Source organism: Catellatospora coxensis (genome assembly GCF_016862635.1).
GTDB lineage: Bacteria > Actinomycetota > Actinomycetes > Mycobacteriales > Micromonosporaceae > Catellatospora > Catellatospora coxensis.
The window spans coordinates 1-108643 of record NZ_BONI01000023.1; the positions used below are offsets into that span (position 1 = coordinate 1).

Consider the following 108643-nt stretch of genomic DNA (forward strand, 5'->3'; position numbering starts at 1 on the left):
CCAGGAACATGCCGGGGGTGGACATGACGGCGGCACCGCCGGCCAGCGCCATCGAGCACTCGCCGCGGCGGACCGCCTGGACCGCGAGGTGCAGCGCCACCAGCGAGGACGAGCACGCGGTGTCCACGGTCAGCGCCGGGCCGACCAGCCCCAGCTGGTACGCGATACGCCCGGACAGGATGCTCGGGGTCGCGCCGGTGAGCACGTAACCCTCCACGGACTCGGCCGCGTCGTGCATCCGCGGCCCGTAGTCCAGCGGTGACGCGCCGACGAACACCCCGACCGCGTCGCCGTGCAGCGTGGTGGGGTCGATGCCGGCCTGCTCGATCGTCTCCCAGGCGGTCTCCAGCAGCAGCCGCTGCTGCGGGTCCATGGCCAGCGCCTCGCGTGGCGAGATCCCGAAGAACCCGGCGTCGAACCGGTCGGCGTCGTGCAGGAAGCCGCCCTGCCGGGTGTGCACGGTGCCGGTGGCCGCCGGGTCGGGGTCGAACAGCGCGTCGAGGTCCCAGCCCCGGCCCTGCGGGAACTCGGAGACCGCGTCGGTTCCGGTGTACACGAGCTGCCACAGTTCGTCGGCCGAGGTGACGCCACCGGGCAGCCGGCAGGCCATGCCGACGATCGCGACAGGCTCGTCCGACGCGTCGGCGAACCCGGGTTCGACGTCTGCCGCACCGTCGACCAGGAAGTCGATCAGCGCTTGGACGGTCGGGTAGTCGAACAGCAGGCTGCCGGGCAGCGGCCGCCCGACGGCGGCGGCCAGGGCGTCGCGCAGCTCGACGGTGCCGAGCGAGTCGAACCCGAGTTCCTTGAACGGAGCCCGCAGCGGGACCGTGGTCGCGTCGGCGTGCCCCAGCACCGCCGCCACATGCGCGAGGACCAGGCCGGTGACCGCCGCGCGGTCACGAGCAGCTGCACGAGGCACGGCCCTGTCCGGGACCGGTGCCGCAGCAGTCGGCACCTGCGCGGGGTGCGCTGCGCCGCTCGGCCCTTCCAGCGAACTCGGCGCGGCAGTCGTCACCGACCGCGAATCCGGTCCGATGGTCGGCGTCGGCCCCTGAACCGGTGCGGTGACGGTGTCGAGCCAGTGGCGCTCGCGCTGGAAGGCGTAGGTGGGCAGCGGGACCCGGCGGGCCCCGGGATAGATCCGGTCCCAGTCGAGCTCGACGCCGCGCACGTGCAGCCGGGCGAGGGCGGTGGCCACGCTCACGGGCTCGTCGCGTCCGGCGCGCAGGACCGGGATCGCGACCGCGTCGGAGCCGTCGGGCAGGCAGTCGGCGGCCATCGCGGCGAGCACCCCGTCGGGGCCGCATTCGAGCAGCGTGTCCGCTCCTTCGCCGACCAGCGTGCGGACGGCGTCGGCGAACCGGACCGCCTGGCGCACCTGGCCGGTCCAGTAGTCCGGGTCGGACAGCTCCGCGGCGGAGGCGAGACCGCCGGTGACCGTGGAGACCAGCGGGATCCGCGGCGCGGCGAAGGCCAGCCCGGCCACGATGTCCCGGAACCCGTCCAGCATCGGGTCCATCAGCGGCGAGTGGAAGGCGTGGCTGACGGTGAGGCGGCGGGTCTTGCGGCCGCGGTCGCGCAGCACACGGCAAGCGGCTTCGACCTGCTCCTCGGCTCCGGAAAGCACGACGGCGCGAGGCCCGTTGACGGCGGCGACGGCGATCGGCCCGGCGTCGGCCGGCAGCTCGCGGACCTCGGCCTCGGTGGCCTGGACGGCGGCCATCGCGCCACCGACGGGCAGCGCCTGCATGAGCCGGCCTCGGGCGGCGACGAGGGTCGCGGCGTCGGCCAGGGACAGCACCCCGGCCACGTGCGCGGCGGTGATCTCGCCGATGGAGTGCCCGCTCACCAGCGCGGGCACGACGCCCCAGGACTCGACGAGGCGGTACAGCGCGACCTCGACGGCGAACAGGGCCGGCTGGGTGTAGCCGGTGTCGTCGAGCCCGCCGCCGGACTCGATCACCGAGCGCAGCGGCCGGGGCAGGTGCGGGTCGAGGGCGGCGCAGGCGGCGTCGAACGCGGCGGCGTACGCCGGGTACGCCGCGTACAGCTGCAGGCCCATGCCGATCCGCTGCGCGCCCTGGCCGGTGAACAGGACGGCGAGCCTGCCGTCGGCGGCCTGGCCGGTGTGGACCTGCCCGGCAGGGGTGCCCGCGGCCAGCGCCGCCAGCCCGGCGTGCAGTTCCTCAGGGCCCGCGCCGACGACGACGGCCCGGTGCTCGAACGCGGTACGCGTGGCGGCGAGCGACCAGCCGACGTCGGCGACGCCCTCAGGTGCGAGCTCAGCCAGCGCACGGGCCTGATCCCGCAGGCCGGGAGCGGTGCGTGCGGACAGTGGCCACAGACCTACCGGCGACTGCGCGGCCGGAGCCGCAGCCGGGAGCGCGGGCGGCTCGCTGAGCACGAGGTGGCAGTTCGTGCCGCCCATGCCGAAGCCGCTGACCCCGGCCAGCAGCGTGTCATCGGGCCGGGGCCAGTCCGTCAGCTCGCGGGCGACGGACAGGCGCAGCTCGTCGAGCGGGATCGCCGGGTTGGGGGTCTCGTAGTTCAGGCTGGCCGGGATCTCCCGGTGGTACAGCGCGAGCGCGGCCTTGATCAGGCCGGTCACGCCCGCCGCGCCCTCCAGGTGTCCGACGTTCGTCTTGACCGAGCCGACGAGCAGCGGCCGGCTCGGGTCGCGGTCCGCGCCGAGGACCGCGCCGAGCGCGGCGGCCTCGATCGGGTCGCCGACCCGGGTGCCGGTGCCGTGCAGCTCGACGTACTGGACCCGGGCGGGGTCGACACCGGCCGCGGCGTACGCGTCGCGGAGCACCGCGCGCTGCCCGTCGGCGCTGGGGGTGGTCAGCGTCTCGCCGACGCCGTTGTTGACCGCCCCGCCGCGGATGACGCAGTAGATCGTGTCGCCGTCGGCCAGCGCCGCGGCCAGGGGCTTGAGCAGCACCGCGCCGCCGCCCTCACCGCGCACGTAGCCGTTGGCGCGGGCGTCGAAGGTGTGGCAGCGGCCGTCGGGCGACAGCCCGCCCCACTTGCTGGAGATGATCGAGGTCTCGGGCAGCAGGCTCAGGTTCACGCCGCCCGCGATGGCCGTGTCGGACTCGCCGCGACGCAGGCTCTCGCAGGCCAGGTGCACGGCGACCAGCGACGAGGACTGTCCGCTGTCCACGGTGAGGCTGGGGCCGTGCACGCCGAGGAAGTGCGACAGCCGGCTGGACAGCACGCTGCGCTGCACGCCGGGGGCGGTGTGCTGGGAGGCGGTGGGCACGCCGTCGCGGTAGACGAGCCGGGCGTAGTCGTCCCAGATCGAGCCGACGAACACGGCCATTCGGCTGCCGCGCACCGAGGCGGGCAGCACGCCCGCGTCCTCCAGCGCCTCCCACCCGAGTTCGAGCACGAGGCGCTGCTGCGGGTCCATCGCCGCGGCCTCGCGGGGCGAGATGTGGAAGAACGCCGCGTCGAACCGGTCGACGCCGTCCAGGAAGGATCCCCATTTCGAGGTCATCCGGCCGGGTGACGACGGGTCGGGATCGTATGCCGCCGCCGCGTCCCAGCGGTCGGCCGGGACCTCGGTGACGGTCTGCCCGCCGGTGCGCAGCAGCCGCCAGAAATCGCGTCCGGACGCGACGCCCGGCAGCCGGACCGACATGCCCACCACTGCGATCGAGTGCGCGTCCCCCGCGTCGGGATCAACAGTATGAGTCATTCTCCCCGCCCCACCATGAACAGCGCCGCCGAACCCGTGACAACGAAATGTCTATTGAGACACAGCAATGGCAATAGGCTGGCGGCGAAACGCCCGCGAGGACAACCCCTACAAATCCCCTAATGCGCATAGGGGTGTGCGTTGTTACGCTCCCGGATATCTCATTCCCGTCCCCGGTGATGTGCCGTGGGCGCGATATTCCGCCGCGGGCGGCCACCTGCAGCCGTCCACATCCTCCGGAGCGTCACGTCATGGACCTTGGCCTGAAGAACAAGGTGGCCGTCGTCACCGGCGCCAGCTCGGGCGTCGGCCGCGCCACCGCCCTGGCCCTGGCGGCCGCCGGCGCGCGCGTGCTCGGCACGTACCACAGCAACCCGAACGGCACCAAGGAGCTGCTCGAACAGGCCGAACGCGCGGGCGCCGAGGCCCTGGCGACGCGCCTGGACCTGGCCGACCCCGGCTCGATCCAGGCGGCGGTCGACACCGCGGCCGGGCGCTGGGGCGCGGTGCACATCCTGGTCAACAACGCGGTGGCGCTGCCGCCGTTCCCGGCGCACGGCGAGCTGTTCGAGCACGCCCCGCCGCAGCGCTTCACCGACTCGCTGACCAGCAACCTCGCCGGTCCCTACCTGCTCAGCCGGGCGGTGGTCGGGCACATGCGGGCCGCGGGCTGGGGCCGCATCGTGCACGTGTCGTCCACGTTCGCCGAGGACGGCTTCCCGGGGCGGGCGCCGTACGCGGCCGCGAAGTCCGGTCTGCACGGCCTGACCAAGGTCATGTCGCGGGAGCTGGCCCGCGCGGGCATCTACACCAACGTGGTGGTGCCCGGTTTCATCCCGGCCGACGGCCAGCCGCAGTCGCTGATCCAGTACGCGTCGGCCGCCGCCGCGACCAAGCGCACCACCTCCGCGCAGGACGTGGCCAACACGATCGCGTTCCTGTGCTCGGCCGCGAACTCCAACATCACCGGCCAGGTGGTCCGGGTCGACGGCCACTTCCTCACCCCCGCACCCTGAACCCACTGCTTGCCCTGGAGGGCGGATTCGCCATGAACGACGAGAACGGGGCCGGGGACCTGCCCGAGCTGCCGATGACCCGCGAGTGCCCGTACCACCCCCCGGCGGCGTACGAGGACCTGCGGGCGATCGGGCCGGTGACCCGGGTGCGCCAGTTCGACGGCCGTCCGGTGTGGGCGGTCACCGGCCACCTGGAGACCCGTGAGCTGCTGTCCAGCCCGCACATGTCGGTGGACCGGTTCCACCCGAACTTCCCGATGCCGATCCCGGCGCTGACGCAGCTGCAGAGTTCGCGTACGCCCGCGATCGGGGCCCTGATCCGCACGGACCCGCCGGAGCACACCCGGCAGCGCCGCGACATCCTGCCGAGCTTCACCCTGAAGAAGATCGGCGTGCTGCGCCCGCGCATCGAGCAGATCTGCGCGGACCGCCTCGACGCGATCACGGCCAAGGGCCCGGTCGTCGACCTGGTCGAGGAGTACACCAAACCCGCCGTGGCGATGGTGCTGTCGCAGCTGCTCGGCGTCCCGTTCGCCGACCGGGAGTACTTCGAGGACCTCACCTACCGCCGCTTCGACCCGGCGCAGGTGGTGGACGCGCTGGCCGACCTTACCGACTACCTGTCGCGGCTGCTGCGGGCCAAGGAGACCGACCCGGGCGACGGCCTGCTCGACGACCTGGTCGGCAAGGTCCTCGCCGGTGAGCTGGAGCGCGACGAGCTGGTCAAGTACGCGCTGGTGCTGGTGATCGCCGGGCAGGAGACCACGGCGAACACCATCGCGCTGAGCGTGCTGACCCTGCTGGAGCACCCGGACCAGCTGGCGCTGCTGCTCGACGACCCGTCGCTGTGGCCGAACGCGGTCGAGGAGCTGCTGCGCTTCCTGGCCATCACGGGCGGCCTGTCCCGGGTCGCCACCGCCGACATCCAGCTGGGCGACCTGACCATCGCCGACGGCGACGGGCTGATCTTCCTCAACCCGGGGGCCAACCGGGACGAGGCCCAGTTCGAGCGACCCAACGAGCTGGACGTGCGGCGCACCGTACGCAACCACCTGACCTTCGGCTTCGGCATCCACCAGTGCATCGGGCAGAACCTGGCCCGGGTCGAGGTCGAGATCGCGCTGCGGGCGCTGTTCACCCGCATTCCCACGCTGCGCCTGGCGGTGCCGATGGAGCAGATCGCGGTGCGCCAGGGCCTGGTCTTCGGGCTCGCCGAGCTGCCGGTGACCTGGTGAGCGGCGCGAAGACGCTGCTGCCCAGCGGCGACGCGACCCGGTGCGTCGGGGCCGGGCAGTGCGTGCGGACCGCGCCCGACGTGTTCGACCAGGACGACGGCGGCACCGTCGTGGTGCTGGTCGCGGAGGTCGACGAGAGCCACCGCGCGCTGCTCGACGAGGCGGCGTACCTGTGCCCCGCGTCGGCCATCGCCTTCACCGAGCGCGGCTGACCGCAGCGCGCTCCCGTCCCGGACTCGAGGAAGAGAAACATGACGACAACCGACGCGGTGACCAGCCCGGAACAGGCCGGGCGCGGCCCGTCGAGCCGCTGGACCGGCCTGGCGGTGATCTCGCTGGCCCAGCTGATGGTCACCCTGGACTCGACCATCGTCGCGGTGGCGCTGCCCTCCGCTCAGCAGGACGTCGGCCTGACCGACGTCACCCGGCAGTGGGCGGTCACCGCGTACGCGCTGACCTTCGGCGGGCTGCTGCTGCTCGGCGGCCGGATCGGCGACCACATCGGACGCCGTCGCTCCCTGATCATCGGCGTGGCCGGGTTCGCGCTGGCCTCGGCGCTGGGCGGGGCGGCCGGCAGCGCCGAGACGCTGCTGGCGGCGCGGGCGCTGCAGGGCGTGTTCGCGGCGCTGATCGCCCCGGCGACGCTGTCGCTGATCAGCCTGACGTTCCTGGACCCGAAGGAGCGGGCCAGGGCGTTCGGCATCTTCACCGCGACCTCGATGTCGGGCGGCGCGACCGGCCTGGTGCTCGGCGGCGCGCTGACCACGCTGCTGGACTGGCGCTGGTGCCTGTACGTGAACCTGCCCATCGCGGCCGTCATCCTGATCGGCGGCTGGCTGACCGTGCCGGGCACGGACGGCCGGCACGACGCCAAGCTCGACGTCCCGGGCGCGGTGCTGGGCACCCTCGGCCTGCTGTCGCTGATCTACGGCCTGGGCGAGGCGGCCAACCTGGGCTGGTCGTCACCGGTGATCATCGGCGCGCTGCTGCTGGGAGCGCTGCTGCTGGCGACGTTCGCGGTGGTGGAGTCGAAGGTGAGCGCGCCGCTGCTGCCGCTGCGGGTGCTGACCAACCGCAACAGCGGCGGGGCGTTCCTGGCCATGGCCGTCTCCGCGTTCTGCATGCTCGGCATGTTCCTCGGCATGACCTACCAGTTGCAGTCGGTCATGGGGTACAAGCCGATCCAGGCGGGCCTGGCCTTCCTGGCCTACATCGTCACCGCCGCGATCTACTCCACGCAGGTGGCGCCGAAGCTGCTGCTGCGGGTGCGCCCCGGCATGATGATCTCGGCGGGGCTGGTCGTGTCCGCGGTCGGCCTGCTGCTGCTGACGCGCCTCACGCCGGAGTCGACGTACCTGGTGGACATCCTCCCGGCGCTGCTGCTGTTCGGCATCGGCGTCGGCAACATCGCCGTGCCGATCTTCAGCACCGCGATGTCGGCCGCGGACACCCGCGACGCCGGCATCGTCTCGGCCGTGGTCAGCACCTCGCAGCAGATCGGCGGCTCGATCGGCACCGCGCTGCTGAACACCGTGTCCACCGTGGCCGCCGCGGGTTACCTGCTCAGCAACCCGACCGGAGCCGACCCGGAGGCCGCCGCGATGGTGCACGGGCTGGCCGTGGCGTGCGCGGTCGCGGGCGGGGTGGCCCTGCTCGGCGCGCTCGCCGCCCGGCTGCTCATCGTCATCGACCCCCGGCGCAAGAAGGAGGCCGCGGCGGGCTGACCGCCATCCGCATCGGGCCCCCGGAATTGTTCGATTACCGACAGGAACCATTCCGGGGGCCTCTTAGCACACCACCGCGACAGCATTCCGCAAGCCGCCGGTCACCGAGCGATGATAAGCACGGGAAATGAGTCCCCATAGGGGTTTGTTAGGGGTCGACTCGACCGTGACAATGCGTGATCCTCGCCTTGGCGCATACGCCTCTCCATCGCATTAGGAGAAACGTTCGGAAAAGTATGCGCCACGACCATTCCCTCGACCCCTCGAAGGACTCACGCATGTCCAGGCTCAGCCGAAGAATGCTCATCGCCGGAGCGGGTTCCGCCGCCGCCGGCCTCGCCACCGGCGTCGTCGCCGCGCCGGCGGCCGCGCACGACCCGGGCGAGCTCCCGCCGGGGCTGACCACGATCACACCGACCGACCCGCGTTACCCGGACACGCAGCTGCGCGGCTACAACAAGCGCTTCGTCGGCACGCCGGAGGCCGTCCGCATCGTCGGCAGCACCGAGCACGTGGTGCAGGCGGTCCGCGAAGCGGTGCGCGGCGGCAAGCGCATCGGCGTGCGCTCGGGCGGGCACGGCCTCGACGGCCTGGTCGACGACCCCGCCGTCAAGATTGTCATCGACTTCACCGAGATGCGCGACATCGCGTTCGACCCGGTGCGCAACGCGTTCACCATCGAGCCCGGCGCGACCCTGGGCCAGATCTACCGCACGCTCTACTACGGCTGGGGTGTCACCATCCCCGGCGGCGTGTGCCCGGCCGTCGGCGCGGGCGGCCACTTCGTCGGCGGCGGCGTGGGCCCGCTGTCGCGGCAGTACGGCCTGGTCGCCGACCTGGTCGTCGCCGTCGAGGTGGTGACCGTCGACGCGTCGGGCGTCGTGCGGGCGATCGTGGCCACCGACAACCCCGCCGACCCCAACTACGACCTGTGGTGGGCGCACACCGGCGGCGGTGGCGGCAATTTCGGGGTGGTCACCAAGTTCTGGCTGCGCCAGCCGGGGGTGCGGTCCACCAACCCCACCCAGCTGCTGCCGAAGGCCCCGGGCGGCTACCTGGTCGGCCGGGCGATCTGGAACTGGTCCGACATGACCGCCGACGCGTTCCGCCGGCTGTGCGCCAACTTCGGCGCCTGGCACGAGCAGAACAGCGCCGCGGGCTCCGCGGGCGCGGCCCTGTACGCGTCGATGATCGCCCCACGCATCGAGAGCGGGAAGATCCTGATCTCGGGCCAGGTCGACCCGAGCGTGCCCAGCCAGGTCACGCTGCTGGACAGCTTCCTCGCCGCGCTCGGCGTGGGCGTCGGCCCCGCGCCGCTGATCGTGAAGACGCCGGTGCAGCCGTGGCTGCAGCCGACCGTCTCCGCCCCGGACACCGCCGTGTCCATGGGCATCCTCGGCCCGCCGCGCTCGAAGACCAAGGGCGGCCTGCTCAAGAAGCGCTACACCGACGAGCAGATCGACATCGCGTACCACCACCTGACCCGCGCCGACTACGCGCACAAGGCGTCGGTGTTCACCATCGCCTCGTACGGCGGCCGGATCAACGCCCTGGCCCCGAACGCCACGGCGACGGCACACCGCCGCTCGATCATGCTCGGCTCGGTGTTCAGCTGCTGGGACGTGCCCGCCGACGACCAGCGCCACCTCGACTGGAACCGGTCGTTCTTCCGCGACCTGTACGCCTCGACCGGCGGCGTGCCCGCGCCGAGCGACGCCAACGAGGGCTGCTACATCAACTGGCCGGACGTGGACCTGGTCGACCCGGCGCACAACTCCAGCGGGGTCGGCGCGCTGGAGCTGTACTACGGCGCGAACCTGCCCCGGCTGCGGCGAGTCAAGGCGAAGTACGACCCGTGCGGGGTGTTCCAGCACACCCTGAGCATCCGCTGATCGACGGTGGCGCGGCGGTGCTCCGCCGCGCCACCCCCGTCCCGAACGGAGTGCCGATGACCGAACACGGCCCCTACCACGGCAAGGTCGCCGTCGTGACCGGCGGCGCGGGCGGCATCGGCGCCGCCTGCGCGTCACGCCTCGCCCGCGGCGGCGCGCACGTCGTCGTCGCCGACATCGACACCGAACGCGGCAGCGCCGTCGCCGCCCGGATCGGCGGTGAGTTCGTCGCCGCCGACGTCACCCGGCTCGCCGACAACACCGCGCTGTTCGACACGGCCGCGGCCCGGTTCGGCCGGCTCGACGTCGTGCACCTCAACGCCGGGATCATCGGCGGCACCGCCCCCGGCGACGGCTTCGACGTCGACCGCTACCGCCACATCGTCGCCACCAATCTGGACTCGGTGGTCTTCGGCGTCCAGGCGGCCCTGCCGCACCTGCGCGCCACCGCCGGCGCGGTCGTCGTGACGGCCAGCGCCGCCGCGCTGCGCCCCTCCATCGAGGTGCTCTACTCCGCGACCAAGAGCGCCGTGATCGGCCTGGTCCGCTCGCTGGCCCCGGTGCTCGCCGCGGACGGCGTCACCGTCAACGCGCTGTGCCCCGGCCTGGTCGACACCCCGATGATCGCCGCCCGGCAGGAGGCGATCCGCGCCGCGGGGGTGCCCGTCGCCGATCCCGCGCTGGTCGCCGACGCACTGGAGGCGGTGCTGGCCGCCCGCGGCACCGGCGAGGCGTGGCTGGTCATGGCCGACCGCGACGTCGCCCCGTTCCCGTTCCCCGACCTGCCCGTGCCGGGCGCGCACCGGTTGCGCTACCGCGACGGCGTCCTGGTCACCGACCACAGTTAGGAGAGACCATGCCGAGCAGCCGTGCCGCCGTGCTGCGGGCCGAAGGCGGCCCGTTCGAGATCGAGGACGTCCTGATCGAGCCGCCGCGGCCCACCGAGGTGCTGGTCCGGGTCGTCGCCACCGGCCTGTGCCACACCGACCTGCTGGCCCGCGACCAGGTCCTGCCGCCCGGACCGCCCGCGGTGCTCGGCCACGAGGGCAGCGGCGTGGTCGAGGCCGTCGGCGCGGGCGTGCGCTCGGTGGCGGTCGGCGACCCGGTCGTGCTCGCCCCGGCGAGCTGCGGGCGCTGCGTCAACTGCCTCGGCGCGCACCCCATGCAGTGCCGGACCTTCCTCGGCCTCAACCTGCGTGGCCGCCGCCCGGACGGCAGCACCGCCTACCGCGGCGCGGACGGCACGGAACTCGGCGGCCACTTCTTCGGGCAGTCCTCGTTCAGCGGCCTGGTCGTCGCCGATGAGCGCAGCGTCGTGCGGGTGCGCCCGGACGCGCCGCTGGACCTGCTCGGGCCGCTGGGCTGCGGCCTGCAGACGGGCGCGGGAGCGGTGTTCAACGTGCTCGAGCCGCGGCCGGCGAGCAGCATCGCGGTCTTCGGCGCGGGCGCGGTCGGCCTGGCCGCGGTGATGGCCGCGGCCGTCGCGGGCTGCCGGGACATCGTCGTCGTCGACCTGCACCCCGGCCGACTCGCGCTGGCCGCCGAGCTCGGCGCGACCGCCGGGTACGACGCCGCGGACGACGACGTCGTCAAGCAGATCACCGAGGCGACCGGCGGCGGGGTGGACCACGCCGTGGACGCGGTGGGGCTGCCGCAGACGGTGCGCAGCGCCGTCGACGTGCTCAACGTCGGCGGCAGCGCCGCGGTCGTCGGCTCGGCGGGCACCGGGCGGGAGGTGTCGCTGGACATCTCGCGGCTGTTCGGCCGCACGGTCACCGGCGTGGTGGAGGGCGACAGCGTGCCCGGCATCCTCATCCCGCAGCTGGTCGACCTGTTCCTGGCGGGCCGCTTCCCCCTCGACAAGCTGATCACCCGGTACGGCCTCGCGCAGGTCAACGAGGCCGCCGCCGACGCCGCGGCGGGTCGCGTGGTCAAGCCGGTGCTCACGCACTGAACGCGAAGTTCGCCGTCCCCAGCGTGTCCGGCACCGGGTGCCCCGCCCCGGTGCCGTAAAAATGCTGTGAAGCGCACTGAATCAGCGCGACATCACCCGCAAACTCCGAAGTTAACTTGAATCGGTCCAGATTATGGCATTATTGGGTAGGTGACAGGCTTCGAGGCGCAGCTGCGGGCGGTCTCCCTGCGGGTGACCAAGCCCCGGCTCGCCGTGCTCGCCGTGCTCGGCGAGCACCCGCACGTCGACACCGAGACGGTGATCGCCCTGGTCCGCGCCGAGCATCCCGCGGTCTCCCACCAGACCGTGTACGACGTCCTGCGCGCGCTCACCGAAGCCGGCCTGGTGCGGCGCATCCAGCCGGCCGGCGCGGTCGCCCGCTACGAGTCGCGCGTCGGCGACAACCACCACCACGTCGTGTGCCGCTCCTGCGGCGCCATCGCCGACGTCGACTGCGCGGTCGGCGAAGCCCCCTGTCTCACCGCGTCGGACGACCACGGCTTCGTGGTCGACGAGGCGGAGGTCGTGTACTGGGGCGTCTGCCCCGGCTGCGCGACCGAACACAGTTCCCAGTGATCGGCCAGTTCGGAGGAAGCAGATGAGCGACACCCAGGAAAACATGCCTGCCAGTGCGCAGGGCGTGGCGGAGAAGACGGCGGCCGGCTGCCCGGTCGCGCACGACTCGGTGACCGCGCACGGCAGCGAGAGCGAGAACCCGGCGATCCCGTCGCCGACCCCGAAGACCGGGGGCCGCCCGCGCACCAACCGCGACTGGTGGCCCAACCAGCTCGACCTGTCGGTGCTGCACGCCCACTCGGCCAAGGGCAACCCGCTGGACGAGGACTTCAGCTACGCCGCGGCGTTCGGCAAGCTCGACGTCGAGGCGCTCAAGCGCGACATCACCGAGGTCCTCACCACCTCGCAGGACTGGTGGCCGGCCGACTTCGGCCACTACGGCGGGCTGATGATCCGGTTGAGCTGGCACGCCGCCGGCACCTACCGCATCCACGACGGGCGCGGCGGCGCGGGCGACGGCGGGCAGCGCTTCGCCCCGCTCAACAGCTGGCCGGACAACGCCAACCTGGACAAGGCCCGGCGGCTGCTGTGGCCGGTCAAGCAGAAGTACGGCCAGCAGGTCTCCTGGGCCGACCTGCTCGTGCTCGCCGGCAACGTGGCCCTGGAGTCGATGGGCTTCAAGACCTTCGGCTTCGGCTTCGGCCGCGAGGACGTCTGGGAGCCCGAGGAGATCTTCTGGGGCCCCGAGGACGCCTGGCTGGGCGACGAGCGCTACGTCTCCGAGAAGGAGATGGCCGCCGGTGTCGGCGCGACCGAGATGGGCCTCATCTACGTCAACCCGGAGGGCCCCAACGGCAACGCGAACCCGGCCGCGGCGGCGCACTTCATCCGCGAGACGTTCGCCCGGATGGCGATGAACGACGAGGAGACCGTCGCCCTCATCGCCGGCGGCCACACCTTCGGCAAGACCCACGGCGCGGCCGTCGCCGGTGACCACGTCGGCCCGGAGCCGGAGGGCGCCCCGCTGGAGGCGCAGGGCCTGGGCTGGCTGAGCAGCAACGGCAGCGGCAAGGGCGCCGACACGATCACCAGCGGTCTGGAGGTGACCTGGACCGACCGGCCCACGCAGTGGAGCAACCGCTTCTTCGAGATCCTCTTCGGCAACGAGTGGGAGCTGACCACCAGCCCCGGCGGGGCCAAGCAGTGGGTCGCCAAGGACGGCGAGGCGATCATTCCCGACGCGTACGACGGCGCGAAGAAGCACAAGCCGACGATGCTCACCACCGACCTGTCGCTGCGCGTCGACCCGGCGTACGAGAAGATCTCGCGCCGCTTCCTGGCCAACCCCGACGAGTTCGCGCTCGCCTTCGCCAAGGCCTGGTACAAGTTGCTGCACCGCGACATGGGCCCGGTCAGCCGCTACCTCGGGCCCTGGGTCCCCGAGGCGCAGCTCTGGCAGGACCCGGTCCCGGCCGTCGACCACCAGCTCGTCGGTGACGCCGACATCGCCGCGCTCAAGGCGAAGGTCCTGGACTCCGGCATCCCGGTCGACCAGCTGGTCGCCACCGCCTGGGCCGCCGCCGCCAGCTTCCGGTACACCGACCGGCGCGGCGGGGCCAACGGCGCGCGGCTGCGCCTGGAGCCGCAGCGCGGCTGGGACGTGAACCAACCCGCGCAGCTCGCCTCGGTCCTGCAGACCCTGGAGGGCATCCAGCGCGACTTCAACGCCGCCGGCGGCGCGAAGATCTCGCTCGCCGACCTGATCGTGCTGGCCGGCTCGGCCGCCGTGGAGAAGGCGGCGCGCGACGGCGGGTTCACGGTGACGGTGCCGTTCCGGCCGGGCCGCACCGACGCCACCCAGGACCAGACCGACGTCGAGTCGTTCAGCGTCCTGGAGCCGCAGGCCGACGGGTTCCGCAACTACCTGCGGCCCGGCGAGAAGCAGCTGCCGGAGGTGCTGCTCGTCGACCGCGCCTACATGCTCAACCTGACCGCGCCGGAGATGACCGTCCTGGTCGGCGGCCTGCGCTCGCTCGGGGCCAACACCGGTGGCGCCAAGCACGGCGTGTTCACCGACCGGCCGGGCGTGCTCAGCAACGACTTCTTCGTCAACCTGCTCTCGCCCGGCACCCGGTGGAAGGCGGCGGAGACGGGCGAGCACGTGTACGAGGTCCGCGACGTGGCCACGGACCAGGTCAAGTGGACCGCCACCGCGGTCGACCTCATCTTCGGCTCGAACTCGCAGCTGCGGGCGGTCGCCGAGGTGTACGCCAGCCAGGACGCCCGGGAGAAGTTCGTGCGTGACTTCGTCGCGGCCTGGACCAAGGTCATGGAACTGGACCGCTTCGACTTGAACTGATCGCCGCCAGGCGAACGCGGCCCGGCCGATCCGTGGTGATCGGCCGGGCCGCGTTCGCCGGTCACCGGGCCGCGGGCTCCGCTTTGGCCGTCATGTAGTCGAGCCTGGCGAGCAGGTGGCGGGCAACCTGCTCGCCGGTGGTCCATTCGAACGCCGGATCGGGCCGGCAGCCGCCGCGTCTCGCCTGATCCATCAGCCGCCACTGCTCGGCGGTCGACACCGTGGCCTCGCCGTGGACGGTCATGCCGGCCTCGCTCATCGCCTTGACGCGCAGCCCGAACGAGTCCGGGTAGGACACCGCCGGGTGGGTCATGGCCAGCACCGGGATCCGGTTCCACACCAGGTCGCAGGTGACGGTGCCGTTGGCGTTGGTGACCACCAGATCGGCCGCGGCGTAGTACTTCTCCGGCTCGGCCGTGAACCCGGCCCAGACGACGTCGGCGGCCCGCGCGGCGGGCACCGCGCAGAACGGCTCGGTCAGCACGAACAGCCGATTGCCGGGCGGCGAGTGCTCCAGCCAGGTGCGTACGGTCAGCTCGGCGATCGCCGCGTTGTCGACCATCCGGGTCATGCCCCCGATGGTGAGCACGACGACCGTCTCGGACTCCGCCGCGCCGAGTGCGGCCCGCGCCGCCGCCCGCCCGATCCGGAAGTCCTCGACCACCGGGCCGAACGCCTGGATCGGCCGGGTGACGCCGAACGGGCCGGGGTGCGCGACCGCGAAGTCCAGCAGCAGGATCTCACCGGCCTGGTCCAGGATCGGATCGGACTCCGGCGCGCCCAGCTCCGAGTAGAACCAGTCGGTCAGCAGGATCGCGCGACGCCGCCACTTCTTCACGCAGAACACCAACGACCACACCACCTCGTCGGCGATCACCAGGTCGAACGGGTCGTGCTCGCCCATCAGCTCCCAGACCCGGGCACCGGCCGCCGGGGTCATGTCCTCGTGGTCGCCGATTCCCATGTCGATGCAGGTCTCGCCGTAGAGGTCGAGGTAGACCGCGGCGCTGCCGGACGCCATCACCGTGATCGCGACCTCGGGCCGCTGCGCGCGCATCGCCCGGATGATGCGCAGGTCCCGGGCGGCATGCCCGAAACCGTGGCCGCGGGCCAGGAACAGCACTCGCGGGGCGGTGCTCATGCGGTCTCCCCCTGGAGTCGGTGGCGCAGCAGTTCGACGGTGCCCAGCGCGGCGGTGAACGGTGGCGGCCCGTACGCGTCGTCGCGGCCGGTGGTGAAACTGCGCACCGGCACCGGCGGCAGCACGGTGACCGTGGGCCGCTGCGCCAGCGCCGCCACGTGCGCGGCGGTGACCGGGCTGTCCCAGCCGCCTGGCGGCAGCGCCGGGGCCACCACGACCGGAGCCGCGCTGCACTGGATCGCCAGCAGGCTGGGCGAGTCGGCCAGGCCCACCGCCAGCCGCGCGAGGTAGTTCAGGCTCGCCGGATACACCAGCACGGCCTGCGCCCACTGCTGCCAGGTGACGTGCACGGCTTCGGCGACCGGCCCGGCCCACTCGTCGACCTGGGCGGCCCGGCCCGTGATCGCGCCGACCGCGGTCGGGGTCAGGAACTGCAGCGCCGACCGGGTCAACACGACCTGGGCCTCCAGCTGCGGGTAGGCCATGCGCAGCCAGGCGAGGTCGCGGGCCAGGAACGCGGCGTGCAGCGAGCCGGTGGCGACCACCAGCAGCCGCCGGAAACCCAGCGGTGGCAGCCGGGGTTCGGCGGAGGGGGTCGAGTCGTCCATTCACACATCCTCTCCGGGAAGGGACCCGACGACGATCTCGGCCACCGCGGACACCTCGGCCGGATCGAGGCCGGTCGCCTCGGCGAAGTCGGCGGCGTCGCCGCTGCCGACCGCGCACGCGCCGAGGCCCATCGCGGTGGCGCACAGGTACACCGACTGCAGTGCCACGCCCGCGTTGCGCAGCGTCAGCGAGTACGCCAGGTCGCCGTACTTGCGGGTGGTCCGGTCGCCGCGGGCGGCGAGGCTGATCAGCACCTGCGGGACGGACACCCGGTTGAGGGCCAGGTAGGCGGCGTTGATCAGCCGGACCAGCGGCACCGGGTCGCGGTTGACGACGGCGAGCGCGTGCCGGTCCGGCAGGTAGCGGTAGACACCGGGGGCCAAGCCTTCGCAGGCGCGGATCGTGAGGTAGTGGTCGAGTTCGTGCATCGCCCCCGCCGACGGTGCCGGCCGCAGTGTGAAGGCGTAGGAACGGTCGTCGGCGGGGTCGGCGGGCAGCCGCTGCTGGACCCGGGCCACCCGGTGCAGCAGCTCACCCAGCTGGGTCAGGGTCAGCGGCGTGCCGCCGAACCGGCGCACCGAGCGCCGGGTCTCCATGACCTCGGCCAGCGGCGGGTCGGTGCGGCGCAGGGCCGCGAGGTCGGGCACGGGCAGCGCGATGTCGGTGCCGGCGGCGGGCTCCGCGGGTGGTTCGTCCAGCGCGCCCGGCGCGACGGTACGCAGTTCGACCAGCCCGTTCCGGCTGCGGGTATGGGTCCACACCGCGTGCGGCGGACGTCCGGTCTCCGGGCCGGGCGCGATCACCAGGCCGACCGCGGCCAGCAGCCGCAGCAACTGCTCGCCACCCGGGGCGTGCCCGGCGGCCGCCGCCGCGACGGCCGGCGCGCACAGGCCCGCCACCACCGCCGCCAGCGCGGGGCGATGCAGCTCGACGATGGTTCCGTCGTGGGCCGACTCGACGACGGCCCGGTCGTCGAGCCGCCGCAGCAGCGCGTACGGCGAAAGCTGAACCAGCTGGTCCCCGGCCGGCGCGGCGTCGGGCCGGACGTCGGCGAGCCGGGAGCGGAACCGGGCGGTGGCCACGTCGCCGTGCTCGTCGGCGCAGCCCAGGGTGACGACGCCGGTGACGAGCAGCCGCCGGATCAGCACGTCGAGCTTTCCTTCGCCGAGCGGCACCTGCTCGTGCAGCTGCTGCCAGGTCGACGGGCGCCGCAGCGCGCCCAGGACGGCGGCCACCGACCCGTCCGCGTCGTGCAGCGCCACCGGATCGCGGTCCTTGCCGGTGATCAGCAGGTCGGCGGGCGGCTCGTTGTCGACGGTCAGGGCGCCGTCGAGGCGCAGCGTGAGCATGACCGCTAGGTGTTCCGGGCGTGGCGGTGGCCGGCCCGGACGGCGTCGAGCATGAGGTCGCCCAGGGGCTGTTCGAGGCCGTCGAGCACGTCGCGGGTGGCGACCGGGTGCAGGTGCGCCTGCGGCAGGGTGGTGAACGCGCGCCGCACCACCGGGTCCGCCAGCAGGTGTTCCAGGGCCGCCTCGTCGGTGACCGGGAACCGGCTGTGCAGCGGGGTGCCGTCGGGCTGGTAGAGCCGGACCGACGGCAGCGTCAACGAGACGCCGATCGCGAACGGTGTCAGCCACAGCCGGTCGAGCAGCTCGTCGGTGAGCTGCGGGTGCTGCCGCCGCCACCGGTCGGTGTGCGCGCGGGCCAGTTCCGCGACCGCCGCTGGGTCGAGTCCGGTGTCGGCGAGCCACTGCTCGGTGGACCGGATCGACCAGGGCAGTCCCCCGTCGTCCAGCGGCTTGCGCAGCGCGAAGTACGGCCGGGACCCGAAGTCGGGCATCTGGTAGTGCGCGAACGTCGGCAGCAGATCGGCCACGCCCAGCGGCGCGTCCGCGCGGGGCGGCACGTCGTCGGCGAAGCAGGCGGAGCGGCGCGGGCCCTGGTGGAGGTTGCCGGTGAGGCTGTCCGGGGAGTCGTGGTCGACCAGGTTCGGGATGCGGCAGATGGCGGCGACGTGCCGGTCGCGGAGGAAGTTCATCAGCGCGACGTCGTCGGTCGGGGTCCACTCGCGCTGGTTGCGGGTGGCGGCCTCGCCGAACTCGCGGGCGACCCGGGCGGGCAGGACCAGGGCGACGCTCGGCACGTACTCGTCCACGACCCCGGCCCAGGTCCCGCCCGCGAGGGCGGCCATACGCAGGTGGTGGGCGGTCATCGAGGTCCACTCGGTGAACAGGGCCAGGGCCGCGTCCGGGTGCTGCGCGATCGCGGCGTGCACGGCGTCGGCGAAGCCCCGGCAGGGCACGGCGTCGTCCTGCAGCACCAGGTGGTGGGTGGCGTGTTCGGGTACGAACGACCAGGCCACGGCGGCGGTGCGCAGCGACGACGGCGGCCCGTGCGGGTCCGGGTCGACGACGATGTCGGGTTTGAGTTCGGGCAGGCTGTCGGCGAGCGCCTCGGCGAGGGCGAGCCGGCTCGGATGCGCCATGATCACAGTGGACAGCTGGTATTCGGTCATGGCGCTTCCTTGGCGGTGACGGTGGTCAGGTGGGTCATCGGGGCGTGCGCGGTGGCCAGTGGCCAGGCGATGGTCTCGTCGTCGCAGGTCACGTGGTGCAGGCTGCCGCCGAGCAGGGTGGCCAGGTGCGCCGACACGACTCCGGCGGCGACGGCGAGTGCCCGGTAGTCGCCAGGCGAGTCGGTGGCGGGGCCGCCGAGCAGCACGGCCACATCGGCGTCGAGGTGCGCCAGCGGCGGCGGTTGCGCATGGACGAGGTGCAGCGATCCGGCAGCGTCTACGCGGTAGGCGCCGGTCGTCGTGCCGGTCGGGCCGAGAATCACGACGCAGGCCGTCAGCGGCTCCGGTGAGCATGCCAGGGATCGGAGCACAGCGGCCCCGATGCCGTCGTCCGTCGCCGGCGACGGCGTCAGGGGTCGAACCGCTGCGTCCCCAGTGCTGTCACCTGCTCCGGGGCGGCGTGGTCCGGTGTAGTCCAGGCGCAGCGCGGCGCTCAGGGCGGTGTCCTTGGGCTGGATGGGCATCAGGGCCGCTCCGGGTGGATTCCGACGACGGCCGCGAGGTGTTCGCCGCCGTCGTGCAGTTCCAGCAGGTCGGCCAGGGCCGGGTCGACGGTGTCGGCGAGCACGGCGTGGTGGCCGGCGGTGACGGCCGCGACCGCCCGTCCGGCGGCCAGGAACGCCCGGCGCAGCCCCTGCTCGGCGTATGCCGAGGCCAGCCGTGTGCTGGCGGCGACGAACACGAGCACGGCGGCCGGGGCTTCCGGAAGTCCCGCGATCGCCGGGGCGGCGGTGAGGTCGCCACGGGTGGCGATGAGCGCCTGGGTGGACGGCGACCAGCGGTACACCGGGTGCGGCAGGCCGTGCACGCCGAGCAGGTAGGTGTCGGCGTACGGCCGGGCCGTGGCCGCCGGCAGCAGGGTCCGCAGCCAGGGCGGCGCTTCGCTCAGCGGCACCCGGGGCGAGGACGCCAGGTCGGCGTCGGCGGTGGCGGCGATCGCCCGGTCGCCGGTGACCTGCCAGGACGCCCGCCGGTTGAGCCACTCCAGCCGGCCGAGCACGCCGTCGCCGGCCATGGCGCAGGTCCGGCACGTGGCTGACGGGGTGACCTCGTGAACGGTGCGGCCGAGGTCGACGGTGTCGATGCGGTGCAGGCGGCGACCGGTGACCGGATCGGCGAGCCTGGTCAGCAGGCCGACGGCCTCGGCGACGGCCAGCCCGCACAGCAGCTGCGCCGCCGCCCGCCCGAGGACGGGAGCGCCGGCAGACCCGTCGTCGGCCAGGAAGCAGTCCGGGCACGTGGTCTCCGCGCCGGTGAACAGCGGTCCGAGTTCGACGGTGCGGGCGTCGCCGCCGATACGCAGCACGGGCACACCGGTCGCAGCGACGGAGGCGAGCTGGTCGTCGGTGGCGATGGCCAGTGCCGCCGCGCGGGTCGCGTCCGTGGTGACCGTGCCGATGCCGGACAGGGCCAGGTCGGCTGCGAGCAGTTCGCCGAGCTCACCCGCCACGGCGACGATGACGGGGGCCTCGGCCAGCCGTTCGCGCAGCGTCGCGGGCCGGTCGTGGCTTCCGGAGGCGGCCAGGGCGCGGGATCGGAAGGCCTCGGCGGCGTCGCCGGGTTCGGCGGGACCGTCGTGGAGCAGCCCGCTGCGGTGCAGCAGTGCCACGGCCTGCGCGACCTGCGCGACGGGCGCCTCGGCCGCGTCAGCGACCGCCGCCAGGCCGGTGCGGCCGTCCAGCAGCGGCAGCAGCCGCGGCAGCAGGTCACGGGCGGCGGCGCCGGTGAACAGCCGGCGGCTCGGGCCGCCCTCGATCAGCAGCCCGTCGGCGGTGTCCACGACGGCCAGTCCGGCCGCCAGCGCGGGAAACCCGAGGCGGCTCACGCGAGCGCTCCTTCGGGCAGCCGGTTCGCGGTCTCGGCGAGGGCCGCGGCCAGGCGCGGGTCGCCCCAGGTGTCGGCGGAGCCGCAGCGCGGGCAGCCGTGCCGGGCGATGACGTCGACCCGGCTCACCAGCATGGTGGCCAGGTCGGCCATGGTGGTCATGCCCGGCTGCGGGTGCTGCAGCATGAGCTGGGCCAGCGCCTCGGCGGTGCGCACATGGTGCGGCAGATGGCCGTGAACGCCGAGTCCGTCGTCGGCGCGGTACGCGGCCAGCAGCGCCGCGCGGTGCCGCGCCTTCGGGTCGTGCTGTTCCCGGCGGAAGGAGTAGCAGTCGTAGCAGGGGCCGCCGGGGGCCACCCAGGGGCCGGCGATCAGCCACGGGTGTTCCACCACGACGGGCAGCCAGCCGATCCCGGCCCGGCTCGCGAGTTCGTCGAACCGCTGGGCCCGGTCCGGTTCGGGCCGCCACGACACCAGCACCATCGCCCGCGCGCCGCCCGGTTCGGGGCGGTCGGCGTCCAGGGGCGTCGCGCCGGCGGCCAGCAGGCGGGCCTGCACGGCGTGGCCGAACTCCCCCACGGCGGCGACCGCCGTCTCGGTCAGGCGAACGGCTGCGGCCACGGGTTCTGCTCCTGTTCGGGGGAGGCCGGCACGCCCATCGCCGCGGGCGCCTCGGCCAGTCGCGGGTGGGCGCGGAACTGCGCCAGCGGGGCCAGGGACATCGGCTGCAGCTGCGGCACCACCACGGTCAGCGCGACCAGCCCGACCCGGCGCAGCTCGGCCGAGGTCCGGTCGACGCACACCGCCTGCGCGCCGATCCCGCGCAGCCGATCGAGCACCACCGCGAGTGCCTCGGCCGGATCGGCCGGCAGTTCCCGGCAGTCGTCCGAGGTGGGCCGGCGGGCGAGGTCCTCGGTGAGGAAGGCGAAGGCTTCGGCCCGCTGCGCCACCGCCATGTACCGCGCGCCGTCCATGATGTCGGTGAACCTGGTGTCGCCGTGCACGGGCGCGGTGCCGTGCGGGAACAGCTGCCGGATGTTGGCGATCTCGATGAGCGCCTTCTCCGCCGCGTCGGCCAGGGTGCGGCCGGTCGCCGCGCCGACCAGGTTCGCGGCCTGCGCGTCGTGGGGCGCCCGCTGCAGCACGTACACCGTCGGGACGCCCAGGTCGGTGGTGGCGTTGAACAGCACGTTGTCCAGGAAGCGGCGGCGGCCGTGGTCGAGCAGGTACCGCACGGCCGGGCTGGACCCGGCGGGCCCGAGCAGCGGCAGCCGCAGCCGCCGCAGCCAGGTGAGCGCGATGGCGTCGCGTTCGATGACCTCCAGCAGCCCGCCGAGCAGCGCGCGCCGCGGTTCGACGTGCACGGCGTACCCGGTGGAGATCTGGAAGACGAAGCGCTCGGCGGGTTCGGGGTGCAGCCCGTAGCAGGCCATCACGGCGGGCACCCAGGTCGGCTCGCCGGTCGTCAGGTCGGTGCCGCGCAGCCAGCGGATCTCCGCGGCGGGGTCGGCCGGGACGACGGGGCAGCCGGGGTGCGCGTACTCGGCGTCGGAGCAGCGGGGCAGCCGGGTCAGGTCGAGGACCGCGCCGGGCAGGTCCGCGGCGGTGGCCCGGACGGTGTCGGCCTCGGGGTAGCTGCCCACGTACCGCTCGGCGGCTTCGGCGATCGCGACGGTGGTGGCGAGAGCGGCGTCGAATCCGCGCCCGGTGCCCAGCTGCGGGTTGCCGTCGTGGTGGCCGGTGTGCGAGTCGCCGCTGGCGGCGACCACGTGGCTGAGCAGGTCGAGGCCGCGGTCCGGCAGCAGCGGCCGCAGCCCGCTGACCACTCCCAGCGGGCTGACCAGGCTGGCGAGATCTGCGCTCATTGACATTCCTGAAACAAGGTCCGCAGGAGGCGCGACGGTGGCGCGGCGAGGCCGGCCACCGTCGCGGGTTCGCATCAGAGGGTCAGCAACCGCAGCCGCAGGCGCAGCCGCAACCGCAGCCGGTGACCGGGGCGAGCTCCGGGTCCTGCGGGGTCAGCTCGCCGGCGTTGCGCATGATCTCGGTGACGAGCATGTCCCAGTCGCCGGTGGAGACGTCCTGGACGTCCAGGTCGAGGTGGTTCATTCTTCCTCCAAACCAGATCTGTTAACAAACCTTGCTGAGACCGTAGCAGCCACTCCCCACCAACGGAAGACTCAAATAGATCATTACCGTCGGTGATCACAGGATCCGATGAGGACGCATAATCCCAGGCAGAGGCCTTGGGCGGGAATGACTGAGGGGACGGCCACCCCTCAGGACCGTCCCCTCAGCAGAGCGCGAACCGGCCCGATACGGGCTCGTTCAGCACCACCAACACACCATAACGGGAAATCACCGCAAAGCACGTCATCCGTGCCGTGTCGGCTACGGAGACTTCGGCGTCGCGGCCAGCAGCGCGCCGAGACCGGAGGCCTGGGTGCGCCAGTCGCGCGCGTTCGGGGTGCCGCCGGCCCAGCGCTGCCCGATCCGGTTCAGGCTGTCCCGGTCGTACTGCCAGATCGAATCGACCTGCCGCTGGGCGTAGGTGCGGTACGCGGCAACGCCGGAGGCGTCGGCCAGATCCATCAGATACCGCATGAAGATGCCCTTGAACTGCTTCTGGTTGTCGTCGCAGCTGTTGGCCGGGTCGCAGGACTCGGTGAGGATGCCCGAGCGGGTCAGCACCGCCGAGTTCATCGCGGCGTCGGCGAGCTGCCGCGCCTGGGTCAGCAGCGACGCGTTGCCGGTGGCCCGCCACAGCTCGACCGCCCCGCCGATCGCCAACCCCTGGTTGTACGTCCACACGGTCTGCCCGTTGTTCGCGCAGCCCCCGGTGATCCCGTCGTTGACCAGCCCCGAGCCGTTGATCATGCCGCTCGCGCGGAACCAGTTCCAGCCCGCGTTCGCCCGGCCGAGCCACAGCGTGTCGCCGGCGATGCGGTTGTGCAGCGCCGCGGTGAGCCGGACGTACAGCCCGATGGTGACCGCGTTCTTGTACGTGCGCTCGCGGTTCCACCAGACCCCGCCGCCGCAGACCCCGTCCCAGTACGAGTGCATGTAGTTCGCGATGGTCACGGCCGTGTTCAGGAACTTGGCGTCGCGGGTGACGTCGTACGCCTGCACCCAGGCCAGCGCCCACCAGCCGGTGTCGTCGATCGCGCGGCTGATGAAGTTGCCCTCGATCGCGTCGCCGCTCTTCTGCCCCGCCGGCATCACGCCCTTGTTCAGCTCGTACGTCCGGTCGATCAGCCACCGGTAGTCGCTGCGGCCGGTGCGCGCCGACCAGTCCCCCAGCGCGGTGACCGCGACCGCCGAGTTCCACCAGCTCGACGGCCACCACGCGGTGTCCGTGCGGTACGCGAAGGCCAGCGCGTCCGCGGCGGCGGCCGGCCGGTCGGCGGCGGGCCGGGCCCAGGCGGTGCAGCTGCCGTTCGCGCCGCCGGTGGCCCGGCCGCAGGCGCGCACCGCCCCGCCGTACAGCAGCGAGCGCGGATCGCGCGTGTTGACCATGGTCGTGCGCACCGAGCCCGCCCCGGCCGGGACGCTGACCCGCCCCAGCGACGAGCCGCCGGGCCAGGACGCGCCCTCGTCCCACGAGCGGTCCAGCCACACCTCGTCGCCGGCCGTGCCCGAGCCGAGCGTGGCCCAGGCCAGGCCGCGGTTGTCGATGTGCAGGTCGATGCGGCGGTTGCTGATCGTGGTCCCGGGCACCGGCTGGTTGTCGCCGACCGCGCCGGCCGGGTCCGCCCCGTCGCAGACGGCGTCGCACACCTTGACGTACACCCAGGCGGTGCAGGTGACCCCGCCCGCGTTGCCGCAGGCGCGGACCATGCCACGCCGGTGCGCGGCGGGGTCGGCGAGGTTGTACATCAGGGTGCGGGTGCCGGTCCAGGCCGACGGGATGCTCGCCCGGCCGAGCAGGCCGTCCCAGGTGGAGCCGTCGGTCCAGCTGCGGTCCAGCCACACGGAGTCGCCCACGACGCCGTTGTCGATGCTGCCCCAGGCCATCCGGTCGGCGTCGGAGACGTGCAGGACCAGCCGCCGCCCGTTGAGGTTGACCTCGGGCACGGGGAAGGTCTCCTGGCGGGCCAGGGACGGATCGCGGGTGTCGCAGTACAGCGCGCACACCGCCGGGGCCGCGCTCGCCGGGGTCGCGACCACCGTGCCCGCCGCTGCCACCAGCAGCACCGTCATGAGGACTGTCAGCTTGCGCATCGGTTCCACCTCGCTCCGGCGACCCGGCCGGAGATCTCACGAGTCCCGGCACGCACGAACAGATTCACGTTGGTATCTGTCGATATCTGTCGATCGAAGTTAACAAACCTAACCGTTGACTGTCCATGAAACGCGCGTGCCACCACGGGCGAACGCAACCAGCGCTGGGGCCAAGACGTCTCACCCTTCGACGACCGACTCCGGAGGCGACCATGCACGCAGATCATCCCGACACCGCCACCGCCACCGCCACCCGGCGCGCGTTGCTGCTGGGGCTGGCCGCGGCGGCCGCGCTGCCGCTGGTCGGCTGTGCCGGCGACGACGGGCCGGAGCTGGTCACCGCCGCGGACGTGGACCGGGTCGCGCCGCCGGCCGACGCCCCGGTCGCGACCTCCGTCGACGGTGTCGCCGCCTTCGGCCACCGCCTGATGCAGGCGGCCGCCGAACCCGGGGCCAACTTCGTCGCCTCGCCGCTGAGCATCGCGCTCGCCTTCTCGATGGTGCGCGTCGGCGCGGGCAGCACGACCGCGAAGGAGCTCGACGCCGCCTTCGGCTTCCCGGCGCAGGGACGCGACGAGGCGTACAACGCGATCAGCGGGCAGCTCGCCACCGTGGACATCCCGCCGAAGCCGAAGAAAGGCCCGCGCGACCCGAGCGCCAAGCGCACCCCACCGGTGGTGAGCATCGGCAACGCCCTGTTCCCCCAGCAGGGCTTCCAGGTCGGCGAAGCCTTCCTCCGCACGCTGGCCGAGCAGTACGCCGCGGGCGTCCGCCCGGTCGACTTCGGCGGCGACGCCGCCGACCAGATCAACACGTGGGTGGACCGCCAGACCGCGGGCCGGATCGCGAAGGTGTTCGACAGCCTGCCGGCGACCACGAAACTGGTGCTGGCCAACACCGTCTACTTCAAGGCGGACTGGCACAGCTACTTCCTCGACGTGGCCGACGCCGCCTTCACCAAGGCCGACGGGACGGTCGTCCGCACCCCGACGATGCGCAACGGCCTGCGCATCCGGTATGCCGAGACCGCCGGCATCGCCGCGATCGAACTGCCCTACGCCGAAGGCCCCTACGCGATGTGGCTGATGCTCCCGCCGTCGGGAGGAAAGCCGGAGGACGCGCTGGCGCACCAGGTGCTGGCCCGGTTGCGCGACTCGTTCACCGAGCTGCAGGTCGACGTCGCCGTCCCCAAATGGGACTTCGACTTCTCCATCGACCTCCGCACGACCCTGGCCAAGCTCGGCGTGAGCGCCGCGTTCGACGCCGGCGCCGACTTCGACGGCATCGCACCCGGGCTGTTCATCTCCGCCGCGGTGCACAAGGCGAACATCACCGTCGACGAGTACGGGACCGAGGCCGCCGCCGTCACGGGCTTGGCCATGGCGATGAGCGGCCCTCCGCCCACGCAGGCGACGTTCGTCGCCGACCGGCCGTTCGCGTTCGCCGTCGTCGGCGGCAAGGACCGCGTCCCGCTGTTCATCGGCCGGGTCAGCGACCCGTCGGCCAAGCGATCGAGCTGACGCCGCCCTCAGAACCAGTGCAGGCAGTGCGGGGTGCGCTCGGCGCGGAACAGGGCGTCGGCGAGCCTGACCGCGTCCGCGTCGTGGGCCTGGATGTGGCCGGCTCGCACGAGCGAGCTGGGCGCGGTGCCGCCGAGGTAGACCGAGCCCAGGTCGCGCACGCCCAGGGACAGGTCGGGCGCGCGGTCCGTCGGGACGCAGTCGGCCTTGCCGTCCCGGACGGTCAGCAGGTAGCGGCCGTGCTCGCCGAGGAACGGGTCGGCGACGCCGAGGACCAGCTCGCCGTCGGTGAACCAGCCCCGCGCGGTCAGGGCGCGCGGGATGTCCAGCAGCCGCACCCAGAGCCAGTCGGTGTCGTTGCCGACCTCGGCGGCACGGTAGTCCGCGAGCTGCCAGCGCAGCGGGTGCTCGGGCGGGAAGTGCTTGAACACGACCTTGGTGGTCAGGTCGTGTCCGAGCACGAACCGGGCCAGGGCCGTGAAGACGGCATCGTCGGCGGCGATGGTCTCGTCGACCGTCAGGACGCCGCCCTCGCCGAGCGCGTAGCTGGCGTACCCGTCCGGCACCCCGTCGGGGGCACGGTGCACGGCGACGTAGCGCGGGGTCGCGGCGATCGGGGGCTGACCCGCGCGCAGCTCCCACCAGCGGTGCGGGCGGGACAGCGCGCCGGGCAGCGTACGGCGGTACCGGTCGTAGACCTCTTCCAGGATCTCGGCGCAGTCGGCGCTGCGCAGCAGCTCGACGGAACCGGTCGCCGTGGCGGCGGGCGCCCGGGGCGGGACGAAGGCGGCCTGGTGGCGTTGCACCGTCAGCCGTTTCGTGTACGTCGCCGGTCCGTAGCCGAAGCGGCCGTAGATCGGGGCCTCGGAGGCCAGCAGCACGGCGAGGAACTCCCCGCGGGCCCGCAGCTCGGCGAGCTGGCGCCGCATCATCGCGCTGAGCACGCCCTGGCGGCGGTGCGTGGGCAGGACGCCGACGAAGGTCACCCCGGCGGCCGGGGCGATGATCTCACCGGGCAGGGTGAGCTCGAAGGAGTACGCGCCGGCGGTGCCGACGGGCCGCCCGTCCGCCGTCACGGCGAGCAGGTTGCGGTCCATCTCGAGAGCCGACCACCACACCCCGCGGCCCTCGGTCGGGGTGTCGGGGAAGCGCCCGAACGCGGCGTGGAGGGTGTCGACGAAGACGTCGAGGTCCTGGTCGGTCGTAGGACGGATCTCCATGGTGCCGCCGCCTTCCTGGGTGCCGGTGCCACGTCTCGTGGTGCCGCGCCACAGTGCGGCCTCGGCCCGTGGCCGGGCAAGTGAATCACCGCCGGGCGCGGCGAATCCGACATAGTGTGGACGAACCTGACACAGGGAGGGCGGCCACCCCGATGAGCTTCAGCGACGAGGTGCGCGCGGCCTTCCGGCGCGGCGAGACCGATGCCGTGGTGCGCATGAGCCAGGCCGAGATCGTCAGGGCGCAGGCGGCCGCGGACCTGGCCGGTGAGGTGGAGGCCAGGTATGCCCTGGCGCGGGTGGCCATCCGCGGCGGCGATCTGGCGGGCGGCGAGGTCCGGGCCCGCGAGGCGCTCGCGGTCGCGCTGCGCTCCGGGGACCGCGCCCTGGAGGAGCGGCCGAGGCACGTGCTGGCGGCGGTGGCGCGGATGTCGGGCGACCTGGCCCGCGCCCGGGACCTGTACCGGGAGAACATCGCGCTCAACGAGACCCTGGGCCGGCCCGAGGTCGTCAACTCGGAGTACCACAATCTCGCGTTCTGCGAGCTGGGGCTCGGCGATATCGATACGGCGAGAAGGCTGTTCGCGGCGGGCCGGGAGCGGGTCTTCCGGCACGGCTGGGCGGAGTTCGTGCCGTACGTCTGCGTGGCCGGCGTGGCGCTCGCCTCCGCCGAGGGTGATCATGCGCGGGCGGCGCTCCTGGTGGGCGTCGCGGACGCGGCGTTCGCCGCGCTCGGGCAGGTGCCCGATCCCGATGACGCGGCCGACCTGGCCAAGGCGCGGGCGGCCGCGACCGGGACGCTGGGTCCGGCCGCCTTCGCCGAGCGGTACGCGCGGGGTCAGGCGCTTGATCCGCGCGAAGCGTTCGATGACGGCGGGACCTCCGACACATGACCCAACGACGTCATACGATTACACCTCGTAAGGGAGGTGGGGTCGATGAAGGTTCTGATGGTGATCACCTCACATGATCAGCTTGGTGACACCGGCCGCAAGACGGGTTTCTGGCTCGAGGAACTCGCCGCGCCGTACTACCGCTTCCGGGACGCCGGCTGGGATGTGACGCTGGCGTCACCGCTCGGCGGACGTCCGCCGCTGGACCCGAAGAGCAACGAACCGGATTTCCAGACCGACCTGACCCGCCGGTTCGAGGCCGACGCGGCCGCGGAAGCCCAGCTCGACACCACGCTGCGCCTGGACTCGGTGTCCGCCGACGACTTCGACACCGTGTTCTACCCGGGCGGGCACGGGCCGATGTGGGACCTGGCCGAGGACCCCACGTCGATCGCGCTGATCGAGCAGGTCGTCCATTCGGGCAAGGCGATGGCGCTGGTGTGCCACGCCCCGGGCGCGCTGCGGCACACCAAGACGCCCGAGGGCACTCCCCTGGTGGCCGGCCGGAAGGTCACCGGCTTCACCGACACCGAGGAGGAGGCGGTGGGCCTGACGAAGGTCGTGCCGTTCCTGGTCGAGGACGAGCTCGTCGCCAAGGGGGCCCACTTCAGCAAGGCCGACGACTGGCAGCCGTACGTGGTGACCGACGGCCTGCTCGTCACCGGCCAGAACCCGGCGTCCTCGGGCCCGGCGGCCGACCAGCTGATCGCCCTGGTCGAGAAGATCAAGAAATAGGCGCACCGCCCCGGTCGGCACGCGCCTCGCGTGCCGACCGGGCGATGCGCCTAGCCGCCGTCCTGGGCGGGCCGCGGCGCTTCGACACCCGTCCGGCGACGCCGGACCCGGCGTCGCACCAGCCAGGTCACCGCGGCCAGGACGGCGACCGTCACGAGCGCCGCGACCTGGAAGCCGACGGGCCACGGCCCGCGGTCGGCCGGCTCGGCCGGGCGCGTGCCCAGCCCCGGCAGCAGTCCCGCGGCGACCGAGATCTCGTACGGCACGCAGCGCTGCAGGCCGAACTCACACCGGTAGGAGTCGTCGAACCGGCTCAGCACCCGGGCCGGGCTCCCGTCGAGGGGCACCGCCGACAGCGCGCCGGTGTCGGAGCCGTAGTCCCAGGCGTGGCCCAGCACCTCGGTGTCGGACAGCCAGCCCAGGAACGTCTCGGTGTCAGCGGTGCCGCGCAGCACCGACGGCTCGGCGAGGCTGACCGTACGCACCGCGCCGGACGTCCCCGAGTCGAAGATGTAGACGCGTTGGCTGTCCAGGCCCTCGGACCGCCACGGCACCACGGCCAGCAGCAGCCCCGACGGCGACCAGGCGTTGTGCACGGTGATCCCGTACCCCTGCGGCACCATCACCTCCCGCTGCCGCTGCCCGTCCAGCCCGACCAGCCAGGTCCGCAGCTCGGACTGCACCACGAGCCGCCGCCCGTCGGGGGCGAACGCGGCGGCCGACACCGGCACGATCCCGGTCCCGGTGGCCTGCCCGGTACGCAGGTCCAGCAGCATCAGCTCGCCGTGCCCGGTGGCGTACCACTCGACGTAGCGGCCGGCGTCCCGGGCCGCCTCCGCGGCGATCGGCGTCATGTCGACGATCGAGTACGCCAGGGTGTTGCCGTCCGGGGACAGCGCCAGCGGCACGACCCCGCCGGGCCGGGGCACCGGCACCTGGCGGGTCAGCCCCGTCTCCAGGTCGACGACCCGCACCTCGGCGACCTCGCGGTCGGGTTCGGACAGCACGACGGTGCGCCCGTCCGGGGACAGCAGCCACGGCTTGGTGCGCTCGGGCGCGGCGTCGAGCTGCCGGTAGACCTCGGCGTCGGCGCCCAGCACGAGCGTCTGGTAGGTGCGGAACATCTCGCTGTTGCCGTACCCGTACAGCAGCAGCGCCCGTCCGGGCGGGGCGGCGCTCACCGAACCGGTCAGCGGCGAGTATCCGGCGATCCGGTCGGGCAGGCCGGCCGCCTTGCCCGGCGACGGCCGCGCGGGTGCCGCGTCCCGGCCGCCGGCGGGCAGGAGCAGCGCTCCGGTGCCCAGCAGCAGGGCCACGACCGCGCACAGGGCGGCGGTGGCGCGACGCCGCCGGACGTCGCGCCGGGCGGCCGGCACCAAGCCCTCCAGCAGGCCGGGCGGCAGCGGCGGCTCGGGGTCGGGCGGGGCTGCGGTCAGCAGGGCCGCGATCTGCTGGTCGTCGTTCACGCCCGGCCTCCTACGTAGTTGGGCAGCAGCCGCCGCAGGGCGGTGATGGCGTACGACGTCTGGCTCTTGACCGTGCCCGGCGAGCAGCCCAGCGTCCGGGCGGTCTCCGCGACGTCCATGCCCTCCCAGTAGCGCAGCACGATCACGGCACGCTGGCCCGGGGCGAGCCTGGCCAGCGCCGCCATCAGGTCGAGGCGGTCGGCGACGTCCTCGGCCGGCGCGGGCACGTCCGGCGGTTCGGGGAACGGCCTGACCCGTCGCGCCCACCAGGTCTGCCGCTGGTCGAGGAAGATGTTGACGAGCATGCGGCGCACGTAGGCGTCCGGCGAGTCGGCCTGCGCGACCCGGGTCCAGTGCCGGTACAGCCGGATCAGGGCGGACTGGGTCAGGTCGTGCGCCTCGTCCCAGTTCCCGCACAGCCGGTATGCCGTCCGGCGCAGGTCCAGCACCCGCGCTTGCGCAAACTCGGTGAACGCGTGTTCATCCTCGGCCCGCATCTGACCCCTCTCGTCCGTACCGCTGACCGGAGCAGGTCGCCGGACGGTTGTGCCGTCTGATCGTCGTATTCGCCGACGATCATCGGTCAGGCCGGTTTGACGGGCTGCCGGAGGATCGTCTTGAGCTTGGCGGGCTCCGTGCGGCGGGCGTCGCTGAGGTAGATCTCGTGGTGGTCGCCGTTGAAGGTCAGCCCGTTGTCGGGCAGGTAGCGGTGGTGCAGGCGGTCCAGGGTCGGCGCTTCGTCGTCGTAGGAGCCGACGTGCAGGATCTGCACGCTCCTTCCCTCGGTGAGGCTGATCAGCCGGACGCCGGCCAGCGCCGGGTTGTCCTTCTTCTTCGCAGCCTCGGCGACGGCCGCGCGGACCATGTCCTCGGTGATCCAGTCGGGCTGGCTGATCATCATGGTCCAGGACCAGGCCTGCTTGTCGCGGGTCACGAACGCCTGCGGGTCGTCGGCGCGCCACAGCCCTTCCAGCGGCCCGACCACGAAGTCCCGGCCGAGGCCCTTCTTGCTCGCGAACTTCAGGGTGTACGCCGTCGTGAAGAGCGCCTCGACGGCCTCGGGGTACGCCGTGGCGGTGTTCGGGTCGCCGTGGCCGTCGACCGCTATGTACCGCAGTTCGGGCACGTCCACCACGACGAAGTCCTTCGCCGAGGGGGCGTACAGCTCGCGGCGCGCCTGCTTGATGTCGTACTTGTCCATCGCGGTCTCCTTGGTCAGTGTCGCCAGCGTGGCCTCGGTCCAGCCGACGTCGGCCCGGAGCATCGCCTCGCCGTAGTCGAAAATCGCCGAGGCGGCCGTGGGCAGCGGCTCCTGTCGCACCCTGGCCGCACGGACCTCGGCCAGCTGTTCGCGCAGCGCCGCCAGCCGTCGGGTCAGCCCGCGCGCGACGTCCCCGTCCGGCAGACCCGGGCTGTTCGCCATGCCGATCAGGACGCGGGAGCGCACCGGCGTCAGCGTGGCCAGCGCGTCTTCGGTCGCGGCGGCGCACAGGCCATGGCCCGCCGCGGTCACCCGGTAGGTGGCACGCGACTTCGCCGACCGCCTTTCGCCGGCCGGAGTCGCGGCCGCCTCGATCAGGCCACGGGCGGCGAGTTTGTCGAGCAGGTAGTAGATGGACGAGAACGCGAGCGCCGTCCAGTTGCGCATACCCCGTTCCTCGATGACCCGTTCCAGCTCGTACCCGTGGCGCGGCTGTTCGAGCAACAGCCCCAGCACAGTCAGCTCGGCATCGGTCAGCGTCGGTTCCACAGCGATATTCTAGCGCTAGAATAATCGGGCCGGCCGGGGACCTGTCAGCGGCAGTTGATCTGCATGGTGCGCACGAGCACCGGTTCGGTGCCCGCTCCGGGCACGGCCTCGGGGTAGACGCGGATCTCCAGCTCGCCGTCCAGGTCATCCAGCTCGTCGGCGCATTCGCCGAGGAACCGGTCCACGAACTCGTCCACCGGACCCGTCGCCAGCCACTCGTTCGGCACCTGGCGCGGCCCGCCCGGCCCCATCGGCTCGAACGACGGGGTGCCCGCCCGCCGGAAACGCAGCTCGTACCAGTGGTTCTGCCAATACGGCCGCCCCGCGTGCATCGCACCGTTATACCAGCGCGCCGGTGCGACAGCAGGCACGATCGTTTGCCGGCCGAGCGGCGGGCGCGCACCGGGACACGGCCATACCATTGCCGAATGTCCGATCTCGAGTCGCCGCTCCCCCGGCCCGATGACCGCACGGCCGGCTCCAGAACGCACGGCTGGGCCGGCGGCGCTTTCACCAACCCGGTGATCCCGGGGTTCCACCCGGACCCGAGCGTGTGCCGGGTGGGCGAGGACTACTACCTGGCCTGCTCCAGCTTCGAGTACTTCCCCGGCGTGCCGATCTTCCACAGCCGGGACCTGGTGCACTGGGCGCAGCTCGGCAACGCGCTGGACCGGCCGAGCCAGCTCGTCCTGCCGCCCGGCATGCCGTCCTCGGCGGGCGTGTACGCGCCGACCCTGCGCCACCACGACGGCCGCTTCTGGCTGATCACCACCAACGTCGCCCCCGGCGGCGGCAACATGCTCTTCACCGCGACCGACCCCGCCGGGCCGTGGTCCGATCCGGTCCGGCTGCCCGACGTCGGCGGCATCGACCCGGACCTCGTCTGGGACGAGCAGGGCCGCTGCTGGTGCACGGTCGCCGGGATCCAGCAGGTGCGCATCGACCCCGACACCGGCCGGACCATCGGCGAGCCGCGGCGGCTGTGGTCCGGCAAGCCAGGCGCGCAGGCCCCGGAGGCCCCGCACCTGTACCGGATCGGCGGGTTCTGGTACCTGATGATCGCCGAGGGCGGCACCGAGCGCGGGCACGCCGTGTCCATCGCGCGCGGGCCGGCCCCCGACGGGCCGTTCGAGCCCTGCCCGGACAACCCGATCCTGACCCACCGCGGCACCAACCGTCCGATCCAGAACACCGGGCACGCCGACCTGGTGCAGGCCCCCGACGGATCGTGGTGGCTGGTGCTGCTGGCGGTCCGGCCGCAGGGCGGCACCCCGGGCTGGCACGTGCTCGGGCGGGAGACCTGCCTCGCCCCGGTGAGCTGGGTCGACGGCTGGCCGGTGGTCGGCGAGCTCGCCCCGGTGATGGCCGCTCCGCCGTGGCCGGCGCACCCGGTGCCCGCCCCCGCGGTCCGGGACGACTTCGACGGCGACGGCCTGCACCCGCGGTGGATCTGGGTGCGGTCCCGGCCGGACGGGTTCCGGTCGGCCGACCGCCCCGGCTGGCTCACCCTGCGGGCGCGCGGCGCGGGCCTCGACGAGCCCGACGTGACGTTCGTGGGCCGCCGCCAGCAGCACCAGTCCTGCCGGGCGCGGACGCTGGCCGACGCCGCCGGCGGGCGCGGCGGGCTCGCGGTGCGGATCGACGAGGCCCACCACTACGAGATCGAGGTGGGCGACGGCCAGGCACGGGTCCTGGCGCGTACGTCGTCGCTGCTCTCGACGGTCGCGACCCGGGCCGTGCCGGACGGTCCGGTCCGGCTGCGGATCGACATCGTGGCCGCCGCACCCGAACGGTGGCATCCCCGCATGGAGCCGGACCTGCTGCGCCTCGGGGTCGAGGCCGCCGACGGCACGTTCGACGTGCTCGCCGAACTCGACGGCCGCTACCTGTCGACCGAGGTGGCGGGCGGCTTCACCGGCCGGGTCATCGGCATGTACGCCGCCGCCGGCGAGGTGGCGTTCGACTGGTTCGACTACGAACCGCTCTGACGCGGGGCGCGGCGGTCGCGGCGGCGCTCCAGCTCCTCGTCGTCGACGTAGGTCAGCATCGGCTGGCCGGGCACGCAGTGCATGACGACGACGAAACGGCTGGTCGCGTCGGGCAGGTTGTTGCCGTCCTGGTAGTGGATGACGTCGCCGCCCGGTTCGAAGAACGCCTCGCCCGCCCGGATGACCCGTTCGGGCTCGCCTTCGAGCTCGAAGAGCATCTCCCCTTCGATCATGTATCCGAAGATCGGGCCGGAGTGCCTGTGCGGCGGCAGTCCCTTGCCGCCGGGCGGGATCTCCACCAGCAGCGTCATCACGTCGACCGGCTGCGGGGTGGTCGGCAGCAGCCGCTGGTTGAGCATGGTGAGCACGGAGGTGCTGCGGTTGTCTGCGGGGTCCATGTCGACACACCTCTTCGCACGGTGACAGCGATGGCCGCTGAGCTGGTCCGGACCGGCCCTACCGGCATACCGGGACGAATCCATCCTCGCAAAGCACGGCCGGTCCCGTGCCCGGAACAGGTCACTCGGGCGAGGCGACCGGCCTGGCGCGGGCCGGCCCGACGCACCATCCTGACGTGATGACCACACAGACGTACGCCCGCCCGAACCTGCTCGTGCTGCGCGCACGGCGCCTGTTCGACGGCGCGGGCGGCCCGATGCTCGACGAGCCGTCCGTGGTCGTCGACGGCGGCCGAATCGTTTCGGTCGTCCGGGGCGCGGCGAACGTGCCCGCGGGCGCGGACGTCGTGGACCTGCCCTCGGCCACGCTGCTGCCCGGGCTGGTCGACTCGCATGTGCACCTGGCGTTCGACGCCACCGCCGACCCGATCGCCCGGCTGGGCGAGCGCGACGACGCGGCGGCCTACGCGGCGATGTGCACGGCGGCCCGCGCGGCCGCGGCGGGCGGCGTCACCACCGTGCGCGACCTCGGTGACCGTGGTTACCTGTCGCTGCGGGTGCGCGCGGCGGCCCGCGCCGGTGACCATACGCTGCCCGAGGTCGTGGCGGCGGGCGTGCCGATCACGACACCCGGCGGGCACTGCCACTTCCTCGGTGAGTCCGCCGCCGGCGTCGCGGACCTGCGTGCCGCGGTCCGGGCGCGCGCCGAACGCGGCGTCGACGTCATCAAGATCATGGCGAGCGGCGGCAACATCACCCCGGGCAGCCGCCCGGAGCTGGCACAGTACTCCGTGCACGAGTTGCGGGCCGTGGTCGAGCAGGCGCACGAGCTGGGACTGCGGGTCGCGGCGCACGCCCACGGCACGTCCTCGATCGTCGCGGCGACCGAGGCGGGCGTCGACAGCCTCGAACACGCCACCTTCATCAACGCCGGCTCCGTCGACGACATCCCCGACGGGCTGCTGGACACGATCGTGTCCCGCGGCATCGCGCTGAGCCTGACCTTCGGCACCCGGCCCGTCGACGGCCACGCGGTGCCGCCGAGCATCGCCACCCGGATGCCCCGGTTCGTCACCAACGCCGCCCGGATGCGCGCCGCGGGCGGCCGGATCGTGATCGGCACCGACGCGGGCATCGCCCCCGTGAAGCCGCACTTCGTACTGCGCCATGCGGTGCCGCAGCTCGCACCGCTGGGCATGGGCGGCGCGGAGGCGCTGCACGCGGTCACCGCGCGGGCGGCCGACGTGATCGGGCTGGGCCACCGCAAGGGGCGGATCGCCGTCGGCTACGACGCCGACATCCTGGCCGTCTCGGGTGACCCGGTCGCCGAGCCGGACGCGATCCACCGCCTGCAAGCCGTCTACGTCCGCGGCGTCCGGCTGCCGGGGCGCCCCCTCCGGTGAGCCCGCGTCGATCGCGGCCCTACTCGGACGATGTCAGCAGCCGGTATCCGACGTCAGCCGTGCCGGGCGCACCCGGCTCGCCGTGGCGCTCCTGCCAGAGCCCCCTCGCCAGATCGTCGCCCAGCCGCCGCATCGCCTCGGCGACCCGGTCCGGGTCGAGTCTGGCCAGCGACGAGATCGACGCCCGGACCGCCGGGTCGAGGTAGGCGTGCGGCCTGTTCCAGTACGCGGCCAGGAAGCCGTCGCTGCAGTCATGCGGCACCGGCATCGCCGTCACCTGCGCGGGAGCCAGCTGCCGGGCGATGAAGTCCTGCTCGGGCAGCTCCCGCTCGGCCTCGGCGATCTCCGGCAGGTAGTCGGCGATCAGCCAGAACCGGGACATGACCGCGTGATCCCAGGTGAGTACCACCTGCCGGCGCGAGACGCGGCGCAGCTCGGCCAGCCCGCGGGCCGGATCGGTCCAGTGGTGCACGGTGAGGACCGCCAAACCGGCGTCGAAACTCTTGTCGGCGAGCGGAAGCCGCTCGGCGACGGCCCGCACCACGGGCGCGCTGCCCGGCGGCCGTTGCGCGATCATCACCGCTGACGGTTCCACGGCGAGCACGCTGCGATCGGCCGGTTCGTAGGAGCCTGTGCCCGCCCCGACGTTGACGACGGTGCGGGCCTCACCCAGCGCGTCCTCGACGAGCGCGGCCAGGCGCGGATCCGGGCGGCGGCGCTGGGCGTAGCCGACACCGAAGGTCTGATAAGGATCGCTCATGCCTGCCTGCTTACCAGCATCACCGAGGTCGCCGACAGCGCGCCCCGGTGCGGTTCGGTGCTCGTCGCCGGCCGCCGGTTCGCTCACCCTGCGGATGACCGACGTCCGCCGAGAACAGCCAGCTGCGATCAGGTCGACGACGTCCGGCTGCGACTCGTCCTCGCCCTGACGCCGACCCGGTTCACTGCGGCAGCGGCGCGCCCGAGGCCTCGGCCACCATGTACGCGGCGTACCAGGCGGGCCAGTCGGGGTCCGAGCCGCCGATGCGCTTCTCGTGCTCGCCATGGGCCTGCGAGGCCCGGCGCATCGCGCTCGCCAGGTCGGTCGCGGAGGTGAACGCCGTCGCGCCCGGGTCGACGCGGCCGGGCAGCCGGTTGGTGATCTCCTGCAGGACCCAGGTGTTGCCGTCGGGGTCGGCGAACTCGGCCCGCGACGCGTACGTGCCGCGAGCGGGGTCAGGGCCCTTGATCGGGCCGTCCGGACCGAGGTGGAAGACGTCGGTGACGGGGACACCGGCGGCGGCCAGGGCATCGTGGGCCTGCTCGATGTCGGAGACGATCAGGAACGACCGGGCCGAGCCGGGCGTTGCCGTGGTCAGGTTCGTGCCGAAGTGGACCGAGCACTGCGAGCCGTGCGGCGTCAGCTGGACGACGCCAGACCCGGGCGGGGTCTGGTCCGAGCGCCAGCCGAGGCGGCCGTAGAACTCCTCCGCTCGGGCGACGTCGGAAACCGGGATCACCACGACTTCGAGCTTCATGTCGAGGTCGCCGACACCAGTCGCGCTCATCTCTTCCTCCCAGGGACCGCTCCGACAGCTCGGTCTTGACGATACTGTCGAATCGGTTTAACCGTTCCTTATCGGGCCAATCTCGCGGAGCTTGCCGGCGCGGGAGCGGTGAACTGCGCGGAACCGCGTACGGCGGAGTCCGGCGGGAGGTATGCAAGCGGGGGACCCGTACGTCAGGAGGCGTGGCATGACCACCTACAAGGTCGGATACTTCATCGGGAGTCTGTCGTCGACATCGGTGAACCGGGAGCTGTCCCGGGTGCTGATCCGGCTCGCGCCCGAGGAGCTGGAGTTCACCGAGATCCCGATCGGCAACCTGCCGCTGTACAGCCCGGACCACGACGCGAACTACCCGACCGAGGCGGTCGCGCTCAAGGACGCCATCCACCGCTCCCAGGCGATCCTGTTCGTCACGCCCGAGTACAACCGGTCGATCCCGGGCGCGCTGAAGAACGCCGTCGACTGGGCCTCGCGGCCGTGGGGCAAGAACTCGTTCGACCACATCCCGGCGGCGGTCATCGGCGCGTCCATCGGCCAGATCGGCACGGCGCTGGCCCAGCAGGCGCTGCGGGGCGTGCTCAGCTTCTGCAACGCCCGGCAGATGACCGCGCCCGAGGCGTACATCCAGTACAACAACACGCTGTTCCCCGGTGACGGCGAGGTCACCGACGACGCGGTGCGCACGTTCCTGTCGGACTACATGGCCGAGTTCCGCGACCACATCGTGCGCGTGCTGTCGGTGCTCCCCCGCCAGGGCCACGAGCAGCCGCAGTGAGTCCCGCCGAGCGCCGGCTCAGAGCCAGTCGTTGCGCTTGAAGACGGTGTAGAGCAGGACGGACAGGACGGCGATGAGGCCCGTCGAGACGACCATGCCCCACACGCTGCCGTAGCCGGGATAGGGCAGGTTCTGCCCGTAGAACCCGGTGATCGCGGTCGGCACCGCGATGATGGCCGCCCAGCTGGTCACCTTCTTCATGATCATGTTCAGGTGGTTCGCCTGGGTGATCAGGTTCGTCTGCACGGTGGTGGCGGCGAGGTCGTGCAGGGCGTCGGTCCAGTCGGCCGCGCGCATCGCATGGTCGTAGAGCTTCTGGTAGTACGGCGCCACGGCGGCGTCGACGGCGAGCACGTCCTGGTTCAGCAGCGACTCGACGACCTCCTCCATCGGCTTCACCACGCGGCGCAGCGCGATCAGGTCGCGGCGCAGCTGGAACAACCGCTGCTGCGCCGGCTGCACCGCGGACCTGCGGGCGTCGAACAGCTGCTCCTCCAGGTCGTCGACGGCCTCGTCGAGCTGCCGCACCGTCTGGAACTGGCCGTTGACTATGTGGTCGAGCAGCCCGTACAGCAGGTAGGCGACACCGTGCCGGGTCAGCCCGGGTGCGGCGTCCCAGCCCGCGACGACCGGGTCGAGGTCGAGGCCGCAGTCCTTGCGGATCGTGATCAGTACGCGGTCGTTGCAGAAGACCGCGATCTCGTACAGCTTCAGCGCCGAGCCGTCCGGGTCGAGGGCGGCCCCGTACGCGTCGAGGGACAGGTGCTCGGGGTAGCGGTTGAGGCTCGGGCGCTGGCCCTTGTCCAGGCACTCCCCGATCGCCAGCTCGTGCAGCCCGATGTCGGACTCCAGCATGCTCAGGTCCTCGGCGCTCGGCCGGTACAGGTCCAGCCAGAGGACCGCCGCCGGGTCGGCCAGGTGCTCGGCGACGTCGTCGACCGGGAAGTCGGCGAGCGTGCACACGCCGTCGCGATACACCCGGGACCTCGCGTGCCGCACCGACTCCGGCGGATCGCGATCGCCGCCGGGGCCCGCGACGACCCCGCCGTCCCCGCCCACGCCTCCAGCCTAGGCGAGCCGGCCGGTTCGCCATGCCGTGTTCGAGCGCGAGGGGATCGGCATGCCTGCCGCCCCGCCGCGCCCGGCCTCACTGCTGGTAGCCGAAGTTGTCGCAGGTCCGGCGCTGCTGGACGCAGTTCTTCGTGCGCTTGTTCATGGCGTCGACGTCCCACATCACGAACGCGTCGCCGTGCATCGACGAGGCGCTCTTGCCGTCCTTGTCGGAGGACAGGTAGAAACCCGCCGCGCTGCCCTGCGACCCGTACGCGATGTCGAAGGTGATCGCCGGGATCTTCACCGGGTGGCTGCGCGGGCAGGCGTCGCCGCGGCCGAACGACACGTGCGCCTTGTGGTCGGGGCTGTCCAGGTGCTTGCCGTCCCAGCAGTCCGGGAACTGCATGATGTAGTGCAGCGTCGCCTTGCCGTCGCAGATCGGCCAGTTGCCGTTGGCGCTGCGGGCCACGCCGTCGACGTCGCCGGGGCCGTAGTAGGCGCAGAAGAACTGGCCGCCCGCGCCGCGCGGGGTCGGCTTCTTCTTCTTGGCGTCGCCGACGATCATGCGCAGGCCGTTGGGCATCGGCAGCTGGTTCGCCGAGGTGTTCATCAGCGAGCGGTAGTACACCCGGAAGCCCGTCGTCTCGACCGGCTTGCCGGTCGCGTTGTCGTAGAGCGTCGGCACCCAGTACGACGAGTGGTCCTCGACCGGCTTGCAGGTGGTCTCCGTGAACTTCGTCAGGTCCGCGGCCTTGGTCTGCGCGTCGACGGCCTTGTTGCCGACGAAGGAGTGCATGTGCGACGCGCCCGGCAGCCCCGGGGCGACGATCGGGTCGTCGGGCAGCGAGTGGCTGTACTTGCAGTCGGCCCGGAACTCCGGCAGGTTGCCGACCCCGGCCGGAACCGGATCGACCTTCCTCGCCCGGTACGCGTCGACCTGCGCCTGCCACGCCGCCTGGTCGACGGCCACCCAGCCGGGCTTCGCCGCCTTCGGCGCGGCCGCGCTCGGCGACGGCGAGTTCGCCGTCGATGCGGTCGGCGCGGCCGGCGACGCGGTGGGAACGGGGCTTCCGGCCGCGTTCGACGGTTCCGGCTCGTCGGCCGCGAACACCGCCCCCGCCGCCACGGCCGTCACGACGGCCAGACCGGCGGCGACGACGAGCACGTTCCGCCTGTTCCGGGCCAGCCGGCTCAGCGTGCCGGGACCGGGCTGCGGGCCTGCGGACCCGTCGATCGTCTGGTGCGACACAACTGACTCCTGGCAGACAAGGCGATCTCGGGGCCGCTGGCATGGTAACCGCACCCGGTGAACGCGACGCCTGCGGACTTGTCAGTCGCGGATCGTGATGAGGTAGACGAAGGCGGCCGCGTCCGGCCGCTCCTCCGAGACGTGCGCACGTGACGTGATCAGCCGGTGCCGTCCCGGGGTGAGGCCGGTGAGCAGCACGCAGTTTGCCCACATCCAGACCTCTCGGGCCCGGCCGGTCGTCGTGATCGGATTGCCGAAGACGCCGTTCACCGTGAACTTGCGATGGCAGACCACCTCCAGGATGGGAAGGTCGATCTCCTCGTCGTTCTCGAGGGCGGCGTACGCGACCCCGGCATCGGCGGGCCTGCTCTTCGGGGCCTCGTCCGTCCCGAAGGCCCACCAGATCGGCAGGAAGATCGGCCGGCCCGCCGGGACGGTCACCCGCCGGAAGTTCTCGGGGTCGTCACCTGCGCCACCGAACTGTCCGGCGAGGAACCACACGTCCTTGGGCTGGTTGGTGCCGTAGTACTCGGCGCGGTCGCCGAGCGGCGTGCGCCACGCCGGAATCGAGGCCGCCCACTGCAGCCAGCGGGCCGCCATCCCCTGCGGGGACGCCTTGGGATAGGGCAGCGACGACGGCTTCGCACGACCGAACATGTGCGGCACCCTACCGCCATTCCGACTCCGGACCAGGTGGCGGACGGTGAACCACCCGCCGTTCCGGGCCGCCCGGTGACCGTGGAAGATGACCTCCGTGAACGCCCCGACGCGCGGCATTCCGGCGACCGGCGAGCAGCCGCCGCCGGACGTCCGCGGCCGCCACCGGCCCGGTCTGCGGGCCAGGCTGACCGGCGCGGAGTCGCCGTCACCGGGCCTGGTCGCGATCGTGATCACGGTGACGTGGCTGGCGGTGCTCGCGGAGTCGACCCTCGTCCCGGCGAACCCGGCGCTGCACCGGGTGGCGCTGTTCGTGCACCTGGCGTGCCTGATCGTCGGGTTCGGCGCGGTGGTCGCGGTCGACTGGATCGCCCTGAAGTGGCTGCTGCGCCGCTGCCAGCTGCGGCAGGTGCTGGCCGTGGCCGACCAGGTGCACCTGCTGATCTGGCTGGGGCTGGCCGGGATGGCGGCCAGCGGCGGGCTGCTGCGGCCGGACCTCGGCGCGACGCTCACCCAGATCAAGCTGCTGCTGGTGCTGCTCGTGGCCCTCAACGGGGTGCAGGCCACCGCGCTGCACCGCAGGATCGCCGCGTTCACCGGCCCCGTTCCGCGGTTGCTGCTGCTGCGCTCGGTGCTGGCCGCGCTGGTGTCCCAGGGCGGCTGGTGGGGCGCGATGGCTATCGGATTCCTCAGCAGCCATCCGGCGTGAGCCCGGTGGCGCCCTCGACCTCGGGAGGACCTTTGCCCACCGGACAACCGGCCCCGAACCCTGCCGACCGTCGGGCGTCCAGGCTCGGCCGCCTCGGCCCGATCCTGATCGCGGTGCCGGTCGTGCTGGCGATCGCGGTGGTCTCGTTCATCGTCACCGACGCCGGTGAGGCCTCCACACCCGAAGCCGCGGCGACCGGATCGGCTGCCGCGACGTCCTCGGCCGCGACACCGGCGGGGTCCCCCACCGCGAAGGCGTCGCCGAAGCCGGCCAAGCCGGGCTGGGTCGCCGTGGACCCCGACGAGCAGAAGGCCCGCACCGCGGCGTTCTTCGCCCGCACCCCGCGCACGGTGACCGGCAAGCCGGTGCGGGTCCCCGAGTTCCACGCGACCTGCACGGTCAGCCACCACGGCGACGACGACCCGATCGTCTTCCCCGGCCTGCCCGGCGCCTCGCACAACCACACCTTCTGGGGCAACAGGACCACCGACGGCAACACCACCGCCGCGTCGCTGCGCGCCGGCGCGACCAGCTGCAGCCCCAAGCAGGACCGGTCCGGGTACTGGATCCCGACGCTGTACCAGAACGGCCGCGTGATCGACCCGGACGAGATCACCGTCTACTACGGCTCGCGGCTCAAGGACCCCGCCAGGACCCAGCCGTTCCCGTACGGGCTGCGCATGGTCGAGGGCGACCCGAAGAAGAAGGCCGACCCGAACGGCAACCGGTTCTGGTGCGCGGGCATCGGCGGCGAGGTCGGCCGGTCCAAAGACGGGGTCTTCCCCGTCTGCGCGTCCACCGCGCACATCGTCCGGCAGATCACCTTCCCGGACTGTTGGGACGGCAAGCACCTGGACAGCCCCGACCACAAGGCGCACATGTCCGGGGCGCTGCACACGGGCGTCTGCCCGCGCAGCCACCCGGTGCCGATCCCGTCGGTGTCGTTCGTGATCTCGTACAAGCCGCTGAGCGCGAACACCGACGGCATCACGCTGTCGTCGGGCAACTCGTTCTCCATGCACGCCGACTTCTTCAACGGCTGGGACGAGGAGGCTCTCGCGGCCCGCGTCCGCAACTGCCTCAACCAGGGCGTCAAGTGCAACGCCGCCGGCGGCTTCTGAACCGGGTACCGCAGTCGCGTGGCCGCCGCCGGCCGGAAACCGACGGCGGCCACAGCAGGTCCCGGGCTACGCCGGCACCTTGTCGGCAGTGGCGTCGTCCTTGGCGGCGGGACTGCCGACGAGGCGGTAGAACTGACGGTCGTCGTTCTGCCGGACTACCACACCGAGCTTGACCAGGTCGGCGCGCAGTTCTGCCGCGTCGTCGGCGGCGTTCTCTGCCAGCGCCTTCTGGCGTGCCTTCAGCAGGGCGTTGGCCGTCGCGGACAGCTCGGGCAGGTCCTCGACCCAGCGCATGTACCGCTCCAGGTGCGGATCGGCGTCGAAGAACGGGTACCCGTGGCGCAGGAACGTCTCCTTCACCGCGTCCTCGTCCAGGTTGTTGTTCGCCCTGGCCAGTTCCCCGGTGTCGGTGCCGAGGAACACGAGGTCCTCGAAGCCGTCCAGGTAGACGGCCGAGATCTCGGCGCGGGCGATCCGGCGGGTCTGCTTGCCGGCCCGCCAGATGACCAGATCCGGTTTCACCGACACCGCCACCGAGTCCTTCAGCGTGCGCCGGGCGACCTCCGCGCCGAACGCCACGCCGAGCAGCACACACAGCACGGTCCCGTACGGGTCGGGCACCTTCGCGAGCACCGAGATCCAGTCACGCAGCGGCATGCCGTCGACGGACGCCGCCCATTCCGACACGGCGCGCAGCACCCAGCCGAGCCCCGCTCCGATGACGACACAGGTGACCCACATCGCGGCGACTCGCCTGGTGGACACCTTGAGCTGCGACGGCCTGCCCGGCACGGTCTTGTTCGGACCCATACGACGTCTCCTTGACGGTGATCAAAGTCAGCATTGTCGCGGACCCACCTGCCGGCGCGCCGCCGGGGGCATGGGATGGGCCCGGCCTCCGACGGCCGATTGCATTCACCTGGCCCGGGTCCATTGACACAGCCACTCCGGCGGCCGTCAATTCGCTATCCCGAACACCGGCCGAGTTATCCATGGCGCTCGTTGTAGCAGGTGGCACGCGAGCGAATACTGTTTACCCAGGGTTCATCCGGGCATCGCCCAGCCTGCCATAGGGACGGTGGACAGCAGGTCGGAGCATTACTCACCGCGTGTATTCTTCCGCGGTGCACGACTCCGCCAAGAAATTGCTTGCCTATCGATATCAGCTGCTCGACGTCATCGGCCAGGGCGGGCAGGGCCGCGTCTGGCGGGCCCGGGACGAGTACCTCCAACGGTTCGTGGCGGTCAAGGAACTGCTCGCGCCCGCCCACCTGAGCGACGAGGAGCGCAAGGCCACCCGCGAACGCAGCCTGCGCGAAGCCCGCGCGGTGGCGCAGCTCAGCCACCCGAACGTGATCCAGCTGTACGACGTGATCCCGCACGAGGGCGAACCCTGGATCGTGATGGAACTGGTCCGCGCGAGATCGCTGCACCAGGTGCTCGCGTCCGACGGGCCGATCCCCGTCCAGCGGGCCGCGGACATCGGACTCGCCCTGCTGGGCGCGCTGCGGGCGGCGCACCAGGCGGGCATCCTGCACCGGGACGTCAAGCCCGCCAACGTGCTGCTCGCCGACGACGGGCGGGTGCTGCTGACCGACTTCGGCCTGGCCACGCACCAGTCCGCGGACTCCACCGTGACGCGCACCGGCATGGTGGTGGGATCGCCCGCCTACCTCGCCCCCGAACGCGTCGACGGCGACCGCGGCGGCCCGGCAGCCGACCTGTGGGCGCTGGGCGCGACCCTGTTCACGGCCGTCGAAGGCAGGCTGGTCTTCGACCGGCCGTCGCCCGCGGCGACGATCGCGGCCCTGGTGACCGAGCAACCGCCGCGCCCGACGCGGGCCGGGGCCCTGACGCCGGTGCTGGAAGGGCTGCTACGCAAGGACCCCGACCGGCGCATCGGCGCCGAGCAGGCCGAGTCGCTGCTGCGCACCGCGCTCGACACGGCCCGCCACGACTCCCGACGTGCCGCACAGCCCAACGCCTTGGAGACGACCGTCCCGAACCCGGCTCCCCTGCCGCCGGACTCGTCCGAGGGCGACGGGCCGGCCGCCGAGGTCGCCGTTCCCGACGTGCCGTCGTGGGCCGCGCCCACACCGCAGCCGGCGTCACTCCCGTCGCCGACCGGCGAGCCGCACACCGCCGACGAGACCGGCCCGGCCGCGACCGGCGGCGTACCACCGACGCCGTCCGAGAGCACCGGCCGCGCCCGTCGCCCCCCTGCCACGGGTGGCGCTCGTGGGAGCCGCGGCGCTGATCCTGCTGCTCGGAGTGGGCGTCGGCGCGATGACCCTGCGTGACCCCGACCTGCCGGACACCGGTTTCGCCAACGCCACCGACGCTCCGCCGCCTGTCACCGAGCAGGCCTCGCCGAAGGCCCGCCCGGCACCGTCCGCGCACCCGTCACCGGCCACGACCCCGGCGCCCGCCACTGCCGGGCAGCCGTCCGGCGGACCCTCGCGATCGCCGCTGCCGAGCGCTTCGCCCGCGGGAAACACCGGTCAACCGGCCGCGCCTGCGCCGGTGAGCCGGGTCGGTGAGATCACCGGCATCGGCGGCAAGTGCGTCGACGTCTCCGGCGCGAGCCGCGCCGACGGCACCCCGGTCGTGATCTACACCTGCAACGGGACCGCCGCCCAGACCTGGACGATGCGCGCCGACGGCACGGTGCGGGCGCTCGGAAAGTGCCTCGACGTGCAGGACAGCGGCACCTGGGACGGCACGTCCGTGCAGCTCTGGTCGTGCGGATCGGGACTGGCGAACCAGCGCTGGGTGTACGACGGCGCCACCCGCCACCTGGTCAATCCCGCCTCCGGCAAGTGCCTGGACGCCAGGGACCAGACCAGCGCCGACGGCACCCGGCTGCAGATCTGGACCTGCAACCCGACCTACCAGGCGAACCAGCGCTGGAACACGCCCTGAACCGTCGCAGTGCCCGCCCGTGGCATGATGCACATCATGATCAACCGCAGCGGAATCGCGCTCGCGGCGGGAACCCCCCGACGTCCAGGAGATCCGGACCCAGAGCGACAGCGACATCTGCATCCAGTACGGCGACATCAGGAATCGGTGACCGGGGCCGGGTCGAACTAGGATCACGATCATGGCGTACACGAGCTGGAAACTGGGTGGGGACCTCGACGTCGGCCGCGTCGGGTACGGCGCGATGAAACTGACCGGCTGGCCACAGGGCGGGCGGCCCGACCGCGAGACCGCGCTGGCGATCCTGCGCAAGGCCGTCGAGCTGGGCGTGAACCACATCGACACCTCGCACTACTACGCCCGCGACGGCGTCGCGGCCAACGAGCTGATCAGGACGGCGCTGCACCCGTACCCGGCGGACCTGGTCCTCGTGACCAAGGTCGGCGCGCTGGTCGAAGGCTCGGACATCGCCCTGCCTGCGTCGGAGCACACCGGGCTCACCCCGGACGGGCTGCGCCGCGGCGTGGAGGCGAACCTGCGCACCCTCGGCGTCGACCGGCTGGACGTGGTGAACCTGCGGATGGGCGACCGGGGCCATGACCGCTCCGCCGTCGCCGCGCCGCTGGAGACGCTGATGAAGCTGCGCGACGAGGGACTGATCCGGCACATCGGCATCTCCAACATCGGCCACGCCGAGTTCGACACCGCCCGCACGATCGCGCCGATCGTGTGCGTCCAGAACCGCTACAATATCGCCTATCGCGAGGACGACCCGCTGGTGGACGCGTGCGCGGCAGCCGGGGTGGCCTACGTGCCGTTCTTCCCCGTCGGCGGTTTCCAGCCGCTGACCGCCGAACACCTGACCACCGTCGCCACCCGGCACGGAGCCACGGTCGCGCAGGTGGCGCTGGCCTGGCTGCTGGCCCGCTCGCCGAACATCCTGCTCATTCCGGGCACCGGCTCGCCGGAACACCTGGCCGAGAACATCGCCGCGGGCGACCTCACCCTCGCCGGCGAGGACATGGCACTGCTGGGCCGGCCCTGACGGCTGGGCGGTCAGGGCCGCCCAGCCACCGTCCACTCTGGTCAGCCGGTCAGCTCGCGCAGGTGCAGGTGGGCGACGTCGAGGAAGACGCGCCGGCTCGGCCCGATCTCCTCCCAGATCCTCGTCTCGACCGGCGGGGTGCGGTCCTTGGGCCCGTCCCGGACGAGATCGCGCACGGCGAACGCGAGCAGCCGCGCGGCGTCGTTGAGCTCCTCATCGCACAGCAGGTGCAGAGTCTTCTGCAGCACCCACAGCCGGTCGATCATGGCGTTGGCGCGCGCCTGCCACTGCTCGTCGTCGACGCCGTGGTGATGGCGGTCCACGGCGATCCGTTCCGCGGCCTGCACCGCCTCCAGGAAAGCCAGCACGTGCGCGAGCCGCTCCTGCCGCCGCGTCTCGGCCAGCGCCAGGGCGCTGCGGCGCACCTCCGCACGTTCGGTGTTGCGCAGGGTCAGCCGCTGGCCGAGCAGCGCCGAACCTCCCGCGACCACGCCCACGAGCAGGGACGCCGACGCGGTGATCATTTCCGAGCTGAGCTGCATCCCACACCCCTGGCCGCTCGACGGACTCCCGGAGTCTAGGCAGCCCGCGTCGGCGGCGGTCGCCGACTGACGGAGGTCGGACAGCTCAGCCACCCGAACGGAGTCGGGAGGCCAGCCGCCCGCCTGCCGGGCGACACGCGCGACACGACCGCGCGGTGTTTCCGTCGCCGTGGCCGCGGCTTCTAAAATGACCCGCCCGGAACCGGGCGTCATCCGTTCGATCGGCGAGGGAGCTCCCATGTCAGCAGTAGCCCTTCCGCACGACGTGCACGGCTCCGGGCCGCACCGCGTCATCGTCCTGCACGGCTGGTTCGGTGACCGCCGGGCCTTCGCGAAGGTCGTGCCCTATCTCGACAGGGACGCCTTCACCTACGCCTTCGCCGACTACCGCGGCTACGGCCAGGCCCGCGACCTGTCCGGCGAGTTCGGCATCGCCGAGATCGCCGGCGACGTCATCGCCCTGGCCGACAAGCTGGGCTGGGAGGACTTCTCCCTGATCGGGCACTCCATGGGCGGCAGTGTCATCCAGCGGGTCATGCTGGACGCGCCCGGCCGGGTACGCCGGCTGGTCGGCGTCAACCCGGTGCCGGCCTCCGGGGTGCCGTTCGACGAGCAGGGCTGGGCGCTGTTCACCGGGGCCGCCGACGAGCCCGCCAACCGGCGGGCGATCATCGACTTCACCACCGGCGGCCGGCTGCCCGCGGCGTGGCTGGACGAGATGGTGGCGTACTCGGTCGGCAACTCCAACGTCGAGGCGTTCCGCGCCTACCTGCACGCCTGGGCGCACACCGACTTCCACGCCGAGGTCGTCGGCAACACCACGCCCGTCCTGGTCGTCGCGGGCGGGCAGGACCCGGCCCTGTCGGCCGACGTCATGCGCGCCACCTGGCTGCGGTGGTATCCGAACGCCGAGCTGAGCGTCCTCGCCGACGCCGGGCACTACCCGATGGAGGAGACTCCGCTGGCCCTCGTCGCGGTGATCGAGAAGTTCCTCAAGTCTTGACGCCGGTGGGCGCCCGCCGCGCGGGCGCCCGTCCCGGGCGACCAGGGCGTCTTCGACTGGCTGGACGAGGCTCTGCGGCCCGAGGCGATCCGGCCGCTCCTACGGCTTGCGGCGCGGAACGGCGGGCGTGGCGCCCAGCAGGTGCTGCAGCCCAAGGTCCGGTGGTGGCGGCAGCGGGGCGGCGTGCTCGGCGCGGAAGGACTGCAGCAGGTAGGCGGCCAGCCGCCGGGACGCGGCGGTCGCGGTGGCCGGCGACAGCGCGGCGACGCTGTTGTTGGCGACCAGCAGCAGGACCAGGTCGGCCAGGTCGAAATCGGAGCGCAGCCGCCCGGCCGCCTTGGCCCGCCGGGTGAGCTCGGCGAAGCCGTGCTCGGCCAGGGTGCGCTGCCGGTCGCGGTCGACGGCGTCGGGGAACATCGTCAGGAAAGCGGCGGTGAAGCCGCGGTCGGCGGCCTGCATGGCGCACAACTTCTCGACCAGCAACACGAACCCGTGCCATGGATCCGGGTCGGCGAGCGCGTCGTCGAGCACCGACACGCAGGCCGTGAACTGGTCGGCGAAGACCTCCTTGATCAGCGACTCGCGGGTCGGGAAGTGCCGGTACAGGGTGGCGACGCCGACCCCGGCGCGGCGGGCGATCGCGGCCATCGGCACGTCGACGCCCTGGCGGGAGTATGCCTGCCGAGCGGTGTCGAGGATCCTGGCACGGTTGCGTGCCGCGTCGGCCCGCTGCCCGGCGGGGTCGGCCGAGGGCGCGATCCGAGATGATCCGGCGGCCATGTCTCTCACCTTACCGTAAACGGACGCCCCCGTCCGTTTACGGGGATACGCTCGCCGCTCGCAGCCCGCGCCACGGCGGGCGGAACGGATACGAGGCGACGATGGATCAGATGCGCGCGGCCATGTTCGACGGCTACGGCCCGCCGGAGGTGCTCTACGCGGGCAGCGTGCCGACCCCTGCCGCCGGGCCTGGCGAGGTGCTGGTGCGGGTGCACGCCGCCAGCGTCAACGGCGGTGAGCTGGCCGGCCGGGCGGGCCGGGTGCGGCTGGTCACGGGGCTGCTCGGCCGTGGTTTCCCCAAGCGCGTCGGGATGGACTTCGCCGGTGAGATCGCCGCGGTCGGGGCGGGCGTCTCCGGGTACGGCGTCGGCGACCGGGTATGGGGCGGGCTGGGCCGCAGGTTCGGCAGCGCTGCCGAGTTCGTGGCCGTGCGCCCGGAGCTGATCTCTCCGGCCCCGGCCGGATGGGACCTGGTCGCCGCGGCGGCGCTGCCGGGCGTGGGCACGACGGCGATCACCGCGCTGCGGGACAAGGCCCGGCTGCGGGCCGGCGAGCGGTTGCTGGTCCGCGGGGCCAGTGGCGGCGTCGGCAGTGTGGCCGTGCAGCTCGGCCGGGCGTACGGGGCACACGTGACCGGGCTGGCAGGTGGCCGCAACCTGGACCTGGTGCGGGAGCTGGGCGCCGACGAGGTCCACGACTACGCCACGACCGAGCCGGCCGACCTGGGCCGGTTCGACGTGGTCCTCGACACCGTCGGCACCGGGTTGCCCGCCCTGCGGCGGCTGCTGGCTCCGGGCGGGCGGATGGTGGCGATCAGCTTCGACCTGGACCGGCTGCTGCCGTCGCTGGGCTACCTCGCCGCGTCGAGCGTGTTCGGCTCGCGGCGGGTGCGCTTCTTCAGCGGCAACCCGACCGCGCGCCTGTTCGCCGACCTGACGGCGTATGTGGACGCCGGCGCGGTACGGCCGGTGGTGGGCGGGATCTTCCCGCTGGAGGACATCGCCGGGGCGCACCGGGCGCTGGAGGCCGGCGGCGTACGCGGCAAGATCGTGGTCCGGGTGGTGTGAGGCGGGCGGCTCAGCCGGGAAACATGCCGCCGGATTCGGCCTGGAGGGGCCGGCTCGCCGTCCGGTAGGGTCGTCCGCGTGGATCTGGACCGCGTCGCCGCCCAGCTCGGCGTGCCCCTGACCGAGGTCGAGCGCGTGCACCTGCTCGCCGGTGACCGGCCATCGGCCCCGCTGCCCGACAAGGCCGACGCGCCCGCGATCCTCGACCGGCTCGCGGTGCGACCCGACGACGCCGCCGAGATCATGGAAGGCTGGCCCGACCCGGACTCCCCACTGTGGACACCGGAGCTGCGCTGGCTGCTCGACCGCTCGATCGCGCTGGTCCGCGCCGATCTCGGCGGGCACGGCTGGCTGCCGCCCGGCCCGGAGCTGCCGCGCGACCGGGGACCCGCGTGGCGGCACCTGTACGTGTACGGCTACCTGGCCCTGGTCGACGTCGTCCGGGCGTTCCATCGCGAGCACGGCATCGCCGATGCCGTGACCTGGACGTCCCTGGCGGACCTGGGCCGCAACCTGGCGATCGACCGGCGGATGAACCGCGAGGGCTGGCCGGTCATGCAGGCCTGGCTGACGCTGCACGCGCGCGGCAGCATCCACGAGCTGGGCCGGTTGCAGTACCACCCGGCCGACACCACCATCGGCCTGCACATCCCCGAGGCCGGGCCGATAACCCCGCAGGCCGTCACCGCCTCACTCGACGAGGCCCGCGCGTTCTTCCCGCGTCACTTCCCCGACCGGCAGTTCACGGCGTTCACCTGCGGCTCGTGGCTGCTCGACCCGCAACTGCTCGAATACCTGCCGGAGGACTCCAACATCGTCCGGTTCCAGCAGCGGTTCGAGCTGGAGCCCTACGAGGAGCCGGAGGGGCTCGACGCCGACGTCGAGGTGCTGCGGTTCGTGTTCCGCAGCATCACCACGCCGCTCGACCAGCTGCCGCGCCGCACCGTGCTCGAACGCGCGGCCGTCGATCATCTGAAGGCCGGCCGCCACTGGCGCTGGCGGCGCGGTAGCTTTCCGATCTGAGCGGGCCGCGACGGGTCACCGCCACGGATCGGAGGACGGCATGTCGATGCACGACATCGAGGATCTGGTGTCCGCATCGGTCGTGGTGCTCGACGCCCGCCACGCCGAGGACGACGGCCGGCTGCGCGACTGGTTCACGGCGCTGTACGCGTTCCAGGCAGGATTCGACTGCTCGCACACCCAGGGCCGGGTGCTGGACATCCTGCTGCGCCGGGGCCACACCTACCGGCTCGCGCTGCACGAGCACCCCGACTACGAGCAGCGCCGCGAATTCTTCGACGGGCTGACCGAATTCCAGACGCTGCGCGAAGTCGACGAGGAGGACGACGACTTCGCCGGCTACGACGACTGGCTGGAGGACGGCTACGTCGACCCGCCGTGGCTGTACTGCGAGGCGGGCACGGCCCTGTGGCGGCGGCTGGTCGACGCGGGGCGGCTGCGGGGACGCGACGCGGTCGCGCCCGCCCGGGTCGCGCTGCTCGACGTGGTGACGGCGGTCGCCGAGGCCGCCGAGCGGCACGGCGACCCGGGGCTCGTCGCGGCCTGGTACGCCCTGGGCCCCGCCCTGCTCGTCGACGACCTGATGGATGTCGAGGAGCTGCGGGACGACCCTGCGGTCACCCGGCTGCGGGAGATCGTCGAGCGTTGCGGCGCGGCGTCGGCGGAGCTGCCGGACGGTTACCGGCCCACCGACGAGCAGCTCGACCTGCTGGGCGACGAGCGCCAGACCTGGTGGTACGGCATCCTCACGACGACGGGCCGCTGACGGGTCACCCCGCGGAGGCGTCGGGCAGTTGGGGCGGGCAGGGGCGGCCGGGCACGGTGGTCAGTTCGAAGTGCCAGATCTCGTTGGCGTACACCTGGCAGAGCCCGTAGGCGGCGCCGTTTCGCTGGAGCCAGCGGTCGGCCCGCTGCGGTCCGACGTCGATCGCCTTGCCGGTCACGTGGGTGGACCGGTCGGGGGTGTTGACGCGCCTGGCCGCCTCCTCCGGGCCGTCTTCCGCGACGGCTTCGTCGAGCAGGTGCTGCTGGTGGCTGCGGCTGCGCCAGCCGGAGTTGATCAGCACTTCGACACCGTCGCGGCGGGCGTCGGTCGCCGCGTGCCGGATGGCTTCGCGCAGGTCGGGGTCGAGGTTGTCGACGGCGGGGTGGCCCTCGCCGAACGGTGACACCGGCCGGTCGAGCGCGCCGTCGCTCGCGGTGAGGCCGCTGTCGGCCGAGGCTATCTCCGTGTACGCGGGAACCGCGGTCAGCAGCGCGGCGGCGGCGATGCCGACACCGGCCCGCATCGACAGCGAGCGGCGCGGGGGTGGGCAGGACATGTGAACTCCTTCCGGCCACCGGAACGGGGATCCGGTGACTTACGGGAGATCACTTCAACACGCAGCGTGTTATCACGATGTGAACCGATCACCACACATGCTCTTAACATCGGCGATACGCGCCTAGGAACGTCCCTAAGCCGCTAATCAGGCATATGCCCGTAAACCTCGATCCAGGCAGCCGACGCGATCTTGCCGGAGTCGCCGTCCATCAAGTCCGGGGCGCCGTAGGCCATGGCCGCCTCGCGCAGCGCGCCGTAGGCCGACGCCCACGGCTCGGCGGCTTCCTCCTCGCCGTCGCCGTCGACGACCCAGGCCGCCGGCCCGCCCCGGGCGCGGGCACTGTCGCTCACCAGCCGGTGCAGCAGCCCGAACCCGGACCCGATCGGCGACCCGAGACCCCAGGGTCGGGGTTGGTCCCGCCAGCGCTGCCAGGCCGCCCGGCAGGCGTCTCCCGCTCCGGAGTTCCTGGCCCGGGCCAGCCGGTGCGCCGTCGGCTCGTCCAGGGCCCGCGCGGCATCGAGGACCCGCACCACCGCGTCGCCGCCCGCGCCGAACATCAGCGCCAGGCTCAGCTCCTCGACGACATCGACGACCATGGCGTTGGTGTAGCCCGCGCCGGGCAGGATCCGGGCGGTGACCTCGGCCAGGGCCACCCGCTCCCCCGCCGTCGACGCGGGCTGCGTCCGCACCGCGAACAGCCGTCCCGGCCAGCGGTTGACCAGGACCCGGCCCGGCGACTCGTACACCACCAGCCACGGCGGCCGCGCCTCGGGCAGCCGCACCCGCCCGCCGACCCGAACCGCGCGCTCGTGCTCGGGAGCGGCGTGGTCGACCCACAGGTATCCCGATTCCATCGATTCCTCCGGCCGCTCGGCTGCCCGTCGGATCTTAGGCGCGACGAATGACACGTCCGGGGCGGGCGTATCGCGGCGGAGGACGTACCTTTGCGGCATGGGTTTGGGTGATCGGTTGAAGCAGAAGCTGCGCGCGTTCATGGAGCGCCCCGGAACGACGGTCAGTCTGGACCGTTATGAGGCGATCCTGCCGCGGATCCTGGACCTGGAGGACGAGCTCACCGCGTTGACCGACGCGGAACTCACCGAGCGTGCGCTCGCGCTGCGCGACCTCGTCAGCGAGGCCGAGGACGGGCAGCCCTTCGTCACGCTGGCCGAGCCGCTGCCGATCGACGAGCAGGACCTGGCCGAGATCTGCGCGCTGGGCCGCGAGGCGGGCCGCCGCGCCCTCGGCGAGCGCGCGTTCGACGTGCAGCTGCTCGGGGCGATGGCGATGCTGCAGGGCAACGTCGTGGAGATGGCCACCGGTGAGGGCAAGACCCTGGCCGCGTTCATCGCCGCGTTCGGGTACGTCGTGCGCGGCTCGCGGGTGCAGGTGCTGACCGTCAACGACTACCTCGCCGACCGCGACGCGCGCTGGATGGGCCCGGCATACCGGATGCTCGGCCTGACCGTCGACGCCGTCGGGGAGGCGTCGGGCCACGACGAGCGCGCGGCGGCGTACCGCTGCGACGTCACGTACGTGTCGGTGAGCGAGGCGGGCTTCGACTTCCTGCGCGACCAGCTGGTGCTGCGCGCCGAGGACGCGGTGATGCCCGGCCTGTACACCGTGATCATCGACGAGGCGGACTCGATCCTCATCGACGAGGCGCGGGTGCCGCTGGTCGTGGCCGGCAGCCTCGCCGACGTGACCTCCGACGCGAGCGCGGCGGCGACGCTGGTGGCGACGATGCGGCCGGGCCGCGACTACGAGGTCGTCGACGACGGCCGCAACGTGCAGCTCACCGACGCCGGCGCGGCGCTGGTCGAACGCGCCTGGGGCGGCATCCACCTCTACGCGCCGGACAACCTGCCCAAGCTCACCGCGGTGAACCTGGCCCTGCACGCGCGGGCGCTGCTGGCCGTGGACGTGGACTACATCGTCAAGGACGGCCGGATCGCGCTGGTCGACGAGTTCCGGGGCCGGGTCGCCCGCCGCCGCCGCTGGCCCGACGGGCTGCAGGCCGCGGTCGAGGCCAAGGAGGGCCTGACCGCGACGGACGAGGGTGAGATCCTGGCCTCGATCACCGTGCAGGCGTTCATCGCGCTGTACCCGACGGTCGCGGGCATGACCGGCACCGCGTCCACGATCGGCGACGAGCTGCGCGAGTTCTACCGCCTGGAGGTCGCGGTCATCCCGCCGAACACGCCCAACGTGCGGGTCGACGAGCCCGACCGGGTGTACGCGACGATCGAGGAGAAGGAAGAGGCGCTGATGGCCGAGGTGGCCGCGGCGCACGAGACCGGGCGGCCGGTGCTGGTCGGCACCCTCGACGTGGCCGAGTCGGAGCGGCTCGCCGCCGCCCTGCGCGAGCACGGCATCACGTGCACGGTGCTGAATGCCAAGAACGACGCGCACGAGGCCGTGGTCATCGCCGAGGCCGGCGGGCGGGGCACGGTCACCGTGTCCACCCAGATGGCGGGCCGCGGCACCGACATCCGGCTCGGCGGCAGCGACGAGCAGGACCGGGCGGCGATCGCCGAGCTGGGCGGCCTGTACGTGATCGGCGCGGGCCGGCACGACAGCCGCCGGGTCGACGACCAGCTGCGCGGCCGGGCGGGCCGGCAGGGCGACCCGGGCGGCTCGGTGTTCTTCGTCAGCCGCGAGGACGAGCTGATCGTGCGGCACGGCGACGGCATCGGCGGCACGACCGCGGGCGACGGGCGGGTCAGCGGCCCGCACGTGCACTGGGCGGTCGGGCACGCGCAGCGCGTCGCCGAGGGCGTCGACTTCGAGATCCACCGCAACACCTGGCGGTACGGCGTGCTCGTCGAGCGGCAGCGGCAGGTCCTCGCGCTGCGCCGCAAGGCGCTGCTGACCACCGACGCGGCCGCGGAGCTGCTGCGCGGCGACACGACCCGGTTCCCGGCCGACCTGGACGCGGTCGCCGAAGCCGACCTGCCCGCCGACCCCGACGCCGACGACCTGGCCCACGCGGGGCTGGAGCTGGTCACCGTCGCGGACCGCTTCGCCGAGGTCGAGGAGGCGATCGGCGAGCAGGCGGCCGCGGAGATCGCGCGGCAGATCGCCCTGTACCACCTGGACCGGGGCTGGGCCGATCACCTGGGCATGCTGGCCGACGCCCGCGACGGCGTGCACCTGCGCGCGCTGGGCCGGCAGGACCCGCTGGACGAGTTCCACCGGCTGGCGGTGCCCGCGTTCAACAAGCTGCTGACCGGCGTCGACACCGACACGGCGGACACGTTCATGGCGGCGCGGATCGACAGCGCGGACTGGACCCCCGCGGACGCGGGGCTGGAGCGGCCGAGCGCCACGTGGACGTACATGGTGCACGACAACCCGTTCGGGTCGGAGATGGAGCGCATGTTCGCCAACCTGGCCAAGATGGTGCTGGGCCGCCGCTGACGGACCGGCCGTGCTCCCGGTGCGGCGACCGCACCGGGAGCACGATCATCAGTTCTGGAAGCGCCAGGTCTGGTTGGACTGGTTGCTGCCGCAGTGCCAGATGATCAGCTGGGTGCCGTTGGCGGTGCCCCACGCGTCGGCGTCGAGGCACTTGCCCGACTGCGGGTTGCGCAGGTTGCCGTCGACGAACTGCCACAGCTGACCGCCGGCGGTGTTGCAGGTCCACTGCTGCACCCGGGTGCCCTCGGCGGTGCCGTTGCCGGTGATGTCCAGGCACTTGCCCGTGCGGGCGTTGACCAGCTGCTGCCCGCGCCACGTCCAGCGCACCTCGGGGCCGCCGTGGCAGTCCCACAGCTGGATCTTCACGCCGTCCTCGGGCCGCCCGCCGGACACGTCGACGCAGCGGTTCGACCCGGTTCCGATGATCATCTGTCCGGTGCCCGGCGGCGGGTCGGCGGGCTCCAGCGCCGTGCCGCGGTACACCCGGTCGAGCAGGGCGAACAGCGCGGTGTCGTAGCGGGCCAGCTCGGCGCGGGTGTTGACGTCGTTGTGCACGCCGTCGCCGCCGGCCGGGCCCTGCCGGTTGAGGTCGAAGTAGGACTGGACGCCCTCGGCCCAGTACTCGCCCACGTTCGAGCCGGCGTAGGTGTTGTTCCACAGGCCCATGGACCGGGCACGGCTGTACGCGCCGTCGAGCTCGGGCCCGAACCGCGGGTCGGTGTACCGCAGCGACCAGCCGTCCACGGTGTGCCCGAACTCGTGGATGTAGACGTTCTCGCCGCCCTGGTTGTCGATGAGGTTCGCCTCGGTGCCCACGGTCAGCGGCCCGCCCATGCCGGCCCAGTAACGCTCGTCCCACGACGTCCCGTGGTCGCGGAAGATCTCGGGGATGGAGCTGATCCGCTCGCTGCGCGCGATCATCACGATGCGCACGTTGCGCCGGTTCAGCTCGGGCACGGCGTACCCGGGGTAGGTGGTCACCAGGGTGGTGGCCTGGCGGGCGGCTTTGATCAGGGTGGAGTCCGCGATCGCGGCCGAGCCGAGGATGGGCACGGCGATGCCGGTCGCGGGGTCGACCGGGCCGGCGACGTACTTGGCGTACCAGCGGGTGTCAAGCTGGAACCGGGCGACGACGGCCTGCGGCACCGGCCGCTGGACGACCGGCGCGGCCGCGGCGGCCGCCTGGGTGATCGGGGCCGCGGCGCTTGATCCGCCGACGGCCACGGCGGCGCCGCTGCACAGCAGGAGCGCGCCGAGCAGGCGCAGCGACCGCGCCGATCTCCACCGCGCCGGTCCCTTGGTGAGTGCCTTCATCGTGACGATGTCCTTCCAGGTCGGAGCCCGGACCTTCGCGAGCGACGGCGGCGCGGGCTGGACGCGTGCGGTGACCGCGGTGATGCCGGATCACATGTGCGCCCACGCTAAGCCGCGCTGATCGACCTTCGTTAATGCTTTCGAAACCTCCGAGCCGCCTCGTTTCCCAAGGTCGACTTGTTCGTTCCTCCTGGCAGACGCCGTCCGCGGGGGTGGCGGGCGGTGGAGCGGGAGGCTGCTCCACCACAGTCTCGGGAGCGCCGCGGCCGCGGCGGAAGGTGTGCGACATGGTCGAGCGCAGGCGGATTCTTCAGGCGACGGCTGCCATCGGCGCCGCCGCGGTGCTGTCCCAGCAGGGCGGCTGGGCCTGGGCGGCGAAGCAGGGCCGGGCGGGCACGCTGAATCCGAAACGGATCCGCAAGTACGCCACACCGCTCACCGTGCCGCAGGTCCTGTCGCCCGCGCGCGACGAGGCGCGCGGCCCGGCCCACTACCGGATCGGCGTACGCCAGTTCCGCCAGCAGATCCTGCCCAAGGGGATGCCCCGCACGACCGTATGGGGCTACGGCGACGTGTCGAAGGCGGGCGCCTTCCGCAGCCCGTCGGGCACCATCGAGGCGACCGTGGACCGACCGGTGCGCGTCACCTGGGTCAACGAACTCGTCGACGCCGCCGGCGACTTCCGCCCGCACCTGCTGGCGGTGGACCCCACGCTGCACTGGGCCAACCCGCCGGGCGGCACCGCGGGCCGCGACACCCGGCCGGCCTTCACCGCGACCCCGGGTTCCTACCGGGGGCCGGTGCCGATCGTCACGCACCTGCACGGCGGGCGCTCACTGGAGGACAGCTGCGGCTACCCGGAGGCCTGGTACCTGCCGAAGGCCCGGAACATCCCGGGCGGCCACGCCACCGTCGGCACCTTCTACGACGAGTTCGGCGCGGAGTTCGCCCGGCGCCACGGCGTCGCCTGGCAGCCGGGCTCGGCGACCTTCCACTACGGCAACGACCAGCGCGCGGCGACGCTCTGGTATCACGACCACGCCCTCGGCATGACCCGCGTCAACGTGTACGCCGGCCTGTCCGGCTTCTACCTGCTGCGCGGCGGCGACGCCGACCTGCCGCCGGGCGTGCTCCCGGGGCCCGCGCCCAGACCCGGCGACCGGCCCGGCACCCGTTACTACGAGATCCCGCTCATGGTGCAGGACCGCTCCTTCAACAAGGACGGCTCGCTGTTCTACCCGGACAGCCGCGCCTTCACCGACAGCGCGGGACCGTACATTCCGGACGGACCGTTCCCGCCGATCTGGAACCCGGCGTTCCTCGCCGACACGATGACGGTCAACGGCAGCACCTGGCCGGTACTGGAGGTCGAACCGCGCCGCTACCGGCTGCGCCTGCTCAACGGCTGCAACAGCCGGGTACTGATCATGAAGATCGTGACCGATCCGCTGGCGCACCGGCCCGCGCCGCCGGCACTGCCCCTCTGGCAGATCGGCAACGACGGCGGCTTCCTGCCCGAGCCGGTGTCGCAGCGGCAGCTGCTGCTGGGCCCCGCGGAGCGCGCCGACGTCATCGTCGACTTCACCGGGCTGCGCGAGGGCACCGAGCTGTATCTGATCAACGAGGGGCCGGACAAGCTCTGCGGCGACGACTTCGACCCGTCGCACCCGGCCACCACCGGCCAGATCATGAAGTTCACCGTCGGGCGGCTGACCGGCAAGGACCGCAGCGTGCCGCCCGAGGAGCTGGACCTGCCCCGGACCCGGCCGCTGGGCCGGGCGGACAAGACCCGGCGGCTGGCCCTGGACGAGCAGCTCGGGAACGACCACTCGGTCAAGATGATGCTCTGCACCATCGACGAGCACGGGCAGGCCGTGCCGAAGCACTGGCACGACCCGATCACCGAGCAGCCGGCGCTGCACGCCACGGAGGTCTGGGAGCTGCACAACTGGAGCGCGCACGTGCACCCGGTACACCTGCACGTGGTGCAGTTCGAGGTCCTCGGCCGGGGCAAGGACGGCCACCAGCCGCCCCGGGCCGGCGACCGCGGGCTGAAGGACACCGTGCTCACCTTCCCGGGCGAGATCACCCGGGTGAAGGCGGTCTTCGACCTGGCCGGCCGCTACGTGTGGCACTGCCACCTGCTCGAACACGAGGACAACGACATGATGCGGCCGTTCCGGGTGGGCTGAGCGCGGGCTGACCATATGGACGATGGTGACTGCCTGAAGAATAGTTACGATCTCGCCATGAACATTCGTAGGTATCTTGCAGCTTCGGCAGTGGCGCTCTTGGTCCCGCTGGTCACGGCCGTGACCGCGAGCCCGGCCCAGGCGGTCTCCCTCGTCGAGTGCGAATCGCACGCGAGCTGGTACGACTGCGACATCCAGCCCGGCTACTACGTCTCGGCGTGGTACGTCGACGGTGTGCAGGTCGGCTGGCCCAGCGGCCCGTGCGTGCCCGGGACCCGCCACACGGTGCGCGCGGACTGGGACACCGGCTCCAACAGCGGCACCGCCCGGGCCACCTTCACCTGCCGGGCCTGATCCCCGTCGGAGACAGCAGGCGGCACCCGCACCTGGACGCGGGTGCCGCCGGACCGCCGGTCAGCCGTGGTGGCCGCCCTTGACGATCGTCCATGGGCGCATCAGGTCGTCGTCCTCGTGCTCGAAGATGTGGCAGTGGTGGATGTACGTCGCCGGGAGTTGCGCGCCGCTGTCCGGGATCGACGCGATGTCCCGCGTCGGCGGGTGGATGTCCGGGATGATGATCCGGGTGACCATCTCCGAATAGGCCTTGACGACGTCCTTGTTGGACCCCGCCTCGTCCGGTTCCGGCGGGATGGGCGGGCCGGTGAAGTAGTCCGCCACGTCCGGGAAGTCCTCCTTCTTGCGCCCGCCGAAGACCCACTTGTCGTACTGGGCCTGGTAGCCGGCCGCGTCGATCGGCTGCCGGTTGAGCACCTGGAAGTTGACGAGGTGGACGTGCATCGGGTGGGCGTCGTGGTTCGGGTTGATGTACTCCCAGATCTCGGTCGAGCCCGCCTTGACGAAGTCCTCGGACGGCTCCATGAACGGGATCGCGTTGAGCGTCATGGTCCGGAACAGCACGTGCTGGTAGATGACCCACTGCCGCCGGCGGGTGTGCCGGGTCGGCTCCACCGGCGGGTTCACCTTGAGCCCGAGCCGGTCCGGCGGCGCGGTCCCGTCCCGGCCCGACAGCTGTTTCGTGACCTTGAACTGCATGACCTCGGTGATCTCCGGTCCTTCGCCCGGCACGCCGGGGAAGTGCACCGGCGCGTTGAAGTTGCGCATGGTGACCGTCGTGTTCACGGGCAGCCCGGTGAAGTCGATGATCAGGTCGTACCGCTCGGCCGGTCCGATCAGGAAGCTCAGCATCCGCAGCGGGGCGCGCTGGCCGCTGTCGGTGCCGATCAGCCAGAACGGCAGCTCGGGCTGGGGCATCACGTCGGTGGGGTAGACGTCGAACCGCAGCCGCCAGAAGCGCTCGTTCGAGGCGTTGAGCACCCGCAACCGGTAACGCCGCTGCTCGACGGCCAGGAAGGGGAACGCCTTGCCGTTGACGACCGGGGTGTCCTCGCCCTCCTGCTGCATCATGGTGTACGCGAGCGAGCCGTCGGCGAGGAAGGTCCGGTCCTGCAGGATGAGCGGGATCTCGTACTCGCCCCGGGGCAGGTCGAGCTTCGCCTCCTCGCGGTCGCGGATGATGTAGAGCCCGGCCAGGCCCGCATAGCAGTTGACGCTGGTCATGCCCATGCCGTGGTCGTGATACCAGAGCAGGGCCGCGCGTTCGTGGTTGGTGTAGCCGTAGATCGCCTCGTTGCGCTTGACCCGGTGCGGTTCCAGGGTGGTGTAGCCGTCCGCGTGGATGCCGTCCGGGCTGAACGACTGGTGCGGCATGCCGTCGGACTGCGGTGCGGTGAACCCGCCGTGGTGGTGCACGACGTTCCACACGTTGACGTCGTCGGGGAAGGGCTTGTGGGCGTGGTAGGGCGGCGGAGGCATCGGCGCCACCACGGGCTTTCCGTCGCGGATGGCGTCGATCACCTCCTGGAACAGGTGGGTGGTCGGCAGCTTGTTGCGGTACTTGACGACCGTCGGGTGGTCCTTCTGCACGGTGATGGTCGGTCCGAGGTAGCCCATGCCGATCGGCTTTCCGGGATGGCGCGGGTCCTTCGCCCAGTAGCCCCACACGGTCGCCGGCCCGAGATCCCGGTGGAAGCTCCACCTGCCCTGCCGCATCGTGTACTCGTAGTAGTCGGCCCCCGGATAAGCCTCGTGATCGGGGACGGCTGCCAGCGGAATGGGCAGCGGGTCGACGAACTTCGCCAGCGGCGGGGTGTGTGGGATCGGGGTGTCCGTGGTGGACCCTGTCCCGTGCCCCCCGTGGCCGGGCGACGCATACGCCCGAGCCCCTGGCAGCAACGCCACGCCTCCGGCCGCACCGGCCATGAGCAACTGTCTACGCCCGACCATCTGATCCAACTTTCGCTCGCATCGGCACATCCAGCGGCGTGGCAGTTCGCCCCACGAGCCACGGCTGGCGCTCCTGCGACCCTACGAGCCGCTGACCTGCAGTTTTGGCCGCGCCACGCGGCATTTGCCCGGAAAACGCATTCACCTGCGCGTCCCGCGCCGAGGCCCGGCGTGCCACCTGACCACCGCACACACGGCTGTCCGCCACATAGCAGATAACCACCTACCAGGCATTATTCACTCATGTGACTGCTCTACCGATGGCGGACACATCGGGCCTACCGTGGAGTGACGGAAGGTAATCAGACCTGCCCGTAGCGCTGGAGGTCACCATGCGTCGCCTGCTCACCACCGCCGCCCTGACCATGGGGCTGGTGCTCGTCGCCTCACCCGCCTACGCGTTCGCCCACAACAGGGTCGTCAACCCCTGGGCGCACACCATCCTGGACGTGCTCACCCTGGCCGTCGTGCTGTCGCCGATCGCGACGGCGTTCACGTGGGGCTCCCAGCACCGCGGCCGGATGCTCGCCCTGATCGCGCTCGTTCAGCTGCCGGTCGCGATCATCGCGTTCGTCCCGATCCTCAACCCGGCCCTGCACGCGGCGCTGCTCGTGGCCGCGCTGGCACTGACCGGCACGTCACTGTGGCTGGTCCGCCGCCACGCCGCGGCCACCGCGGCCGAAGCGGCCACGGTCACCGAGTAGCCGTCCCGGCTACTCCCCCCGCGCTGCTCTCCTTCCCCCGGGCAGCGCCCGGCGGCCCGCCGGCCTTCACGGCCTGCGGGCCGCAGTCGGGTGATCCGTCCACGATCCGTCGGCGGCCCGCACCCGCAGCCCGACCACCCGGTCGGCGTCGCGGACGAATTCGACGTCGGGGCAGCCGTCCACCACCGGACCCCAGCCCTCGTCCGCGGACGACAGGGTGTGCGACCGGCAGTGCTTCTCGTCGACGTAACCCCAGGCCATCAGCAGGTCCCGGCCCGCCAGCGTGTAGTGGCCGACGCTGGCCAGCCGCCCGTCCGGCAGGCCGCACCGGTAGAAGCGGGCCGCCAGCTCCGGCACGGCGACGCCGTCCAGCTCGGCCTCCTCGGCGGTGCGGTGCAGCCGGTACTGGTCGAGGTCGGGAAGCCGCTGCGCTGCGATCTGCTGCGTGATGGTCATGTCGTGCTCAACGACGCGGCCACCTCGACGCTGCGACCAGGCGTTTTCCGAACCGGACAAGGACGCGCGGCGGTCAGAGCAGCAGCGCGGCGAGGCCGAGCAGGACGACGGTGACCCCGGCCAGGATCGCCAGCAGGGGCCACACCCAGCGCAGGTAACGGCCGTAGGGCACCCGGGCGATGGCCAGGCCGCCCATGACGACCGCCGACGTCGGGATGAACAGGTTCATCAGGCCGGAGGCGCTCTGGTAGGCGGTGACGACCAGGTCCTGCGGCACGCCGAGGAACGACGCGAGCGGCGCCATGATCGGCATGGCGACGGTGGCCAGGCCCGACGACGACGGGATGAGGAACGACAGCGGCAGGAACAAGGCGTACATGACGATCGAGAACGCGGCCGCGCCGACGTCGCCGAGGGCCAGTTCGGCCCAGTGCAGCACGGTGTCGGTGATCTGGCCGTTGTTCATGATCACTGTGATGCCGCGGGCGATGCCGATGATGAGCGCGACGCCCAGCAGGTCGCGGCCGCCGTCGACGAACGCCTCGGTCAGCTCGCCCTCGCGCATCCGGCCCAGCAGGCCGATGAGGATCGCGAACAGCAGGAACGAGGCGGTCATCTCCGGGAACCACCACCACAGGGTGGGCAGCGGAATGCCGAGGTCGGACCACGGGATGACGCCGTACATCATCACGACGAAGGCCAGCCCGAACACCGACAGGATCAGCTTGTGGCGGCCGGTCAGCGCGGCGGACGACGCCTCGTCGGACAGGTGGAAGTGGGCGTCGTTGTCGGCCTTCATGTCGTACACGGCCGAGGCCGCCGGATCGCGTTTGACCCTGGCGGCATAGCGCATGACGAAGGTGATGCCGGCCGCGAGGCACACCAGCAGGATGATCAGCCGCAGCAGGAAGCCCTGGCTGATCGGGATGCCCGCGAACCCGGACGCGATGCCGGTGGCGAACGGGTTGATGGTGGAGCCGAGCACGCCGATGCCGCAGCCCAGCAGCAGCACGGCCGCGCCGGTCAGGGTGTCGTAGCCGGCCGCGACGAGCACCGCGATGACGAGGCTGTAGAAGGCCAGGCTCTCCTCGGCCATGCCGAAGGTGGTGCCGCCGAGGGCGAAGACGCTCATCAGGATCGGGATCATCCAGCGCTCGCGGCCGTGCAGGCGCTGCACGAGCCGCCCGATGCCGGCCTGGATGGCGCCGGTGCGCATGGTGACGCCGAGGAAGCCGCCGATGACGATGATGAACAGCGCGACGTCGATGGCCCCGAACAGCACGCCCGTGTTGTAGTAGCTGATCTTCCCGGCGGCGTCCTCGATGCCGTAGAGGCCGTTGATCGGCGCGGTCAGCGAGTCGATGATGATCCGCTGCGGGCTGGCGGGCACCTCGTGGTAGGTGCCGGGCACCGGGTTGCCGTCGGCGTCGAGCTCGTAGCTTCCGGCGGGCACCAGCCAGGTCGCGATCGCCATCAGCACGATCAGGGCGAACAGGATGGTGTACGCCGAGGGCAGGGTGAAGCGCCGCCGGCCCGCCGGGGTGGCCGGCTCAGTCGTCTGGGCCGTCATGGCCGCCTCCTGTCGGTGCCGGCTGGCCCGCGGTGGGCACGGGCTCGGGTGGCACGCCCGGGGTCTTGAAGCCGAGGTAGCCGTAGGCGATGTCGAGCAGCGGGCTGAGGATGTTGAAGAAGCAGTACGGCAGGTACGCGACCGTCGGCACGCCGAGCACCCCGGAGATGTACGCGCCGCAGGTGTTCCACGGCACCAGCACGGAGGTGACGGTGCCCGAGTCCTCCACCGCCCGGGACAGCACCTGCGGAGCCAGGCCGCGGCGGGCGAACTCGTCGCGGAACATGCGCGCGGGCAGCACGTCGGCGACGTACTGGTCGCCGGCGATGGCGTTGAGGCCGACGCCGCTGGCGTTGACCGACATGATCAGCGCACCCCGGCTGCGGGCGCGGGCCACGATCGGAGCGAGCAGGCGCTGCAGGAACCCGGCATGTTCCATGATCGCGGCGAACGACAGCGCGCCGAGGATCAACCAGACCGTGGTGAGCATGCTCGCCATGCCGCCGCGGGAGAACAGCTGGTCGACCTTGGGCGCACCGGTGTTGCTGACGAACCCGATGGCCATCGCCTCGAAGATCGCCTTGGCGGCGGTGGCGACCGGGCCCAGCGACGGATCGTCGACGAAGGCGCGCACCGCGGCGGGCTGGGTGAACGGGGCGAGCAGCCCGGCGAACAGCGCCGAGCCGAGGATGGCCAGGAACGGCGGCACGCGGCGGGCCGCGAACCAGACCAGCAGCACCAGCGGGAGCAGGCAGACCACGGAGACGTTGTAGGCGCGCTCCAGGGCTTCCTCGGCGGCGGCGGTGCTGGCCGCCGTCTCCGGCCGGGTCCGCAGCCCGATGATGAGGAAGAGAACGAGGCTGACGCCGAGGGCGGGCACGGCGGTCCAGGCCATGTTGCGGATGTGCTCGCCCACCGTCAGGCCGCGGCCGACGAGTTTCGGGACCAGGATCGTGGTCTCCGACAGCGGCGTCATCTTGTCGCCGAAGTACGCCCCGCAGATCACCGCCCCGGCCGCCGCGGCCGTGGACAGCCCCATCACCGTGGCCATGCCGACGAACGCGACGCCGAGCGTGCCGGCGGTCGTCCAGGAACTGCCGGTGACCATGCCGACCAGCGCGCAGACCAGCGTGGCGGTAAAGAAGAACCAGGCCGGGCTGACCAGCCGGATGCCGTAGTCGACGACGGTCGGGATGGTGCCGGCCATGTTCCAGGTGCCGATCAGCGCGCCGACCGCGAGCAGGATGAACACGGCCCCGAGCGCGGAGGTGACCCCGCCGACGGCGGCGTCGGCGACGGACGCGACGGTGTGGCCGTTCTTGAACGCGACGAGGCTCGCGAACGCGGCGGCCAGTAGCAGCGCGACCTGCAGTGGGCCGTCGGTGGCGGCGGTGCCGAACAGGGCGATGGTGGTGGCCAGCAGCGCGATGAGGACGACGACCGGGGCGAGCGCGTCGAGCAGCGTCGGCGCGCGGGGCGGCTGCCGGGAAGGCTGGTCAGCCATCGCGGACGTCCGTGGCGGCGGGCGGGGCCAGGCTGCCGTCGATCTGCGGGCCGTGGTGGTGGGCGATGCCGCGGGCGTACGCGAGCAGCATGAAGATCGCCAGGACGGCGACGATGACCAGCAGCACGCGCCGGAAGTCGGGCATCTCCCGCCGCCTACAGCGGGTCGCGCAGCAGCGGGCAGGTCATGCAGTGCCCGCCGCCGCGGCCCTTGCCGAGTTCGAAGCCCTCGATGGTGACGACCTCGATGCCGAAGGCGCGCATCTTGGCGATGGTGTGCTCGTTGCGCTCGTACGCGACGACCACGCCCGGCGACAGGGCCACCACGTTGTTGCCGTCGTCCCACTGCTCGCGTTCCTGCTGGTAGGCGTCGCCGCCGGTCTCCACGACCCGCAGCCGGCCGACGCCGAGCGCGTCAGCCATGGCCGTCAGCAGGTCGGGCTCCTGCGTGACGTGGAACGGCGCGCCGTCGGTGCGGCCGGGGCGCAGGCTGATCGCGCGCACGTTCTCGACGACCTTCGGGTAGACGGTGACCGCGTCGCGGTCGAGCATCGTCATCACCGTGTCCAGGTGCATGTGCGCGCGGTCCTTGCTCATCACCACGGCGATGACCCGCTCGGCCGCGCCGCGGGTGAACAGCGCCCGCGCCAGCTGCTCGATCATGCGGGCCTGGGTCCGCTCGCTCATGCCGATCAGCACGGTGCCGTTGCCGATCGGCTGCACGTCACCGCCTTCGAGGGTGGACCGGCCGAAGTCGACGACGTTGAACCGGCCGTCGTCGCCCAGTTCCGGATACCAGTAGTCGAACCTGGCCTCGGCGAACATCGGGTGCGCCCGGTAGATCGCGGCGACGTTGTAGGCCTCGGGCCGCCGGGCGGGCCAGTACATCGGGTTGACCGAGACGCCGCCGTAGATCCAGCACGACGAGTCGCGGGTGAACAGCGTGTTGGGCAGCGGCGGCAGCACGAACGCGCTGTCGTCCTGCGCGGCGGCGGCCGGCAGCGAGGTGGCCCGGTAGCGGCCGAGGTCGAGCTGCGCCTCGGCGACGGTCAGGCCGCCGATGAGGTGGCGGGCCAGCTCCTGCGGCGGCAGCGCCTCCAGCGCCTGCCGGACCGCGTCGACCAGGGACAGGCCGACGGTGTACTCCGACGCCGAAAGCTCGATCATCCGCTGCCGGGCCGGCTCGCTGGCGGCCAGCGCCTGCCCGAGCAGTTCCTGGAGGTGGAAGACCTCCACGCCGCGTTCGCGCATCCGGGCGACGAACTGGTCGTGCTCGTACTGGGCCCGCTCGACCCACAGCACGTCGTCGAACAGCAGGTCGTCGTGGTTGGACGGGGTCAGCCGCCGCAGGCTCAGGTCAGGCCGGTGCACCATGACCTTGCGCAGCGTGCCGACCTCCGAGTGGACCCCGAACTCCGCCATGACTCACCCCGTTCCCTCTGCGGCGACCACCTGGGTGCCCGCCGCGCCGTGCACGACGTCCTCGATCTGCGCCAGGCTGCCGATCGCGGCGCGCCTGCCCGTGTGCTGCACGAACCGCACGGCGGCGGCGACCTTTGGGCCCATCGACCCGGCGGCGAACGCCTGCCCGGTCAGCTCTTCCGGCGCGACCTGGCCGAGGGCACGTTGCCGGTCGGTACCCCAGTCGAGGTACACGGCGTCGACGTCGGTGGCCATGACGAACACGTCGGCGTCGACCTCGCGGGCCAGCAGCTCACCGGCGAAGTCCTTGTCGATGACGGCTTCGACGCCGGTCAGGGTGCGGGTGCCCGGTTCGTACATGGTCGGCACGCCCCCACCCCCGCCGCAGATGACCACGACGCCGCGTTCGATGAGCCAGCGGATCGGCCGGATCTCGAAGATCCGCTTCGGTTCCGGAGAGGGCACCACGCGCCGCCACTGGTCGCCGTCGGGTTTGACCGTCCAGCCCTTGTCCGATGCGAGCTGTTCGGCCTGCTCTCGGTCGTAGACGGGGCCGACGAACTTGCTCGGGTCGGCGAACGCGGGATCCGCCTGGTCCACCTCGATCATGGTGAGGATGGTGGCCAGCGCGGCGGCCTCGGGCAGCAGGTTGCCCAGCTCCTGCTCGATGACGTACCCGATCATGCCTTCGGTCTGCGCGCCGAGCACGTCCAGCGGGAAGGGCTCCGCGCCGGGGTAGGCGGCGCCCTGCAGCGCCAGCAGCCCGACCTGCGGGCCGTTGCCGTGGGTGAGCACGAGCTCGTGCTCGCGGGCGAGCGCGGCCAGCATCGGCGCGGCGGTACGCACGTTGGCCCGCTGCGCCTGGGCGGTCATCGGCTCGCCCCGGCGCAGCAGCGCGTTGCCGCCCAGGGCCACCACGATCCGCATGGTCAGTCCCCGATCGTGGCCACGAGCACCGCCTTGATCGTGTGCAGGCGGTTCTCGGCCTGGTCGAACACGATCGAGTGCGGCGATTCGAACACCTCGTCGGTCACTTCCAGGGCGTCCAGGCCGAACTGCTGGAAGATCTGCTCGCCGACCTTGGTGTCGCGGTTGTGGAACGCCGGCAGGCAGTGCATGAAGCGCACCCGCGGGTTGCCGGTCCGGCCGATCAGGTCCATGTTCACCTGGTACGGCTTGAGCAGCTCGATGCGCTCGGCCCACACGGACGGGTCCTCCCCCATCGACACCCACACGTCGGTGTAGAGGTAGTCGACGCCGCGTACGCCCTCGTCGAGGTCGGCGGTCAGGGTGAGCCGCGCGCCGGTCTCGGCGGCGATCTCGTGGCAGGTCTTGACGAGGTCCTCGCGCGGCCACAGGTGCTCGGGCGCGCACAGCCGCACGTCCATGCCGAACTTGCAGCCGCCGACCATCAGCGAGTTGCCCATGTTGTTGCGGGCGTCGCCGAGGTAGCAGAACGCCACGTCGTGCAGCGGCTTGTCGCTGTGCTCGGACATGGTGAGCATGTCGGCCAGGATCTGGGTGGGGTGGAACTCGTCGGTCAGGCCGTTGTAGACCGGCACGCCGGCGTATGCCGCCAGCGTCTCCACCTGCTGCTGCGCCGAGCCGCGGTACTCGATGGCGTCGAAGGTGCGCCCGAGCACCCGGGCGGTGTCCTTCATCGACTCCTTGTGGCCGATCTGCGAGCCGGTCGGGTCCAGGTAGGTGACCTGCGCGCCCTGGTCGTGGGCGGCGGTCTCGAACGCGGTGCGGGTGCGGGTCGAGGTCTTCTCGAAGATCAGCGCGATCTCCCGGCCGCGCAGCCGGGGCTGCTCGTAGCCGCCGCGTTTGGCGGCCTTCAGCTCGGCCGACAGCTGCAGCAGGTACTGCAGCTCCGCCGGGGTGAAGTCGAGCTCCTTGAGGAAGCTGCGGTTACGAAGGTTGAAGGCCATGACGGGATTCCTCCTGGCGGGGTCAGGCCGGCGCCGGGACCGGTTCGACGAGCAGCGGCAGGCTCTGGCGGGCGCGCCGGCGCAGCACCACCTTGATCAGCTCCTCCACCACGAGCAGGGTCAGCGCGAGCCCGATGCAGATCAGCCACTGGTTGAGGTTGAGCCCGGTGGTGCCGAAGATGCGCTCCAGCGGGTCGAGCAGGGTGACCGCGAGGATGGCCAGCAGCGCGAAGCCGTACCGGCGCAGCTGGGCGATGCCGGGGATCGCGTCCCGGTCGAAGACCGTGTCGACCTGGTCCCGGGACAGCAGCCCGCCGACCAGGTGGAACAGCGACAGCGTGGTCAGCAGCATGGTCGCCCCGAGCACCGGCCCGCCGTGCGCATGCCCGAGCTGGTACGCCGCCAGCGACCCGACCGTCATCACCGCGCCCTGCACGCACAGCCGCACCCAGTTGGCCCTGGACAGCACCGGTGCGCCGACCGGGCGCGGCGCGCGCCGCATCAGCCCCGACGTCGGCTGGTCGAAGCCCAGGGCGATCGCGATCGGGATGTCGATGACCATGTTCAGCCACAGGATCTGCAGCGGGTTCAGCGGCTGCCCGCCGGCGATGTTCAGGACGCCCGCGCACAGGAAGATCGCGATGTAGGCGACCAGGGTCGACATCTGGAACCGCAGGTACTTGAGCAGGTTGTCGTAGAGGCCGCGGCCGTACTCGACGGCCTTGACGATGGTGGCGAAGTTGTCGTCGGTGAGGATCATGACGGCGGCCTCCTTGGAGACCTCCGTGCCGGTGATGCCCATCGCCACGCCGATGTCGGCGGCCTTGAGCGCCGGGGCGTCGTTGACGCCGTCGCCGGTCATCGCCACGATGTTGCCGCTGGTCTTGAGCAGCCGCACCAGCCGCAGCTTGTCCTCCGGCGCGACCCGGGCGATCACCCCGATGTCGGGCAGCTGGGCGAGCAGCTCCTCGTCGCTCATACCGGCGAACTGGGTGCCGGTCACCGCACGGCCCTCGATGCCCAGCTCCTGGGCGATCGCCGCGGCGGTCGTCGCATGGTCGCCGGTGATCATCCGGACCCGGATGCCGGCGGCGCGGCACTCCGCGATGGCCGCCTTCGCCTCGGCGCGCGGCGGGTCGACGATGCCGACCATCGCCAGCAGCGTCAGGTCCCGGACCTGCTCGATCAGGTTCGCCGACGGGTCGAACCCGGCCGGGTCGAAGTCGCGCTGGGCCACCACCATGACCCGTTCGCCGGCGGCGGCGATGCGGTCGTTGGCGTCGGAGGCCAGCTGCCGGTTGTCGTCGGTGACCGCGATGATCGTGCCGTCGGGCTCGCGGTAGGACGAGGCGCGGGCGATCAGCACGTCCGGGGCGCCCTTGACGTAGCAGCGGACCACCGGTTTGCCGCCGTCCCCGGTGATCTTGTGGAACGTGGCCATGAACTTGTAGTCGGAGTCGAACGGCACCTCCGCGATCCGCGGGTACGCCGCGCGGGTCTGCGTGATGTCCAGCCCGCCCTTGGCCCCCAGCACGATCAGCGCGCCCTCGGTCGGGTCGCCGATCAGCCGGTCGCCGTCGAGCACCGCGTCGGCGCACAGCACCATCGGCAGCAGGTACGCGTCAAGGTCGATCCGCTCGCCGCCGACGTGCTTGATCTCGCCCTCGGTCCGGTAGCCCTCCCCGGTGACGGTGAACCGGTTGCGGCCGGGGATCGCCAGCTCCCGGGCGGTCATCTTGTTCAGGGTCAGCGTGCCCGTCTTGTCGGAGCAGATCACCGACGTCGAGCCGAGGGTCTCCACCGCGGGCAGGCGCTTGACGATGGCGTTGCGCTGGGCGATCTCCCGGGTGCCGATCGACAGCAGCGCCGTGACCACGGCGGGCAGGCCGGTCGGGATCGCGGCCACGGCCAGCGCCACACCGGTGATGAACAGGGTGTTGAACGACTCGCCCCGGGCCAGGCCCAGCAGCACGACCAGCACCAGCGCGATGCCCGCGATCGTCGCGATGATCTTCGAGAGGCTGTCGAGCTGCTTCTGCAGCGGCGTCTTGTCCGCCTCGGTCCCGGCCAGCAGGTGTGCGATGTGGCCGATCTCGGTGCCCATGCCGGTATCGGTCACGATCATCTCGCCGCGGCCCCGGGTCACCGAGGTGTTCATGTACGCGACGCTGACCCGGTCCCCCAGCGGCACCTCGGTCCCGGGGACCGGGTCGGCGGTCTTGGCGACCGGCAGGCTCTCCCCGGTCAGGGCCGCCTCCTCGATCTCCAGCGTCGCCGCGACCGTGATCCGGCCGTCGGCGGGCACCAGGTTGCCCGCCTCCATCAGCACGATGTCGCCGGGGACCAGCTGCTCGGCGTCGATCTCGACGGCTTGCCCGTCGCGGCGCACCCGGGCCACGGTCTTGAGCATCTGGGCCAGCGCCCGCACGCTCTCCTCGGCCTTGGCCTCCTGGCGCAGGCCGACGACCGCGTTGAACACGGTGAGGCCGACCAGCACCAGGGTGGTGCCCCACTCGCGGGTGACGAGCTGGTTCACCACCGCGGCGGTCAGCAGCACGATCTGCATGAAGTCGCGGTACTGGCGCACGAACGCCGCGAACGCGGACTCCTTCTTGCCGCCGGTCAGCCGGTTCGGGCCGTGCTTCGCCAGCCGCTCGGCGGCCTCCGCGGCGGTCAGCCCGCGTTCGGGCTGCACCTCGAACGCCTGGGCGACGTCGGCGGCGCTGCGCCCGTACCACGGCGTGGCGCTGCTTTTCCCGGCCTCCCCGTCCCCGTCCATGGTCGCTCGCTTCCTGACGACATGGCCGCCCAGGCACAGCAAGCACCGATATACCGGGCCGGAAGGGCGTAAGCGACGCACCGATGCGAAACACTATATTTCCGGCGGCCATAACACGTGCCCGATATGCGCAAGAGCTACACGACCAACGACGGCGACTACACCCCGTAACCGCCCACGGAAGCGCCGTGGTTCACGGCTCGATCAGACCGGCGCGGATGGCGTACCGGGTCAGTTCCAGCCGGTCGCGCAGGCCCAGCTTCTGCAGCAGGTTGGCGCGGTGGCGGTCGACGGTCTTGACGCTGATGAACAGCAACCGGGCGATCTCCTTGGCGGAGTGGCCCTCGGCGATCAGCTTGAGCACCTCCTCCTCCCGCTCGGTGATGGCCCGCGCGGGCTGGTCCTGCCCCCGCGCGGCCCGGTCCAGGTAGTCGCGGATGAGGGCGGTGATCGCGCCCGGGTAGAGGAACGGCTCGTCGCGCATCGCCGCCCGGCAGGCCTCGACGAGGTCGCGGTCGGCCACGGACTTCAGCACGTAGCCGTTGGCCCCGGCCCGCAGCGCCTCGAAGAAGAACTGCTCGTTGTCGTACATGGTCAGGATGAGAATGCGCAGGCCCGGCATGATGCGGGACAGCTCGCGGGCGGCCTGCAACCCGGTCAGCCGCGGCATGGCGATGTCGAGAATGGCCAGGTCGGGCTGCTCGGCACGGGCCAGCGCGATCGCCTCCGCGCCGTCGCCGGCCTCGGCGACCACGGTCAGGTCGGGTTCGCTGTCGAGGATGAGGCGCACGCCGCGGCGTACCAGCGCGTGGTCGTCGGCGAGCAGGATGCGGGCGGGTCCGGTCATGCGGCGCTCGCCTCGCCAGCCGGGACGCGCAACCTGACCTCGGTGCCGCCCGCCGGGCTGCGGGTGACCTCCAGCGACGCGCCGATGAGCAGGGCCCGCTCGCGCATGCCCCGGATGCCCGCGCCCTCCGGGGCGTCGGCGGCCCCACGGCCGTCGTCGGCGACACGCAGCAGCACCTCGCCGGGTCGGCGTTGCAGCGACAGTTCGACCCGGGTCGCGCGGGCGTGCCGCACCGCGTTGGTGAGTCCCTCCTGCGCCACCCGGTAGATCACCAGCTCGGTCTCGTCGTCCATCGCCGGCAGGTCGTTGCCGAGCCGGTGCGTGACCGCGAGGTCGGTGTGCCCGGTGACCTCGGTGATCAGCGCCTTGAGCGCGCTGGCGAGGCCGAGTTCCTCCAGCACTCCCGGGCGCAGGCGGCGGGCGATGCGGCGGATCTCGTCCAGACCGGCCCGGGTGGTCTCCTGGACCTGGCGCAGCTCGGCGTTCAGCGGCGCGGGGGCATGCCGGGCCACCTGCTCCAGCTGCAGCAGGACGGCGGTCAGCGACTGCCCGACCTCGTCGTGCAGTTCGCGGGCGACCCGGCGGCGCTCGTCCTCCTGCGCGGACAGGGCACGGGCGGTGCTGGTGGCGCGTTCGGCCTCCAACCTGTCGATCATGTTGTTGAACGCCCGGATCAGGTCGGCGATGCCCGCGTGGCCGGTGGCGATCGGCCGCGGGGCCGGTTGCAGCAGGTCCAGGGTGGCCATGGCGCGGCCGAGCCGGTGCAGCGGGGCCAGCCCGACGCGCAGCAGGGCCGCGTTGGCGACGAGCATCAGCGCCAGGCCGACCGCCAGCACCAGGGCCTCGGTGAGCACGACCGGCGTGGACACGGTGACCGGCCCCAGCAGCAGCACCATGGTCGCCGCGACCAGCACCGCCGCGTTGAGCAGGAAGATCCGCCAGAACAGCGACACCGTGCGCCTCCCTTCGCCGGAACCCATCGAGCCCGCCTTCCTGATCTCGAAGCTATCCCCTGGCGGGCCGCGTGCACCCACGCAGCACCGCCGCCCCGTCCGTGGCGTCCGCGGCACCTCAAGGCAACCGCGCGAAACGGCCGCCGCCCATGGGTGCCGGCACCCATTTCCGGGCTGCGCGGCCGCCCGCACGACGCGGCCCGGACGGACCGGTTCGCGAGCCGTCGCGGGCCGCAGATGCGGGCTGCCCCCGTACGCAAATGGGTGTCGGACCGCATGGTCCCGCGCGGCCCGGCCAGATGACCATGAAAGCAGGCCGGGTGCGGTGTACCCGGCCGAGCCCGTCATGGCGAACCCGCCGTGACCCGGTGAGGAGAGACGATGACACTGCCAGCCGCCGAACACGGCCGCTCGTACAACCCGCCCGAGACGGGGCTGCGCCCCGCCGACGCCGACACCGGCCCGCCGGGCGGTCGCCCGTGAGCCTGCAGGCCGTCACCGCCCTCGCCATCTTCGCGGTCGCGTTCGTGCTGATCGCGACCGAGAAGATCAACCGCGTCGCCGTCGTGCTCGGCGCCGCCGGTCTCATGACCCTGCTGGGCCTGGTGCCCGGCTCGCACGTGTTCTACTCCCCGCACGCGGGCATCGACTGGGACGTCATCTTCCTGCTGCTCGGCATGATGATCATCGTTGGGGTGATCAAGCAGACCGGGGTCTTCGACTTCCTCGGCATCTGGGCCGCCCAGCGCTCGCAGGGCCGCCCGTACAAGCTGATGGTCCTGCTGATGGTGATCACCGCCATCGCGTCGCCGTTCCTGGACAACGTCACCACCGTCATGCTCGTCGCCCCGATCACCATCTCGGTCTGCCGGCAGCTCGGCATCCCCGCCGCGCCGTACCTGATCGCCGAGGCGCTCGCCTCCAACATCGGCGGGGCGGCCACCCTCATCGGCGACCCGCCGAACATCATCATCGGCAGCCGGGCGGGGTTGAGCTTCAACGACTTCCTCGTCCACATGGCACCGGTCACCGTCGTGCTGTTCGCCGTGTTCGTGCTGATGGCACGGGTGATGTTCCGCAAGTCGTTCGTGTACCGGCCGGAACGCTTCGCCGCGGTCCGCGAGCTGGACGCCCGTGCGCAGATCACCGACGGCCCGCTGCTGGTCCGGTGCCTGATCGTGCTCGCGGCGGTGAGCATCGGGTTCACCCTGCACGCCGTCATCCACGTCGAACCGGCGATCATCGCGATGCTCGGCGCGGGCCTGATGGTGCTGGTCTCCCGCGTGGACAGCACCCGCTACCTGGCCGAGGTCGAGTGGCCGACGCTGGTGTTCTTCATGGGCCTGTTCGTCATGGTCGGCGGCCTGGTCGACACCGGCGTCATCCACCAGATCGGGCAGTGGGCGGTCGACACCGTCGGCGGCGACCACTTCCTCGCCGCCACCGGGCTGATCTTCGGCTCCGCCGTGCTCGGCGCGTTCTTCGACAACATCCCCTACGTCGCGACCATGGCCCCGATCGTCGAGGACGTCGTCGCGCAGACCCCCGACCCGGCCACCGGGCAGGCCCTGTGGTGGTCGTTCGCCCTCGGCGCGGACCTCGGCGGCAACGGCACCGCGGTCGCCGCCAGCGCCAACGTCGTCGTGCTCGGCATCGCCGCCCGCGCCGGGCAGCCGATCTCGTTCTGGCAGTTCACCAGGTACGGCATCGTCACCACGGCGGTGACCACCGTGATCGCATGGGGGTACGTATGGCTGCGCTACTTCGCGGTCTTCTGACCACGGACACCACCTCCCCGGCCGGGGACCACCACCGGCCCTTCACCCGGCCGACCCGGCCGGCCGACGGAACCCGGCCACCGTCGCCCCGGCGGCGGTGGGCCTGGCCGGCCCTGTCGGCGGCGGTCGCCACGCTGGCCGCCGCGCTGGCCACCGCCAGCGGGGAACTGCTCGCACTCGGCCTGCTGGGGGCCGCCGCCGCGGTCCGCATGCTCGACCGCGGCATGGGCGGTTCGTTCACCCGGACCGGCGGGCCTGAACCGCCGCCCGCCCGCGCCGGGTCCGCCCGGCCCGCCGGTCCCCCTACCCGCGCCGCGACGGCGGCCACGCAGACAGGAGACGACCACGTGACGATCATCGAACGTTCCGCGCTGCCCGGGATCGGGATGCGCTACAGCCTGGCCACCGTCGACGGCCGGCGGCTGGCCGTGATCTGCCACGCGTCCGGCCGCCGGGACCTGCTGGTGTATCCATCGCCGCACGCGGAGGTAGCCCACAGCGGCGTTTCGCTGACCTCGGCCCAGGCACACGAGGTCGCCGAACTGCTGCACACCCTCGGCGTCGTCGACCGGCTCGCCGCCGCGGGGCAGTTCGGCGCGGTCACCGTGGCGGGACTGCCGGTCCCGGCCGGCGGCCCGTACGCCGGGCGGCGGCTCGGCGAGCTGGTCACGCGGCTGCCCGCCGGGGTCAGCGTGCTCGCCGTGATCCATGACGGCGACAGCCTGACCGGGCCGGGCCCCGACGTCGTGCTCCAGGGCGAGGACGTCCTGGTCGTCGCGGGCGGCCGAGCCGACCTGGCGGCCGCCGCCGAGTCGGTGACGGGCCACCCGACCTGACGTCGCACCGCCGACGTCCCGGCCTGATCAGTTGCCGCGGTCGATGTCGACCTCGATGCCGTCGCCGAGGGTCGGGGCCGCGCTCCTGGCCAGCGCGGTGGCGGCGGCCAGATCCGCGCCCGGCGCCAGGCGGACGGCCGCGCGGGCGGGTTTCAGGGTCGCGCCGACGACCGGGTGACGGGCGCGCACCGCCTCGTACGCGGCGATCGCCTCGCCGGGGGTCCGGCCGTCGGCGCCGGTCTCGACGTGCAGGCCCGGCCGCACGTCCGCGCCGGTGCGGACTTCCAGGGAGGTGACCGCCGACAGCGACCGGTGCCGGTCGCCGTCGGCGGTCAGGTCGTCGAACACCGCCATCGCCGCGGGCGCGTCGACCGCGTCCACCTCGATCCGCCAGCGGACGTCCCCGGCCGGCACGGTGTCGATGTCGGCTTCGACCACCCGGCCGTCGGCGGTCAGTGACCGCCACAGCGCCACGACCTCGCCGGTGTGCGCCTCGTCGGCGACGACGGTGAAGCTGACGCCGTCCGCCGTGATCCGGCCTTTCGTGCCGTCGTGCTCGGCGACGTAGCGCCTCAGCTCGTCGGCCAGCTCGGTGACCCGCTCGGCCGGCGTGCCGTCCGCGACGACCAGCGTGCCGCTGGCCGAGCCGAGGAACGGCAGCGTGTTGTCACCCTTCGCGTCGACCGTCGTGACGTCCGGCGTACCGGCCCATTCCTGCTCGAAGTCGCCGGCCAGCGCCGAGCCCTTGTTGAGGGCGCAGCCCGCGACCACGACCAGGCCCAGCACGAACGCGGTGACCCGCGGCCACCGCGCGGCTTCTGCTCTCAATGTCTTCTCCTTGCTGGTGCGGCCCGGCGGGGATCGTAGCGATCTCCAGCAAGCCGGGGCCGGCCGGCACGGCTCCGCCAGTCGTTGCAATTCGATGAGCGTCGATGTCATTCTGTACCCCTCCCCCGTCCACAGACCCCGGAGGACGCCATGAGACGCCCTTTCCGCCTCGCCGTCGCGGCCGTCACGTTGCTGGTGGCCACAGCCGCGAGCGCCACCCCCGCCGTCGCCGCGCCCGCAGCCGAGATCCGGCTGTCGGCCGTCGCGCAGACCCCCGGCACCGCCTGGACCGTCGACCCGGTCACCGGGCGCACGACCGTCACCCTCGACGACACGGTCACCGAGCAGCAGGCCACGCGACTGCGCGACGGCCTGCGCGGGGCGGGCGTCGACGTGCGCCGCGAGCCCGGCCGCCTGCGTACCCTGCTGGCCGGCGGCGACGCGATCTACGGCAGCACGGCACGCTGCTCGCTGGGCGCGAACGCGCGCCGCGGCACCACCTACTACCTGATCACCGCGGGACACTGCACGAACAGCTCCGCGAACTGGTGGACCAACAGCGCCCGCACCATCGCGATCGGCGTGCGGACGGCGAGCAGCTTCCCGAGCAACGACTACGGCCTGGTCCGCTACACGAGCACGCTCAGCCACCCGAGCGCCGTCAACACCTATCCCGGCCTGCTGCAGTTGTACGGGACCGGCAGCGCCTACGTCGGCCAGGCGGTCTGCCGCAGCGGCGCGACCACCGGCGTACGCTGCGGCGTCGTCACCGCGTTGAACGCCACCGTCAACTACGCCGAGGGCACCGTGACCGGTCTGATCAGGACGAACATCTGCGCGGAGCCCGGCGACAGCGGGGGTCCGCTCTACACCTCCGGCGGCATCATCCTGGGCATCCTGTCCGGCGGCACCGGCAACTGCACCACCGGCGGCACGACCTACTACCAGCCCATCGGTGAGATCCTCGCCGCGTACGGGCTGACCATCCCCTGAGCCGCCGAGGCGTTCCCGCCCCGGCCGGCTGAGCCGGGGCGGGGACGCCTCGCCGCAGACCCGGAAAGATGCCAGCTTTCATTCATAGATTGAAGTGTTTCGTTCGATACGGCATGGTGTGCGCATGAGATCTCACCTCGCGCGGATCGCCGCGGCCACCCTCGCCGCGCTCGCGATCACCGTGTCCAGCCAGCTTCTCGGCAGCGGCGCCGCCACCGCGGCGCCCGCACCCGCCGCCGTACGCGTGCTCTACTACGACGCCAGCCAGGCCGCCGAATTCGTCAACGCCGTACACCAGGGCGCGGCCAACTGGAACGCCCGCGTCACCAACGTACGCCTGGAGCGCTGGACCTCGGGCCGCCCGCTCAACATCCGCGTGTACGCCGACAACAACTGGCCGCGCGCCTACGTCAACTCCCTGGGCAACGGCACCATCTACATGGGCCGCCAGGCCACCGCCGAGGGCCACAACCCGACCCGCATCGCCGCGCACGAACTGGGCCACATCCTCGGCCTGCCCGACCGGCGCACCGGCGTCTGCTCCGAGCTGATGTCCGGCAGCAGCGCCGGCACCTCCTGCACCAGCGCCTTCCCCAACGCGCAGGAGATAACCAAGGTCAACAACCTGTTCGCGAGCGGCGCGCTGGTCACCGCCGGCTGGCGCGAGGACCGCGCCTAGCCACCCGCGGGCGGGGACGGCGGCGCCTCACCCGCCCTGCCGTCCCCGCCCGCGGTCCGCTCAGGCGGCCGGGTCCCGGTCGCGAGCGGGCACGAAACGGCACAGCAGCACCGCCACCGCCCCGGTCAGCACCCCCACGACCACACCGGTGACCAGGCTCGACAGCACAGCCGCCGCCCTGAGCAGCACCTCCTGCACCGCCGGGTCGACGTCGGCGAGGTTGCCGCCGAGGGACGGGCCGGCCCCGCCGAACGCGGCGTCCCACAGCACCTGGTGCCCGGCCGCGAGGAACACGCCGTAGAGCGCGCCGAGCACCACGACGGTCAGGAACGGGCGCGGCGGCCGCCGCCACAGCACCGCCGCGAGCCAGCAGGCGAGCGGCCCGAACACGAGCAGCGCGTTGACCGGTGTCCCCTCCCGCACCAGGTCCAGGTCGTGCAGCACGACCCGCGGTGCGGCCAGCGCGGCCAGCCCGACCAGCACCGGCCACGAGAACCCGAGCGGGCGCACCCGGCCGGTCACCGCTCGGCCCCTGCCCGCGCGGGCGGGGCGGTGCGGGCCCAGCGCAGCAGGGCGGTGAACGCGAGCACCGCGGTCACGGCCCCGCCGGCCACGCGTACCCAGTGCCCGGCGACGAACTCCGCGGCGACCTGGCGCAGCTCGGCGGCGCTGTGCGTGCCGAGCGGGTCGACGAACATGATCTCGTTACGGGGCCAGAAGAACACCGCGGAGAACACGAACTCGCAGGCGAAGAACGTCACCGCGGCGGCCGCGGTCCACCAGCGCAGCCGCGGGTGGCGCCAGGTCAGCAGCAGGGCGGCGACGCTGCTGAGCACCACGCCCGCGCCCAGCGGCGGGAAGTAGTCGCTGGGGCCACCCGCGACGACGAACTCGCGGGCGCGTTCCAGCGAGGCGGGCGGGTCGGCGAAGATGTTCGGGTACAGCATCACCGTCTCGGCGGCGACACCGCCGAACGACAGCATCGACGTCCAGACCAGCGCGATCAGCGCGACCCAGGTCGGCCGGGTCAGGGACATGAGGGTTTCTCCTCCAGGGGTTCGCCGCGCCGGCCCGGCGCGGTGGTCAAGGTCGCCGACGACGCTAGGCCGCACGCCGGGCCGCGTCTGCCGCCTGGAAGCGCGACCCGGTGTCGCCTCCGGGCGACAGCGCACCGGCCCGCGGCGATCTAGGCTCGGAACGTGCCTGGCCACCGACCGACCCGCATCGACGCGCTCCTGGCCGCCGGCACGTTCGTCCTGGTCGCGGCCGCCGTGGCCACGCATGGCGGAACAACCGCGCAGCTGGTCGGCGGCTACCTGGCCGCCGCCGGGTTCGGGGCGCTGCCGCTGCTGGCCCGCCGACACCCGGTGCCCGCCCTCGCCGCCACGGCGGCCGGGGTGGTCGCCTACTACATGCTCGACCTCGCACCCGTCGGCCTGGCCGCGCACACCGCCGCGGTGCTGTACGTCGCCGCCGACGCCGGCCGGGTCCGGGCCGCCGCCGTCATGGCCGCCGCGCTGCTGGCCGCGTCGATCGGGGCGCGGCTGGCCGAGGGCGACGACCCGTCGATCGTGCTCGGCGTCGACCTCGGCTCGCAGGCCGCGCTGATGGCGGCGGTGCTCGCCCTCGGCGACGCGGTGCGCAGCAGGCGGGCGCTGCGCGCCGAGCTGGCCCGGCAGGCGGCGGCCGCCGCCGACGAGCGCCGCGCCGAGGCCGCCCGGCAGGTGGAGGCCGAGCGGCTGCGCATCGCCCGCGAGGTCCACGACACGCTCGGCCACGCCGTGTCCGTGGTGACCCTGCAGTCGGCCGTGGCGCAGGAGGCGCTGGCCGACGACGCGAAGGACGACGCGCTCACGGCCCTGGCCGCGATCCGCGCCGCAGGCGGCAGCGCCATGTCCGAGCTGCGCGCCACCCTGGGCACGCTGCGCCGGGACACCGGACCCCGGCATCCCGACCCGGGCATCGGCGACCTGCCTGCCCTCGTCGACGGGGTGCGCGGCGGCGGCCTGCCGGTGGAGCTGCACGTCGAAGGGGACCTGCGGGCCCTGCCCGCGGTGGTCGGCACGACCGCCTACCGGGTGGTCCAGGAGGCGCTGACCAACGTGCTGCGCCACGCGCGGGCCGGGCGAGCCGAGGTCAGCGTCGCCGTCGGCCGTACGCTGCTGTCGGTGGACGTCATCGACGACGGGCGCGGGCCGGACCCGCACAGCCGGCACGACGAGCACGGCTACGGCCTGCGCGGCATGGCCGAACGGGTCACGCTGCTCGGCGGCACGGTCGACGCCGGCCCGGCGGACACCGGCGGCTTCCGGGTCCACGCCGAGCTGCCGCTGCCGGGAGGCCCCCGATGAGCGAACTGCGGGTCGTGCTCGTCGACGACCAGCACCTCATCCGCACCGGGCTGCGGGCCGTGCTGGAACGCGCGCCCGACATCACCGTCGTCGGCGAGGCGGGCGACGGCTTCGCGGCGGTGAACGTGGTGCGCGACCAGCACCCCGACGTGGTGCTCATGGACGTGCGGATGCCCGGCCTCGACGGGATCGAGGCCACCCGCCGCATCCTGGCCGACCCGCGCCTGTCCCGGGTGCACGTCGTCATGCTGACCACGTTCGACGACGACGAGTACCTGTTCGAGGCCATCCGGGCCGGGGCGGCCGGGTTCCTGCTCAAGGACACCACGCCCGACGCGCTGCGGGAGGCGGTGCGCACCGTCGCCGGCGGGGACGCGCTGCTGTCGCCCGCGGTCACCCGCCGCGTGCTGGACGCCGCCGCTCGCACGCCGGTCGAGGACGCGACACGCCTGGCCGGGCTCACCGAGCGGGAACGCGACGTGCTCGCGCAGGTCGGCACCGGCCGCACGAACGCCGAGATCGGCGCGGTGCTGCACCTGAGCCCCGACACCGCCCGCACCTACGTCAGCCGGCTGCTCACCAAGCTCGACGCCCGCGACCGGGCGCAGCTGGTCGTCATCGCGTACGAGACCGGCCTGATCCGCCCCGGCACGCAGTAGCGGATCAGGCGGAGCGGACGGCGGCCACGACCCGGCGCACCTCGTCGGCGTCGGTGGCCTCCCGGCCGTCGCGCCGCACGGGCGCGCGCAGGTGCAGCTCCCGGGCCCCGGTCGCGGCGAGCACCTGCCGGACGTTGTGCGAGCGGACGCCGCCCGCGGCGATGACGCGCAGCCGGTCACCGGCCCGCTCCCGCAGCGCGGCGATGCGCGCCGCCCCGTCGAGCGCGGTGGGGGCCGCCCCGGAGGTGAGGACCGCGTCCGCGCCGAGTTCGATGATCTCGTCGAGCGCCCTGAGCTGGTCGCCGACCTCGTCGAAGGCCTTGTGTACGGTCACCGGCAGCGGCCCTGCCGCCTCGATCAGGCGGCGCAGGACGGGCAGGTCGAGGCCGCCGTCGCCGGTCACGGCCCCGACGACCACGCCGAGCGGAAGCCCGTGCGGGTTGGGCAGGGCGCGCAGGGCGGCGATGTCGGCGAGCATGACCTGCTCCTCGACCTCGCTCACCCGGAAGTCGCCGCCGCGGGGCCGGACCATCACCCGCACCCCCGCGTGGCGCAGCGTGCGCAGCGCGACCTCGACCGCGCCCAGGCTGGGGGTGGTGCCGCCCTGGCCGAGGTCGGCGCACAGTTCCAGCCGGTCGGCTCCCGCCGCCTCCGCCACCAGCGCGGTCGGCACGTCGCTCACGCAGATCTCCACCGTGGTCACGCGGAAGAACGTACCGCCGGTGCCGGAGGCGAGCCGGAGGTGCCCTTGTTCATTTCGACTGCTTTCAGCAGCTATGATCAAAAACCATGCTCCACCCCCTGCGTATCGCCATCGGCGGCGTCCACATCGAGTCCAGCACGTTCTCACCGCACCTGAGCGGCGCAGACGACTTCGAGGTCACCCGCGGCGAGGCCCTGCTGGCGCGCTACGACTGGCTCGCGCTGCCGTGGGCCGCCGACGTCGAGTGGGTCCCGCTCGTGCACGCCCGAGCCCTGCCCGGCGGAGCCGTGGAGCCGGCGGCGTACGAGGCCTGGGCCGCCGAGATCGCCGAGCGGCTCGCCGCGGCGGGCTCGCTGGACGGCATGCTGCTCGACTTCCACGGCGCGATGAGCGTCGTCGGCCGCGACGACGCCGAAGGCGATCTGATCACCACCATCCGCTCGGTGCTCGGACCGCGGCCGTACGTGTCGGCGGCGATGGACCTGCACGGCAACGTGTCCCAGGTGCTGTTCGACGGATGCGACCTGCTCACCTGCTACCGGACCGCCCCGCACGTCGACGTGTGGGAGACCCGCGAGCGCGCCGCCCGCAACCTGGTCGAGGCGCTGCGCCGGGGGCAGCGGCCGCACAAGGCCCTGGTGCACGTGCCGATCCTGCTGCCGGGCGAGATGACCAGCACCCGCGAGGAGCCGGCCCGCGGCCTCTACGCGAGGATCCCGGAGATCGAGGCCCGCGACGGCGTCGTCGACGCGGCGATCTGGATCGGGTACGCCTGGGCCGACCAGGCGCGGTGCCAGGGCGCGGTCGTGGTCACCGGCGCCGACGCCACGGCGACCGCGGACGCGGCCCGCGAACTGGGTGAGCACTTCTGGGCCGCCCGCGACGACTTCGCGTTCGTCGCCCCGACCGGCACCATGGACGAGTGCCTCGACACCGCGCTGGCCGCGGTCGCCGACCCGGCGCGGCGGCCGTTCTTCATCAGCGACTCCGGCGACAACCCGGGAGCGGGCGGCGCGGACGACGTCACCTTCGCGCTGGAGCGGATGCTGGCGCGGCCGGAGATCCGCGACGGGGCGCGGCGGGCCGTGTTCGCGTCGCTGGTGGACCCGCAGGCTGTCGCGCAGGTCGCGGAGCTGCCGCTCGGCTCGGCCGTGCGGGTGACTGCCGGCGGGCGCATCGACGCCCGCGAGCCGGGTCCGCTCCTGCTCGACGGGGTCCTGGAGGCGGTCGCGGACGATCCCGACGGCGGGCGGTGCGTCAGCGTGCGCGTCGGCGGGCTCAGCGTGTTCGTCACGTCGCGGCGGATGCAGTACCGGCTGCTGGAGTCGTACGCCCGGCTGGGGGTCGCGGTCGGGGCCGTGGACGTGGTCGTGGTGAAGATCGGCTACCTGGAGCCGGAGCTGTTCGACGCGGCCGGCGACTGGCTGCTCGCGCTGACCCCGGGTGGCGTGGACCAGGATCTCGCCCGGCTGCCGTACCACCACGTCGTGCGGCCGATGTTCCCGCTGGACCGCGACTTCACCGCCGACCTCACCGTCGTGACCGGCTGATCCGCCCGGAACCGCGTCACTGCTGCCGGTCGAGCACCGCCGCGACCAGGACCGACGGGGTGGCGAAAGCCTTCAGCTGATCCTCGGCCAGGTGGAACCGCTCCGCGACGAAACCGGGTTCCTGCCAGGAGACGACCGACCCCGCACCGCCGTCGGACCGCACCAGGATCCGCAGCGGCAGGTCGATGGCCAGGTCCGGAACGGCGAGCATGAGCGGTGTTCCGGCTTTCGGGCTGCCCAGGATCACGACCTGGGTGTCCGGCATCTCCAGGCCGGCCTGTCGTGCGGCCTCGGCATGGTCGACGACGGCGAACACGGTCGCGCCGCGCGACTCGGCCTCCTGGCGGATGGCCGCGACGGTCTGGTCGACGCCGTCGGCACTACGGCGAGAAGTCAGGCCCGAAGTCATGCTGCTCCTCCGTTCAGCTGGGCTTTCCGCAGTCTACGTGTCCTATCGGTTCCGGTATGACGGCAATGTCGGTCCACCGGGCGCGGTGACCCGCGCCGCTCGCTTGACCTGTACCCGCAGGTACAGGTTTACGGTCGTGACGTGCGAGTCGGTGAACTGGCGCACCGCACCGGGACCACGGTCCGGGCGCTGCGCTACTACGAAGCGGCGGGGCTGGTCGTGCCCCGGCGGCTGGGCAACGGCTACCGGGAGTACGACCCGATCTCGGTACGCCTGGTCGAGCAGATCAGGACGCTGACCGCGCTCGGTTTCAGCGTCGAGGAGACCAGGCCGTTCGTCGAGTCCCTGGGCGACGGCGACGCCGCCCACCCGGCGGCGCTGAGCACCTACCGGCGGGCGATAGCGGGGCTGGAGCAGCGGATCGAGCGGCTGACCGGCCAGCGCGACGCGCTGCTGTCGCTGGTCGACGCCGCCGGGCACGGGGTTCCGCGGCTGACCGGCCGCGTCGCCTCCACCGGCGACGACCCGTCGGGCCTGGTCGGCGCGCCGTTGCCCGAGCTGACGTTCCGGGCCACCGGCGGCACGGCCGTCGGGCCGGCCGCGTTCGGCGGGCGCCGGGTCGTGCTGTTCGTGTACACGCTGACCAGCCGGCCGGGCGTCGCCATGCCGGACGGCTGGGACGACATCCCGGGCGCTCGCGGCTGCACCGTGCAGGCGTGCGGGTTCCGGGACGTGCACGCCGACCTGCTGGCCGCCGGCTGCGACCAGGTGTACGGCCTGTCCGCGCAGCCGACCGGACACCAGCGGGAGCTGGCCCACCGGCTGCGCCTGCCGTACCCGCTGCTGGCCGATCCCCGGCTGAGCCTGGCCGCGGCGCTGCGGCTGCCCACCTTCGAGGCCGCCGGAGCCGGTTACTACCGGCGGCTGACGCTCATCGTGAACGACGGCGTGGTCGAGCACGTGTTCCATCCGGTGGCCGAACCGGCCCTGCACGCCGAGCAGGTGCTGCGCTGGCTCGCCGACCATCCCGATCCGAGGAGTCACATGACCGCCATCGACACCGTGCACGCCAGGGAGATCCTCGACAGCCGCGGCAACCCGACCGTCGAGGTCGACGTCCTGCTCGACGACGGCTCGCTGGGCCGGGCGGCCGTACCGTCCGGCGCGTCGACCGGCATCGCCGAGGCCGTCGAGCTGCGCGACGGCGACACCGGCCGCTACCACGGCAAGGGCGTACGCCGCGCCGTCGACGCCGTGCTCGGGGAGATCGCCGACGCGGTCGCCGGACTCGACGGCCGCGACCAGGCGGCCGTGGACCGGACACTGATCGAGCTGGACGGCACGGCGAACAAGTCCCGGCTGGGCGCGAACGCGACGCTCGGCGTCTCGCTGGCCGTCGTGAGGGCCGCGGCGGCGTCGGCCGGGCAGCCGCTGTACCGCTACCTCGGCGGGCCGGACGCGGTCACCCTGCCGCTGCCGCTGATGAACATCGTCAACGGAGGCGCGCACGCCGACAATCCGCTCGACTTCCAGGAGTTCATGATCGCCCCGGTCGGCGCGGCCACGTTCGCCGAAGCGGTCCGGATGGGATCCGAGGTGTTCCACACGCTGCGGGCCACGCTGCAGGCCGCCGGGCACCACACCAGCGTCGGCGACGAGGGCGGCTTCGCGCCGCTGCTGCACACGGCCGAGGAGGCCCTGGCGTTCGTCAGCGCCGCGATCAGCGACAGCGGCTACACCCCCGGGGTCGACGTCGCGATCGCGCTGGACCCCGCCGCGTCGGAGTTCTTCCGTGACGGCGCCTACCACTACCGGGGCGAGAACCGGGTGCGCACCGTCGCCGAGCACGTCGACCACCTCGCCGAGCTGGTCGAGCGGTTCCCGATCGTGTCGATCGAGGACGGTGTCGCCCAGGACGACGCCGAGGGCTGGAAGCTGCTCACCGACCGGCTCGGCGGGCGCTGCCAGCTGGTCGGCGACGACGTCTTCTGCACCAACGTCGAGCTGCTGCGCGACGGCATCAGCCGGGGCGTCGCGAACTCGGTCCTGGTGAAGGTCAACCAGGTCGGCACGCTGACCGAGATGCTGGCGACCGTCGCGGCCGCCCGGCAGGCCGGGTACAGCGTGGTGATGTCGCACCGGTCCGGGGAGACCGAGGACACCACCATCGCCGACCTGGCCGTGGCGACCGGGTGCGGGCAGATCAAGACCGGCTCGCTGTCGCGCAGCGACCGCACCGCGAAGTACAACCAGCTGCTCCGGATCGAGGAGGAGCTGGGCGAACGCGCCGTGTACGCCGGCGCCCGCAGCCTCACCCGCAACCGGCCGGCCTGACCCGCGGGTCGAGGTGCAGCCCGTGCCGACCCACGGCTCGTCCCGTGCCCGGCTACGGCCCGTCCCGACCGCTTCCCCGCGGACGGGCCGTATCGGGCCGGGATGCGGGTGGCCTGGCGGCCACCCGCATCGTCCCACGTCAGAGCGTGCGCGAAAGCCGGTCGGCGAGGCGGCGGGTGAACCCGGCCGGGTCGTCGAGTTCGCCGCCCTCGGCGAGCACCGCCATCGCGTGCAGCAGCTCGGCGGTCTCGGCGAGCACGTCGTCGTCACCGCGCTCGTCGTGCGCGGCGCGCAGCTTCTCCACCAGGGGATGCTGCGGGTTCAGCTCCAGGATGCGCTTGGCCTTCGGCAGGTCCTGGCCCATCGCCCGGTAGAGCTTCTCCAGGGCCGGGGACGCGTCGAGCGCGTCCGACACCAGGCAGGCCGCCGAGGTGGTCAGGCGGGTGCTCAGCCGCACCTGCTTGACCTTCTCCGCCAGCCGGGCGCCCATCCAGGCCAGCAGCCCGGCGTACTCCTCGGCGGCCGGAGCCTGGTCGGACTCGGTCTTCAGGTCGACCTCGCCGCGGCTGGCCGAGGCGAACGCCTTGCCGTCGTAGTCGCCGACCATGTCGACCCACATCGCGTCGACCGGGTCGTCCAGCAGCAGCACCTCGACGCCGTTCGCCGTGAACGCCTCCAGGTGCGGCGAGTTCTCCAGGGTCGCGCGCTGCTCGCCGACCAGGTAGAAGATCTCGGTCTGGTCGGGCTTCATCCGCTCGACGTACTCGCGCAGCGTGGCCGGCCGGGCCGGGTCACGGGTAGAGGCGAGCTGCACCAGGTCGAGGATCGCCGCCTGGTTGTCAGGGTCGTTGACCAGGCCCTCCTTGACGGCCTGGCCGAACTCGCGCCAGAAGCCGGTGTAGCGCTCGGGGTCCTTGGCGAGCATGTCCTTGAGCGTGCCGAGGACCTTCTTGACCAGGCGGCGGCGGATCGTCTGGATCTGCCGGTCCTGCTGGAGGATCTCGCGGGACACGTTGAGCGACAGATCGGCGGAGTCGACGACGCCCTTGACGAAGCGCAGGTACTCCGGCAGCAGCGCCTCGCAGTCGTCCATGATGAACACGCGCTTGATGTAGAGCTGCACGCCGCGGCGGGCACTGCGGGTGAAGAGGTCGTACGGGGCGTGCGCGGGCAGGAACAGCAGCGCGTCGAACTCCAGGGCGCCCTCGGCGCGCAGGTGGATCGTCTCGAGCGGGTCGGTCCAGTCGTGGCTGACGTGCCGGTAGAACTCGGTGTACTCCTCCGGTTTGATGTCGGCGGCGGCCCGCGACCACAGCGCCTTCATCGAGTTGAGCGTCTCGGCCGCATCCGCCTCCGGCTCGCGCATCCGGATCGGCCAGGCGATGAAGTCGGAGTAGCGCTTGACGATCCGCCGCAGCACCGCCGGGTCGGCGTAGTCGTGCAGGTGGTCGTCCTCGTCGGCCGGCTTGAGGTGCAGCGTGACGGAGGTGCCCGCGGGGGCGTCGGCGACCGTGGAGATCTCGTACGTGTCGGCCCCGGCGGACTCCCAGCGGGTGCCCTCGGTCTCCCCCGCGCGGCGGGTCACCAGCACGACCCGGTCGGCGACCATGAAACCGGAGTAGAACCCGATGCCGAACTTGCCGATGAGCTCGGCGGTGCCGTCCTGCTTGGCCTGCTGCCAGCGGCTGACGAACTCGGCCGTCCCGGACCGGGCGATCGTGCCGATCAGCTCGACGACCTGGGCCCGGGTCATGCCGATGCCGTTGTCGCGCACCGTCAGGGTGCGCTGCTCGCGGTCGACGGCGAGTTCGACGTGCAGGTCGCTGGTGTCGGCGTCGAGCTCCTTGTCGACCAGTGACTCCAGGCGCAGCTTGTCCAGCGCGTCGGAGGCGTTGGAGACCAGCTCCCGCAGGAACACGTCCTTGTTCGAGTAGATGGAGTGGATCACCAGCTGGAGCAGCTGCTGAGCCTCCGCCTGGAACTCGAACGTCTCGACCTGACCCACCGACATCCCCTATCTGCGTTGGCACTCTCCCTGCTGGAGCGCCAACGAGATTTAGCATCAAGGCAGCGGGTGGGGCAACTCGGCGGGCCGCCGGACACGGGCGCTTCGCGGTCAGGTCCGCTGCCGTTCCCGGCCGGAGCGGGACGGTTTCACGGTGTCCTTGCGGCCGCCGCTCTGGAGGATGCTCTCCGCCACCCGGTTGTCGCCGATCGGATCGGTCATGGTGGCATGCGTGCCCGTTTCGGCGCGGCCGATCCGGTGCCGGCGGGCGCGGATGAGCAGGGCCCCCACCGCGGCCGCTCCGGTCGCTATACCGACTGCCAGTGCTCTTTTGCTCGCCATCAGATCGTCTCCGATATCGCCGGTCGGATCCGAGCGGACGTCCCGTAGGCCGACCGTCCGGCGGCGCGCCGCCCTCGTCGTACGCGAGCCCGGTTCGCCATGACCGATTGTCCGGGATCGGGGCTGCCGACGATCGCCGAATCCGCGAAGGCGTGGCATCGGGGCGGCCCGACGCGGCCGATAATCGAAGCCATGACCGCGACCTGCGCCTTCGACGGGAGTCCGCTCACGGCGGCGCCGCTGAACTCGCAGCTGGCCGGCGTGCTGGCCGGTCTGGTGTTCGCGGGGATGATCGTCTTGATCAGCGTGCAGCCCGAGCCGTCGCGGCTGCCGAGCGGAGTCGAACCGGGGCGGCGTACCGAGGCGCTGGTCCTGCTCGTCGGCTCCTTTCTCGCGCTGCTGATGGCCGCCTTCCTGTTCGGGGTCGCGTCGGGCGACACCTCGTGTGCTCGCGGGCGGACCGTGGTGCTCGCCGCCGGCGGCCTGCTGGGTCTCGGCGTGCTGAGCATGTTCGGCGGGCTGTGCTGGCTCATCGACCAGTACGACCATGAATCGCGGCGGGCCACCCGGGTCACCCTGTTCGCGACCTACTTCGTCGGCTTCATCGTGATCTTCTACCTGTCGGCCACGGTTCGCGGCTACGTCGACGACGTGGGAGCCGAACTCGCGCGGCGGCGACCGGACTGGCTGCCGACCGTCATCAACCACTACTACCTGCCCGTTCTCGAAGGCATCACGCTCCTGCTGCTCCTGCGGTCGCTGGCGGGCCAGTACGTCCGGCGGCCGCGCACGGAGACCTCGGAGATCACGGTGCTGGTGACCGCCTACGTCTACATCGCCGGAGTGATGATCGCCGGCGTGGTCGCCGTCCAGGCGACACAGCTCGACCCGGCCAGGCCGATCACGCCGGGCTACTTCACCTTCGCGACGCTGACCTCGATCGGCGCGCCGGCCCTCGCCCTCGTGATGCAGCTGCTGGCCCTTCCGACGGGACGCTCGGTATCGGTGGCGCCGCAGGGCGGCGACGCCGGTCAGCCCCGGCCCGCCCGATGATCCCCTTCGGCCGGTTCGCGCTTTCCGCTCCCGGGTGTCGCCGGGCCGCCTAGCCTTCGACATTGAGGGGCGTGCGACCTGGGAGGAACGCGATGGGACAGCTGCGGAACCTGCAGATCGAGATCTTGGACCGGTCCGCCGTGGACGATCTCATCGGCAAGGTCAACGACACCGCCTCGCAGCCCGGCAGCGCCGACCGGGCCCAGGACTGGCGAGCCGAGCACGGGCCGGTCGACACGACCGACGAGGCGCACTCGTTCGTCGTGGTCGGCTCCACCCTGATGTTCCTGCACCGATGCCCCGACGGCGTGATCCTGCCGTTCGCGGCATACCCCAACGGCACGCTCAAGGTCTACGCAGACCCCGACCATGCCGGCGAAAGCTTCCAGCGCCACGACCAGGGCTGACGCGGCTCACCCAACCGTCGGACTCCCGGTGCTCTGGCGGACGACGAGTTCGGCCGGGAACAGCTCACGGTGGCCGGGCGGGACGTCGCCGGACAGCAGCAGCCGCACCGCGGCGGCGGCCATCTCCTCCACGGGCAGGCGCATCGTGGTCAGCGGCGGGTTCGCGCAGACCGCCGCGACACTGTCGTCGAACCCGATGACGTTGACGTCCTCGGGCACCCGCCGGCCACCGGCCGTCAACGCCTGCACCACGCCCGCGGCCATGAGGTCGCAGGCCACGAACACCGCGTCGAGGTCCGGGTGCTGTTCCAGCAGCCGCTGCGCGGCGCGGTAGCCGCCCTCGCGGGTGAACGCGGCGTCCGCGCTCACCTCGGCCAGCCCCAACTGCTGGGCGGCGCGCAGGTGACCGATGCGCCGGTCGGCGGCGCAGGTGCTGATCAGCGGGCCGTGGATCGCGGCGATCCGGCGGCGGCCGAGGCGGTGCAGGTGCGTGACCGCCGCGTACGCCCCACCGATGTTGTCGGCGACCATCGCCGGGACCGTGGCCGCGGTCGGCACCAGCGAGACCACGCGGCGGCACCGGCGGTGGAACCGCGCCGCGAGAGTCGGGGTGATGTCGGACAGCACCGCGCCGAGCGTGACGTTGGCGGCGAGTTCGTCCAGCGCCCCGGCAGCCGACTCATGGGTCAGCGCGTGCACCCGCAGTTGCGCGCCCACGCCCTCCAGCAGCGGCATCATCCCGGCCAGGACCCGGCCGTAGTACGGATTCGAGCCCAGCCAGCCGCCGGGCAGGTCGCAGCTGACGGCGATCACGTCGACCACCCGCGGGCGGCCGGAGGCCAGGGCACGGGCCGCCTCATTGGGCCGGTAGCCGAGCCGGGCCACCGCCTCCTGCACCCGCACCCGCAACGGCCCGGACGCGCCGGGCGCATTGTTGATCACACGCGAGGCCGTGGCGCGGGACACGCCGGCCACCCTCGCGACGTCATCGATCGTCGGCTTGGACCTGCTCATGTGGTACCTGCACCCTCCGCCGCGTCCTTGCGGTAATTCGACGATAAGGGCGAGAGCGCTCTCACGGGAAGCAGCTCACGCGCGATACGTAGACTCCCGACGATGAGTGACGGCCCACTGGCCGGTGTCGACGCCGTGGCGTGGCATCGGCTCCACCACGCCTACGGCCCGGCGACGGACGTGCCCGACCAGCTCCGCGCACTGCGCAGCCGCGACGAGGACCGGCGGGCCGATGCGCTGGCATGCCTGTCCGGCAACGTCTACCACCAGGGCACCAGATGGCAGGCCAGCCACGCGGTCGTGCCGTTCCTGGTCGCGCTGGTCGACGACCCCGAGACGCCGGACCGCGCCGCTGTCGTCGGACTCCTGCACAGGATCGCCATCGGCGACCGGCGCGACGACGGGCTGCCGTTCGACCCACGAGAGGCGTTCGCGGCAGGCGACGCGTTCGACGGCCCGGAGCACGACGGGCTCCTCCAGCGGTTCTACGACGAGGAGGAGCTGTCGGACGACGAGTGTCGAATACTGGACGCGGCGGCGGTGCGCTGGGCGGCCGACAGCTACTTCGCGGCCTCGGCCTGCCTGACCACGATCACCGGCTGGGTGTCCGACCCCGACGACCTGGTGGCAGCCCACGCCGCGGCCCTGGTCGCCTGGTTCGAGGCCACCGACGGCGTGGTGTCCGCGCTGGTCGCGGTGCCCGAGCACCGCACCCGGCCCAGGGCCGGCGCGAACCTGGCCCTGGCGCACACGCCCGCTGCGGACGTACGCGTCGACCGGAGGCTGCGCGAGCTGATCCGTTCCGGCACCACGACGACGGCCGTCACCGCGGCCGTCGCCTGCGCGTACCGGGACGGCGAGGCGCTGCCTGAGCAGGCGCTGTCCATCCTGGTCGAGGCGTCCGGCCGGGACGATCTGGAGGCGGTCCCCGGCTGGGACCGCGCCCTGCGCGGCTTCGTGATGCTCGCACTGCAGCGCCTCGGCCTCGGCTGAGCGTTGCCGGCTACCGGGCGGCGGCGACGTCGTTCGCGCTCCACCCCACGAACCGGGCGATGTCCTCGTCGGTCGTCTTCAGCAGGTCGACCCAGTCCCGCAGCGCGTCGGCGAGGCTCTCCGGGATGCCGGGGTTGTCGGGGTGCGCCGGGTGCCGCGCGACGTTGTCGATGTGGATGAACATGCCGTCGGGGTCGAGCTCGTCGAACACGTCGTCGTCCGGTTCGTCGCCGCCGCCGCTGGCGATGACCTCGCCGGTGAGCCAGTCGGTGTACATCCAGGTGCTCGGGCCGGTCTGCCCGCCGTCGATGATCCGGTGACCGACCGCTTCCAGCTTGCCGACCTCGTCCGCGAGCCTGCCCTCCGCCTCGCGCTGCGAGACGAGATAGCGACGGACGTACTCCTGCGCCAGGTCCATGAACCCCATCCTCCGTGGAACGGCGTCGACGCTGCCCCGCCGAACACGGGCTACAGACTGCCCGGTCGCCCGCCCTTCGCCAAGGAAACACGCCGTCCGCACCCGACCCGGCCGAGCGCCCGGACACGGGCCACGAGCCGGCAGCCCGCAACCGAAGATCATTCACCGTACAGCGCGAATTGCCATCTATACGGCTAAAACAGCCCATAACATCGAAGGGTCAACGACGCAGATCCGAGGAACCGACCATGCAGCTCCTGCACGACAGCCCACGCACCAGGACGGTCGCCGTGCGGGTGGTGGCCGCGTGACCGCCGTCGACACGGCCGCCGCCGCACCGCCCGCCGCCGGTGCGGTCTCGCCGTTCCCGCCGATCGCCGAGTACGCGTTCCTGTCCGACTGCCACACGGGCGCGCTCGTCGCCGCCGACGGCTCGGTCGACTGGCTGTGCGTGCCCAGCTTCGACTCCCCCAGCGTGTTCGGCGCGCTGCTGGACCGGGAGGCGGGCACGTTCCGGTTCGCGCCGTACGGCATCGCCCACCCGACCTCCCGCTACTACCGTCCGGGCACCAACGTGCTGGAGACGACGTGGCGCACCCCGTCGGGCTGGCTGGTGGTCACCGACGCCCTGATCGTCACCGAGCGCACCGGCGACTGCGAGGTCACCCCGCACACCCGCCCACCGTCCGACTACGACGCGGCCCACCTGCTGGTCCGCACCGCACGATGCCTCAAGGGCGAGGTCCAGCTGGAGCTGATCTGCGAACCGGCGTTCGACTACGGCCGGACGCCGGCGACCTGGACGCTGGCCGAGGGGGACTGCTCCATCGCGGTGGCCGACGGCGCCGGCCAGACCCTGCGCCTGCACTCGGACCTGGCCCTGGGCGTCGAGGGCGGGCGGGTCCGCGGCCAGCACGTGCTGCGCGCGGGCGACAACGCGTACTGCCTGCTGTCCTGGGCCGCGCCCGGCAGCACCCCGCCCGACGAGGAACGCGCCTACGCGATGATCGAGGAGACCACCGACTACTGGCGCACCTGGCTGGCCGGGGCGCGGGTGCCCGACCACCGCTGGCGCGATCCGCTGCAGCGCTCCGCCCTGGTCATCAAGGGCCTGACCTACATGCCGACCGGCGCGACCGTCGCCGCGCTGACCACCTCGCTGCCGGAGACGCCGGGTGGCGAGCGCAACTGGGACTACCGGTTCACCTGGATGCGCGACACCACCTTCACCCTCAAGGCGCTGCACTGGCTCAACCTCAACTGGGAAGCCGACGAGTTCATGCAGTTCATCGCCGATGTCGAGGCGACCGAGGACGGCTCCCTGCAGATCATGTACGGCATCGACGGCCGCCGCGACCTGCCGGAGACCACCCGCGAGGACCTGTCGGGCTACGACGGCGCGCGGCCGGTGCGCATCGGCAACGGCGCTTTCGACCAGCGGCAGAACGACGTGTACGGGGCCGTGCTGGCCTCGATCCTGCTGCACACCCGGCACAGTCGCCGGCTGCCCCGTCGCCTGTGGCCGATCGTGCAGTCGCAGGCCGAGTGCGCTTCGCGGGTGTGGCAGCAGCCCGACCAGGGCATCTGGGAGGCCCGCGGCGAGCCGCAGCACTACGTGTCGTCGAAGCTGATGTGCTGGGTGGCGCTGGACCGGGCCGCGACGCTGGCGGAGATCCGCGGCGACAGTACCCAGGCGGCCGCCTGGCGGGCCACGGCCGAGCAGATCCGCGCCGACATCCTGGCCAACGGCGTCAGCGAGCGCGGGGTGCTGCGGCAGCACTACGCCACCGACTCCCTCGACGCGTCCACGCTGCTGGCGGTGCTGTTCGGCTTCCTGCCGCCGGACGACGAGCGGCTGGGCAGGACCGTCGACGCGATCGCCGAGGAGCTGACCGACAACGGGTTCGTGCTGCGCTACCGCACCGACGAGACCGACGACGGCATGAGCGGCAAGGAGGGCACGTTCCTGATCTGCTCGTTCTGGCTGGTGTCGGCGCTGGCCGCGGTCGGGCAGATGCAGCGCGCCCGCGATCTCATGGAGCGGCTGCTGGCGGTCGCCTCACCGCTGGGGCTGTACGCGGAGGAGTTCGACACCGCCAACGGCCGGCACCTGGGCAACTTCCCGCAGGCGTTCTCGCACCTGGCGCTGATCGAGGCGGCCGCGCGGATCATCCTGGCCGAGCTGATGCAGGAGATTTGACGCGGCACCCTGCCTGAACAGCTCATCCGCGCCCTCACCGAATGGGAGGATCTCTCGTATGCGGGTGGTGGTGGACCTGACGAAATGTGAGGGATACGCGCAGTGCGCGTTCCTGGCGCCTGAGGCGTTCCGGATGGTCGGCGACGAGGCGCTGATGTTCGATCCCGCGCCGCCGGACGAGCTGCAGGACAAGGTGCTGCGGGCCGCCGCGGCGTGCCCGGTGCAGGCGCTGCAGGTCGACATGGCCGATCTGCCGACGCCGCCGCCGCGGGCCGCGGTGGCCGACGGCGACGACCGGCTGCGCCGCGAGGGCCGCATCGTGATCGTGGGGGCGTCGCTGGCCGGCCTGAAGGCCGCCGAGCAGCTGCGCGCCGACGGTTTCGCCGGCACGCTGACCATGATCGGCGATGAGGCGCTGGAGCCCTACGACCGGCCGCCGCTGTCCAAACAGGTGCAGACCGGCTGGGCGGCCTCGGCCGACACCAGCCTGCCGCGGCGGCGCGACATCGGCGCCGATTGGAAGCTGGGCGTGGCGGCCACCGGGCTCGACCTGGAGCGCAACGTGGTGAGCCTGGCCGACGGGCAGGAGGTCGGGTTCGACCGGCTGCTGATCGCCACCGGCGTGCGCGCGCGCCCCTGGTTCGTGCCGGAGGAGGCCGGGCTCGACGGCGTGTTCACCATCCGCACCCGCGCCGACGCCGCCGGCCTGCGCGAGCGGCTGGCGGCCGGGCCGCGCCGGGTCCTGGTGATCGGCTCGGGGTTCACCGGTTCGGAGATGGCGTCGGTCTGCGCCGAGCTGGACATCCCGGTGACCGTGGCCGAGGCCGGACCGGCTCCGCTGGCGGGGGCGCTGGGCGGGGTGATCGGCCGGATCGCGGCGGGCATCATGCGCGAGCACGGCGTCGACCTGCGCACCGAGGTCAGGGTCGAGTCGCTGCAGGGCGAGGACGGCAAGCTGCGCCGCGCGGTGCTGTCCGACGGGACCACCATCGAGGTGGACGTGGCCGTGGTGGCGCTGGGCGGCATCCGCAACGTGGAGTGGCTGCACGACTCGGGCCTGGCGGTGGGCGTCTGGGGCGTGGCCTGCGACGCGGGCTGCCGGGCGTTCGACGCCAACGGCCTGGTGACCGACGACGTGTTCGTGGCCGGGGACGTGGCCCGCCAGCCGCAGCCGATGTTCGGCTACCAGTTCCTGGCGATGGAGCACTGGGGCAACTCGGTCACCCAGGCCGAGGTCGCCGCCCACAACATGATCAGCACGAAGACCGAGCGGTGGCCGCACCTGGAGGTGTCGGCGTTCTGGTCCCTGCAGTTCGGCAACAACATCAAGTCGGTCGGCGTGCCGCCGATCGCCGACCAGATCGCCATCACCCAGGGCTCGGTCGAGAAGCGCCAGTTCGTCGCCGCGTACGGCTACAAGGGCCGGGTCGTCGGCGCGGTGAGCTGGAACCAGGGCAAGTGGCTGGACTTCTACCAGCAGCTGATCGAGCAGGCGGCGCCGTTCCCGCCGCCGTACCACCTGACCGACCCGCCGGCCGACGGCACGCCGGTGCCGGCGGAGTTCCCGGCGATGACCTATCCGGGCCGCGACGCCACCGTCGTGGTCACCGGCCACGACCCCAGCGAGCGCCGCGCCACCCTGGTCCGCGCTGCCCGCCGGCGCTGAGCAGGAGCCGAACGCGATGACCCAGCCGACCCTGTACGACCAGATCCTCGACTTCGCCAACCGGGCCGACCCGTGGCCGCTGTACGAGCAGCTGCGCACCCGGCCGGTGTGGGCAGAGGAGGACGGCACGTTCGTCGTCAGCCGGTACCGCGACATCTACGCGCTGATGCACGACCCGCGGCTCAGCTCCGACCCGAACAACCTGCTGCCCGAGTTCGCCGACAAGCTGCCGCCCGCCGAGGGGCCGGGCGGGATGGCGCCGGCCTTCATCCGCACCGATCCGCCCCGGCACGACGTCCTGCGCCGCACGGTGATGCGGCAGTTCGGCCCGCCGCACCGGCCCGACCGCATCGACAAGCTGACCCCGAAGCTCTCGGCCGTCGTGGCCGAGCTGATCGACAAGATCGCCGGCAAGCCGGAGGCCGACCTCGTCGACGAGGTCGCCTACCCGTTCCCGGTCGCCGTCATCTCCGAGCTGCTGGGGGTCCCGGCCGAGGACCAGGCGACGTTCGGCGGCTGGGTGGACCCGATCGTCAACGCGCTGACCAGGCCGACGCCCGAGCAGCTGCAGGAGCGCAACGACGCCATGCAGCAGCTGTCGCACTACATGCTCGAACTGGCGCAGCGGCGGCGCACCCAACCCGGCGACGACATGATCTCCGGGTTCGTCACCGACGACGGCCCCGACGGACGGCTGGAGGGCGGCGACCTGCTCAGCACGCTGATCCTGCTGCTGATCGCGGGGCACGAGACCACGGTCAACCTGATCACCAACGGCTGGCTGACCCTGCAGCGCCACCCCGACCAGCTGCAGCGGCTGCGCACCGAACCGCGCTTCGCGATCCGCATGGTCGAGGAGCTGCTGCGGTACGAGCCGTCGGTGCACATCCTGCCGCTGCGGACCGCGGTCGACGACATCGAGATCGGCGACGCCACCGTCCGCAAGGGCCATCCGATCGCGGTCATGCTCGCCTCGGGCAACCGGGACGCCGAATGCATTCCGGACGCGGACCGCTTCGATCCCGACCGGCCCGACAACGTGCACCTGTCGTTCGCGGGCGGCATCCACTACTGCCTGGGCGCGCCGCTGGCCCGGCTGGAAGCGCAGATCGCGCTCACCCAGCTCGCCAAGCGGCTGCAGAACCCCCGCCTGGTCGCCGACCCGCCCCCGTACCGGCCCAGTCCCATCCTGCGCGGCCCGATCCACCTGCGGATCGCCTACGACGCCGTCCTGCCCGCGTGAGGATCAGGCCGCCGGGGCCAGGCCGGTGGAGCGGGCGAACAGGTCGAGGCGCTGGACGAGGTTGGTCTTGAGCGGCGGGCACGGCCGCTTGCCCTCGCCCCACAGTTTCGGGCAGGCGCCGCCGCACACCGGCAGCAGCGGGCAGCTGCCGCAGCCGGTGCGGTCCCGCTCGATCGTGTCGTACCAGCCGTCGAACGCGCCCGCCGGGCGGGGCGCGCCCGGGTCGAGTTCGGTGAGCGTGCCGACATGCTGCTCGGTGAACCCGGGCACCAACGGCTGCTCGGTGCAGCTGTAGACACGCCCGTCCGGGGCGACGACCTCGCTGTGCGCGGTGACCGCGGTGCACACCACGGGACGGGTGGCGGCGGGCAGCAGCGCGCAGGTCAGGCCCGCCTCGACGTAGGCGGCATACCAGTCGAGCTCGACGCGGGCCTGCTCGGCGCGGTCCAGGGCGACGTCGCTGACGTCGTTGCCCCAGGAGTGGATCGGCGCGGGATAGAAGCTGACCCGCGAGTGGGCCAGCCCGGCCGCGGCCATGCCCGCCGCGAACTCGCGCGCCAGGCCCGCGTTGTGCACCCCGACGTTGGTGCGCACGCTGAAGGACAGGCCGGCCAGGTCGGGATCGGACAGGGTGCCGGCGATCGCGGCGACGATCCGGGCGTACGACCGCTGCCCGCTCTTGAGCGGGCGGGACGCCTCGTGCTGCTCGGGTGGGCCGTCGATGGTGACCTCGATCTGGGTGACGCGGCAGTCCAGGTGCAGCGCGCGCAGCTTGCGGGCGTCCAGCAGCGCCCCGTTGGTGACCAGCTTCGCCGAGTACGCCACCCCGTGGCGCGACGCGTCGGCGATGAACCGGGCCGACAGCGCCCGCAGCACGGCGTACCCCATCAGCGGCTCGCCGCCGAACCACCGCACGTGGACCGCGTCGTAGCGGCCGCCGGCCATGGCCCGCTCGGCCCGCTCGACCAGCGCGTCGCGGTGCCGGCCGGGTTCGACGCCCGCGCCGCGCCGGTGCTCCTGCCCGCAGTAGTCGCAGCCCATGTTGCAGTAGGCCGTCGGCATCACCACGAACTGGCGCTGGCGCGCGTCGCGCACCGCGGCCCGGGACGCGGCGATGACCGCGCCGGCCTCGTCGGTCCCGGCGGGCACCAGCAGGCCCAGCTGCGCGAGCCGGTCCAGCGTCGCGGTGTCCAGGCGCTGCTGCGGGGCGGTGCCACGCAGCACGTCCACGATGGACGGGTCGAGCAGCAGGGCGCGGGCGGAGGCGGTGTGGTAGACCGCGCGCACCGGCCGCCCGCTGCGGTGCCGGTAGGTGCTGTCGCCGAAGGCGAGGTAGCGGCTGGGGACGAGCGTGACCATGGCGGGGCCTTCCGTCAGCGGTTCGGGACCTGTCGAAGCTGTCGTCGCGCGGATGCGGGGTCTGGCAGACGGTGACGGGCGGGTGCTGCGGCACCCGCCCGTCTGCGAAGTTCTGTGGCCCGGTCCGGCGTCAGCACACGCCGCAGCCGAAGTTGGGACCCGGCACGTCCGGCAGGTCGCCGAGTGCGAGCACCTCGATGATCGCCGTGCTGTTCTCCTGCGGGACGGCCTGGTCGGTGTCCGGGGAGGCGGCGGCGATGCCGGGCGAGGCGACGACCGCGAGAGCGGCAGCGGCGAGGACGGTCGTGAAGCGGTTCCTGGGCATGGTGATCCCTCCAGCTGAGGTTCCGACTTGTATTTAAAGATTGCGATGCGCTAATCTCGACGTTCAAAATAATCTGAGCAACAAAACTCTGTCAAGCGTTGGTGTATAGTCGAACCGTAGGTATGAGTTTGAATGGGAGGTTCAGGCCGTGACTGAGTTGGTGCCGCGGCGGGTCATCGATGATGTGGCGACGCTCAAGGCGCTCGCCGATCCGATCCGTATGGCGATCCTGGAGCTGGCGATGGCCGAGCCGGCGCGCACGTGGACAGCCAAGGAGTTCGCCGGCATCGTCGGCATCTCCCCCACCAAGATCTACTATCATCTGAACCAGCTGGAGCAGCACGGGCTCGTCCAGATCAGAGACACCCGTGTGGTCAACGGCATCATCGAGAAGCAGTACGGCGCGGGCCAGCTCGATCTCAGGTTCAGCCGGCGCACCGAGAACGACGGCGAGAGCCTGCGCGCCGCCGTGGGCACCCAGTTCGACATCACCCGCGACGAGATCGACCTCGGCCTGGCCACGTCCGCCATGTCCATCGACGCCGACGCTGCCGAGACCGAACGGCTCCTGGTCAGCCGCTCGGTCGCCAGCATCGACGAGGGCCAGATCGCGGAGTTCCGCGCCGAACTGATCAACCTGATCCGCAAGTTCGAGAAGAGCGCCGGCTCGGGCCGCCACCCGTTCGGCATGCTGATCGCGCTGCACCCCACCCGGAGCGAGTGACCGCTCCCCTTGGGCCCGCCGGCCCGCACAGCGCCGTTACCCCGCCCCTGACCGGCGGGGTTTTCGGCGTCTACACCCCGGGGTCGCCCGCGGCCGGGAAGTCCCAGCGCAGCGCGGCATACCGGGCCTGATACTGCCGCTCGCGACGGTTCTGCGCGGTGCGGCGCACCACTACCCCCACCAGGTTCTCGGTACGCAGGATCTTGAGGTGGTAGTGCATCAGCGTCACTGGCACGCCGGTGCGTTCGGCCAGGTCACGCACGGAGAAGCTGTCCTGTGGATGGTCGAACAGGATGCTCAGCACGGCCAGGCGCACCGTGTCGCTGACCGCGCGCAGCTCGCTCACCCCGGCGATCCTGCGCAGCCGTGGCGCGGAGTCCGTCATGAGGTCTGCCTCCCGTCATAGGTGCGGCGCGCGCTCGGATGTGCCACACTGTCTGCAAGCGATGCCCCCGGTCCTCCCTGACGGTCGGGGGCTTCATCGCGTCCGGGCTTGGTGTTCCTGCGGGCCCGGCGGTCCGGGCCCGCGGGTCTCAGCCGTCCGGCGAGCGCCGCTGCCGCCCGATCGGCAGCAGGTAGACCGCCACGTTGTCGATGCCGTCGAGCCCGAACACCTCGTGCGCGACGTCGTCGTAGAAGCCGCCGATCATGCCCAGCGACAGCCCGGTCGCCGCGGCCACCAGCGACAGGTTCTGCGCCAGGTGCCCGGCCTCGGCCGTGCCGAAGCGCAGCGCGCGCATGCCATACCGCGGCCGCAGCCGCCCCAGCTCGACGTACAGGGCGAGCATCGCCGGCATCGCCGAGATGTCGATCCCCTCGTACGCCGAGGCGTGGTCCGGCTGGAACCACATCGACGTGGCCAGCAGGTCCACGTCGGACGGCGCGCCGCCCATCCACCACAGCGTCCGGTCGACCGGGTCGACGTGGTAGCAGCCGGGTTCGACCCCGGCGACGTCGCGGACGACCAGGCGCAGCCGGGCCACGTACCGCGCGCCGGCGCTCGGGTAGGGTCGGTGCCCGAACCGGTAGGGCGTGCCGTCGGGCAGCGTGATCTGCTCGTGGTGCGAGATCGCGTGCGCGCTCCACAGCAGCGTGCCCAGCTCCTCGGCCTGCAGCGGGCCGGCCAGCGCGCCCCGGGCGGAGCGGCGGGTGCGCAGCACGTCGGCCAGCGGCAGCCGCGGCGCCTCGTGCGAGGGCAGCGGCACCGGCGGGCGCATCGCGCGCATCCGGAACGCGGGCGGGCCCTCCACCTCCCGTGGTGTGTGGTCGCTCGCGCCGCCCAGCAGGAACTTGCTGGCCTCGTGGTAACGGCGGTCGGGGGCCTGCGCCCCGTCGGCGAAGAACGGGGCCAGCCCCTCGGGGGCCAGCGCGGTGCCGGCGACCAGCCAGCACACCGAGCGCTCCTCGTCGGGCGTGATGCCCAGGCGGTTGAACAGCATGTGCAGCTGCGACGCCCACACGCCCAGCCAGCGCCCGGCGGTCGCGCCGGGCTCCAGCTCGGCCAGCCGCCGGTTGGCCTCGCGGACCACGCCGGCCCAGGCGGTGACCGGCGAACGCCGTCCGTCGGGGTCGGCGGTGATCGCCGCGGCGGTGCGGGCCCAGCGCTGGTTGAGGGTGGCCGCCTGGGTCGCCAGCACCTTCGACGTGCGCTCCTGCATCAGCGCGGTCGGCAGCATGGCCACCTCGGTGTTGAAGCGCCACGCTCCAGCGTGGATGCGCAGCCAGCGGGCGGTGCCGAGCCGGTCGAGGCCGAGCGCCATCGCGGTGGCGATGGTGAGTTCGGTGGCCGCGGCCAGCCGCGCCCGCGGGTCGGCGGTGGCGGCGACGACGCGGGTGGCGACCTCGGTGCTGCGGCAGAACACGTCCTCGGCGATCGGCAGCGCGGCGGCACCGCCGTAGCGGGGCGTCTCGGCGACGTAGGCGATCTCGCGCACGTCGCCGTGCTCGTGCCAGCCCGCCTTCGACTGCGCGGCCGGCCCGCCCAGCGCCTGGTAGTAGGTGCTGCCGTCGAGCGCGGCCGGGGTGAACGGCGCCTCGGCCAGCAGCCGGCCGAGCTCCTCGCGCAGCCACTCGCCGGTGGACTCGTCCGCCCCGCGCAGGCGCAGCCGCAGGTGCGGGCCGCCCTCCCAGTAGCGGATGTAGAACCAGTCGGCGATGCGGTGCTCGCGGCGCAGCCGGTCCAGCAGCGGGGTGACCGTGCGGCACAGGAAGTCGTCGAGGTCGCCCGAGGGCCAGTAGGCGAAGCAGTGCAGGCTGCGCCACACGCGGGCGTCGCTGTGCCGGTCAAGGGTGGCGGCGGTCATGTCAGCACCTCCGGCGGGGTCAGGTCGTAGGCGAAGTCGCGGGGGCGCGACCGGCCGATGAGCAGCAGGTAGAGGAAGTCTTCGGCCGCCGGGGCGGCGACGGCCGCCTCCAGGTGCGCCTCGTGCACGCTGCGGGCGGGCCGGCAGAACAGCCCGGCGGCGGCCGCGGCCGCGCCGACGTGCTGGCCGATCGCGCCCGCGGCCAGCAGCAGCCGCCGGTACGCGGCCAGGCCGCCTTCCCGGACGGCCGCCGGGACGTCGGCGCTGATCACCCACCCGACGTTCATACCCGCGACGTCGAGCTTGTCGCGCGGGTAGCTGAACGCCTGCTGCACCGCCTCCATGGTGGCGTCGGCGTCGACGAGGCGCGTCGTGCCGCCGTCGAGGGTGTACAGGCCGTCGGCCAGGCCGGCGATGCGGGCGGCGACGGCGCGGTGGCGCAGGCCCGGCCAGGCCGCCGGGGAGCCCGCCGGCTGCCGGAACGCCGCCTGGGCCAGCGTCGCCAGGGTGCCCTCGGGTAGTCGACCCGGGTCGGCGCTCAGTCCCCGCGGCCCCAGCCCGGAACTGCGGCGGGCGGCCAGCCGCGATCGCGCTGCGTCGGCACCGGTCAGGTGGCCGGGGCGCAGCGTCACCGTCAGCTCGCTGTCGTCGTCCAGATCGGCGGTCGCGGTCCAGCCGTACGCCTCGGCGCTGTCTGCCAGGGCCGCGGCCACGTGCCCGGCTTCCAGCCAGGTCAGCACCTCGGCCAGGGCGGCGTACCCGGCGGGCAGCCGTTCGGGGTGGACGGTCAGCTCCAGGGTGACAGCGGCGCCCGAGCCGGCCGGGGCGTCCGTGCGGCCGGCGAGCCGGTCCCGGACGGGGTCGGCCAGCCAGCGGCGGTGGCCTTCCACGACGGTCACGTCGACGAGCCAGGCCGCGCGTGGCGACGGGTAGGCGCGGTGCTCGTTGAAGGAGTTCCACGGCTCCCAGCGCCGGGGCGTCAGGGCCAGGCGCAGGATCGCGGCGGGCAGCGCGTACCGCTCGGGCAGCTCGGCCAGGGCGATGCCGGCGCGGGCGGGCGGGGTGCGGCGGGGCATCGCACCGGACCGTACGACCTTGCCGTGCGTCTGGTCCCACACGCGGGACAGGGTGGCGTCCATGGCGGTCCTCACGGGAAGGGGTGGGGGTGGCGGGCGAGGTCGTCGTAGCGCAGGGGCGCCGCGGCCCGGCCGAGCCGGAACGGCACCTCCAGCAGCCGGGGCAGGTCCCGGGTGCGGTGGTTGAGGTGGCCGAACGTCATCGGCAGGCTGCCCGGCACGATCACCTTCGCCGAGTGCAGGCCGAGCCGGTCGCGCAGGCGCGGATCGGTCTGGTCCACGGCGACGACCTCCAGGCCGGCCCGGTCGAGCCGGGCGAGGGTGCCGGCCAGCAGCACGGACAGGTCGCCGGCCGGCGCGGGCCGGCCCGGCCAGACCTCGCGCCAGTCGTCGCCGCCGTCGGGGTCGTCGTCGCCGAGCAGGAAGTCGTAGCGCTCCCGGGCCTCCGGCAGGGTGTTCAGGGCGACGTGGTCGTCCAGGGTGAGCACGAGCGCCGGGTCGTCGAGCATCGGCAGCAGCCGGGCCCGGTCCAGGTAGTGCGGCTTGGCGCGGACCACGTCGGGGGTGACGATCGCGTCGACGACGGCCTCGGCAGCGGCCGAGCGCATCGCCGCCCGCGGGTCGGGGTGCGCGCCGGCCGCGAACAGGGCCTGCGGCGCACCGGAGGCCGGGTCGCGGTGCAGCACCAGGGCCAGCACCGTCGGCACGTCGAAGTCGTTGGTCGCGTCGAAGAACATCAGCCGGTAGCCCGCCTGCTCCAGGCGGTCCGCCAGGTGCGGCAGCACCGGGTCGTCGGCGGGCACCGCGACCCGCCGCAGCGGGGTGCGGGCATACCAGGCCATCAGGAACGCGTCGCGCTCGGCCACCTCGTACAGCCCGTAGAGGACCGCCTCGGTGAGGCTGTTGCCCAGCCCGCAGCCGTTGGAGCTCTCGTAGAGGAAACGCGGCCCGGCACTGGCGTGCAGGCCCCAGTAGGCCACGTGCTCGGGCACGGTGGCGAGCCGGTCGCGGGTCAGCGACCAGCCGTGCACCCAGCCGGTACGCAGGTCCGGCGTGTACGGCTTGAGCTTGAACTCGGGATGGTCGAGGTACGCCGGGTCCTGCAGCCCGAGCCGCGCCGGGTCGATCGTGGTCGCCGGGTCGAGCTCGGCATAGGACGCCGTGATCGCGGTACGCCGCCCGTGCGGGCGCATGCCGGTGTAGCGCTCCGCGGCCTCGAACAGCCCGACCCGTTCGGCGTCGGCGAACGTGCGGGCCCGGCCGTAGCCGGACTCCCGGATGACGCTGTCCCCCGACAGCTCCGCGGTGACCAGCGGCAGCGGCATGTTCTCGGTGCGCCGCAGGTGCGCCACGGGCCCGTGCCGCCAGTCGAACAGCTCGGCGCGCAGCCCTTCACGGGTGGTGCGCTCGTTGACCGCGCGGAACGCGTACGGGTCCGCGGCCGGGCTCGGCGTGAGCGTGATCCGGGCCGCCTGCGGGGTGTCGTCGGGCAGCGGCGCGCACACTGCGCAGCCCTGCCGGGCCGGGCGCACCCGGTGGGTCGACACGGTGAGCCGGTCGGCGCGCAGCGCCAGCACGGTCCCCTCGTAGCCGGCCGGGTCGGCCAGTGCCCCGGCGAGCAGGGCAGCCAGCGGGGCGAGCAGGGTCGGCGGCAGCAGCCCGCCGAAGGCCAGGCCGGGCGTGCGCTGTGGCACCGTCGGCCCGAAGACGCTCAGCCGGGCGGCTTCGGCACAGCCCAGGCAGACCGGGGCGGTGCGGTGCAGCAGCGGTCCGATCAGGACCAGCCCGCCGTCCAGGCGCACCGGCAGCACCGGCCGCGCCCCCGCGTACGCCGCCCGGCTGAGCTGCTCGGCCTGCGCCCTCGTCCAGTCCTGAAGGACGACCACGGCAGGGCCCGGTGCGGCGTCCGCACCGAACGCAACGTCCGCACCCGGAGTGCCGGGCGACAGCACGCCGACGGTCGCGCGGGCGCTGCCCTGCGGCTCGGAGCGGGCGGTCGCGCGGACGTGGACGTTGCCCATGCCCGCCAGCTCGAAGACGACGCTGCCCGGCGGACCGGCCGCGGTCGGCTCGAACCGGTCGGCGTCGAGGACCGGCAGGTCGAAACCGCGCAGGGCGGTGGCGAGGGTGCTCATGACGCCCACCGCACGACCGTGAAGCCGACCGCGGACAGGGCCCGGCGCAGCTGCGCGGCCTGCTCGGTCATCCCGTCCTCGGCGCTGCTCAACTCGCCGAGCCGCCACACGGTGGCCCGCGCGACCGGCGGCAGCGCGCGCAGTGCCGCCTGCAGCCGGTCCTCGCCCCGGTCGACCCCGGCGGGCCAGTGCCAGCCGGCCGACCACGGGGTGACGTCCTCGCCGGCGGGCCGCGCGGCGGGCGCGGCGCCCGACAGGGTCACCGGTCCGGCGGGCACGTCCAGCCCCGCCTCGCGCGCCTGGGCGGCGCCGACCGCGGCCAGCGCCGCGAACGCGACCGCGTCGGCGGTCTCCGCCTCGACAGCCCAGGCGACGACCTCGCCGCCGCAGGCGATCTGCGCGTGCACCGCGTCGGGCGCGAGCCGTCGCACATGGACCCACGCGGGCTGGCCGAAGCGCAGCGTCAGCGCCTTCCACCAGCGGCGGGCCGCCGGGGAGCCGATCCACTCGTCGTCGGCGACGGGGGTCGTGTCGAGCTGCTCGACGGCGGCGTCGGCCAGCCGGCGCAGCGCCGTGCCCTGGGCGTGCCGGTCGTGCACCCCGACGGCGAAGTGCCCGGCGTCGCCGCCGGCGAGCACGGCCTCGGCCTGGCGCAGGACCGCGTCCAGCCGGGCGGCGTCGGTGCTCGCACCCACGCCCACCACGTCGCCGGCGGCGGCCAGCGCGGCCGGCACCTGCGGCAGGTTGCCGGCGACCGGCTCGGCCAGCGGGCCCAGCTCGGCATCGACCAGCGCCTCGACGCGGCGCAGCGCCTCGTCGAGGGTGTCCGCGGCCGGCACGGCGGGGGCCGCGGGCAGGAACGGGTGGTACGTCAGCGACAGCGGGTCCAGCCGCGCCACCAGCACCGACGGGTGCTCCAGCCGGGCCGGGGCGGGCTGCTGGTCGTCGTCGTGCAGCTCGGCGGCCTCGACCGCGGGGTCGGCGAGCCCGGCGACCGCGCACACGATCCGGTGCGCGGCGGCGGAGCCGACCAGCGCCGACAGCGCGTACGGCGCGCCGCTCGGGTCGGCCGCCCCGGCCAGGCGGCGGGTCACCTCGCGGGCCGACCACAGCACCGAGTCGACTTCGGACACCGGCACCACCATGCCGACCTCGCCGCGGCAGCGGGCGGCCACCGCGACCCCGGCGTCGGTGGACAGCACCAGGTCGGTGACCCCGTCCGCCGCGGCCGGCAGCGCGCCGGGCACGACGTCGACACCGATGCCCGCCAGTGCGCCGGCCGCGGCCTCGGCGACGGGGCCGTCGCCGGTCAGCCGCACCGGGGTGGTGCGCAGGCGGCACCACGCGTCGGCCGGGTCGGCCGCCACGGAGCTCAGCCAGGCGCACACGTCGGCGGGCGGGGCCGCCGGGTCGGTGCCGTCGACCCAGCCCGCGGGCAGGTCGACAAGCATGTCGTGCTCGCGCAGCTGCTCCAGCAGCAGGGTCACCGCGCGGACCACCTCGGGCCGGCCGGTGGGCGCGACGACCTGCTCGGCGGGCAGTCCCTCGATCAGCCGGGCGGACAGGATCTGCCACAGCTTCCACAGGCCGCTGCCGCCCTTGACGGTGAAGCTCGACGACCAGCCCCGGACGTGTACGCCCTGGGGGGTCGGGGTGGCGTGCACGATCGGGCGCAGCCGGACCAGCGTGCGCGGGGCTTGCGCCCGCTGGTCCGGCGACACCCGTGCGGAGCGCTGGGTGGGCACGGTGCGCGTGGCGAGGGTGGTCATGACGCCACCTCGCTCAGCACCCGCTGCGCCCCGGCGCCCGCTGGTTCCTGACCTGTCCGCTGCGCGGCCAGACCGTGCTCCTGACCTGTCCGCTGCGCGGCCAGACCGTGCTCCTGACCTGTCCGCTGCGCGGCCAGAC

At 72.8% G+C, this 108643-nt stretch carries 96 protein-coding genes and 3 pseudogenes; 44 read left to right on the top strand and 55 right to left on the bottom strand.

The window, feature by feature from the left end:
• Positions 1-3703 (bottom strand): type I polyketide synthase (locus Cco03nite_RS15365; RefSeq protein WP_203692766.1); only part of this gene is annotated, 3703 nt, incomplete at its 3' end.
• A gap of 251 nt (positions 3704-3954) precedes the next feature.
• Between Cco03nite_RS15365 and Cco03nite_RS15370 the strand changes: the two genes are divergently transcribed.
• From Cco03nite_RS15370 to katG, 9 genes are all read left to right on the top strand, one after another.
• Positions 3955-4719 carry an SDR family NAD(P)-dependent oxidoreductase gene (locus Cco03nite_RS15370; protein ID WP_203692767.1) on the top strand — a complete coding sequence of 255 codons (765 nt, stop codon included), beginning with the start codon at positions 3955-3957 and terminating at the stop codon, positions 4717-4719.
• Positions 4720-4751: 32 nt separating this feature from the next.
• Entirely contained in the window at positions 4752-5954 is a 1203-nt protein-coding gene (locus tag Cco03nite_RS15375) for a cytochrome P450 (protein WP_203692768.1), read from the top strand.
• The gene (locus Cco03nite_RS15380) at positions 5951-6166 is read left to right on the top strand and encodes a ferredoxin (RefSeq protein WP_239167398.1); all 216 of its coding nucleotides are present in this window, start codon (positions 5951-5953) and stop codon (positions 6164-6166) included. Before Cco03nite_RS15375 ends, Cco03nite_RS15380 begins: the two co-directional genes overlap by 4 nt.
• Positions 6167-6205: 39 nt before the next feature.
• A complete protein-coding gene (locus tag Cco03nite_RS15385; protein WP_203692769.1) occupies positions 6206-7678 on the top strand; it encodes an MFS transporter in 1473 nt (490 codons plus the stop codon).
• A 278-nt stretch (positions 7679-7956) separates the two neighbouring features.
• Positions 7957-9570: an FAD-binding oxidoreductase gene (locus Cco03nite_RS15390; protein WP_203692770.1), complete on the top strand. Its 1614-nt coding sequence runs from the start codon at positions 7957-7959 to the stop codon at positions 9568-9570.
• Between the two features lie 56 nt (positions 9571-9626).
• A complete protein-coding gene (locus tag Cco03nite_RS15395; RefSeq protein ID WP_203692771.1) occupies positions 9627-10418 on the top strand; it encodes an SDR family NAD(P)-dependent oxidoreductase in 792 nt (263 codons plus the stop codon).
• 8 nt (positions 10419-10426) lie between these two features.
• Complete coding sequence (locus Cco03nite_RS15400; protein WP_203692772.1) at positions 10427-11524, top strand: NAD(P)-dependent alcohol dehydrogenase; 1098 nt, start codon at positions 10427-10429, stop codon at positions 11522-11524.
• Between the two features lie 150 nt (positions 11525-11674).
• The gene (locus tag Cco03nite_RS15405; RefSeq protein ID WP_203692773.1) at positions 11675-12100 is read left to right on the top strand and encodes a Fur family transcriptional regulator; all 426 of its coding nucleotides are present in this window, start codon (positions 11675-11677) and stop codon (positions 12098-12100) included.
• 22 nt (positions 12101-12122) lie between these two features.
• A complete protein-coding gene (gene katG / locus Cco03nite_RS15410) occupies positions 12123-14399 on the top strand; it encodes a catalase/peroxidase HPI (RefSeq protein WP_203692774.1) in 2277 nt (758 codons plus the stop codon).
• A 61-nt stretch (positions 14400-14460) separates the two neighbouring features.
• On the opposite strand, the gene Cco03nite_RS15415 is transcribed toward katG, so the two are convergent.
• From Cco03nite_RS15415 to Cco03nite_RS15460, 10 genes are all read right to left on the bottom strand, one after another.
• The gene (locus Cco03nite_RS15415) at positions 14461-15540 is read right to left on the bottom strand and encodes a hypothetical protein (RefSeq protein WP_203692775.1); all 1080 of its coding nucleotides are present in this window, start codon (positions 15538-15540) and stop codon (positions 14461-14463) included.
• On the bottom strand, positions 15537-16148 hold the full coding sequence (locus Cco03nite_RS15420) for a flavoprotein (protein ID WP_203692776.1): 612 nt from the start codon (positions 16146-16148) through the stop codon (positions 15537-15539). Before Cco03nite_RS15420 ends, Cco03nite_RS15415 begins: the two co-directional genes overlap by 4 nt.
• Complete coding sequence (locus tag Cco03nite_RS15425; RefSeq protein WP_203692777.1) at positions 16149-17498, bottom strand: SagB family peptide dehydrogenase; 1350 nt, start codon at positions 17496-17498, stop codon at positions 16149-16151.
• Positions 17499-17503: 5 nt separating this feature from the next.
• Positions 17504-18664, bottom strand: a complete 1161-nt coding sequence (locus Cco03nite_RS15430) for a hypothetical protein (protein ID WP_203692778.1) — start codon at positions 18662-18664, stop codon at positions 17504-17506.
• Positions 18661-19188 carry a hypothetical protein gene (locus tag Cco03nite_RS15435; RefSeq protein ID WP_203692779.1) on the bottom strand — a complete coding sequence of 176 codons (528 nt, stop codon included), beginning with the start codon at positions 19186-19188 and terminating at the stop codon, positions 18661-18663. Before Cco03nite_RS15435 ends, Cco03nite_RS15430 begins: the two co-directional genes overlap by 4 nt.
• Positions 19188-20549 carry a hypothetical protein gene (locus tag Cco03nite_RS15440; protein ID WP_203692780.1) on the bottom strand — a complete coding sequence of 454 codons (1362 nt, stop codon included), beginning with the start codon at positions 20547-20549 and terminating at the stop codon, positions 19188-19190. Before Cco03nite_RS15440 ends, Cco03nite_RS15435 begins: the two co-directional genes overlap by 1 nt.
• Positions 20546-21169 carry a TOMM precursor leader peptide-binding protein gene (locus tag Cco03nite_RS15445; RefSeq protein WP_203692781.1) on the bottom strand — a complete coding sequence of 208 codons (624 nt, stop codon included), beginning with the start codon at positions 21167-21169 and terminating at the stop codon, positions 20546-20548. Before Cco03nite_RS15445 ends, Cco03nite_RS15440 begins: the two co-directional genes overlap by 4 nt.
• Complete coding sequence (locus Cco03nite_RS15450; RefSeq protein WP_203692782.1) at positions 21148-22413, bottom strand: YcaO-like family protein; 1266 nt, start codon at positions 22411-22413, stop codon at positions 21148-21150. Before Cco03nite_RS15450 ends, Cco03nite_RS15445 begins: the two co-directional genes overlap by 22 nt.
• Positions 22414-22495: 82 nt before the next feature.
• Positions 22496-22657 carry a hypothetical protein gene (locus tag Cco03nite_RS15455; protein ID WP_203692783.1) on the bottom strand — a complete coding sequence of 54 codons (162 nt, stop codon included), beginning with the start codon at positions 22655-22657 and terminating at the stop codon, positions 22496-22498.
• 282 nt (positions 22658-22939) lie between these two features.
• Positions 22940-24769: a glycoside hydrolase family 76 protein gene (locus tag Cco03nite_RS15460; RefSeq protein WP_203692784.1), complete on the bottom strand. Its 1830-nt coding sequence runs from the start codon at positions 24767-24769 to the stop codon at positions 22940-22942.
• 212 nt (positions 24770-24981) lie between these two features.
• Here Cco03nite_RS15460 and Cco03nite_RS15465 point away from each other — a divergent pair, with 212 nt between their 5' ends.
• Positions 24982-26289 (top strand): serpin family protein, encoded by a 1308-nt coding sequence (locus Cco03nite_RS15465; protein ID WP_203692785.1) that lies wholly within the window; start codon positions 24982-24984, stop codon positions 26287-26289.
• 8 nt (positions 26290-26297) lie between these two features.
• Here the strand turns inward: Cco03nite_RS15465 and Cco03nite_RS15470 are convergent, their stop codons facing one another.
• The gene (locus Cco03nite_RS15470) at positions 26298-27509 is read right to left on the bottom strand and encodes a GNAT family N-acetyltransferase (protein ID WP_203692786.1); all 1212 of its coding nucleotides are present in this window, start codon (positions 27507-27509) and stop codon (positions 26298-26300) included.
• Between the two features lie 152 nt (positions 27510-27661).
• On the opposite strand from Cco03nite_RS15470, the gene Cco03nite_RS15475 reads away from it, so the two are divergent.
• Positions 27662-28399 (top strand): tetratricopeptide repeat protein, encoded by a 738-nt coding sequence (locus tag Cco03nite_RS15475; RefSeq protein ID WP_203692787.1) that lies wholly within the window; start codon positions 27662-27664, stop codon positions 28397-28399.
• A 45-nt stretch (positions 28400-28444) separates the two neighbouring features.
• A complete protein-coding gene (locus Cco03nite_RS15480; RefSeq protein ID WP_203692788.1) occupies positions 28445-29134 on the top strand; it encodes a type 1 glutamine amidotransferase domain-containing protein in 690 nt (229 codons plus the stop codon).
• Positions 29135-29184: 50 nt separating this feature from the next.
• On the opposite strand, the gene Cco03nite_RS15485 is transcribed toward Cco03nite_RS15480, so the two are convergent.
• From Cco03nite_RS15485 to Cco03nite_RS15500, 4 genes are all read right to left on the bottom strand, one after another.
• A complete protein-coding gene (locus Cco03nite_RS15485) occupies positions 29185-30600 on the bottom strand; it encodes a WD40 repeat domain-containing protein (RefSeq protein ID WP_203692789.1) in 1416 nt (471 codons plus the stop codon).
• Complete coding sequence (locus tag Cco03nite_RS15490) at positions 30597-31097, bottom strand: SigE family RNA polymerase sigma factor (RefSeq protein ID WP_203692790.1); 501 nt, start codon at positions 31095-31097, stop codon at positions 30597-30599. The genes Cco03nite_RS15485 and Cco03nite_RS15490 overlap by 4 nt, the downstream gene beginning before the upstream one ends.
• An 86-nt stretch (positions 31098-31183) precedes the next feature.
• The gene (locus Cco03nite_RS15495) at positions 31184-32350 is read right to left on the bottom strand and encodes a GyrI-like domain-containing protein (protein ID WP_239167399.1); all 1167 of its coding nucleotides are present in this window, start codon (positions 32348-32350) and stop codon (positions 31184-31186) included.
• Between the two features lie 44 nt (positions 32351-32394).
• A complete protein-coding gene (locus Cco03nite_RS15500) occupies positions 32395-32682 on the bottom strand; it encodes a hypothetical protein (protein WP_203692791.1) in 288 nt (95 codons plus the stop codon).
• A 96-nt stretch (positions 32683-32778) separates the two neighbouring features.
• Between Cco03nite_RS15500 and Cco03nite_RS15505 the strand changes: the two genes are divergently transcribed.
• Positions 32779-34338, top strand: a complete 1560-nt coding sequence (locus tag Cco03nite_RS15505) for a glycoside hydrolase family 43 protein (RefSeq protein WP_203692792.1) — start codon at positions 32779-32781, stop codon at positions 34336-34338.
• Here the strand turns inward: Cco03nite_RS15505 and Cco03nite_RS15510 are convergent.
• The gene (locus Cco03nite_RS15510) at positions 34323-34736 is read right to left on the bottom strand and encodes a cupin domain-containing protein (RefSeq protein WP_203692793.1); all 414 of its coding nucleotides are present in this window, start codon (positions 34734-34736) and stop codon (positions 34323-34325) included. The genes Cco03nite_RS15505 and Cco03nite_RS15510 overlap by 16 nt on opposite strands.
• A gap of 179 nt (positions 34737-34915) precedes the next feature.
• Here Cco03nite_RS15510 and Cco03nite_RS15515 point away from each other — a divergent pair, with 179 nt between their 5' ends.
• Positions 34916-36139 (top strand): amidohydrolase family protein, encoded by a 1224-nt coding sequence (locus tag Cco03nite_RS15515; RefSeq protein WP_203692794.1) that lies wholly within the window; start codon positions 34916-34918, stop codon positions 36137-36139.
• 19 nt (positions 36140-36158) lie between these two features.
• Here the strand turns inward: Cco03nite_RS15515 and Cco03nite_RS15520 are convergent, their stop codons facing one another.
• Positions 36159-36899, bottom strand: a complete 741-nt coding sequence (locus tag Cco03nite_RS15520) for a class I SAM-dependent methyltransferase (RefSeq protein ID WP_203692795.1) — start codon at positions 36897-36899, stop codon at positions 36159-36161.
• A gap of 181 nt (positions 36900-37080) precedes the next feature.
• Complete coding sequence (locus Cco03nite_RS15525; RefSeq protein WP_239167400.1) at positions 37081-37686, bottom strand: VOC family protein; 606 nt, start codon at positions 37684-37686, stop codon at positions 37081-37083.
• Positions 37687-37873: 187 nt separating this feature from the next.
• Here Cco03nite_RS15525 and Cco03nite_RS15530 point away from each other — a divergent pair, with 187 nt between their 5' ends.
• Positions 37874-38461: an NADPH-dependent FMN reductase gene (locus Cco03nite_RS15530; protein WP_203692796.1), complete on the top strand. Its 588-nt coding sequence runs from the start codon at positions 37874-37876 to the stop codon at positions 38459-38461.
• Positions 38462-38479: 18 nt separating this feature from the next.
• Here the strand turns inward: Cco03nite_RS15530 and Cco03nite_RS15535 are convergent, their stop codons facing one another.
• The 3 genes from Cco03nite_RS15535 to Cco03nite_RS15545 all read right to left on the bottom strand — a co-directional run bounded on the left by Cco03nite_RS15535 (position 38480) and on the right by Cco03nite_RS15545 (position 41420).
• Positions 38480-39520: a magnesium transporter CorA family protein gene (locus Cco03nite_RS15535; RefSeq protein ID WP_203692797.1), complete on the bottom strand. Its 1041-nt coding sequence runs from the start codon at positions 39518-39520 to the stop codon at positions 38480-38482.
• Between the two features lie 88 nt (positions 39521-39608).
• Entirely contained in the window at positions 39609-40763 is a 1155-nt protein-coding gene (locus Cco03nite_RS15540) for a DUF1996 domain-containing protein (RefSeq protein WP_203692798.1), read from the bottom strand.
• A gap of 81 nt (positions 40764-40844) precedes the next feature.
• Positions 40845-41420 (bottom strand): hypothetical protein, encoded by a 576-nt coding sequence (locus tag Cco03nite_RS15545; RefSeq protein WP_203692799.1) that lies wholly within the window; start codon positions 41418-41420, stop codon positions 40845-40847.
• Positions 41421-41517: 97 nt separating this feature from the next.
• Between Cco03nite_RS15545 and Cco03nite_RS15550 the strand changes: the two genes are divergently transcribed.
• Together Cco03nite_RS15550 and Cco03nite_RS15555 are read left to right on the top strand one after the other, a co-directional pair.
• The gene (locus Cco03nite_RS15550) at positions 41518-42129 is read left to right on the top strand and encodes a hypothetical protein (RefSeq protein WP_203692800.1); all 612 of its coding nucleotides are present in this window, start codon (positions 41518-41520) and stop codon (positions 42127-42129) included.
• A gap of 32 nt (positions 42130-42161) precedes the next feature.
• The gene (locus Cco03nite_RS15555) at positions 42162-43250 is read left to right on the top strand and encodes a DUF1996 domain-containing protein (protein ID WP_203692801.1); all 1089 of its coding nucleotides are present in this window, start codon (positions 42162-42164) and stop codon (positions 43248-43250) included.
• A 66-nt stretch (positions 43251-43316) separates the two neighbouring features.
• Here the strand turns inward: Cco03nite_RS15555 and Cco03nite_RS15560 are convergent, their stop codons facing one another.
• The gene (locus tag Cco03nite_RS15560; RefSeq protein WP_203692802.1) at positions 43317-44060 is read right to left on the bottom strand and encodes a YqeB family protein; all 744 of its coding nucleotides are present in this window, start codon (positions 44058-44060) and stop codon (positions 43317-43319) included.
• 314 nt (positions 44061-44374) lie between these two features.
• Here Cco03nite_RS15560 and Cco03nite_RS15565 point away from each other — a divergent pair, with 314 nt between their 5' ends.
• The 3 genes from Cco03nite_RS15565 (at position 44375) to Cco03nite_RS15575 (ending at position 47217) form a co-directional block, all read left to right on the top strand.
• On the top strand, positions 44375-45550 hold the full coding sequence (locus tag Cco03nite_RS15565; RefSeq protein WP_203692803.1) for a serine/threonine-protein kinase: 1176 nt from the start codon (positions 44375-44377) through the stop codon (positions 45548-45550).
• Positions 45480-46172, top strand: a complete 693-nt coding sequence (locus Cco03nite_RS15570) for a ricin-type beta-trefoil lectin domain protein (protein ID WP_239167401.1) — start codon at positions 45480-45482, stop codon at positions 46170-46172. Before Cco03nite_RS15565 ends, Cco03nite_RS15570 begins: the two co-directional genes overlap by 71 nt.
• Before the next feature lie 181 nt (positions 46173-46353).
• Complete coding sequence (locus tag Cco03nite_RS15575; RefSeq protein ID WP_203692804.1) at positions 46354-47217, top strand: oxidoreductase; 864 nt, start codon at positions 46354-46356, stop codon at positions 47215-47217.
• A gap of 41 nt (positions 47218-47258) precedes the next feature.
• Here the strand turns inward: Cco03nite_RS15575 and Cco03nite_RS15580 are convergent, their stop codons facing one another.
• Positions 47259-47759 carry a hypothetical protein gene (locus Cco03nite_RS15580; RefSeq protein ID WP_203692805.1) on the bottom strand — a complete coding sequence of 167 codons (501 nt, stop codon included), beginning with the start codon at positions 47757-47759 and terminating at the stop codon, positions 47259-47261.
• 238 nt (positions 47760-47997) lie between these two features.
• On the opposite strand from Cco03nite_RS15580, the gene Cco03nite_RS15585 reads away from it, so the two are divergent.
• Entirely contained in the window at positions 47998-48762 is a 765-nt protein-coding gene (locus Cco03nite_RS15585; protein ID WP_203692806.1) for an alpha/beta fold hydrolase, read from the top strand.
• Positions 48763-48861: 99 nt separating this feature from the next.
• Here the strand turns inward: Cco03nite_RS15585 and Cco03nite_RS15590 are convergent, their stop codons facing one another.
• Complete coding sequence (locus Cco03nite_RS15590) at positions 48862-49542, bottom strand: TetR/AcrR family transcriptional regulator (RefSeq protein ID WP_203692807.1); 681 nt, start codon at positions 49540-49542, stop codon at positions 48862-48864.
• Positions 49543-49643: 101 nt separating this feature from the next.
• Here Cco03nite_RS15590 and Cco03nite_RS15595 point away from each other — a divergent pair, with 101 nt between their 5' ends.
• The 3 genes from Cco03nite_RS15595 (at position 49644) to Cco03nite_RS15605 (ending at position 52398) form a co-directional block, all read left to right on the top strand.
• A complete protein-coding gene (locus tag Cco03nite_RS15595; protein WP_203692808.1) occupies positions 49644-50609 on the top strand; it encodes an NAD(P)-dependent alcohol dehydrogenase in 966 nt (321 codons plus the stop codon).
• 78 nt (positions 50610-50687) lie between these two features.
• Positions 50688-51632 carry an acyltransferase domain-containing protein gene (locus tag Cco03nite_RS15600; RefSeq protein WP_203692809.1) on the top strand — a complete coding sequence of 315 codons (945 nt, stop codon included), beginning with the start codon at positions 50688-50690 and terminating at the stop codon, positions 51630-51632.
• A 40-nt stretch (positions 51633-51672) separates the two neighbouring features.
• Positions 51673-52398, top strand: coding sequence for a hypothetical protein (locus tag Cco03nite_RS15605; RefSeq protein WP_203692810.1), 726 nt, complete (start codon positions 51673-51675; stop codon positions 52396-52398).
• Between the two features lie 4 nt (positions 52399-52402).
• On the opposite strand, the gene Cco03nite_RS15610 is transcribed toward Cco03nite_RS15605, so the two are convergent.
• Positions 52403-52954 carry a M15 family metallopeptidase gene (locus Cco03nite_RS15610; RefSeq protein WP_203692811.1) on the bottom strand — a complete coding sequence of 184 codons (552 nt, stop codon included), beginning with the start codon at positions 52952-52954 and terminating at the stop codon, positions 52403-52405.
• Positions 52955-53097: 143 nt separating this feature from the next.
• Complete coding sequence (locus Cco03nite_RS15615; protein ID WP_203692812.1) at positions 53098-53811, bottom strand: hypothetical protein; 714 nt, start codon at positions 53809-53811, stop codon at positions 53098-53100.
• A 97-nt stretch (positions 53812-53908) separates the two neighbouring features.
• Here Cco03nite_RS15615 and secA2 point away from each other — a divergent pair.
• Positions 53909-56212 (top strand): annotated as a pseudogene (gene secA2 / locus Cco03nite_RS15620) (accessory Sec system translocase SecA2); the annotation flags it as partial.
• Between the two features lie 213 nt (positions 56213-56425).
• On the opposite strand, the gene Cco03nite_RS43165 reads toward secA2, so the two are convergent.
• Together Cco03nite_RS43165 and Cco03nite_RS15625 are read right to left on the bottom strand one after the other, a co-directional pair.
• Positions 56426-56806, bottom strand: a complete 381-nt coding sequence (locus Cco03nite_RS43165) for an RICIN domain-containing protein (RefSeq protein ID WP_373314250.1) — start codon at positions 56804-56806, stop codon at positions 56426-56428.
• 30 nt (positions 56807-56836) lie between these two features.
• Positions 56837-57691 (bottom strand): annotated as a pseudogene (locus tag Cco03nite_RS15625) (hypothetical protein); the annotation flags it as partial.
• A gap of 287 nt (positions 57692-57978) precedes the next feature.
• On the opposite strand from Cco03nite_RS15625, the gene Cco03nite_RS15630 reads away from it, so the two are divergent.
• Positions 57979-59883, top strand: a complete 1905-nt coding sequence (locus tag Cco03nite_RS15630; protein WP_203692815.1) for a multicopper oxidase family protein — start codon at positions 57979-57981, stop codon at positions 59881-59883.
• A 90-nt stretch (positions 59884-59973) separates the two neighbouring features.
• Positions 59974-60237 (top strand): hypothetical protein, encoded by a 264-nt coding sequence (locus Cco03nite_RS15635; protein WP_203692816.1) that lies wholly within the window; start codon positions 59974-59976, stop codon positions 60235-60237.
• A 60-nt stretch (positions 60238-60297) separates the two neighbouring features.
• Here the strand turns inward: Cco03nite_RS15635 and Cco03nite_RS15640 are convergent, their stop codons facing one another.
• Positions 60298-62187, bottom strand: coding sequence for a multicopper oxidase family protein (locus Cco03nite_RS15640; protein ID WP_203692817.1), 1890 nt, complete (start codon positions 62185-62187; stop codon positions 60298-60300).
• Positions 62188-62519: 332 nt separating this feature from the next.
• Between Cco03nite_RS15640 and Cco03nite_RS15645 the strand changes: the two genes are divergently transcribed.
• Positions 62520-62891, top strand: a complete 372-nt coding sequence (locus Cco03nite_RS15645) for a hypothetical protein (protein WP_203692818.1) — start codon at positions 62520-62522, stop codon at positions 62889-62891.
• A 66-nt stretch (positions 62892-62957) separates the two neighbouring features.
• Here Cco03nite_RS15645 and Cco03nite_RS15650 read toward each other — a convergent pair whose 3' ends face one another.
• The 10 genes from Cco03nite_RS15650 to Cco03nite_RS15695 form a co-directional block, all read right to left on the bottom strand.
• Positions 62958-63347, bottom strand: a complete 390-nt coding sequence (locus Cco03nite_RS15650) for a hypothetical protein (protein ID WP_203692819.1) — start codon at positions 63345-63347, stop codon at positions 62958-62960.
• A gap of 73 nt (positions 63348-63420) precedes the next feature.
• Positions 63421-64917: a YfcC family protein gene (locus Cco03nite_RS15655; protein WP_203692820.1), complete on the bottom strand. Its 1497-nt coding sequence runs from the start codon at positions 64915-64917 to the stop codon at positions 63421-63423.
• Positions 64898-66421, bottom strand: coding sequence for a Na+/H+ antiporter NhaC family protein (locus tag Cco03nite_RS15660; RefSeq protein WP_239167402.1), 1524 nt, complete (start codon positions 66419-66421; stop codon positions 64898-64900). Before Cco03nite_RS15660 ends, Cco03nite_RS15655 begins: the two co-directional genes overlap by 20 nt.
• Positions 66414-66566: a hypothetical protein gene (locus Cco03nite_RS15665; RefSeq protein ID WP_203692821.1), complete on the bottom strand. Its 153-nt coding sequence runs from the start codon at positions 66564-66566 to the stop codon at positions 66414-66416. The genes Cco03nite_RS15660 and Cco03nite_RS15665 overlap by 8 nt, the downstream gene beginning before the upstream one ends.
• Positions 66567-66576: 10 nt before the next feature.
• Positions 66577-67842: an arginine deiminase gene (locus Cco03nite_RS15670; protein ID WP_203692822.1), complete on the bottom strand. Its 1266-nt coding sequence runs from the start codon at positions 67840-67842 to the stop codon at positions 66577-66579.
• 3 nt (positions 67843-67845) lie between these two features.
• On the bottom strand, positions 67846-68769 hold the full coding sequence (gene arcC / locus Cco03nite_RS15675; protein WP_203692823.1) for a carbamate kinase: 924 nt from the start codon (positions 68767-68769) through the stop codon (positions 67846-67848).
• Positions 68770-68771: 2 nt separating this feature from the next.
• Positions 68772-69773 carry an ornithine carbamoyltransferase gene (argF, locus tag Cco03nite_RS15680; RefSeq protein WP_203692824.1) on the bottom strand — a complete coding sequence of 334 codons (1002 nt, stop codon included), beginning with the start codon at positions 69771-69773 and terminating at the stop codon, positions 68772-68774.
• A gap of 22 nt (positions 69774-69795) precedes the next feature.
• Positions 69796-72552 carry a cation-translocating P-type ATPase gene (locus tag Cco03nite_RS15685; RefSeq protein ID WP_203692825.1) on the bottom strand — a complete coding sequence of 919 codons (2757 nt, stop codon included), beginning with the start codon at positions 72550-72552 and terminating at the stop codon, positions 69796-69798.
• A gap of 193 nt (positions 72553-72745) precedes the next feature.
• Positions 72746-73399, bottom strand: coding sequence for a response regulator (locus Cco03nite_RS15690; protein ID WP_203692826.1), 654 nt, complete (start codon positions 73397-73399; stop codon positions 72746-72748).
• On the bottom strand, positions 73396-74352 hold the full coding sequence (locus Cco03nite_RS15695; RefSeq protein WP_203692827.1) for a sensor histidine kinase: 957 nt from the start codon (positions 74350-74352) through the stop codon (positions 73396-73398). The genes Cco03nite_RS15690 and Cco03nite_RS15695 overlap by 4 nt, the downstream gene beginning before the upstream one ends.
• Before the next feature lie 479 nt (positions 74353-74831).
• Between Cco03nite_RS15695 and Cco03nite_RS15700 the strand changes: the two genes are divergently transcribed.
• Both Cco03nite_RS15700 and Cco03nite_RS42860 read left to right on the top strand, forming a co-directional pair.
• The gene (locus Cco03nite_RS15700) at positions 74832-76130 is read left to right on the top strand and encodes an ArsB/NhaD family transporter (RefSeq protein ID WP_239167403.1); all 1299 of its coding nucleotides are present in this window, start codon (positions 74832-74834) and stop codon (positions 76128-76130) included.
• Positions 76103-76966 carry a cation:proton antiporter regulatory subunit gene (locus tag Cco03nite_RS42860; RefSeq protein WP_203692828.1) on the top strand — a complete coding sequence of 288 codons (864 nt, stop codon included), beginning with the start codon at positions 76103-76105 and terminating at the stop codon, positions 76964-76966. The genes Cco03nite_RS15700 and Cco03nite_RS42860 overlap by 28 nt, the downstream gene beginning before the upstream one ends.
• Positions 76967-76993: 27 nt before the next feature.
• On the opposite strand, the gene Cco03nite_RS15710 is transcribed toward Cco03nite_RS42860, so the two are convergent.
• A complete protein-coding gene (locus Cco03nite_RS15710) occupies positions 76994-77794 on the bottom strand; it encodes a hypothetical protein (RefSeq protein WP_203692829.1) in 801 nt (266 codons plus the stop codon).
• 150 nt (positions 77795-77944) lie between these two features.
• Here Cco03nite_RS15710 and Cco03nite_RS15715 point away from each other — a divergent pair, with 150 nt between their 5' ends.
• Both Cco03nite_RS15715 and Cco03nite_RS15720 read left to right on the top strand, forming a co-directional pair.
• Entirely contained in the window at positions 77945-78787 is an 843-nt protein-coding gene (locus tag Cco03nite_RS15715) for a S1 family peptidase (protein WP_203692830.1), read from the top strand.
• A gap of 124 nt (positions 78788-78911) precedes the next feature.
• On the top strand, positions 78912-79466 hold the full coding sequence (locus Cco03nite_RS15720) for a snapalysin family zinc-dependent metalloprotease (RefSeq protein WP_203692831.1): 555 nt from the start codon (positions 78912-78914) through the stop codon (positions 79464-79466).
• A 60-nt stretch (positions 79467-79526) separates the two neighbouring features.
• Here Cco03nite_RS15720 and Cco03nite_RS15725 read toward each other — a convergent pair whose 3' ends face one another.
• Positions 79527-79988 (bottom strand): hypothetical protein, encoded by a 462-nt coding sequence (locus Cco03nite_RS15725; protein WP_203692832.1) that lies wholly within the window; start codon positions 79986-79988, stop codon positions 79527-79529.
• A complete protein-coding gene (locus Cco03nite_RS15730; RefSeq protein WP_203692833.1) occupies positions 79985-80503 on the bottom strand; it encodes a DUF1772 domain-containing protein in 519 nt (172 codons plus the stop codon). The genes Cco03nite_RS15725 and Cco03nite_RS15730 overlap by 4 nt, the downstream gene beginning before the upstream one ends.
• Positions 80504-80665: 162 nt before the next feature.
• Between Cco03nite_RS15730 and Cco03nite_RS15735 the strand changes: the two genes are divergently transcribed.
• Both Cco03nite_RS15735 and Cco03nite_RS15740 read left to right on the top strand, forming a co-directional pair.
• Positions 80666-81817, top strand: a complete 1152-nt coding sequence (locus Cco03nite_RS15735; protein ID WP_203692834.1) for a sensor histidine kinase — start codon at positions 80666-80668, stop codon at positions 81815-81817.
• Entirely contained in the window at positions 81814-82476 is a 663-nt protein-coding gene (locus Cco03nite_RS15740; protein ID WP_203692835.1) for a response regulator transcription factor, read from the top strand. Before Cco03nite_RS15735 ends, Cco03nite_RS15740 begins: the two co-directional genes overlap by 4 nt.
• Positions 82477-82480: 4 nt before the next feature.
• Here Cco03nite_RS15740 and Cco03nite_RS15745 read toward each other — a convergent pair whose 3' ends face one another.
• Entirely contained in the window at positions 82481-83179 is a 699-nt protein-coding gene (locus tag Cco03nite_RS15745; RefSeq protein WP_203692836.1) for a copper homeostasis protein CutC, read from the bottom strand.
• An 86-nt stretch (positions 83180-83265) separates the two neighbouring features.
• Here Cco03nite_RS15745 and Cco03nite_RS15750 point away from each other — a divergent pair, with 86 nt between their 5' ends.
• Complete coding sequence (locus tag Cco03nite_RS15750; protein ID WP_203692837.1) at positions 83266-84729, top strand: M81 family metallopeptidase; 1464 nt, start codon at positions 83266-83268, stop codon at positions 84727-84729.
• Between the two features lie 16 nt (positions 84730-84745).
• Here the strand turns inward: Cco03nite_RS15750 and Cco03nite_RS15755 are convergent, their stop codons facing one another.
• A complete protein-coding gene (locus Cco03nite_RS15755; RefSeq protein ID WP_203692838.1) occupies positions 84746-85138 on the bottom strand; it encodes a DUF302 domain-containing protein in 393 nt (130 codons plus the stop codon).
• 141 nt (positions 85139-85279) lie between these two features.
• Here Cco03nite_RS15755 and Cco03nite_RS15760 point away from each other — a divergent pair.
• Both Cco03nite_RS15760 and eno read left to right on the top strand, forming a co-directional pair.
• A pseudogene (locus Cco03nite_RS15760) lies at positions 85280-86107 on the top strand (MerR family transcriptional regulator); the annotation flags it as partial.
• A 75-nt stretch (positions 86108-86182) separates the two neighbouring features.
• On the top strand, positions 86183-87472 hold the full coding sequence (gene eno / locus Cco03nite_RS15765; protein ID WP_203692862.1) for a phosphopyruvate hydratase: 1290 nt from the start codon (positions 86183-86185) through the stop codon (positions 87470-87472).
• Positions 87473-87611: 139 nt separating this feature from the next.
• On the opposite strand, the gene htpG is transcribed toward eno, so the two are convergent.
• Positions 87612-89483, bottom strand: coding sequence for a molecular chaperone HtpG (gene htpG / locus Cco03nite_RS15770; protein ID WP_203692839.1), 1872 nt, complete (start codon positions 89481-89483; stop codon positions 87612-87614).
• A gap of 528 nt (positions 89484-90011) precedes the next feature.
• Here htpG and Cco03nite_RS15775 point away from each other — a divergent pair.
• Positions 90012-90872: a hypothetical protein gene (locus Cco03nite_RS15775; RefSeq protein ID WP_203692840.1), complete on the top strand. Its 861-nt coding sequence runs from the start codon at positions 90012-90014 to the stop codon at positions 90870-90872.
• A 92-nt stretch (positions 90873-90964) separates the two neighbouring features.
• Positions 90965-91279 (top strand): ubiquitin family protein, encoded by a 315-nt coding sequence (locus tag Cco03nite_RS15780; RefSeq protein WP_203692841.1) that lies wholly within the window; start codon positions 90965-90967, stop codon positions 91277-91279.
• A gap of 6 nt (positions 91280-91285) precedes the next feature.
• Here the strand turns inward: Cco03nite_RS15780 and Cco03nite_RS15785 are convergent, their stop codons facing one another.
• Positions 91286-92293 (bottom strand): LacI family DNA-binding transcriptional regulator, encoded by a 1008-nt coding sequence (locus tag Cco03nite_RS15785; RefSeq protein ID WP_203692842.1) that lies wholly within the window; start codon positions 92291-92293, stop codon positions 91286-91288.
• 102 nt (positions 92294-92395) lie between these two features.
• Here Cco03nite_RS15785 and Cco03nite_RS15790 point away from each other — a divergent pair, with 102 nt between their 5' ends.
• Complete coding sequence (locus Cco03nite_RS15790; protein WP_203692843.1) at positions 92396-93286, top strand: hypothetical protein; 891 nt, start codon at positions 92396-92398, stop codon at positions 93284-93286.
• A gap of 10 nt (positions 93287-93296) precedes the next feature.
• Here Cco03nite_RS15790 and Cco03nite_RS15795 read toward each other — a convergent pair whose 3' ends face one another.
• Entirely contained in the window at positions 93297-93704 is a 408-nt protein-coding gene (locus Cco03nite_RS15795; protein ID WP_203692844.1) for a hypothetical protein, read from the bottom strand.
• A gap of 307 nt (positions 93705-94011) precedes the next feature.
• On the opposite strand from Cco03nite_RS15795, the gene Cco03nite_RS15800 reads away from it, so the two are divergent.
• The 3 genes from Cco03nite_RS15800 to Cco03nite_RS15810 are packed head-to-tail and all read left to right on the top strand — an operon-like array spanning position 94012 to position 98813.
• Positions 94012-95904, top strand: coding sequence for a glycoside hydrolase family 15 protein (locus tag Cco03nite_RS15800; protein ID WP_239167404.1), 1893 nt, complete (start codon positions 94012-94014; stop codon positions 95902-95904).
• A 58-nt stretch (positions 95905-95962) separates the two neighbouring features.
• Positions 95963-97570: an FAD-dependent oxidoreductase gene (locus tag Cco03nite_RS15805; RefSeq protein ID WP_203692846.1), complete on the top strand. Its 1608-nt coding sequence runs from the start codon at positions 95963-95965 to the stop codon at positions 97568-97570.
• A 16-nt stretch (positions 97571-97586) separates the two neighbouring features.
• Positions 97587-98813: a cytochrome P450 gene (locus tag Cco03nite_RS15810; protein WP_203692847.1), complete on the top strand. Its 1227-nt coding sequence runs from the start codon at positions 97587-97589 to the stop codon at positions 98811-98813.
• Positions 98814-98816: 3 nt separating this feature from the next.
• Here the strand turns inward: Cco03nite_RS15810 and Cco03nite_RS15815 are convergent, their stop codons facing one another.
• A complete protein-coding gene (locus tag Cco03nite_RS15815; RefSeq protein WP_203692848.1) occupies positions 98817-100172 on the bottom strand; it encodes a radical SAM/SPASM domain-containing protein in 1356 nt (451 codons plus the stop codon).
• A 130-nt stretch (positions 100173-100302) separates the two neighbouring features.
• On the bottom strand, positions 100303-100497 hold the full coding sequence (locus tag Cco03nite_RS15820) for a hypothetical protein (RefSeq protein WP_203692849.1): 195 nt from the start codon (positions 100495-100497) through the stop codon (positions 100303-100305).
• 148 nt (positions 100498-100645) lie between these two features.
• On the opposite strand from Cco03nite_RS15820, the gene Cco03nite_RS15825 reads away from it, so the two are divergent.
• Positions 100646-101221, top strand: coding sequence for an ArsR/SmtB family transcription factor (locus Cco03nite_RS15825; protein WP_203692850.1), 576 nt, complete (start codon positions 100646-100648; stop codon positions 101219-101221).
• A gap of 70 nt (positions 101222-101291) precedes the next feature.
• Here Cco03nite_RS15825 and Cco03nite_RS15830 read toward each other — a convergent pair whose 3' ends face one another.
• The 5 genes from Cco03nite_RS15830 to Cco03nite_RS15850 all read right to left on the bottom strand — a co-directional run bounded on the left by Cco03nite_RS15830 (position 101292) and on the right by Cco03nite_RS15850 (position 108504).
• The gene (locus Cco03nite_RS15830; RefSeq protein ID WP_203692851.1) at positions 101292-101606 is read right to left on the bottom strand and encodes a winged helix-turn-helix domain-containing protein; all 315 of its coding nucleotides are present in this window, start codon (positions 101604-101606) and stop codon (positions 101292-101294) included.
• A gap of 148 nt (positions 101607-101754) precedes the next feature.
• Positions 101755-103524 carry a thiopeptide-type bacteriocin biosynthesis protein gene (locus Cco03nite_RS15835; RefSeq protein WP_203692852.1) on the bottom strand — a complete coding sequence of 590 codons (1770 nt, stop codon included), beginning with the start codon at positions 103522-103524 and terminating at the stop codon, positions 101755-101757.
• Positions 103521-104663 carry a nitroreductase family protein gene (locus Cco03nite_RS15840; protein WP_203692853.1) on the bottom strand — a complete coding sequence of 381 codons (1143 nt, stop codon included), beginning with the start codon at positions 104661-104663 and terminating at the stop codon, positions 103521-103523. The genes Cco03nite_RS15835 and Cco03nite_RS15840 overlap by 4 nt, the downstream gene beginning before the upstream one ends.
• 8 nt (positions 104664-104671) lie before the next feature.
• On the bottom strand, positions 104672-106735 hold the full coding sequence (locus tag Cco03nite_RS15845; RefSeq protein WP_203692854.1) for a TOMM precursor leader peptide-binding protein: 2064 nt from the start codon (positions 106733-106735) through the stop codon (positions 104672-104674).
• A complete protein-coding gene (locus Cco03nite_RS15850; protein ID WP_203692855.1) occupies positions 106732-108504 on the bottom strand; it encodes a hypothetical protein in 1773 nt (590 codons plus the stop codon). The genes Cco03nite_RS15845 and Cco03nite_RS15850 overlap by 4 nt, the downstream gene beginning before the upstream one ends.
• Positions 108505-108643 lie beyond the last annotated feature (139 nt).

Bases quoted from the DNA above. Each gene is read 5' to 3' on its own strand.
- Cco03nite_RS15850 (WP_203692855.1), bottom strand. From the start codon at position 108,504: ATGACCACCCTCGCCACGCGCACCGTGCCCACCCAGCGCTCCGCACGG.
- eno (WP_203692862.1), top strand. From the start codon at position 86,183: ATGACCGCCATCGACACCGTGCACGCCAGGGAGATCCTCGACAGCCGC.
- Cco03nite_RS15730 (WP_203692833.1), bottom strand. From the start codon at position 80,503: ATGTCCCTGACCCGGCCGACCTGGGTCGCGCTGATCGCGCTGGTCTGG.
- argF (WP_203692824.1), bottom strand. From the start codon at position 69,773: ATGGCCTTCAACCTTCGTAACCGCAGCTTCCTCAAGGAGCTCGACTTC.
- Cco03nite_RS15660 (WP_239167402.1), bottom strand. From the start codon at position 66,421: ATGGCTGACCAGCCTTCCCGGCAGCCGCCCCGCGCGCCGACGCTGCTC.
- Cco03nite_RS15795 (WP_203692844.1), bottom strand. From the start codon at position 93,704: ATGGACCTGGCGCAGGAGTACGTCCGTCGCTATCTCGTCTCGCAGCGC.
- Cco03nite_RS15515 (WP_203692794.1), top strand. From the start codon at position 34,916: ATGACCACACAGACGTACGCCCGCCCGAACCTGCTCGTGCTGCGCGCA.
- Cco03nite_RS15780 (WP_203692841.1), top strand. From the start codon at position 90,965: ATGGGACAGCTGCGGAACCTGCAGATCGAGATCTTGGACCGGTCCGCC.
- Cco03nite_RS15470 (WP_203692786.1), bottom strand. From the start codon at position 27,509: ATGGAGATCCGTCCTACGACCGACCAGGACCTCGACGTCTTCGTCGAC.
- Cco03nite_RS15395 (WP_203692771.1), top strand. From the start codon at position 9,627: ATGACCGAACACGGCCCCTACCACGGCAAGGTCGCCGTCGTGACCGGC.
- Cco03nite_RS15475 (WP_203692787.1), top strand. From the start codon at position 27,662: ATGAGCTTCAGCGACGAGGTGCGCGCGGCCTTCCGGCGCGGCGAGACC.
- Cco03nite_RS15835 (WP_203692852.1), bottom strand. From the start codon at position 103,524: ATGACCGCCGCCACCCTTGACCGGCACAGCGACGCCCGCGTGTGGCGC.
- Cco03nite_RS15615 (WP_203692812.1), bottom strand. From the start codon at position 53,811: ATGGAATCGGGATACCTGTGGGTCGACCACGCCGCTCCCGAGCACGAG.
- Cco03nite_RS15805 (WP_203692846.1), top strand. From the start codon at position 95,963: ATGCGGGTGGTGGTGGACCTGACGAAATGTGAGGGATACGCGCAGTGC.
- Cco03nite_RS15740 (WP_203692835.1), top strand. From the start codon at position 81,814: ATGAGCGAACTGCGGGTCGTGCTCGTCGACGACCAGCACCTCATCCGC.
- arcC (WP_203692823.1), bottom strand. From the start codon at position 68,769: ATGCGGATCGTGGTGGCCCTGGGCGGCAACGCGCTGCTGCGCCGGGGC.
- Cco03nite_RS15810 (WP_203692847.1), top strand. From the start codon at position 97,587: ATGACCCAGCCGACCCTGTACGACCAGATCCTCGACTTCGCCAACCGG.
- Cco03nite_RS15430 (WP_203692778.1), bottom strand. From the start codon at position 18,664: ATGACCGAATACCAGCTGTCCACTGTGATCATGGCGCATCCGAGCCGG.
- htpG (WP_203692839.1), bottom strand. From the start codon at position 89,483: ATGTCGGTGGGTCAGGTCGAGACGTTCGAGTTCCAGGCGGAGGCTCAG.
- Cco03nite_RS15775 (WP_203692840.1), top strand. From the start codon at position 90,012: ATGACCGCGACCTGCGCCTTCGACGGGAGTCCGCTCACGGCGGCGCCG.
- Cco03nite_RS15455 (WP_203692783.1), bottom strand. From the start codon at position 22,657: ATGAACCACCTCGACCTGGACGTCCAGGACGTCTCCACCGGCGACTGG.
- katG (WP_203692774.1), top strand. From the start codon at position 12,123: ATGAGCGACACCCAGGAAAACATGCCTGCCAGTGCGCAGGGCGTGGCG.
- Cco03nite_RS15525 (WP_239167400.1), bottom strand. From the start codon at position 37,686: ATGAGCGCGACTGGTGTCGGCGACCTCGACATGAAGCTCGAAGTCGTG.
- Cco03nite_RS15610 (WP_203692811.1), bottom strand. From the start codon at position 52,954: ATGTCCTGCCCACCCCCGCGCCGCTCGCTGTCGATGCGGGCCGGTGTC.
- Cco03nite_RS15720 (WP_203692831.1), top strand. From the start codon at position 78,912: ATGAGATCTCACCTCGCGCGGATCGCCGCGGCCACCCTCGCCGCGCTC.
- Cco03nite_RS15820 (WP_203692849.1), bottom strand. From the start codon at position 100,497: ATGCCCAGGAACCGCTTCACGACCGTCCTCGCCGCTGCCGCTCTCGCG.
- Cco03nite_RS15435 (WP_203692779.1), bottom strand. From the start codon at position 19,188: ATGCCCATCCAGCCCAAGGACACCGCCCTGAGCGCCGCGCTGCGCCTG.
- Cco03nite_RS15460 (WP_203692784.1), bottom strand. From the start codon at position 24,769: ATGCGCAAGCTGACAGTCCTCATGACGGTGCTGCTGGTGGCAGCGGCG.
- Cco03nite_RS15415 (WP_203692775.1), bottom strand. From the start codon at position 15,540: ATGAGCACCGCCCCGCGAGTGCTGTTCCTGGCCCGCGGCCACGGTTTC.
- Cco03nite_RS15755 (WP_203692838.1), bottom strand. From the start codon at position 85,138: ATGACTTCGGGCCTGACTTCTCGCCGTAGTGCCGACGGCGTCGACCAG.
- Cco03nite_RS15530 (WP_203692796.1), top strand. From the start codon at position 37,874: ATGACCACCTACAAGGTCGGATACTTCATCGGGAGTCTGTCGTCGACA.
- Cco03nite_RS15520 (WP_203692795.1), bottom strand. From the start codon at position 36,899: ATGAGCGATCCTTATCAGACCTTCGGTGTCGGCTACGCCCAGCGCCGC.
- Cco03nite_RS15580 (WP_203692805.1), bottom strand. From the start codon at position 47,759: ATGCAGCTCAGCTCGGAAATGATCACCGCGTCGGCGTCCCTGCTCGTG.
- Cco03nite_RS15690 (WP_203692826.1), bottom strand. From the start codon at position 73,399: ATGACCGGACCCGCCCGCATCCTGCTCGCCGACGACCACGCGCTGGTA.
- Cco03nite_RS15370 (WP_203692767.1), top strand. From the start codon at position 3,955: ATGGACCTTGGCCTGAAGAACAAGGTGGCCGTCGTCACCGGCGCCAGC.
- Cco03nite_RS15385 (WP_203692769.1), top strand. From the start codon at position 6,206: ATGACGACAACCGACGCGGTGACCAGCCCGGAACAGGCCGGGCGCGGC.
- Cco03nite_RS15510 (WP_203692793.1), bottom strand. From the start codon at position 34,736: ATGGACCCCGCAGACAACCGCAGCACCTCCGTGCTCACCATGCTCAAC.
- Cco03nite_RS15400 (WP_203692772.1), top strand. From the start codon at position 10,427: ATGCCGAGCAGCCGTGCCGCCGTGCTGCGGGCCGAAGGCGGCCCGTTC.
- Cco03nite_RS15480 (WP_203692788.1), top strand. From the start codon at position 28,445: ATGAAGGTTCTGATGGTGATCACCTCACATGATCAGCTTGGTGACACC.
- Cco03nite_RS15790 (WP_203692843.1), top strand. From the start codon at position 92,396: ATGAGTGACGGCCCACTGGCCGGTGTCGACGCCGTGGCGTGGCATCGG.
- Cco03nite_RS15715 (WP_203692830.1), top strand. From the start codon at position 77,945: ATGAGACGCCCTTTCCGCCTCGCCGTCGCGGCCGTCACGTTGCTGGTG.
- Cco03nite_RS15670 (WP_203692822.1), bottom strand. From the start codon at position 67,842: ATGGCGGAGTTCGGGGTCCACTCGGAGGTCGGCACGCTGCGCAAGGTC.
- Cco03nite_RS15595 (WP_203692808.1), top strand. From the start codon at position 49,644: ATGGATCAGATGCGCGCGGCCATGTTCGACGGCTACGGCCCGCCGGAG.
- Cco03nite_RS15840 (WP_203692853.1), bottom strand. From the start codon at position 104,663: ATGGACGCCACCCTGTCCCGCGTGTGGGACCAGACGCACGGCAAGGTC.
- Cco03nite_RS15830 (WP_203692851.1), bottom strand. From the start codon at position 101,606: ATGACGGACTCCGCGCCACGGCTGCGCAGGATCGCCGGGGTGAGCGAG.
- Cco03nite_RS43165 (WP_373314250.1), bottom strand. From the start codon at position 56,806: ATGATCATCGGAACCGGGTCGAACCGCTGCGTCGACGTGTCCGGCGGG.
- Cco03nite_RS15665 (WP_203692821.1), bottom strand. From the start codon at position 66,566: ATGCCCGACTTCCGGCGCGTGCTGCTGGTCATCGTCGCCGTCCTGGCG.
- Cco03nite_RS15560 (WP_203692802.1), bottom strand. From the start codon at position 44,060: ATGGGTCCGAACAAGACCGTGCCGGGCAGGCCGTCGCAGCTCAAGGTG.
- Cco03nite_RS15575 (WP_203692804.1), top strand. From the start codon at position 46,354: ATGGCGTACACGAGCTGGAAACTGGGTGGGGACCTCGACGTCGGCCGC.
- Cco03nite_RS15685 (WP_203692825.1), bottom strand. From the start codon at position 72,552: ATGGACGGGGACGGGGAGGCCGGGAAAAGCAGCGCCACGCCGTGGTAC.
- Cco03nite_RS15655 (WP_203692820.1), bottom strand. From the start codon at position 64,917: ATGACGGCCCAGACGACTGAGCCGGCCACCCCGGCGGGCCGGCGGCGC.
- Cco03nite_RS15375 (WP_203692768.1), top strand. From the start codon at position 4,752: ATGAACGACGAGAACGGGGCCGGGGACCTGCCCGAGCTGCCGATGACC.
- Cco03nite_RS15815 (WP_203692848.1), bottom strand. From the start codon at position 100,172: ATGGTCACGCTCGTCCCCAGCCGCTACCTCGCCTTCGGCGACAGCACC.
- Cco03nite_RS15450 (WP_203692782.1), bottom strand. From the start codon at position 22,413: ATGAGCGCAGATCTCGCCAGCCTGGTCAGCCCGCTGGGAGTGGTCAGC.
- Cco03nite_RS15750 (WP_203692837.1), top strand. From the start codon at position 83,266: ATGCTCCACCCCCTGCGTATCGCCATCGGCGGCGTCCACATCGAGTCC.
- Cco03nite_RS15545 (WP_203692799.1), bottom strand. From the start codon at position 41,420: ATGTTCGGTCGTGCGAAGCCGTCGTCGCTGCCCTATCCCAAGGCGTCC.
- Cco03nite_RS15605 (WP_203692810.1), top strand. From the start codon at position 51,673: ATGTCGATGCACGACATCGAGGATCTGGTGTCCGCATCGGTCGTGGTG.
- Cco03nite_RS15500 (WP_203692791.1), bottom strand. From the start codon at position 32,682: ATGCACGCGGGGCGGCCGTATTGGCAGAACCACTGGTACGAGCTGCGT.
- Cco03nite_RS15785 (WP_203692842.1), bottom strand. From the start codon at position 92,293: ATGAGCAGGTCCAAGCCGACGATCGATGACGTCGCGAGGGTGGCCGGC.
- Cco03nite_RS15465 (WP_203692785.1), top strand. From the start codon at position 24,982: ATGCACGCAGATCATCCCGACACCGCCACCGCCACCGCCACCCGGCGC.
- Cco03nite_RS42860 (WP_203692828.1), top strand. From the start codon at position 76,103: ATGGCTGCGCTACTTCGCGGTCTTCTGACCACGGACACCACCTCCCCG.
- Cco03nite_RS15650 (WP_203692819.1), bottom strand. From the start codon at position 63,347: ATGACCATCACGCAGCAGATCGCAGCGCAGCGGCTTCCCGACCTCGAC.
- Cco03nite_RS15630 (WP_203692815.1), top strand. From the start codon at position 57,979: ATGGTCGAGCGCAGGCGGATTCTTCAGGCGACGGCTGCCATCGGCGCC.
- Cco03nite_RS15490 (WP_203692790.1), bottom strand. From the start codon at position 31,097: ATGCGGGCCGAGGATGAACACGCGTTCACCGAGTTTGCGCAAGCGCGG.
- Cco03nite_RS15640 (WP_203692817.1), bottom strand. From the start codon at position 62,187: ATGGTCGGGCGTAGACAGTTGCTCATGGCCGGTGCGGCCGGAGGCGTG.
- Cco03nite_RS15645 (WP_203692818.1), top strand. From the start codon at position 62,520: ATGCGTCGCCTGCTCACCACCGCCGCCCTGACCATGGGGCTGGTGCTC.
- Cco03nite_RS15420 (WP_203692776.1), bottom strand. From the start codon at position 16,148: ATGGACGACTCGACCCCCTCCGCCGAACCCCGGCTGCCACCGCTGGGT.
- Cco03nite_RS15590 (WP_203692807.1), bottom strand. From the start codon at position 49,542: ATGGCCGCCGGATCATCTCGGATCGCGCCCTCGGCCGACCCCGCCGGG.
- Cco03nite_RS15505 (WP_203692792.1), top strand. From the start codon at position 32,779: ATGTCCGATCTCGAGTCGCCGCTCCCCCGGCCCGATGACCGCACGGCC.
- Cco03nite_RS15845 (WP_203692854.1), bottom strand. From the start codon at position 106,735: ATGAGCACCCTCGCCACCGCCCTGCGCGGTTTCGACCTGCCGGTCCTC.
- Cco03nite_RS15425 (WP_203692777.1), bottom strand. From the start codon at position 17,498: ATGCTCACGCTGCGCCTCGACGGCGCCCTGACCGTCGACAACGAGCCG.
- Cco03nite_RS15390 (WP_203692770.1), top strand. From the start codon at position 7,957: ATGTCCAGGCTCAGCCGAAGAATGCTCATCGCCGGAGCGGGTTCCGCC.
- Cco03nite_RS15585 (WP_203692806.1), top strand. From the start codon at position 47,998: ATGTCAGCAGTAGCCCTTCCGCACGACGTGCACGGCTCCGGGCCGCAC.